The sequence below is a fragment of the Humibacter ginsengisoli genome (assembly GCF_054780095.1).
Genome location: NZ_BAAGWZ010000011.1, coordinates 397420 through 508391, shown reverse-complemented (window position 1 = coordinate 508391; position 110972 = coordinate 397420). Strand labels below are relative to the sequence as shown.

The window sequence follows — 110972 nt, the reverse complement described above, 5'->3', positions numbered from 1 at the left end:
GCCGGCGAAGAAGCCGCCGCCGTGCAGCCACACGAGTCCCGGTCCGGCGGGCTCGTTCGGCAGGTAGACGCGTACGCGCAGCGGCCCGTGCGGCCCCTCGATCACGCGATTCTCGACCTGCACTCCGGATGCCCGCGCCGCTTCCGAAGCCGATCCCGTGGTCGACACGGTGCTCATGCTCCCCATCCCGCCTGGGTGCCGCCGACGCGCTCCTCTTCGATCTTCTCCTGGTATCCGGATGCCGCATATGCAGCGCTCGGGTCGCGCGGCAGACCGCGAGACTCGCGCCAATCGGCGAGGTCGGGTCGGACATCCGTGTAGAAGGCGTCCATCACGATGCCGTTGGCCGTCAGCACATCGCCGGCGTTCTGTGCGGCGGTCAGGGCGTCCCGGTCGACGAGCAGAGCGCGGGCGGTCATCTCCTGCACGTTCAGCACGGAGCGGATCTGCCCGGGGATCTTCTTCTCGATGTTGTGGCACTGGTCGAGCATGAACGCCACGTCGGGGTTGGCGTAGCCGCCACCGCGGATCACCTCGAGGATGATGCGGAACAGCTGGAACGGATCCGCGGCCCCGACGATCAGGTCGTCGTCGGCGTAGAACCGCGAGTTGAAGTCGAACGAGCCGAGCTTTCCGAGGCGCAGCAGCTGCATCACGATGAACTCGATGTTGGTGCCCGGCGCGTGGTGCCCGGTGTCCAGGCACACCACCGCACGGTCGCCGAGGGCACTGACCTGGGCGTACGAGGTGCCCCAGTCGGGCACATCGGTGTGGTAGAACGCGGGCTCGAAGAACTTGTACTCGAGCACGAGCCGCTGCCCGTCGCCGATGCGCTCGTAGATCTTCGACAGCGAGTCGTGCAGGCGATCCTGACGGCCACGCATGTCGTCCTGGCCCGGATAGTTCGTGCCATCGGCCAGCCAGATTTTGAGGTCGCGGCTGCCGGTCTCGTTCATGATGTCGATGCACTCGAAGTGGTGATCGATCGCCTTCTGACGGATGCGCGGGTCGGAGTGCGTGACCGACCCGAGCTTGTAGTCGTCGTCTTGGAAGGTGTTCGAGTTGATCGTGCCGAGCGCGACGCCGTTGTCTTCGGCGTGCTTCTTCAGGTCGGAGTACGAGGGCACCTTGTCCCACGGAATGTGCAGCGCAACGCTGGGGGCGAGGCCGGTGTGCTTGTGCACCTGGGCGGCGTCCGAGATCTTCTCGAACGGGTCGCGCGGCGTGCCCGGCGAGCCGAACACCTTGAACCTGGTGCCCGAGTTGCCGAACGCCCAGCTCGGCAGCTCGATCGCCTGACGGCCGAGCAGATCGAGAGTGTCTGACGAGATGGTCATGTGGTTGCCTTTCCTGCCTCGCCCACGACGCCGTGGGCCTGATGTGACGTTTCGGATTCGGATGCCTGCGTGCCGGATGCCCGCGTGCCGGATGCCTGCCGACCGGATGCCTGCGCGTCGGGTGCCTGTGCTGCTGACGACTGCGGAAGCTCCCGCAGCAGCCGCTCGAGGTTGAATACCTCGGGGAGCTGTTCGGATGCCTGGTCGGCTCGACCGTCGAGCGCCACGAAGAAGCGCCCCATGTCCGCCTCCCAGCGTGCCGCAACCTCCGATTGCGCCAGGTAGCGCTCGCTGGCCGCGATGTCGTCTGTCTCGAAGTATCCGACGAGTTCGCCGTCGTCGGCCAGGAACAGCGAGTAGTTGCGGCGTCCGGATGCCTCGATCTCGCGCAGCATCTCTGGCCACACGCTCGCGTGCCTGGCACGGTACTGATCCAGAAGCTCCGGTCGCACCCTGAGCCGGAAGCACACCCGTTGAGTCGACGTCATCGGCATTCCTTTCGCGAGCCATTGAATCGTTTCATAAACGGTGCTCGCTCGCAACCCGCGACGTCCCTTCGCCGCTCGGCCGTTATGCGAGCGTTGCGGAGAGGTGCGGGCGTCGCCCACCGCACTTCCCCACGAATTGTGGTCCGAAGTTGTCGCGTGGCTGCCGTGGAAGCGACACTTCGGGACCGCAATTTCGTTGGCGCGGTCAACCTCGTACAGTGAAGCGGCGTTCCATCTCCCGGCCTACACGTATACGGCGTGAGATGATTCGTTTCACACGCCCGGCGTAGTCAACCTCGAAGGCAGAGCGGCCGCGAGCACCGGACCGGGCGTCAGGAGGTCTCTCATGGTGAGTGTGCGCGATGTCGCCATCGCGGCCGGCGTCTCAGTGGGCACCGTCTCGAACGTGCTCAACCGGCCGGAGCGCGTCGCTGCGTCCACCGTCGAGCGGGTCAACGCGGCGATCGCCGATCTCGGCTTCGTGCGCAACGATGCGGCGCGCCAGCTGCGCGCGGGGCGCAGCAGAAGCATCGGGCTCATCGTTCTCGACGTCGGCAACCCGTTCTTCACCGACGTGGCGCGGGGCGCGGAGGGGCGGGCATCCGAAGACGGATTCTCCATACTGCTCGGCAACAGCGACGAGGCCACCGCTCGCGAGGGCGCCTACCTCGACCTGTTCGAGGAGCAGCGCGTGCACGGTGTGCTGATCAGCCCGGTCGCCGACGACCTGCCGAGGCTTCGCAAGACGCGGGATCGGGGCATCCCCGTCGTGCTGGTCGACCGCGAGGCGCCGGACCGCAGCTTCTCCTCGGTCGCCGTGGACGACGTCGCGGGTGGCCGCACCGCCGTCGAGCACCTCATCGAGATCGGCCGCAGGCGAATCGCCTTCGTGGGCGGGCCGGACTCGATCAGGCAGGTGGCCGATCGTCTCTCCGGAGCGCGTATCGCTGCATCGGAGCGTGCGGGCGCGGCGCTCGAGTACGTTCCCACGTCCTCCCTGACCGTGCGGGCCGGCGCCGAGGCCGGCGCCGAACTGCTGGCGCGCGAGGCATCCCGTCGTCCGGATGCCGTGCTCGCCGCGAACGATCTGGTGTCGATCGGCGTGCTGCAGGCGGCGATCGCGGCGGGCATCCGTCCCCCCGACGACCTCGCGATCATCGGCTACGACGACATCGACTTCGCCGCCGCTGCGACCGTTCCCCTGAGCTCGATGCGGCAGCCCGCCGCGCTGATCGGCCACACCGCCGTCGACCTACTCCTCGGGGAGGCAGAGCGGGGAGAGGGTTTCGAACCGAAGCAGATCGTCTACCAGCCTGAACTCGTCGTGCGCGAGTCGACCGCGGGCTGAACCGTCGGCCCGCGCCGGTCATCTCGATTCCGCTGTCGCATAGTGCGGGTTCGGATGAGCGACACCCGCAATCCGGGCAGCTGAACCGCGCCAAGCGGCCGACTTCACCGAGAGGATCCACATGAAGCAGCACGACCGAGCGCTGGCCGCGTACGTCGACGGCTTGCGGGGGGATCCCGACGTGCTCGCCGTCATCGTGGTCGGCTCGGTGGCGCGAGGCTCGGAGCGCGAGGACTCGGACGTCGACGTCTACCTCGTCGTCACCGACGAGCGCTTGGCGCGCGAGACGGATGCCGGCCGCTTTGCCTGGACCGCCCGCCACGGCCTCGACTACCCCGGCTCGTATATCGACATCAAGCTGGCCAGCCCGGCATATCTCCGAACGGCCCTCGAGAGCGGCGACGACCCGACCAGGGCATCCTTCGCGGGAGCCAGGGTCGCATACTCCGCCGTTGCCGGGCTCGACGACCTCGTGAAGAGGATCGCCGCCCTTCCGGATGCCGCATGGAACGAGCGCGTGCGATCGCACGTCGCGCAGGCGCGGCTCTACGGCGGCTACTTCCTCGTACAGGGTGCCGAGCGAGGCGACGAGTTCCTCGTGCGTCACGCATCCGTGCACCTCACGCTCGCCGCCGCGCGCGCTGCCCTCGCCGCTGCGCACGTGCTCATGCCCGGGCCCAAGTACATCTCGAAGCTCGTGCGAACGGTGCCGACGCCGGACGGGTTCGTTCAGTCCTGGGACCGGGCGGTGCAGGAGCCAGGTACGGAGAGTGCATCAGACCTGCTGAACCGGCTGATGGAGTGGCTGGGCGCCGGCGCCACCCCCGACGAGACGCTCTCGACGTTCATCAGGGACAACGAACTCACCTGGCTGCGCGGGGGAGCGCCCGCCGAGTACTTCTGACCGGCATCCGTCGGCCGCGCAAGCAGCCGGCCCGGGTCATCCCTTCACGGCGCCGCTGGTCATGCCGGCCACGATCTGACGGTTGAAGAAGATGTACATGATCAGCGGCGGGATCGTGATGAGCAGGATGTTCATGAACAGCAGGTTGTACTGGCTCACCGACTGGCTCTGAAAGTTGTAAAGCGTCAGCTGCACGGTGGGGTTGGCGCTGCTCGGCAGGAAGTACAGCGGTCCGGTGAAGTCGTTGAACACCGCGACCGCCTGCACGACCACGACCGTAACGACCACGGGCCGAAGCAGCGGCAGGATCACGCGGAAGAACAGCCGCATCGGCCCGGCGCCATCGATGATGGCCGCCTCGTCGAGCTCACGCGGAATGGTCGCGACGAACGCCCGGAACAGCAGGATCGAGAACGGGAGCCCGAGCGTCGCCTCGATCAGGATCATGCCGGGCAAGGTGTCGAACATCCCGACGCCCTGTAGCACCCAGATGGTGGGAACGACCGCGGGCGGCACGATGAGTCCGGCCAGCACCAGGAAGTTGACGAGCGGATTCAGCCGCGTCCGCCTGCGGTGCAGCAGGTAGCCGCACATCGCCGAGAACACGACCATGATGGCCACGCTCGCGATCGTCAGGATGAAGCTGTTGATGAACGCCGCGAGCACCTGGTAGCTGTTGTTCTGGATCACCGCCACCAGGTTCTGCCAGAACTGCCAAGTGGTGGGCAGGTCGAAGCCCATCAGCCCGGCGTCTTTCGGGTCCTTCGCCGCCTGCAGCAGGATGAAGATGAACGGCACCAGGAACACGACGATCGAGACCAGGATCGCGATGATGCCGATGAGGTACTTGCGGGCGAACCGGCGTGCGGTCATTGGACGCCGCGGCGGATGCAGGCGGCCGCTCGCGCCGCGCGGAGCTGTGGTGATGGCTCTGGTGACGGTCACAGTTCCGCCTCCCTTCGGTTGAGGAACCATTGAACGGGCAGCATGATCGCCGTGACGACGAGGAAGAGGATGACGTTGCCCGCCGTCGACAGGCCGAAGAAGCCGGCCTGGTACTGCTTGTAGATCACCGACGCGATCACGTCGCTGGAGAAGCCGGGTCCGCCGTTGGTCATCGCCCAGATGAGGTCGAACGACCGCAGGCCGCCGATGAGCGACAGGATGATCACGGTCGCCATCGCGGGTCGCACGAGCGGGAGCGTGATGTTGCGGAACACGTTCCACGACCCCGCGCCATCCACCCGAGCTGCTTCGAAGTACTCGGAGGGGATGGCGACGATCCCGGCCATGAAGATGAGCGTGGCGATGCCGACGCCCTTCCAGATGTCGACGCCCGCCACCGTGAGCAGGGCGAGATGCGGATCGGTGTACCAGCCCGGCTGGGGCAGGTGGAAGAACCCGAGCACCTGGTTCACGACGCCGTGGAACGGGTTCAGGAGCGCCTTGAACGTCAGGCCAACGCCCACCGTCGAGACCAGCACGGGGAAGAACACGACGGCGCGGAGGTAGCCGCGGCCGAACGTCGCCCCGGTCAGGAGCAGCGCGAGGGCCAGCCCGATCACGACCTTCGCCGCCGAGGTGACGAACCCGTAGATGAACGTGTTGACGAACCCTTGCGTGAGGGCAGGCGTCTGGAAGAACTGCACGAAGTTGCCGAAACCGATGAAGGTCTGGCTGAACAGGGTCCATCTGGTGAGAGCGAAGTAGAACGACGAGAACGTCGGTATCGCGAAGAAGATGAGGTAGAGCACGCCCGCCGGAATGTAGAACCACGACGGATAGGGGCTGCGGATGCCGCGGCGGTCGCTCTTCGACCTGCGCGGCGTTCTCGTGGGGGTGGCTGGATCGATGGTCACGGATGCGGTGGTCATAGGCACTCCTTGCTATGAGAGCGAGGGCCGACGGTGTGAGACGCCGGCCCCCACTCTCGTTGGATCCTTACGGCACTTCGGCGGATCACCAGCCCTTGATGCCGAGTTGCTGTGCCTGAGCCTTCACATCCTGGTCGTACTGCTGGGCACCGACCGTGGCGGTCGTGCTCTGCGATCCCACCGCGATCAGGATCGTCTCGAGGTTCGGTCCCTTGATGGGCGAGAGGAACTCGAGTGCCGGGCTCGCCTTGTCTTCCTTGATGTAGTTCTGCACATCCTTGATGAAGTCAGGAGCGTTCGACGGAAGCTTGCACGCGCTGGTCGCGTACGGGCCCGCCGCGGCGCCCGTCTGGTTCTGGATCGTGCAGCCCTGCGGCGAGTTCGCGAACGCCACGAAGTTCTTCGCGGCCTGCAGCTTGTCGCCGGTCGTCGTGCTCGCGATGTACAGCGCGTTCGGCTCCCACAGCGTCAGCGACGTGTACTTCGCATCCGGCGAGGGGATCGGGAAGACGCCGATGTCGTTGATCTTGTCCGGTTCGTCCTGCTGGACGGTCGCCATGGCCGACGTCAGCATCGGATACTGGGCCGCCTTGCCGGTGGCCAGCGCATCCATCGCCTGCGCGTTGGTCATCGACGCGTAGTCCTTGTTGACCAGGCCGTCGGCGACGATCTCGGCGGTGTGCTGGAATCCCTCGAACGCCGGCTGATTGACGTACTTGGCGCCGCCGGTGTTGTTGGTGTAGTTCTTCGCCCAGTTCGGGTCCTGCTTGTTGATGTTGGCGAAGTCGCCGAGCACCAAGAGCTGGCTCGTCCAGGTGTCGCCGAACGACTGCAGGATCGGTGTCACGCTCGGGTCGGAGGACTGGATCTTCTTGCTGTTGGCGATGAACTCATCCCAGGTGGTCGGGATCGAAAGGCCCAGCTGCTGATAGATCTTCTTGTTGTAGAGGATGCCTCCCGCCGACCCGGTGCCCAGCGGCGCTCCGTAGATCTTGCCGTCGACCGAGACGACCTGCTTGAAGTTCTTGTCGAGGTCGCTCACCCAGCTCTCACCACTGAGGTCGACCATGCTCGTCTTCGGGTTGAGCGCCTGGAACAGCGAGCCCGAGTTGTAGTGGAAGACGTTGTCCATCGTCTTGGTCGACAGCTTGGTCTTCATCAGGTTGTCGCCCTGGGTTCCGGTGGGCTGAGTGTCCATCTTCACGTGGACGTTCGGGTACTTCTTCTCGAACCCGGCGATCAGCGCTTTGCCCTGGGCGGTGTCGGCTGCATCGTTTCCGGTGAGGTAGGTGATGGTCACCTTGGCGCCGGAGTTGCCGCCGGTGCTGCCGAAGCCGCTGCAGCCCGCGAGCGTGAGGGCGACGGCTGCGACTGATGCGGTCGCCACGAGGGCGCGCCGCAGAGGGGAAAACTTCATCCCGTTACCTCCTTGTAATGCGAGTCGGTTCGTTCCGCTCGCCACGGGGAATTCTTCGAACCGCAATTGAAGCGATTCAATAGCTCGAACATTACGACCCCTTGCGCACGTGGTCAAGCCGCAATCGAGGAGCCCTATCACGATCACGTAACGCCGAGCACGCGCGGCATGCTCCCTTATGCCCCGAAGCGTCAGCAGGAGCGGCACGACATTGACTCTTACCCTGAATCGTTTCAGGATGAGACGGCACGTTCTCACTGCTGCAGACGCGAAAGGACCGCCATGCCGGTGCCTCCCGACCCCATTCGAGTCGACGTCGGGACGGGTGGTGAAGCCTCGCCGACGAGAGATGCCGACGCCCTGCTCGCGGGGTTCGCGGCTCCGGCGCCAGGGGCCAGACCCATGATGCGCTGGTGGTGGTTCGGCCCGGATGTCTCGCGGTCCGACATCGTGCGCCAACTGAATGCGGTGGCGGATGCCGGGCTCGGCGGGGTCGAGGTCGCGTATGTGTACCCGCTCAGCCGGGTCGAGCATCCGTTCCTGTCTGCAGGGTTCCTCGACGACCTGCGGTTCGCCGCCGACACGGCAGAATCGCTCGGGCTGCGGTTCGACGTCACGCTGGGCAGCGGATGGTCGTTCGGTGGTCCGCACGTCACGGCGGAGACTGCGTCGCGGAAGCTGCTGTGGGATGTGCGCGAGATCGGCGGAGACTCGGTGCGGATCGGCGCGCATCCGCGGTGGCCGGGCGAGGAACTCGTCACCGCGTACGTCGGGGAGGGATCCCTTCAGGAGCCGCCGGCGTCGTTCGAGCGCCTTGCGATCGAAGCAGCGCCATCCGACGGTGCTTTTGCGCTCGTGCCGGCCGGGCGGACTCCACGGCTCGTCGCGCTCGCTTGGTCGGTCCCGACCGGGCAGCAGGTCAAACGCGCCGCAGCCGGTGCCGAAGGACCGGTACTCGACCACTACTCGGCAACGGCGGTGCGCGACCACCTCAAGGCGGTCGCCGATCCGCTGGTGGATGCCGTCGGCGCCGACCGCATCGGATCCGTCTTCTGCGACAGCCTGGAGGCCTACGACGCGGACTGGACGCCCACTCTGCCTGCCGAGTTCCGCGAACGGCGCTCCCGCGACCCGCTGGACGAGCTCTGGAAGCTCCGCTTCGACGCGCCAGGCGCAGACCGGTTCCGTGCCGAGTTCTACGAGACGCTCTCCGACCTGTTCGAGGAGAACTTCCTGACGCAGATCAGGGAATGGGCCGCGGAGCGGGGAGTGCCGTTCCGGGTGCAGAACTACGGTGTTCCGCTCACCCGGCTCAGCTCGTATCGCGCCGTCGACATCATCGAGGGTGAGGGCTGGGGATGGCGCGGGGTGACGCAGACGCGCTGGGCGGCATCCGCTGCACACCGGTTGGGCCGCGACATCGTCTCGGCCGAAGCGTGGACCTGGGTGCACTCGCCCTCGCTGCGTGCCACCCCGCTCGATCTCAAGGGCGAGGCGCACGAGCACTTCCTGCTCGGTGTGAACCACCTGATCGGCCACGGCTGGCCCGCATCGCCTGCTTCCTCCGGCGCAGACCTCGGGAGGCTGTTCTACGCATCCGGAGCGCTCGACGACCGCAACGCGTGGTGGCCTGCCATGCCGGCCCTCGCCGAGTACCTGACCCGGCTGTGCTGGCTGCTCCGCCAGGGACGCCCGGTCGCCGACGTGACGCTCTACCTGCCGTCCGCTGACGCCTACGACATGCTCGGGGTCGCCCAGGGCGGGACGCTCGACCTGTGGCGCACGGCCCGCGACATCATCGGCGACGTGATCCCGGGGGCGATCCGCGATGCGGGGTTCGACTTCGACCTCGTCGACGATCGGATGCTCGAAACACTCGACCCGGCAGCGGTCGCCGCCACGGGGCCCGTGGTGCTTCCGCACGTCGAACGCCTGCCAGAGGGCACGCGTGGCTGGCTTCGTGCCGTGCACGAGGCCGGCGGCACGGTGATCGATGTGCGTCGCGAGCCGGCGGCCACTGATGACTCATCGACCTGGCGCGTGACCACCGATGACGCGCTGGGCGGCGAACTGCGCGCGACTGCGACGCCTGACCTGCGCATCGAGCCGTCGTGCACCGATATCGGGTTCGTGCACCGCCGCGTCGACGACGTCGATGTCTACTTCGTCGCCAACACAGGAGTGCAGGGCCGCCGGTTCTCGGTGAGTCCGCGTGCGACCGGGATGCGCTGGCAGCTTTGGGATCCGCAGACCGGGCTGGTCACCGGCGAGGGCGACGGGCCCGTCGTCCCCCTCGAGCTGGCGCCCTACGAAGCGCGTGTACTCGTGCTCACCGGAACCGAAGCGGGATCGAACTCGGCGACCGGGAATGCGTCGCGAGCCGGTGCGGTGAGCAGGGGCGAGCATCCACTCGGCGACGAGGCGCGCCCGTGGACGGTGACGTTCCCCGGCGAAGGCGCGTCGCCCGTCGCGCTCCCGCACGACTGGAGCGAGGAACGGCCGTACTTTGCGGGAACGGCGACCTACGAGCACGTATTCGACGCGACGGCGCTCTGGGGTGACGAACGGCCGGCACGCGTCGAGCTCGACTTCGGTGAGGCGGCGCCGGTGCGCACGGACGAAGCCGCCGAGCGGGGCATGCGCGGAGCATCCTTCCGGGCGATGGTGGAGCCGCCGGTCCGCGAGATCGCCGTCGTCGCCGTGAACGGCGTGGAGTGCGGCACGCTCTACGCTCCGCCGTATCGTCTGGATGTGACGGGCGCGCTCCGACCGGGCGACAACGTGCTGAGCGTCACGGTCGGCAACGCCACGGCCGCGGCGCTCGCCGCGCCAGACGTCGTGCAGGCACTCGAGGCGGATGTCGCGGCGTCGCACGAGCGGTACGGAGTGCGGTTCCGCATGCAAGACGTGGAGCATGCGGCGGACGGGCTACGGTCGGGGCTGCTGGCGGTTCCGACGCTGCGCTGGGAGGGGTCGCGATGACAGAGCTGGTGTGTGCGCCGATCACGCCGTTCCGTGAGGACGGCGAGCTGGATCTGCCCGGCCTGAGGACGCTGTTCGAGGCGATCCGGGCATCCGGGATCGAGAGCGTGTTCACCCCAGGCACGACCGGGGAGTTCACGGCACTGAGCGATGACGAGCGACTCGCGGTGATCCAGTGCGCTCTCGAGGTGTTCGGTGCCGACAGCGTCTACGCGCACGTCGGTGCCGCGACCGCGCGGCAGGCGGTGGCGCTCGCTCAGGCAGCGTGGGACAGCGGAGCGACACGGCTGGCCGCGATCACTCCGTACTACCAGACGGCCGGCCCGATCGCCGTCGCAGAGTACTACCGGCAGCTCGCCGCCGCCGTTCCGGACGCCGAGGTCTACGTCTACGTGTTCCCGGCCCGCGCAACGACGACGGTGTCCCCGCACGAACTGGCCGCCCTGGCCGCGACCTCCGGCATCGCTGGTGCGAAGATCTCCGGGCTCTCGACCGGGCAGATGTCCGAGTACATCCGTGCCGCGCCGCCGGGCTTCCGCGTACTCGCGGGCAACGACGCCGACCTCGTTCGCCTGGCCGGCCTGGGTGGTGCGGGAGTCGTGTCGGGAGTGTGCGGGGTGTTCCCCGAGCCGTTCGTCGCGGCCGCTTCAGCTCTGAACGCCGGGGAGGATGCCTCTGCCTGGCAACCCGCGATCGACCGGGCGGTGGAGGCGGTGGGTGGCGGCGACATCCGGCTGCTCAAGGCAGGGCTTGAAGCGCGCGGCCTGCCGGCCGGTCCGGCGCGCGTGTCGCTCGATCCACCCACGGAGGAGCGACTGGCTCTGCTGCATCGAGCGCTCGGCGGCTGACTGCTTGCCGGCGGCGTTGCGCGGTGCATGCGCCCGTCGGCCGACGCCCGTCGATCTGCGCCCCCATTGACCCGCGGGCCGAACAGTGCCACTCTGACTCACGAATTGAAGCGCTTTAAGCGCGGCGGCATCCATGGGGATCGCCGGATTCGTCACGAAGGAGTGAAGTGCGTATCGACATGACACGACGAGTTCGAAGGCTCGTCTCGCTTCTCGGTGCCGGAGCGCTGGTCGCCTCCGGTCTCGCCTTGGTTCCGGCGGCCGCCTTGGCATCGCCCGACCAGTCCCAGCAGTGCCCCTGGATGGACACCCACAAGTCGGCAAGCGTGCGAGCCCGCCTGCTGCTGAACGCGAGCTCGCTCGAGCAGAAAGAGCGTTGGCTGGTCGAACAACCCGCCAACGAACCGGGCGTCACCTCGTTCACCTCGTTCACCTCGTTCGCCACCGGTGTCACCGTCACGTATCCGAAGCAGGTCGCCTGCACGCCGAACGTGACGTACACGGACGGGCCCGACGGGGTGCGGGGAGTGGATGGCGTCACCGCATTCCCGTCGCAGATCGCGCTCGCCGCGACCTGGGACCAGAGCCTCGCCTATCAGAAGGGTAAGGCGCAGGGGCAGGAGGCCTTCGAGAAGGACAAGAACGGCGTGCTCGGGCCCATGGTGTTCAGCAGCCGCACTCCGCTCGACGGACGAACGCCGGAGGCGCTCGGCGAGGACTCGCTGCTGAGCGGTGACATGGCATCCGCGATGGTGAACGGCATGCAGAGCAACGCCGACGAGCCCGTCATGGCCGACCTCAAGCACTACCTAGCGAACGAGCAGGAATTCGACCGCAACAACCTGTCGTCGAACATGGATGAGCGCACGCTGCAGGAGGTGTACAACCTTCCGTTCGGCATCACGCTGAGCAAGTCGGCTCCTGCCAGCGTGATGTGCGCGTATCCGCGCATCAACGGCACCTACTCGTGCCAGAACTCGCTCCTGACGACCGCGCTGCGGGGGCAGTTCGGGTTCCAGGGCTACACGGTCTCCGACTTCTTCGCCATCCACTCGACGGCCCCGTCGTTGAAAGCGGGTCTCGACCAGGAGCTCAACGCACCGATCTACTACACGCCGGCCCTGCTCCAGCAGGCGCTCGACTCCAAGCAGATCACGCTGCGAGACATCGACCAGGCGGCGTTCCACGTCGTGCGGGCGTACATCGCGGCCGGGCTGTTCGATCATCCCGTCCCGTCCACGCCGCTCGCGGACGTGTCGACCGCGGCCCACAAGGCGCTCTCGGAGCGGGAGGCGCAAGAGGGCACCGTGCTGCTGAAGAACGCGGGCGGCGCGCTGCCCCTGAACCCTCAGAGTGGAGAGTCGATCGCAGTGATCGGCGCCACGGCATCCGCCATGCCAACGAACGGCATCAGCGCGAAGACGGTCTGCAGCCAGAACGGGTTCGGAGGGTCCATCACCTCGACGACCATGAACTGCGAGGAGGTCTCCGCACCGCTGGATGCCATCACGGCGAGGGCCGCTAAGGCGGGCGCGAGCGTCACCTTCAACGACGGAACCGATCCGGCCTCCGCGGCCGCGGCGGCGGCATCCGCGCAGACGGCTATCGTGTTCGCCTACCAGAAGACGGGTGAGGGCAAAGATCTGGCGAACCTCGACCTGCAGGGGAACGGGGATGCGCTGATCGACGCGGTCGCCTCGGCGAACCCGCACACGATCGTGGTGCTGGAAACCGGCAGCGCGGTCGTGATGCCGTGGCTGAACAAAGTGGCCGGCGTGGTCGAAGCCTGGTATCCGGGCGACCGGCAGGGGCCCGCCCTGGCGTCGCTGCTGTTCGGGGATGCGAACTTCTCCGGGCGGCTCCCGATGACCTTCCCGGCTTCGGTGACCGACATTCCGACCAGGACGGCGGCGCAGTATCCCGGGATCGTCGACTCCGCAGGTGTGGATCAGGTCTCGTTCAGCGAGGGTCTCGCTGTTGGATACAAGTGGTACCAGTCGCAGAAAATCGCCCCGCTGTTCCCGTTCGGCTTCGGTTTGAGCTACAGCGACTTCGCGTACTCCGGACTGCGGGTGGATCCGCAGGGCGGCTCCGTCACCGTCACCGTCAACGTGAAGAACACCAGCAGCGTGACCGGCACCGTCACACCGCAGGTCTATCTCACGCTGCCGCCGGCATCCGGTGAACCGGGCAGTCGGCTGGTCGCATTCGATCGTGTGACCGTTCCGGCCGGGCAGAGCCGTCAGGTGAGTCTTACGATCGATGCGGGTGCGAGCAATCATCCGTTCTCGATCTGGAACACCCGGTCACACCGCTGGTCGATCGTGCACGGGCAATACGGAGTCGGTGTGGGCGGTGACGCGCAGGCCCAGGCGCTGAGCGCATCCTTCCGATTCTGACCGGTCGCGCGTTGCCGCTTGAGCGAGCAGAGAAGAGCCCCGGCTTCCGTCGCACCGGACGGCCGGGGTTCTTCGGCGATACGGCTCAGCCCGTTGCGGGAACGACCCGTTGGCGGCCGACCGTGCTCTCGCGCACGATCAGGCTGGGCTCGAGCACAACCGTGCGGTGCTGGTGCGTCTCGGGCGGCTCACGCAACTCGGCAAGCATGAGATCGACTGCGACCGCACCCATCTCCTGCCCGCGCAGGGTCACCGAGGTCAAGGGAACCGCGCCGCCCCACGCCACGGAGTTGTGGTCGCATCCCATGACGGCGACGTCTTCGGGCACGCGGATGCCCGCTGCCCTGAACTCGCTGATGATCGCCATCGCAAGTAGGTCGGTGACGGCGAGCACGGCATCCGGACGGTCTTCCCTTGGCATAGCGACGAAGGCGGCACCTGCCGCGGATCCGCTGGGGGGATTGAGGTCGGCGGTTTCGATGTCGAGAAGCTGAACCTCGCCGTGGGCTTCCTCGATCGCGCGCAGCACACCTTTGCGTCTCTGGGCGACCGGCTGGAGGGGATTCAGGCCGCCCACGAACGCGATGCGGGTGCGACCGAGCTGGATGAGATGCCGCGCCGCGAGATAGCCCACCTGCTCGTTGTCGATGAGCACCGTGCAGCAGTCGTCGCCGTCGGCGGCGTAATTGACGAGCACGACCGGTATCGAGTGATCGCGCAGGAACCGGATGCCCTCATGCGGTTCGTGGATCGGCGCAAGGAGCACCCCTGCCGCGCGCGCGTGCTGAAGGAATTGCAGGTGCGCGAACTGCTGGTCCTCGTCGTTGACGCTGTCTGCGAGCTGGAGAACGAAGCCGTGCGCCCGGGCCGGGCCCTGAGCGCCTCGCGTGATGTCGACGAAGAGCGAGTTCATCAGGTCGATGACCACGAGTCCGAGGACGGTGCTCGTGCCAGAGGCGAGCGTGCTCGCCGCGCCGTTGCGCGTGAACCCGAGCTCCTCGATGGCGCTGACGACCCGATGCAGGGTCGCCGGTGCCACCTTCTCGGGATGGTTGAGCGCATTCGAGACGGTTCCGGCGGATACTCCTGCACGCGCGGCGACATCCTGCAGCTTGGGCTGCCGCCGCGCTCGCGTGGAGTCGGCGCGCGCTCGCATGGCGCCAGCCTAATGCCCGACGGGGCGCGGGGTTGCAGCGCTTCAATCGATCGGGTGCTCGTCCACGAGTCCGGCGCGGGAGTCAGGCCGGCAGCGACACCGTCGCGGTGGCGCGCCCACCGGTCAGCGGCCTGTCCTCCTGGCCGGGCAGGCGCAGGATGCCGTCCACGCCGTCGGGCAGCTCGGCGTCCACCGTCAGTTTTCCTTCGTCCAGTGTCCAGTGCACGGCGACGCGGCCGTGCCGGGTCTCCAGCGCGGTCTCCACATCGGTGAGGCCGCCGCCCGGTTGCGGCGCGACCAGCACTGACGAGTACCCGGGTTCGAGCGGGGCGATGCCGCCGACGACGCGATGCATCCAGTCCGCGACGGCTCCGAGCGCGTAGTGGTTGAAGCTCGTCATCTGGCCGGGGTTGATGGTGCCGTCGGGCAGCATCGAGTCCCAGCGCTCCCACACAGTTGTCGCGCCCATCGTCACCGGGTACAGCCACGACGGGCACTCGCGTTCGAGCAGCAGGCGATACGCGGCATCCACGTGCCCGGTCTTGGTGAGGGCATCCGTGATGAACGGCGTGCCGGCGAAGCCGGTCGAGATGCGGTACTGGGCCTGTTCGGCGAGTTCCGCCAGGCGGCGCCCGGCGAACTCCTCGTGTTCGGGGCTCAGCAGCCCGAACGCGATGGCAAGCGAGTACACGGTGGTGCAGTCGCTCTTCACCACGCCCTGCTCGTCGACGTACTCGTCGTTGAACGCCTGGTGCAAACGTGTCGCGATCCTGTCGAATTCGGCGAACTCCTCGGTCAGGCCCAGCACCTTTGCGACGTCGGCGACGATACGGGCCGACCGGTAGGCGGATGCCGTCGCGACGACCCCCTTGTCGGCCTTAGCGCGTGCCGGGTCCTCCGGCGGAGCATCGGGGTCGAGCCAGTCGCCGAACTGGAAGTTGGCGTCCCACACGCCGCTTGGGGAGAGCAGCGACTCGACCCGTCGCACGTGCGCGGCCATCGAGCCGAACTGGCGCTGCAGCACGTCGGTGTCGCCGTACGCCTGGTACAGCGTCCACGGCACCCAGACCGCGGCGTCGCTCCAGATCGCGGTCGAGTCGACCCGGCCGAGATCGCTCGGCTCCTCCCGGTCGGCGAACTTGAGCACGTCGGGAATGACGAACCCGACGATGCCATCGTGATGCTGCTGCTCCAGATCGAGGTCGACGAGCCAGTCAGAGAGGAAGGAGTCGACATCGAACAGGAAGGCCGCGGTCGGCGCGAACGCGGCGATGTCGCCCGTCCACCCGAGCCGCTCGTCGCGTTGCGGGCAGTCGGTCGGCACGTCCACGAAGTTGCCCCGCATGCCCCACACCACGTTCTCGTGGAACCGGTCGAGCAGCGGATCGGATGTCGTCATCGTCCCGATGCGCGTCAGCTCGGAGCCGATCACCACGGCGGTGACGGCCGCGGGATCGAACTCGCCCGGCCATCCGCTGATCTCCGCGTACCGGAAGCCGTGGAACGTGAACGTGGGCTCGAACTCATCGTCGCCGCCGCTCAGGATGAACCGGTCCGTGGCCTGCGCGGTGCGCAACGGACGCGTCCCGAGTTCGCCGTGCTCGAGCACCTCGGCGTGCTTCACCGTGATCTCGGTGCCGGCCGGTCCTTGCACGCGCAGGCGCAGCCATCCGACGAGATTCTGACCGAAGTCGAGGAGCGTCTTGCCCGACGGCGACGTGATCACCTCAGCGACGGGGATCTCGTTCCAGCGCTTCACGTGCGGGCCGATGTAAGGCGCAAGGGTCGAGGCGTCGAACTCGACGGTGTGCACTCCCACCCAGTCGTCGCCCGTGAATCCCGGATGCTTCCACGCATCGTCGAGGCGGCGCGCGTCGATCGTCTCGCCGTCGTACAGGTCGTTGGCGAGCACCGCGCTCGGCCCGCTCTTCCAACTCTCGTCGGTGGTGACGAGCTGGCGGCTCCCGTCGGCGAACTCGATCTCGAGCTGGGCGAACGCACCGAGCTCTGAACCGTAGAACCAGCCGCGGCCGGTCCAGCCCAGGCGGCCGCCGAACCAACCCTTGCCGAGCGCCAGCGCGATCACGGTGCGAGCCTCGATCAATTCGGTCACGTCATAGGTCGCGTACCGCAGCCGCCACTCGTAGCTGCTCCACCCCGGCGTCAGCACGTCGTCGGAGACGGCTCGGCCGCTCAGCCAGGCCTCGACGATGCCCCGGGCGGTGAGCGTGAGCGTCGCCTTCTGCACCGCCCCGTGCCCTTCATCGAGGTCGAACTCGCTGCGGAGCAGCGGCGCTGAATCGAATGCCGAATCGGGGGCGATCATCTGGGCGTGCCACGTCATTGTGCTGGGCTCTCTCTGCAAGACCGGGAAGGTATATTGAAACGCTTCAAAGAAGGCGCTCCATCCGACGCTAGAAGCCGGTCCTCGTCGTGTCAAGCGCAGCGTTGTGACGATTCAATCGTCGCATCCAGACGCATCGCCCTCTCGTGGCGAACCGGCGACGGCGGTTTCACGCTCGAGGCATCCGTGCCGGAAGGCGTGCCTGCCACGATCGTCCTGCCCGACAGCAGCAGCCGCGACGTGCGCGGAGGAGATCACAGCTTCAGCTGCTGAGGCAGAGGCGCGCGGTGCCGCGCTTCTGTCGGGCAACTGCTCAACGACCTGTGCTGCTGCCGGTGGCGTTTCTGCGTGGCAGAGACACGCGCCTACTGGCCAGGGGCGGTGCCGCCCCGCAATTGCGCCAGGGCGAGGTCGAGGAGGTCGTCTAGGTATTCGGCGCCGTCGACTGTACGCGGCTCGTGGAGGTGGCCGGTGATCTGCAATGCGGCAAGACCGTGCAGCAGCACCCACAGTACGGTGGCCAGCTCCCTCGTCGGAGCCGGTCCCAGGACCCCTGAATTCTGGGCCTGTCCGACCAGTTCCTCGACCGCGTTCATGGCGTCGTCGGCTGCGGCTTCGAGTTGCGGCGTCGGTTGCGAAATCGGTGCATCGCCGAAGATCAGCTGATAGTGGTGCGGGTGCGTCATCGCATAGGTGAGGTAGGCACGGCATCCTGCCCGCAAGCGAGCCACGGTCCCGCCGCTCTGTGCCGATCCGCCAGACCGTGCCGCCTCTTTCCGGACTTGCTCAGCCATCTGGGTGAGGGCACGCTCCGCCAACGCCATGAGCAGTGCCGCCTTGTCGCTGAAGTGCCGGTATGGCGCCGATCTCGACACGCCTGCCGCATCACCGACCGCGCGCAGTGTCACGGCGTCCGGGCCGCCGGACTCGAGCAATTCGCCTGCTGCCGAGAGGATGCCCGCACGCGTCGGCGCGGAGTCACGCGGACTCATGGTTCAACGATATCGAATGTTGACAATGTCCACTATAGGCGTATGCTGACAACGTCAACATTAGATCGCCTCGACAGGCACCTAACACTTAAGGACAACGACATGAGCACCAGCACCGATTTCGAGACGGAATACCTGCGGACGTGGACCGAGGCCGACCCGACTCGTCGTCGCGAAGTCATTGAAAGCGTATGGACGCCCGATGGGCGGATGTCGGTGTCCTCACTCGATATCACCGTCGAAGGAGTCGACGAGATCGCGGCGCACATCGGCCGCGTTCACGACGAGCTCATCGCACAAAAGGGTCTGCGGTTCGTCTACGACCAGCGCATCGACTCGGGCGACGCGACACTGCTGCGGTGGTCGATACAGGCTGCCACCGGCGATGTCGTCGGGCGCGGCGCCGACGTCGTGTTTCGCGATGAGAAGGGACGCGTGGCAACCGCTTATATGTTCATGGACGTCGACTGAGCAAAGCGAAGCCGCTCCTGGCCGGGCGGGCGGGTCAACGTTTCGGCACCGGCCCCGTTGAGCCTCGCGGCACCACCTGCGGAACGAATGTCGCGTCGATCCCTGCCTCCTCGCCCTGCAACAGCGACCACATGCGTTCCCAGGTCTGCTCACCGAGTTCCGCCACCGCGATGGTGGCGGTCGTGAGTGGCGGAGTGGTGTAGCGGGCGAACGGGATGTCATCGAAGCCCGTCACCGAGACATCCTCCGGTACGCGGATGCCTCGCTCACCGAGCGCGCTGAGGAGCCCCATCGCGACGAGGTCGTTGAACGCGAGCACTGCCGTCGCAGCGGACTCGACGACCACCTGCGCGGAGTGGTGGCCCTCTTCGAAGCCCACGCCGCACGGGCTCGAGGAGATCTGCACATCCGGATGCGCCGCCACGAACTCGCGGATCGCCGCGAGCCGGTTGCGGTTCGACGCGGCTTGATTGCTACCGGCGAGGTAGAGCATGCGGCGGTGGCCGAGTTCGTAGAGGTGCTCGAGCAGCGCGGCGAGGCCCGCCTTGTAATCGGCGGCCACCGACGGCACTCCTTCCGTGTCCGGCCGGCGATTCATGACCACGACCGGGGCGAGAAGCGGCAGAAGCGCTTCGAGGTCCTCGGCAGGCATCCGAGGCGCGAACAGGACGATGCCGTCGCAGCGGCGACGGGCATCCAGAGCCAGAACCCGCTCCTCGCTCGCCTGCTCATGCGAATCGGCGACGAGCACGTGGTAGCCCCGCTCGGATGCCCCGTCGCTGAGCCCGCGCAGCGCGCCCTGGAACGTGGGGTTGCCCAGGTCGGGCACCACGACCGCGATGGTCTGCGTGGTGCCGAGCACGAGACTGCGGGCCAGCGGACTGGCGGAATAGCCCAGGGACGATGCAGCCTCCCGCACCCGCTCGGCGAGCGCGGCATCGACCGTGGTGCTGCCGTTCATCACCCGTGAGACGGTCGACAGCGACACTTCGGCCCGCGCTGCGACGTCCGCGATCGTGGCGCCACCGCGTCGCACACCCGACTTCGTTCTGGCCACCGTGGCCCCCTTCTCGACGCTGCCTCACGATATCGTGTATCGTAAGAGAAAGCGTTTTCTCACGCTAGCAGGTCGCGTCGCCGAAAGCCCCGATTCGAGGTCGGCGGCGCGGCGCACGTCATGTCCGGCGCACGTTCGACCGGGCCAGTTCGAAAGAGGAACATCGTGCCGCACCGCACCCGGTATGCCATCGTCGGAACCGGTTCCCGCGCCCAGATGTACATCGACGCGATCATCGGTCAGCACGCCGATGTCGCCGAGCTCGTCGCTGCGCTCGACCCGAATCAGGGCCGCCTCGAGCACTACGTGAACCACATCGCACAGGTGGCTCCGGATGCCGGCACTCCCGTGACCGCGCATCCCGACGAGCTCGAGCGCGTCATCCGTGACGAGAGCATCGAGCGTGTCATCGTCACCTCGCCCGACTTCACGCACGCCGAGTACGTGTCCCGTGCGCTGCGCGCAGGCGCCCGGGTGGTCGTCGAGAAGCCGCTGACCATCGACGAGGCGGGAAGCCGTCGCATCGTCGAGGCGGTGCGCGAGACCGACGGTGACGTCGTCATGACGTTCAACTACCGGTACGCGCCGCGCAACAGCGCGTTCAAGCGCGTGATCTCCTCTGGCGCGATCGGGCGCCCGTTGTCCGTCCATTTCGAGTGGGTGCTCGACACGTCGCATGGCGCTGACTACTTCCGCCGCTGGCACCGGCAGAAGGCCAACTCGGGCGGCCTGCTCATCCACAAGGCGTCGCACCACTTCGACCTCGTCAACTGGTGGATCTCCGACGTGCCGGCACGCGTGTTCGCCTCGGGGGGCTTGCGCTTCTATGGCGCGGACAACTGGCGAGGCCGCGGCGGAGGCGAGCGTCCGGAACGCGGCACCGGGGCATCCGGCGATCCGTTCGCGCTCGATCTCGAGGCGGACGAGAAGCTGCGCGACCTGTACCTGCGCAACGAGCGGTATGACGGGTACCTGCGTGACAAGGATGTCTTCGACCCTGGCATCAGCATCGAGGACAACCTCTCGCTCGTGGTCGACTACGCGGGCGGCCCGAGCATGAGCTACTCCCTCAACGCGCACAGCCCGTGGGAGGGCTACCGGATCGCGGTCAACGGCACCGAGGGACGTGTCGAACTCGATGTCGTCGAGCGCAGCGACGTGAGCCTGGACGGCGGGGGTCGCATCGTCGACCCCTCCGCGGTGGTGGACTCCCGGTCGGCGACGTTGCGGCCGCGCGGAGAGCACATCCTGCTGCAGCGGCACTGGGAGGCGCCACAAGAAGTCGAGATCCCGGCGGGCGAGGGCGGGCACGGCGGAGGCGACGCCATCCTGCTGAGCGACGTGTTCGTCGGCCGCGGCGAGGACGACCTGGGCCGCGCGGCGGACTACCAGGACGGCATCCGTGCGATCGCGGTCGGCATCGCGGGCAACCGCTCGCTGGCGACCGGACTGCCCGTGCGGGTCGATGAACTGGACCTGGGCGTGCGGCTGGGCGACGCGAGCTCCGTGAGCGCGCCGCAGTCGCCCGCGGTCGGACAGCCGTCGTACTCCCCGGTCGCTCCGGCTCCGGAGAACGCGCGATGAGTCGCGTTCTCGTCACCGGAAGCTCCGGCCGCCTCGGCCGCAGCGTGGTCGCGGTGCTGGCCGAGCGTGGGCACGAAGTGATCGGCGTGGACCTCACCGTCCCGGCCGAGGGTGCGGCTGGGCAGGTGTCCGCGGACCTGACCGATGCGGCACAGGCATCCGCCGTCATCGCCGAGGCGCGAGTGGATGCCGTCATCCACCTCGCCGCCATCGCCGTGCCGTTCAGCGCGCCGGAGCAGCACATCCTGCGCACGAACGCGTCGCTCGCCTACAACGTGATGCAGGCCGCGGTGGATGCCGGTGTTCGCAAGATCGTGACGGCATCCAGCCCGACGGTGTTCGGCTACGGATCGCCGGCCGGCTGGGTTCCCGAGCGGCTGCCGCTGGACGAGGATGTCGAGCCGCGGCCGTGGAACGCGTACGCGCTGTCGAAGCTGCTCGCCGAACGGACCATGGCGATGTTCGCGGCGCAGAAGGGCGACGAGGTGCGGCTCGCCGCGTTCCGCCCGTGCTACGTCGTCGCTCCCGAGGAGTGGCACGGGGCTCCTACGCAGCAGGGTCACACGATCCTCGAGCGGCTCGACGATCCGGCGCTCTCAGCCCCCGCCCTGTTCAACTACGTGGACGCCCGCGACGTGGGCGGGTTCCTCGACACGCTCGTGGCCGGACTCGACGACATTCCGAACGCGCAGACGTTCATGGTCGGAGCCGCCGATGCGCTGGCGCGTCGGCCGCTCGCCGAGCTGATGCCGGTCTACTGGCCCTCGACGGCGGAGGCGGCCCACGAACTCACCGGCACAGCGCCCGCGTTCTCGATCGAGAAGGCGAGGCGGCTGCTGGGCTGGACGCCTACGCACGACTGGCGCAGCGAGCTCGCCCCTGCACTGACCGGAGGTACCCGATGAAGTTCGATGGCGTGCTGTTCTTTCCCGTGGCGGCGTTCGCCGCCGACGGATCCGTCGACACGGCGCTCACGGCCGAGCACGTGGCCTCGCGCCTTCCGTTCGGGCCCGGCGGCGTCTTCCCGGCGTGCGGCACCGGCGAGTTCCACGCGCTGAGCGCATCCGAGGTCGGCGACGTCGTCGCGGCGACCGTGAAGGCGGTCGACGGGAGCGTTCCCGTCGTGGCCGGGGCGGGCGGGCCGCTGGGGCACGCGATCGAGTGCGCAAGGCGCGCGGCGGATGCCGGTGCCGACGCCCTGCTCGTGCTCCCCCCATACCTTGTCGGGAGCACCACGTCGGGAACGGTCGCATACATCGAGGCCGTGCTGCAGGCATCCGATCTGCCGGTCATCGTGTATCACCGCGGCTCTGCGCGCCTCAACGAGGACGCCGCCGCACGGCTCGCGACCAACCCGCGCGTGCTCGGCTTCAAGGATGGCGTCGGCGATCTCGGCGTCGCGCAACAGCTCGTTCGTGCCGTCGCTGCGACCGGGCGCGAGGACTTCGCGTTCTTCAACGGCCTGCCCACAGCGGAACTCACGCAGCAGGCGTACCGCGCGATCGGCATCCCGCTGTACTCGTCGGCAGCCTTCGCAATGGCGCCCCGGGTGGCGAAGGCGTTCTACGAGGCGTACGCGTCGGGCGACGACGCGCGTCGCCTCGAGATCCTCGACGCGTTCTACCTGCCGCTGGTGCGGCTACGCGACGAGGTGCCCGGGTTCGCGGTGTCGCTGGTGAAGGCGGGCGTGCGTCTCGGGTCCAGCGGAGCTCGTGGACTGCCGGTCGGCGGGGTGCGTCCGCCACTCGTGGATCCGGACGAGCGGCAGGTCGAGGAGCTGCGACGCATCCTCGCGATCGGCGACGAGCTCGTCGCCTAGCGGGCTGCGATGTTCAATTGCGCAAGTGGCAGGCTGGCGAAAGCGAGACGACTGTGAGCATCGCACGACCCACCGACACTGCCGTGTTGGGCCGCATCACCGGCCTCCGCACGCGACTGATCGACGTGCCGCTCGTGCGGCCGTGGGGCACCGACGTGACGCAGTGGCACGTCATCGAGGTGCTCGTGGACACCGAGTCCGGCGTCACCGGCCACGGCTTCAGCTGGACGCCCACCATCGGCGCGCACTCGGTGCAGGCCATGCTCGACCACGACATCCGTGATTTCGTGCTCGGCCGCGACGCGGATGCCCGCACACTGTGGACGCCGCTCTGGCAGCGCTTGCACGAGGCGGGTTCCGGCGGCGTGACCACCATCGCGATGGCCGGTCTCGATCTCGCGCTGTGGGATGCCGCCGGGCGGGCGGTGCAGGCATCCGTCACCGAGCTGCTGGGTACGAGCCGGGCATCCGTCGGCGTCTACGGCAGCGGGGTGAACCGGCACTACTCGCTGGACGAACTCGTGGCTCAGGCCGGGCGATGGCGGGATGCGGGTTACCGGCTCGTCAAGATCAAGGTGGGCGGGCATCCGCTGGCCGAAGACGTCGACCGGGTCGCTGCGGTGCGCGAGACCATCGGGCCGGATTCCGAGCTCGCGATCGACGCGAACCAGCTGTGGGACCTCGACGAGGCGGAGCGTGCGATAGGCGAGCTGAGCCGATTCGGGCTGCGCTGGATCGAGGAGCCGCTGCGGGCCGACGACCTGCTCGGGCATGCCGAGCTGCGCTCGCGCATCGACGTTCCGGTCGCGCTTGGCGAGAATCTGCACACGGCGTACCGGTTCCGCGAGGCGATCGAGCTGGGCGCGGCGGACATCCTGCAGCCGAACGTGATCCGCGTCGGCGGCATCACGCCGTTCCTCGCGATCGCGGGGCTCGTGACCGGCGCTGGAGCGAGTGCGGCAGCCGACGCCGGCGCCGATGCGACGGTCGAGTTGCACCCGCACCTGCTGCCTGAACTGTCCGGTCAGCTCGCGCTCGCCCTGCCGCGAGAGACGCTCGTCGAAGACGTCGAGGATGCCGGTTTCGAGCGGCTGGGACTGCTCGCCGAGCCCGCGCCCGTGCGCATCGCGGATGCCGCACTCACCTCCGCTGCCCGCCCCGGCCTCGGCATCACGCTGGCCTAGCCGCTCGGGCGCGATGTGCCCTCGCAAGCACTATGAAACCGGACGATTGTGTTGGGGCCGGTGATCTACGCACCGGCCCCAACACAATCGCCCGGTCTCACGCAGCCCTCAGCGGGGAGTACCCGCGAACTTGGCCACGGCGTCCGGCGACTCCGGCGTGAAGAAATTCACGAGAGTGCCGTCGGGGTCGCGCACGAGCAGCGACCGGTTTCCCCAGGGCATCGTGGTCGGGCGCTGCACGACCTCGATCGTCTCGGCCGGCAGCGAGTCGAATAGTGCGTCCACGTCGTCGACGATGAACTCGACGATGGCCGACCTGTTGGCGGCCGGTTCGGCGGAGCCAGGGCCGAAGAGCGCGACCGTCCGGGTGCTGCCGATGGCCAGCGTGCCGTTCTTCGTACGCAGTTCGGCGAAGTCGGGCGTCGGCCGCACCGCGGTGACGCCGGTCATCCGCTCGTAGAACGTGACGAGTCGATCGACGTCGTCGGTGATGAGGCGGATCGAGACGAGATTCATGATTCCTCCAGGGTCGGAAAGGTTGGTGGAATCCATGCTCGCGAGAAGTGCCGACAGCGTCCTGTCGGTGTTTCCGGCGAAATCGTGAGCCCGAACATCCGTCGAGACCCACGTCTCAGAGCAGCGTAAGCGAGCGCAGGTCGCCCTCCGGAACCTGGATGTCGTCGACCGACAGAGCGCGCGGCGACACCCTCTCGCTCAGCGCCGTGACCCCATCGATGCGGTCGAAGCGGAACGCGCGCGGTGCATCGCGCATCCTGCACCATCCGAGCAGGTACCAGGCGGTGGTGGAGCGGATGTAGCCGAGCGGCTCGACGTCGCGCACGGTCTGCCGGCCGTCGCGATCGGTGTAGCGCAGCCGGAGCACGCGCCGCTGCGACACCGCCGCTGCAAGCTCACGCGGAACGGATGTCTCGCGCTCGGGCACACCGATCACGTGAACTCGCTCGACGAGGTCTTCGGCATCCGCTGCGTCGCGCTCCGCCATCGCACCGAGCAGTTTGCGCAGCGCGCTGCCTCCCGCGATGTGAAAGGGACTGTCGGATGCCGTGAGCTGCAACGCGACGGCCACGGCTACCGCCTCGTCGGGAGAGAAGTTCAGAGGTGGCAGCGTTCGATCGCGGTCGATGCAGTATCCGCCCGTGCGTCCCGGCTCTGCCCAGATCGGAACGCCGCCCTGCTGCAGCGCATCGATGTCGCGTTCGATGGTGCGAACGCTCACCTCGAATCGCCGCGCGAGCCAGGTCGCGCTCCGCGGCCGCGGCGCTACCGCACGCAGTTCCTCCGTGACGGCGTAGAGGCGATCGGTTCGGTTCACCTCTCGACGGTAGTCCTTGCGGGCTTCCGTCGTTTCGTCGCGCCGCGCGTCGAAGCATCGACAGGCGCGGGCGCCGTGGATCGCCGCACGACGAGTTGTGTCGCGAGTTCCTCGCGCGGTACCGGGGTCTCGTCATCCGGCCGATCCTTGAGACGCACCAGCATGCGCACGGCGGCCCCGCCTATCTCGGTAAACGGTTGTCTGACCGTGGTCATGGGAGGGTTGGCGGTAGACGCGTCCGGCAGGTCGTCGAAGCCCACCACGCTGAGCTCGTCCGGGATGCGGATGCCCTTCGCCGCCGCCGCGTCGTAGACACCGAACGCGAGGCCCTCCGTGCAAGCGAACACCCCGGTCGGACGATCGCGGGCCGCAAGAAAGCCGTTGGCGTGATCGCGCGCCACCGCGCGGTCGAATCCGGCATGGAAGATGAGATCATCGGTGAGTTCGATGCCCGCGTCGGAAAGGGCTGACCGGAACCCGTCCAGGCGAGCCCTGCTGTACAGGTACGAGACGTCGACGTCCAACACTGCGAAGCGGTGGTGACCCAGTCCGAGCAAGTGCTCGCCGGCCGAGCGCCCACCCTCCCAGTTCATGGCGCCCACGCTTGCGAGATCGGAATCCGGTCTCTGGTTGGGATCGAGCGCGACGACAGGAATGCCTGCACTTGCCAGGCGACTCCGCTCGGCACGAGAGAGCGCGAGCGAGGCGCTGATCACTCCATAGGACCGATGTGCGATGAGACGGCCGATCCAGTCGCGATCCGTGCTCGGTTGCCGAATCGCGACATCGATGTCCAGGCGTTCGGCGGCACGCGAGACTCCCTTGATGATCGCGGTCACCCAGGTTCCCTCGATGTTGTTGACGATCAGGTCGATGACGCGTCGCTCAGAGGTTCGCGGCTTCGCCGAGGATGCCGTCGGCCAGTAGCCGAGAGTCGTCGCGACCCGCACGATGCGCTCGCGTGTCTCGGGTGCGACATCCGTGCCTGCCCTGAGTGCCTTCGACACGGTGGGAACGCTCGTGCCGGCCGCCTTGGCGATGACGGCGAGCGTCGGCCGTCGACCTGGTTTCGGTTGCTGCGCCATCTAATGAGCATAGAAGCAGAAAGTTTGCGCAACGAAAAGTGTTCAAGTTCCCTTGATCGGCACGGATTGGGATGTCAGCGTGGGTTGCAGATCGAAAAGTATTGTCACTCACAGCCGAAAATCAGAGCTGTTCGGACCACGGACTCGATGTCCATCCCAAGGAGGAGAACCGCATGTCGACGACGACAACATCCGCGTTCACGCGCCGAACGTTCCTGGGCCTGGTGGGCGCCGGTGCAGCCGTCGCCGGACTCGCCGCCTGCTCGAGTGGCGGTGCAGGGGGCGCCGGCGCGAGCGGGAAACCGTTGAAGTTCTGGAACATGCCGGATGGCGGCCCCGCTTTCCTCAAGCTCGATAAGCAGATCGTCGCGGCGTACAAGCCTGCTGACGGGCTGCCGAAGGTCACCTATCAGCAGATCCCGTGGGCCGGCTTCGCCCAGGTGTTCTCATCGGCCATCGCCTCCCACACGGGCCCGGCCGTGAGTGGTGGCGGAGGCACCCAGGCGTTCCAATTCGCCCACCAGGGCGCTATCGCGTACGCCGACCATCTGCTCGAGTCATGGAAGACCAACGGCCTCTACGATGACTTCCTGCCCGGCGTGCTCGAGACGATGAAGACGGATCAGGGATACGTGGCCGTTCCCTACAACCTGGACTGCCGCGTGTCCTGGTACAACAGGACGTTGATGGCGAAGGCCGGCGCCGACAACCCGACGACATGGGATGAGTACAAGGATGTCTGCGCCAAGCTGAAGAAGATCGGCGTGTACGGCTTCGGTCTCGGCGCGGGTGCCGGCAACTACACCGGCGGTCAGGTGCTCACCGCGTTCATGATCAACAACGGCGGGGGCCTCTTCAACGCAAAGCAAGAGCCGGACTGCGTCACCGATGCCAACGTCGAGGCGATCGAGTACGTGCTCGAGCTCGTGAAGAACGGATACTCCGATCCGGCTGGTCCGTCGTACACGAGCGCGAACGTGCAGTCGCAGTGGAAGGCCGGCAAGTTCGGGTTCGGCTGGGACACCGCCGGCCTCGCGGTCAGTGTCGGCGGCGACGTCGCGAACGACATGGTCGTCGGTGACCCGCTGACCAGCTCTTCAGGAAAGAAGGGAGGCCTGTATTTTCCGAACAACCTGATGATGTACAAGAACACGCCCAGCCAGAAGGGCTCCGAGGCGTTCCTGACCTACTACTACAAGCGCATGTCGCCGTTGTGGACCCACAACACCGGCATCGGCCTGCCCGTGCTGAAGTCCATCGCCGCTACCCCTCAGTTCAAGCAGGATGCCAACAACGTGAAGGTGCTGAACACCTGGCAGCCGATCTACGGCACCTGGGCGGCTCCCGGTGGAAAGGGACTGTTCTACAACGTGGCCAACACCGTCGACGGCACGCAGCCCATGGTCACGTTCGCGCAGTCGATCCTCGGCGGCAAGACGGATGCCAAGTCCGCGTTGACGACGCTGCAGAACGCCATCGAGGGGCTGATGAAGTAAGGCGCGCCTCACTGCTCTAACGTGATCGGCCGCGCGCGTCCTGCAACCTGGATGGTCGGCCACCCCTCGTCGACCGTGATCGGCTCGATCTCCGGCGCCTCAGGCGTTCCGGCGAGCAAAACCGTGTCCTCCACCTTGGCGCCGGGCACCCACGGATTCCAGGTGAAGGCTTGCCCGAGTCGCGCGAGATCCGTCGTCGACGGCGTCGCACGCGGGTCACGGCCGTTGTATCCCGCCGCACCGCCCTGGTGATGGCGCTGCCACTGGTCGGCGTCGAACCCGTTGGCCCGGTACGCGGCCGCGATCGTGGCGAGCACGTCGCTCAGCGGGGCATCCGGAACCGTCGCATCGAACGCGGCGGCCTCGACCTGCAGGATGCGCCGTTCGGCATCGCGCTCGCCTTCGGTGAGCGGCCCGAACGACACCCACCGGCTGAGGTTCGCGATGAGCCCGTCGCGGCGCGCGCAGATCACGAGCATCGCGCGGCGGCCGAGCGGGGCATCCGTGGGCAGCGGGTGGGGGAGGGATGCCCGCGACTCACCCGCGACCAGCAGCACGAGCGGATCGGCGCCGACAGCCACGAGCCGCTGGGCTGTCTCTGCCGCAACCCGCCGCTCGGACCAGGTCGGCTCGGCGTCGAGTAGCACGTCAGTGGCGGCTTTAGCGGCATCCGCGCTCAATGAGCGGAAGCGCTGTCGCTCACCCGGAAGCAGCACGGCCCGTGCTGCACGGAGTTCGGCATCCACGTCCTGTTCGCGCAGCGCCCCTGCCGAAGCGAGCACAGCCAGCGGCTCGAACCACGCACGGTCGTGCACGACGACGCCACTGGGTAACTCCTCGGCGACGAGTCGCGCGGTCTCGTTCGAGGTGACGAACACCTCGTCGGCGTCGCGGGCGACGCGCACGGCGACGATCGGATCGGCCGCCAGGCTCACGCCGAGCCGGCCGCCGTCGAGGTACCACGACACGGCGGCGGCGCTCGTCAGCAGAACGGAGTCCGCCTCGCCAGCGCGGTCGAGGATGTCGAGCACTCGCGCACGCTTCACGGCCCGGTCGGAGGCGCGCTGGGCCGAGGTGTCGTGGTTCGATGCCCCCGGACCGGCCGTCGCGGTCATGATCGGCTCCCCCCGATGAGCGTTGCGAGCTCGCCCGCCTCCGTCGGCGAGACGCTGCCGTCGACCACGGCCGCGCGGTACCTTCGGGTCAGGCCGTCCTCTGGGACTGGAGTGCGGGCATCCCGGGCGACGGCCGATCCGATTCCCGGGTAGTCCCGCACGCGCACGAACCACGGGTCCGCCGCCGTGACCTCGTCACCGCCAGCGAGCACGACGGATGCCCGCCCGTTGTGTTCGGGACCGGCCGTGAACTGCGCGCTGAAGGCCAGCCATCCGGCCACCGAGCCGTTCACGTCGTCTTCGCCAGAGGCATCCGGAGTGAAGACGCTCACGTCGGAGCAGTCGGGGAAGCGCCAGAAGAACCCGCCGTATCCAGCGCCGGCGCGGCCCTTGCTGCCCGGGCTGCCGAGAGACACGTCGTTCGCGACCGGCGTGAGGTGCACATCGACCTCGAGCGCCCACGCGTGCCGGTCGCCCCCGAACGCGATCGGACGCCAGCGGACGCTCCTCCGCTCCTCGAGTACCGCCTCGCCGTCCGGACCCCGCCAGACGAGTTCGTGCTCGACGCCGTCCCCGAGCTGCCCGGTCTCGAGCCGGTCCGTGCGCACCACTTCGATGCGCCCGTGGTCGTCGAGCGTCTCGTACCCGCTGTCGCGCACATAGGTGCGGCCGCCCCAGAAGTTGACGCCTGCGGCATCCTGCACCGTGAACCCCACTCCGGTGTGCCAGTCGTGGTCGGCCGGATGCGTCGCCGTGACCGTGACACCGCTCAGCGTGCGCACCGGATGCAGGTACGGATGCGGGCTTGAGAACTCGATCGTGCCGCCGCCGTCGACCTCTTCTGCCACCAGCGTGCCGTCGACCTCGGCCGTGGCGATCACGCGGTCGACGCCGCGCATGGCCCACGGAACGCCCTGCTCGCTGAACGTGACGCCTGCCGCGGATGCCGCCCGCACCGACTCCACGATGCGGTCGACGATGGGGTACTCGTCGCCCTCCTCACCGTGCCATGTCACCTGGCGGGGATCGATCTTGGTCGGCTCCGGCGCCCGCCGCACCGCCTCCACGACGCGCATGAAAGCCCCGGTCGAGACAAGCGGCACGATGAGCTCCGCGCCGCTGCGCCGATGCTCGATGAGGTTCTCGAGCAGGTCGGCGCGATGGAACGTGCGCTGCTCGTCTCCGACGCTGACGACATCCGTCGTGTAGGAGAAGGTGGCGGATGCCCGCTGTCCGAGAACGGTCACAGTCGCGCCGCGATCTGGCTCGTCATGCAACTCGGGTGGGGCGCACAACGTGAGCACGCAGGTCACGGTCGGATGCCCTGGCCCGCTGATGCGGATGACGGACGTGTCGTCGGCCTCGATCGCGTTCGCCCGGTACAGCTCCGTCTCGACCCGGCTGACGGAGTCGGCGGTGTCGTAGCCTGCGATGCGGAGCGCGGTCGCGACAGCGTGCGCGAGCGGGTTCGTAGCAACGCCATCGACCACCGCATGGCCGTCGAGCGTGCGCCGGCCGGCCCACCTGGCGCGTGCCCAGTACGACTTCTTGCGGCTCCATAGGCCGGTCGCGCTGACTCGTTCGGTGAGGCCGAGGTCGAGAGCGTCATCCTTCAAGGCGGCGATGGCGGCGGACCCGAGGCTCTGGAAGCCCACCTGCACGACACGCCGGGTCTCGCGCTGTACCTCCAGCAGCCGCTCGAACGCCGCCATCGTGGGCACCGGCGGCTTCTCGAGCAGCACGTCCGCGCCGGCGCGCATCGCGATCTCCGCGAGGCGTTCGTGCGTGTCGAGGGGTGTCGCGACGATGACGATGTCGGCTCTGTGCCGGGCCAGCGCAGCGGTCAGGTCGGCGTAGATCGGGATGCCGCCATCGCTGTCGCGCTGCGAGGCAACGGCGGGGTCGACGAGGGCCACGATGACGAGGCGCCCGGCCGCCGCGAGTCGACGGGCGTTCTCCAGATGCAGGCGCCCGTAACCGCCGACTCCCGTGATGACCACGTGCGGCGCTGGAGCGGAATGTGTCTCTGGCATCGGCGACCTCTCTGTCATGGCGCTGTCGTCTCCATCATGCTGCCAACTCTCCATCCTGCCAGAAAGCGCTTTCCCACGCGAGCGAATGCCCAGGCACGCCGCGAAATCGCGGTCTGAATGTGTCGCTTCCGTCGCGGATAACGGCACCCCCGGACCGCAAGTTCGACACCGGAACTCAAACGTTCGATCGCGAGGACGCTACCAGCGCTTGGTCGTCTGGTTGGCCGCCGGTCGGCGTCGGGCGGGCCGGCTGCCGTGTCGGAATCCGCTGAGGTCATTCGACGTGTGCATGTACCCGATCGCCGATCGGCCGGAGGAGGAACCATGTACGACACGTTGCGCGGCCGCAAGGCGCCGAGTCCCGCGTTGCGGCGCGCCCGCGTCGCGGTCTTCGCGGTCTTCGCGTCCGCCGGATTCTTGGTGGGCATGTGGTCGGGCACGATCCCGCTCGTGGCGGCGGGCGCCGGAGTCTCGGCGGGCGGCCTCGGAGTGGTCATCCTGATCAGTTCGGTCGGAATCGTCGCCGGCGCCCAGGTCGGCGGCCGCGTCCAGGGTCGGGCGGGCAGCGTGGTGCTCTGCATCGCGGGGCTCGCCACGGCGTCGTTCGGTGTGCTGGCGATGGGGTTCGCGGGGGATGCCGGCGTGCTCGCCTGCGCCATGACCATCGTCAGCTTCGGCATGGGCCTGAACGACGTCGGCATGAATCTGCAGGCGGTCGTCGTGGAACGCGCATACGGGAAGCCGATCATGTCGGCGTTCCACGCGTTCTTCTCGCTGGGCGGCGCGGCCGGCGCGCTCGCTGTGCTCGGCACGGCCGCGCTCGGCTGGACTGTGCGCCCGCAGCTCGGTCTCGCCGCTCTGTTGTGCACGATCGCGGTCTCTGTCGCCGGCGGGTGGCTGGTGCGCCCCGCGGTCGAGGTGGCCAGCAGACCGCGCTCCATCGTGAGCGGAGCAGATGCCGTGACATCCGTCGGCGAGGACGCTCGGGCATCCGGGGGCGTGCTGGCTCCCTCTGCGGCCGGCGACATCCTCCTCGGCCCCGCAGGCTGGCCCGAGTTCGCGGCGGATGCCGCCCATTCCACGACGTCAAGCGCACGACCGCGGCGGCTTCCCGTGCGATGGACACGGGTCGCCGTCATGCTCGGAGCGTGCGCGCTGCTGCTCATGTTCACCGAGGGTGTGGCGACCGACTGGAGTGCACTGCAGCTGACGCAGGCGTTCGGTGCGGCGGCCGGCCTCTCCGCCTTCGGATACGGAGCATTCGCTGTGGCGATGACCGGCGGACGTCTCGTCGTCGACCGCGTCGTCGCCGTGCTGGGTCCGGTCGCGGTCGTGCGCGGCGGAGCGCTTCTCGGTGTGATCGGGCTCGCCGCCGTGCTGGTCGCCCCATCGCTGTGGGTCGCGCTCGCCGGCTGGGCTCTGCTCGGGGCCGGCCTCTGCGGATGCGTTCCGCAGGTCTTCAGCGCTGCCGGCAACCAGCCGCACTCCGGGGTGGTGCTCTCGCGCGTGCTCACCTTCGGTTACGTGGGCATCTTCGGCGGCCCGGCGCTGATCGGATTCGTGGCGAACGCGACGAGCGTCACCGTTGCCCTGATCGCGCCGTTCGCGGCCCTCATGCTCGCCGCGCTCCTGGCCGGAGCCGTTCGTCGCACCCCGCGCGAATCGCCGGTCGAGATCGGGCCGTCGGCGCCCGTTCCTGCGCGTCCCGACCCAACCTGACGCGGGATCCGTCGTCCGCCAATCGCCGAGGATGAAGGCGATGAGCTTGGGCGAGCGGATGCCTACGCCTTCTGCGCGGCCGCCTCGTCGCCCTCCATCTCGGCCAGCGCCATGCTGCGCGTGGGCTGCGCGAACGTGAACCGCAGCCGGCGTTCGGTGAACGCCAGGCGCATCCCGCGGTAGCGCACCATGTAGTACACGCCGACGGCCGCCGCCAGGATTCCGGATGCCCCGCCCACCACGAGCGCCCATCGCGGTCCGAACGCGTCGGCCACCCAGCCGACGATGGGGGCGCCGATCGGGGTGCCGCCCATGAAGATGGCCATGTAGATCGCCATCACACGGCCACGCACCACGGGATCGGTGGAGAGCTGCACGACGCCGTTCGCGGTGGTGTTGAACGTCTGAGATGCCACTCCCACGACGGCGAGCATCGCACCGAAGGCCCAGTAGCTGGGCGCGGCGGCCGCGGCGACGCATCCGATACCGAAGACTACGCCGGCCACTGAGAGCAGCGACCCGCGCGGTTTCTCGCGCCGTGCGGCCAGCAGGGCGCCGACGACCGATCCGATCGCCATGACGGACGACAGGATGCCGTACTCGCCGGCACCTTGATGGAACACCGTGCTCGCCATGCTCGCGACGAAGATGGGGAAGTTCAGGCCGAACGTTCCGACCAGGAACACCATCGTGAAGATGGTCAGCAGGTCGGGGCGCCGGCGCACATAGCGGAATCCCTCGACGAGGCTGCCGCGGGAGCGTGCGGCGCGCTTGGTGACATGCAGCCGGTCGCGCCGCATGAAGTTCAGCGAGGCGAGCACCGCGGCGAAGCTGACTGCGTTGAGCAGGAAGACCCACCCGGCACCGACGGCAGCCGTGAGGAGGCCGGCCACGGCGGGGCCGACCAGTCGGGCCGCGTTGAACGACGCCGAGTTGAGCGCCACCGCGTTGCCCAGCATCTTCGGCCCGACCAGGTCGCCGACGAACGTCTGACGAGCCGGCGAGTCGAACGCGGCGACGATGCCCAGAAGCAGCGCGAAGAGGTAGACGTGCCACAGCTGCACGATGCCGGTCACGGTGAGGATGCCCAGCCCGAGTCCCAGCAGACCCATCGCGCCCTGCGTCGCCATCATCAGCTTGCGGCGGTCCAGGTGGTCGGCCGCATACCCCGTGATCGGCAGCAGGATGAGCTGCGGTCCGAACTGCAGCGCCATCACGACGCCCACCGCGAGTGCGTCGTTGTGGGTGAGCTGAGTCAGTACGATCCAGTCCTGAGCGGTGCGCTGCATCCACGTTCCCACGTTGGAAACGAGGGCCCCCGCGAACCAGATGCGATAGTTCACCGCCGAGAGCGATCGGAACATCGCGCTCATGAGTCGGCCAGTTCCCGCATCACCTCGGCCGCGTCGGCCAGCAGCGAACGCGTCTCGGAGGGCAGCTTCGCCAGCCGACGGTCCAGCCATGCGTCCCGCCGCCGCCGTGTCTCCTTCACCAGGTCACGCCCGGCATCCGTCGGTACGAACAGCACTTTGCGTCGATCATCGGCGGATGCCCGCCTCACCACGTAACCCGCGGACTCCAGCTTGTTGACGGTGCGGTTCATCGAAGGAGGCGTCACGCGCTCGTGGTCGGCGAGCTCGCTGAGCGTCTTCTCGCCCTCGCGATGCAGCAGGGCGAGCACGCTGTACTGGCCGTCGCTCAGGGCCCCGTCGGCCTTCTCGGCCCGGATGCGCCGCGACAGCCGGGCGACAGCGACCCGCAGGTTTCCGGAGAGCTCGTGGGTCGTGATGCGCCGGGGGGCGGGTTCGGTGCGCACTTCGGCCGCGGGTCCGGAGATCGTCGGCGCTGCAGAGGTATCGGCCCGTGCTGCGGTCGAGATCGGCGGAGTCATGATGTTTAGCATAGCAAATTAGCCAGGCTAAGTATTCCGCTCCGTTCGGTTCCGCCGGACAATGAGGTTCAACGCTTCGTGACGACAAGGGTGGGTCAGACACCCGAAGGGAGACCTCATGAGTTCCGACGAGAAGCGGGGCCGCATCACCATCGATCTGTTCAGCACCCTCGACGGCGTACAGCAAGCGCCCGGTGGTCCGGAGGAGGACCCGTCGAACGGTTTCCGGTTCGGCGGCTGGCAGGCCCCATTGAACGACCCGGCCGTCGGCGAATGGGTCATGGCGGGAATGGAGGGCATGGACGCCCTGCTGCTCGGCCGCCGCACCTACGACATCTTCGCCGGGTACTGGCCGCATCACACCACCGGCGACGCCGAGGGCGTGATCGGACGCCTCTTCGACGGCATCCCGAAGTACGTGGCGTCGCGGGGAACACCGCAGCTCGACTGGCAGGACTCTACGCAGCTGGGCCCCGATGTGCTCGCCGATGTGGATGCTCTACGCGACAAGCACAGGAACGTGCATGTCATCGGCAGCATCGATTTCGCCCGCACGCTGTTCGACGCGCAGCTCTTCGACGAGCTGAAGCTCTGGGTCTATCCGTTGGTGCTCGGCACGGGCAAGAGCCTCTTCGAGGACGGCACGGTCCCGGCGAGCCTGAGACTGCTGGCGCCGGCCGAGACGTCCTCGAACGGTGTGGTGCAGCTGCGCTACGCGCCGAACGGTGAGCCGACCCTGGGCGACATGACCGTCTAGCTGCGAGAATCGCCCCGTGCCGAGCTTCGAAGACGAACAGGGTGTGACCGTCACGTACTACGCGTGGCGGGTCGAGCATCCGCGAGCCGTGGTGCACCTGGTGCACGGGCTCGGCGAGTACGCCACCCGGTACGAGCCGCTCGTGAACATGCTGAACGAGAACGGCTTCTCGGTGTACGCGGCCGACCAGCGCGGACACGGTCGGACCGGCCTCGGCCAATGGAACGGCGACCACTCCAAGCTGGGCCGGCTGGGCCCGGGCGGCCTGCGCGCGGCGGTGGACGACATCCGCTCTCTGAGCGGGATCATCCGCAAGGAGAATCCGGGCGTTCGGCTCGTGCTCCTCGGGCACAGCTGGGGCTCGCTCATGGCCCAGATGCTCGTCAACCGCCGCGCCGAGGAGGTCGACGCGCTCGTTCTGACCGGAACCGCGTACCGCACGCCGCTGCGCATGGAGGCGGGCGACCTCAACAAACACCACAAGGCACTCGGCACCACCGGATACGAGTGGCTGAGCCGGGACCCGCAGGTCGCTGCCGACTTCGCCGCGGATCCCCTCACCTTCGATGCGAAGGTGCTGAAGCTGTTCGGCGTCGTCGACGGCCTGCGACTCTACGGGCGGCCCGCGCGGGGCATCCGCGACGTTCCGCTGCTCGTCATGATCGGCGAGGAGGACTCGCTCGGCGGTCCGGCGAGCGCACGGATGCTTGTGGCCGCCTACAAGCGCCGCTCCGGCTTCTCGGACACCACGCTGGTGATCTATCCGGGCGCGCGGCACGAGGTGTTCAACGAGACGAACCGCGACGAGGTCGTCGGCGACCTCGTGCGCTGGCTGGATGCCCGGTTCCCCGCCCGGGTCTGATCGCGCGGAGCGCCGGCGCGCATCCGTAGGGTGGAACCATGCACGGTGAGTACAAGGTTCCCGGCGGCAAGCTGGTCGTCGTCGACTTCGACGTCGTCGACAGCGCGATCGCGGACTTCCACCTGTCCGGTGACTTCTTCCTCGAGCCGGACTCGGCGCTGGAGGCCATCGACGCCGCGGTGAACGGCCTCTCGGCGGAGGCCGACACGGCCGCCATCGCGGACGCCATCCGTCGTGCTCTCCCGGCGGACGCCGCCCTGCTCGGCTTCTCGCCCGAAGCGGTGGCCGTCGCCGTTCGTCGATCGCTCTCCAACGCGACGGCGTGGCGCGACTACGACTGGTCCATCGTGCACGCCAAGGCGGTGCCACCGCGCCTGCATCTCGCTCTCGACGAGGCGCTGAGCAATTCGCTCGCGGCCGGTCATCGCGGTCCGACGTTGCGCATCTGGGAGTGGGACGAGTCCGCCGTGGTGATCGGCAGCTTCCAGTCCGTGAAGAACGAGGTAGACCCTGAAGGCGCCGCCCGATACGGATTCGACGTGGTGCGCCGTATCACCGGCGGCGGCGCCATGATGATGGAGAAGGGCAACGTAGTCACGTATTCGCTGTATGTTCCGGGCGACCTCGTCTCGGGCATGAGCTTCGCCGACAGCTACGCCTACCTCGACGACTGGGCGCTCGTCGCCCTGCGCTCCCTGGGAGTGGATGCCACGTATAAGCCGCTGAACGACATCGCCAGCCCGCAGGGCAAGATCGGCGGCGCGGCGCAGAAGCGGTTCAAGAACGGTGCCGTTCTGCATCACGTGACGATGAGCTACGACATGGACGGCCAGAAGATGACCGAGGTGCTGCGCATCGGCCGGGAGAAGATCAGCGACAAGGGCATCGCATCCGCCGCCAAGCGCGTGGACCCGCTGAAGGCGCAGAGTGGTCTCAGTCGTGCGGAGATCATCGACCGCATGAAGCAGACGTTCGCCGAGCTGTACGGCGCACACCCCGGCGACATCACCGACGCCGAATACGCGGATGCCGAGCGCCTCGTCGCAGAGAAGTTCGGCACCGACGACTGGCTCTACCGGGTGCCCTGACACCAGCGCTCATCCAGCGCGGCGGCGCACCGTGCCAGCGGGTCCTAGACGTTCGCTTATACTACCGGCGTGGGTTGGTGGATACTGCTCGGCGTGGTCGCCGTCGGGGTGCTGCTGTGGGTGGCCCATCGGCTCGGCTGGATCGACCTCAGCGACAAGAGCCGCAACTCCTCCAAGGGCGGGTCGTCCAGGGGCGGCGGCGCTCTGCTGATCGGCGACGAGGTCTTCGCGCCGGCCAAGTACGAGGCACAGCTCGAGCTCGACGCACGCGCTCGTCTGCCCGTTCCTGCACCCGTCCCCGGCGACGGCGACAAGGGCATTTTCGGCGACGGCCCCGTGCGCATCCGCCTCGATGCCGACGGCAATCCGCTGCGCTGACCGCAGATCACCCTTCGCACGTCGTCGTCGCCCGCGGCATGATGGGCGGATGGAGCCCCAAGCCGCGCTGAACGAGATCGCGTTCCTGCTCGAGTACGACCTCGCGCCGCGGTTCAAGGTGCAGGCGTTCCGGCGTGCGGCATCCGCGATCGATGGCATGACGGATGCGCAGCTTCGCGAACGCATCGCGGACGGTCGGCTCGCCCGCACGAAGGGCATCGGCGACCGAACGTTCCAGGTGATCTCGCAGGCGGTCGAGGGCGCCGTGCCCGACTACCTCGTCGCGCTGCGCGACGCGCGCCCTGAGCGGCCCGACTCTCCGCTGGCGGCGCAGCTGCGCGGAGACCTGCACACGCACACCGAGTGGTCGGACGGCACCGTGCCGATCGCGGCGATGGCGGATGCAGCCACGGCCCTCGGCCGCGAGTACATCGCCATCACCGACCACTCGCCGCACCTCACAGTGGCGAACGGCCTGAGCGTCGAGCGGTTGCAGCAGCAGCTCTCCGACATCGAGGCCTGGAACCGTTCGGCAGACGGCGGCGTGACGCTGCTCAGGGGAATCGAGGTGGACATCCTCGAAGACGGCACCCTCGACCAGACCCGCGACATGCTCGGCCGCCTCGACGTGGTCACCGCGAGCGTGCACTCGAAGCTGCGAGCAGACGCCGCGACCATGACCGCGCGCATGCTCGGCGCGGTGCGCGATCCGGCGACGAACGTGCTGGGCCACTGCACCGGGCGACTGGTGAAGGGCTCGCGCGGAACCCGTCCGCAGTCCGAGTTCGACGCCGAGAAGGTGTTCGCGGCCTGCGCGGCGGAGGGCGTCGCGGTGGAGATCAACTCGCGTCCAGAACGGCAGGATCCCCCGGACGACCTCATCGCGATGGCACTGGACGCCGGATGCCTGTTCAGCATCGACAGCGACGCTCACGCTCCGGGGCATCTCGCCTTCGTCGCCCTCGGCGCGGTCCGTGCAGAGGCGGCAGGCGTGCCCGCCGACCGCGTGGTCACGACGTGGCCGCTGCCGCGCCTCCGGGACTGGCTGGAGTCCCGGCGAGCTGACTCTCAGCCGGCGCTTTGAGACGCCTTCTGCAGGTCCTGGTACTCCGGATGCCGCTGCATCCACGACCGCACGTACGGGCACAGCGCAACGACCCGCAGGCCCGCGCCGCGCGCGTCATCCAGCGCCGCCTGCACGAGATCGCCGGCGAGTCCCTCTCCCTGGTGCCCCTCGTCGACCTCGGTATGCGTGAACACGATGTGGTCGTCGAACCTCTTGTAATACGCAGCGCCGACCATCTGGCCGCCCAGCTCGATCACGTAGCGGGAGGCATCCCGGTCGTCGCGCACCTGTGCACTCATGTCGCCACCATAAGCACAGCTGGCGGGCAAGGGTGCGAGAACCGGCGACAATGGAGCAATGCCCGCGTGGTCTCCCGACAGCCCGAACACCGTGTTCGAGGCCGATAACCTGGCGGTGCTGCCCACGCTTCCGGATGCCGCGTTCACCCTGATCTACCTGGATCCGCCGTTCAACACCGGTCGCAGGCAGGAGCGCCGTACGGTGACCGCGGTGCGCAGCGACGCCACCGGCTCGATAGCCGGATTCCAGGGTCGCGGCTACGAGCGCATCCGCGGCGATCTGCTGTGCTATGACGACCGCTTCGACGACTACTGGGAGTTCCTGGAGCCCAGGCTGATCGAGGCGTGGCGGTTGCTCGCCGACGACGGCACCCTGTATCTGCATCTCGACTACCGCGAGTCCCACTACGCGAAGGTGCTGCTCGACGCGCTGTTCGGGCGGGCATCCTTTCTCAACGAGATCGTCTGGGCGTACGACTACGGAGCGAAGTCGAAGCGCAGGTGGCCGGCGAAGCACGACACGATCCTGGTGTACGTGAAGAACCCGCGCGGCTACCACTTCGACTCGGAGTCCGTCGACCGCGAACCCTACATGGCACCCGGTCTCGTCACGGCTGAGAAGGCGTCGCGCGGCAAACTCCCCACGGACGTCTGGTGGCACACCATCGTCACCACGACCGGCAGGGAGAAGACCGGCTACCCCACGCAGAAGCCGGAGGGGGTGGTGCGGCGCATGGTGCAGGCATCCTCTCGTCCCGGCGACTGGGTGCTCGACTTCTTCGCCGGCAGCGGCACGACGGGTGCAGTGGCAGCGGCCCTGGACCGCCGCTTCGTGCTCGTCGACAGCAACCCGGAGGCGATCGCCGTCATGCGCGCCCGCTTCGGGGGGATGCCCGACGTCGCCTTCGTCTAGGCGGGTGCGGTCGATCGCCGGATGACTCTACCGATGCAGCGATCCGGCTCAGCTCGAGCCGCGCACGATCAGCCGGGTCTTCAAGATGGTCGCGTGCTCCACAGGATCGCCCTCGATCAGACGCACGAGCTTCTCGGCCATGGCCGCGCCGAGCTCGGTCATCGACTGGTGCATGGTGGTGAGCGCAGGGGACGCGGCCGATCCGAGCGCGTCGTCGTCGTATCCGACCACGGCGATGTCGCCCGGAATGCTCAGCCCCGCCTCGGCGATCGCGGCGTACGCGCCCAGCGCCATCTGGTCGTTGGCGGCGAAAACGGCGTCGATGGGAACTTTGCGAGCCAGCAGCCGGCGCATCGCCATGGCTCCGGATGCTGGTGAGAAGTCGCCCCACTCGATCAGCGTGGTGTCCAGCCCGGCCTTCGTCATGGCCCGTCGCCATCCGAGTTCGCGATCGAAGCCCGCCGGCATGTCGGCGGGACCGGCGATCGTGGCGATGTTCCTGCGCCCGCGTTCGATGAGGTGCTCGGTCGCGCTGAAGGACCCCTCGATGTTGTCGACGTCGACGTAGAAGCTCTCGATGGTGTCGGCATCGCCGTCATAGCTGTGCAGTGGTCGTCCGCCGAACACCACGGGGACGGCACGGCCGAGTCGAGCGTAGGAGTGGTCGCCTGAGTGATGCGAGACGACGAGCGCGCCGTCGATGTTGCCGCCGGTGAGGTAACGGCGTGTCTTGTCCGGATTGGCTTCGGATGCCACGACGATGCCGAGCGTGTAGTCCGTCGTAGCGAGGTACACGGCGACGCCTTGGATGATCAGCGCGAAGAACGGGTCGGCGAACACACGGGTCGTCGACTCCGGGATGACGAGCGCGATGGACTCGGTGCGCCGGCTCGCGAGCGAGCGCGCGGCGCGATTGGGCACGTAGTTCAACTCGGCTATGGCGTCGTTGACCGCTTTGAGCAGGTCGGGCTTCACCTTGGGCGATCCGTTCACGACCCTCGACACGGTCGCGCGCGAGACTCCGGCCCGCGCGGCCACCATCTCGAGCGTCGGCGCTTGCGCCTGCGCTTTCACGCCCATGTCGCCCCTTCCCCGCCCGAACCTATCGCGATTCCGTGGCAGGGGCGACCCGTAGGGGTCACAAAATGATCGCGCTCTCACGCAGCTGCTCCCGCTCGCCCACCTCCGGCGCACGAAAACGGGACAGATCGCTCCGCGTGCTACGACGTCGCGACTTCGCCGGGGCCGGCGCTGTGCCGACCGCGGTGCTCGTGCTTCTGCTCTGCGTCGGCCGCAGCGGGCCGAGCGTGTCGGCCGTGCTCGGGCCTCGACTCGTTGCCCGCGCTCGTCTCGGCCACGGACACGGTGCCGACCGGAACGAGCCCCGGTTCGGCCTCCTCGTCGGGCAACGCCAGCGAGCCTGTCTCGGTGGCCGCTTCGTTGGCGAGCATCGCCTCGTCGTCGGCTGCCTCCTGCAGCGCCGACTTCGCCCGAAGCGGCGGCGTCTTGAAGAACAGCGCCAGCACGAACGCGAGCAGCACGACGCACATCGCCACCCAGTAGACGGTCACCGCCGAGGCGTTGAAGCCCACGAGGAACGGCTTGGCCAGCCGCTTGTCCGCGTTCTTCAGGAACGACGTGTCGTTGATGTCGTTGCTGTTCACCTTGGAGCCGCTGGATTTCTTCAACTGCTTCTGCACCGCAGGCACAACCGTCGTGTCGACGAAGTCGTTGCGCTGCGAGGCGTTCGAGAAGTCGAGCGAGACCGTTCCGTTCGAGTCCACCCGCGCGACGGGCACCTTCTTCTGGATCTGCGTGATCACGGCCTGCTGCGTCTGCTGAACGGCCTGTGCCTCGGCCGCCGCCTGAGCCTGCGCGGGAACCCTGCCCGCCGCCACGGCAGCGTCGACACCGCTCTTCGCGGCTGCGGTCGCCTTGTCCATCGTGGTCTGGAGACCCTTGGTCGTCTCCGTGGTCACGTTCTTCACGATCGGGTTGTAGATCGTGCCCATGATGCCCTTGTTCTCCGGAGCCTTCGCCACTGAGGGATCGAAGGCCGCCTCGAGTGCGGGGGTCAGCGTCGATTTTTCGTTCAGGGAGCTCTGGATGTTCGTGGGCATCACCGCGAACAGCAGCGAGATGAGCACGGCAGTGCCCAGCGTTCCACCGATCTGCCGGAAGAACGTCGACGCGCTCGTCGCCACGCCCATGTCGCGCAGACCCACGGCGTTCTGGCTGGCGATCGTGAGTGTCTGCATCATCTGGCCGAGCCCCAGGCCGATGAGCAGCATCGCCCCGGCGGCGAACCAGTACGAGTAGTCGTATTTCATGAAGGTCAGCCAGAAGAATCCGCCGGAGAGCAGCAGCGTCCCGAGGATCGGGAACTGCCGGTAGTGGCCGGTGCGGGCGATGATCTGCCCGCTGGTGATGGATGCGATCATCAGGCCGAGGATCATCGGCAGCAGTTGGAGGCCGCTCTCGGTCGGATTCGACCCGAGCACGAGCTGTAGGTAGAGCGGGATGGTCAGCATGGCGCCGAACATCCCGAAGCCGACGAGAACGCCGATGATCGTGGCCATCGAGAACGTGTTCGAGCGGAATAGCTTGAGCGGGATGAGCGCGTCATCCTTCATCAGCATCTCGACGATGATGAAGCCGACCACCCCGACGGCGCCGATGACATAGCACGCGATCGCGGAGGGGCTGCCCCAGCCCCAGGCACGGCCCTGCTCCGCAATAAGCAGCAGAGGCACCAAGGCGACGATCACGCCGGTCGCACCCCACCAGTCGATGCGCACCGAATGGTGGTTGTGCCGCGGAAGGTGCAGGAACGCGATCACGATGAACAGCGCGATGATGCCGATCGGCACGTTGATGAGGAACACCCAGCGCCATCCGGCGATCCACAGGATCTGGTTCGCGCCGGCGAAGAGACCGCCGATCAGCGGCCCGGCGACGCTCGAGATGCCGAAGACCGCGAGGAAGTAGCCCTGGTATTTGGCGCGCTCGCGCGGGGCGAGGATGTCGCCCATGATCGCCAGCGGCATCGACATCAGGCCGCCCGCGCCCAGGCCCTGGATGGCGCGGAACACGGCGAGCTCGATCATCGACTGCGAGAACGAGGACAGGATCGAGCCGATCACGAAGATGATGATCGCCAGGATGAACAGCGGCCGGCGCCCGAAGATGTCGGACAGCTTCCCATAGATCGGCGTGGCGATCGTGGAGACGATCAGGTAGGCCGTGGTCACCCAGGCTTGCAGGCTCAGGCCGTGCAGGTCGTCGCCGATGGTACGGATGGCCGTTCCGACGACGGTCTGGTCGAGTGCGGAGAGGAACATGCCCGCCATGAGGCCGAAGATCACGAAGAGGATCTGACGGTGCGTCATGATCGGTGCTTTGGGCGCTGACGGCGCTGACGTGGCGGCTTCTGACATTGATCCCGTACGTTTCTGCTGAAACAGCTGGTGGCGACACGAAAGCGAAGACGGGCCGAACGGCGGTCTCCGCCGTCGTTGGCGTGTGAAGAGTTGTCGGTGCTGAGAAATTTGCGGTGACTGCAAATTTACACCCGAGAAGTGTGCGCGTCGAACCATAGCAGTTCCTGAGTTCTCGCGGGCGAGTCCATACAGGACCCACCGAGCATTCCAAGGCGCACGCGGTACCGTCGATCACGCCATGTCGTACCCCCCGAATGAGTCGCACACACGCATCCGCTCCCGCATTCCTCGCGCTTCCGGGCGCCGCGTCCGCGGTGTGCGGGCGGCTGTGCTCGCTGTGGCGGCGGCGTCCGCGCTCGTTCTCGCCGGATGCACGGCGCACACCGCTCGCACCGCCGACGCCACGCGCGCCGCGGAGCACACCGCTGCTTCGTCGCCTTCGGTGATGGCCGTGTCGCCGGCGCAGGCATCCGTCGTGGGCCAGAAGGTGACGATCACGGGCACTGACCTGCAGAACGTCAAGGCCGTGGCGTTCGGTTCGGCGAGTGTGCGCGTGCTCTCAGCGAGCGCCGACAAGGTCGTCGCCCAGGCGCCGGCCGCGGCCAACTATCAGCCCGCGACAGTGGGCCTGAAGCTGATCGGCAAGACGGGCAAGACGATCGCGACCAAGCCGGGTGCTCTGGAGTACACGGCGGCGGGCGGCGTGGCCGCGCAGTTGGAGTACGCGCTCGCGCACTGGCAGAACTACAACACGGCCGAGTACGGCGACCTCAACCCCGACGGTGGCGACTGCGCCAACTTCGTCAGCCAGACGCTGATCGCTCGCGGCTGGACCATGAACGACGACTGGTACAACCACGAGGCGGGCGACGACTGGAGTCCGGCGTGGGGCTACGTTCCCGCGATGGATGACTACTTCGCCGAGAACGCCGCAAGCCTCGGTCTCGAACAGCTCAGCTTCTCGCAGGCCGACCGCGCCAAGGTCGCGCTCGGCGACATCGCCGTCTTCGATTGGGACGGCGACGGCTCGCCCGACCACGTCGAGGTCGTCGACCGCATCACGAAGGTGAACGGCCAGTACAAGATAGAGCTGGCCAGCCATAACGACGACTACGCGTACCGCGACCTCGACGAGACGATCACGACGCAGCACCCGGGCGCGACCGGCCACTTCTGGCACCTGACCCGCTGATCGGGGCAGCCTGCGCGGCTAGGGTCGCTGCTCGAGCCGCGGTGGAGGCGAAGCGGTCAATAGTGCACGTAGACGTCGGTGCCGTCCGGCGTCCAGTCGTAGAGCTGCTCGGCGAGACTGATCGGCATGCCGACGCATCCGTGGCTCATCGGATGCCCGAAGTTGTTGTGCCAGTACACGCCGTGGAAGGCGTCGCCGTTGTAGTCGAAGTACATGACCCACTGCACGTCCGGCACGACGTAGCCGTACTGCGTGCTCGACATCGTCTGAACCCTGATGTGGTCGCGAACGGTGAAGTGGCCGGTCGGTGTCGGGGTTCCCGGAAGCCCCGCCGAGATGGCCCATGAGCCGACGACAGCGCCGTTCTGCATCATGTAGAGGCGCTGCGAGCTGAGGTTCACCTCGATGCTGCGCTGAAGGTTCGTCGTCTGGAACGGCGTCTCCGTCACCGGCAGGCGGTACTCGGCGTTGCCGTCGCTGAGCTGAGTGGCGAATGACCGCGCCACCATGCTGGTGTTCCCGAGCGTGCGGCCGGTCTGGCCGGCCGTGTCGACCCGCAGCACCGCGCCGGTGGCGTCGACGACGTCCTGGGCGTTCGCCGGCTGCCGGTTCACCTGGCCGGGCAGCGCGTCGACCGCAGTCTGGATCTTCTTCTGATCGGCCGCGATCGAGAAGCTCCCCGTGCTGTCGTTCGATGTCACGGTCAGCCACGAGGCGGCGACGTCCGGCGCGACCGGCACGGTGCGCTCCGTGCCCACGTAGAAGCCGATCGTGGCGAGCATGCCGTTGAGCTTCTTGGCGGTCGCCTCGGCGGTGGCCGTGCTGATCGGTGGCAGGGCGTCTGTCTTCGTCGTGCGCACGGCGACATGGTCGATGTCGCGGCTGAACGACTTCTGGAGCGACTGCGCGAGCGCAGCCGTGTTCACCCGGATGCCGGGCGCGGCCGGCTTCACGACGTAGGCGCCGTTCGCGAATGAGACAGTGGCATCCGTCGGCTTCGTGTACAGGGCGGGGAGCGCCTGCTGCAGCACCTTGTCGGCCTTGCCTGTCTCGAGCGTCACGGGCGCCTGAATCGGAGCGCCGAACCAGGCGCCGATGTTCCACAGCGGCCGGTCGGCGAGTGCCTGGTTCGTGAGTCCGGCGGCGTCGACCTGCACGCCGAGCTCGCGCCCGGTCATCCTGGTGCCGTTCACGCTGATGGTCGTGTCAGCGAGGCGCTGTGAGACCATGTTCGCCGCAATATTCGGCGGCAGTCCGCCCACGGGAACCCCGGCGACGGTCGTTCCCGGAGCGATCAGCAGGGTGAGCGCCGCACCTAGCAGCACGACGAGCGCGCCGCCGGCGATCCAGAGCCAGAGGAACCGTCGCTTGCGCTTCGGCTTGCTCGTCGCCTGGAGCGTCTCGGCAAGACGCGTGCGCGTCGCGTCCGGCGACTCCGGCTCGTTCGCGCCGTCGCCGACGACAGGATCGTGTGTCAGTTGATCCGTCACGGCTGCCTCGTTCGCTCGGTGACCCCCCGCTGGGCGAAACGTCAACAGAGAATATAATGGCGCGCCGCAAACGGCAACTGGTCTGTCTATCCGATAAGCGAGCCGTTGTGCATCCGTTATGTCGATGGCCGACCTCAGCGTCCGCTCAGAGGGCGGCACGCCGAGCCAACGCACAGGGCCCGATCGATAACGTCGACGGCGTGGCGCAGACGAGACGGCGAAGCAGATGGTGGCGGGTCGCATCCGGTTTCTCGGTGGTCGCCGTGCTCGCGCTCGCCGGATGCGCCGCCCGACCCGCCCCGCTTCCCGCGCCGATTCAGAAGCAGCTCGACTACGCGCTCGCGCATTGGGACCACTACAACACGAAGGTCTACGGCGACCTGAATCCCGTCGGCGGCGACTGCGCCAACTTCGTCAGTCAGACGCTGATCGCGCGAGGCTGGAAGATGAACGACCAGTGGTACAACTACGACGCCGCGGAGGAATGGAGCCCGGCATGGGGCTACGTTCCGGCGATGGACAACTACTTCGCCGCGAATGCGAAGTCGCTCGGCCTCACGGAGTACCCGTTCGACGAACGCTCGAAGATCGCGGTCGGCGACATCGTGGTGTTCTCCTGGGCCGGAACCGATGAGTACGACCACGTCGAGATCGTGAGCAAGGTCATCGACACCACCGTTGACGGCAAGAAGCACGTCGACATCAAGATGGCCGGCCACAACAAGGACACCGAGTATCGCGACCTCGACTACGTGCTCGACAAGGAGTACCCCGGCGCATCGGGCCATTTCTGGCACGTTGCGCTGCCGCCGACGGCCTCGCCGACGTCATCCAAGTAGCGGCCGCGAGTGACACCAAGTGGTGTCATCTGGTTCACACGAACGCTTGACGTGACACCATCATGGTGTCACCATGGTGTCATGCAGTTGGAAACCTATGTCGAAGAACTCCAGCGTCAGCTCGTCGCGGCGGCCGCCGCAGGCACGGACGAGACGCGTGAGACCGCCGAGCGCCTGACGACGGCGCTCGACGCGGCCGCGCGGCTCATGCTGATCGAAGCGCTGAGCGCGGCTGCGAGTGAGATCACGACCGAGCTGACACCGGGCTCTGTCGATCTTCGCCTGCGTGGTCGCGAGCCCGAATTCGTCGTGATCCAGGCTCCGGAGTGGTCGGAGTCGGTCACCCCGGCGGCCGCACAAGCACCAACCGCACCAGCCGCAGTGGAGGGCGAGGACGCGTCGACGACGCGCACCACGTTGCGCCTTCCAGATGAGCTCAAGGCGCGCGTCGAAGCCGCCGCCGCGCACGCCGGGGTTTCCGTCAACACCTGGCTGGTGCGAACGGTAGCCGCCGCGCTGGACGGCGGAGCCTCGCGGCCCGTTGCGCGGGAGACCAGCGGCAAGCGCGTCACCGGATGGGTTCGGTGACGAAGGTGAGCAAGGAATCCGGCGGCAGCGCAGCATCCATCATTTCCACCTCGAGTCAGGCCATCTCGAATACGCAGGGGAGAGCCATCATGAACACGGAGTACGAAACACCGGAGCCCATCCAGGTGGTGCTCGACATGCTCGTCGTCGTCAGCCTGACGGTCACGGCCGCCGACACGAAGACGACGACCGTGTCGATCCAGGCCGGCGATCCGACCAAGAAGGACGACGTGCGAGCCCTCGGCGAGGTGAGCGTGGACTTCGTCGACGGCGTGCTCGGCCTGCGCATCGCCCGCACACTGCGCTACTACACCTGGTTCAGCGGCAGCCCGCGGCTGACCGTGGACATCACCGTGCCGACCGGCTCGAGTCTTGACGCCAAGCTCGGCGCAGGCAACGTCGAGACCCAAGGCGTGCTCGGCTTCTGCATCGCCCGTACCGGAGCAGGCGAACTCCGGATCGAGCAGGCCGGCAGGACCACGCTGCACAGCGGCGCCGGTTCGATTCAGGCGGGTCGGATCTTCGGTCCGCTGCAGGTCACGAACGGCGCCGGATCCATTCGGGTCGGCACGTTGGATGGCGAGGGGAACGTCAAGAACACGACGGGCAACACCACCTTCGGCGACGTCGAAGGACCACTCACGGTGAAGTCCACAACGGGCAACGTCGTGATCGAACAGCTGAACGGCTCGGCCGAGATCAAGTGCGCACACGGCGAGGTGCGCATCGACCGGGTCGGCACGGGTGAGGTCAAGATCGACGGAGGTTACGGCTCCATCGAGGTCGGGGTGCCCGAGGGCACCGCCGCATGGCTCGACATCGCCTCACGGCACGGGCAGGTGCGCAACGAGCTCGAGGCGGCGTCCGCTCCGGTCGATACCGACCGCACCGTGGCCATCACGGCGCACGCGGACTACGCCTCCATCACCATCCGTCGCCCGCTGGGTTAGCACCACACCACACCACACCACAGGTACCGCCCGAGGTGGGCGGTGATCGTCGCGCCCGAAAACGGGGGCGACGACGAGAGAGAAGGAAACCACCATGACAACCACCGCAATCCAGTCCCCTGCGATCCACGTGCAGGGCCTGGTGAAGTCTTACGGAAAGCTGGAGGTGCTGCGCGGCGTCGACTTCGACGTGGCACAGGGAAGCATCTTCGCGCTGCTCGGCTCCAACGGGGCGGGCAAGACCACGGCGATCCGCATCCTGTCGTCGCTGCTGCACGCCGACGGTGGTACCGCCAGCGTCATCGGATACGACGTGTTCAAGCAGGGCGCCGATGTGCGCAGGTCGATCAGCCTGACCGGCCAGTTCGCCGCCGTCGACGAGATCCTCAGCGGACGCGAGAACCTGGTGCTCATCGCGAGGCTGCGTCACGTGAAGCAGCCCGAGCGGGTTGCCGACACGCTCCTCGAGCGGTTCTCGCTGACCGACGCGGGCGGCCGACGCGTCTCGACCTATTCGGGAGGCATGCGGCGCCGGCTCGACATCGCGATGAGCCTCATCGGCAACCCGCCGGTCATCTTCCTCGACGAGCCGACAACGGGCCTCGACCCCGAGGCGCGTATCGAGGTGTGGGATGCCGTCAGGGAGCTCGCCGCGGGCGGCGCAACCGTGCTGCTCACCACGCAGTACCTCGACGAAGCCGAACAGCTCGCCGACCGCATCGCGATCCTGCACAAGGGCCGGATCATCGTCGACGGCACGCTCGCCGAGCTGAAGGCCATGCTGCCGCCGGCGAAGGTCGAGTACGTCGAGAAGCAGCCCAGCCTCGAAGACGTCTTCTTCGCGATCGTCGGCGACAAGGGCGACGAGCCGGCGGATGCCGGCACCAGCAACGACCAGAACAAGTCCGGCGTCCGCGCCGGCGCGAACCAGAAGTAGGCGAGGACCATGACAACGACGACAACGCAGTTCGCGACCGGATCGCGGGCATCCACCGGGTCGCACTTCTTCGGCGACACCGCGGTGCTCACCGGGCGCACGCTCAAGCACATCACGCGCAGCCTCGACACCATCATCACGACGGTGATCACCCCGATCGCACTCATGCTGCTGTTCGTGTATGTGCTGGGTGGAGCGATCCAGTCCGGTTCCAGCAACTACGTGAACTATCAGCTCCCGGGCATCCTGCTCATCACCGTCGCCTCGGGCATCGCCTACACAGCCTTTCGGCTGTTCCAGGACATGCAAGGCGGCATCTTCGAACGGTTCCAGTCCATGCCGATCGCGCGGTCCTCCGTGCTCTGGTCGCATGTGCTCACGTCGCTGGTCGCCAACGTCATCTCGCTGGCGGTAGTGATGGGGGTCGCATTTCTGATGGGCTTCCGAACCGGGGCGAACGTGGGCGCCTGGCTGGCCGTGGCGGGCATCCTGATCCTGTTCACGCTCGCGCTCACCTGGGTCGCCGTGATTCCCGGCCTGACCGCCAAGAGCGTGGACGGCGCGAGCGCCTTCTCGTACCCGCTCATCTTCCTGCCGTTCATCAGCTCGGCGTTCGTGCCCACCAGCACCATGCCTGGCCCGGTGCGCTGGTTCGCGGAATATCAGCCCGTGACGCCGATCGTGAACACGATCCGCGCCCTGTTCGCCGGGCAGCCTGTGGGCAGTGATATCTGGATCGCGCTGGCGTGGTTGGTGGGGATCCTGGTCGTCGCGTACGTGTTCGCCCAGGTGATCTACCGGAAGAAGATCTCGTAGCCCGGCCGGCCGAGAACCCGGTCGGCCGAGAACAGGCAGATCCCGCGAGAACAGGCGGGATCTGCCTGTTCTCGCGCGGAGAGCGCGATCATGCCTGTTTTGGGCTGGTTCAGGTGCAGGGGCGGCTAGGCGATCGCGGCGTCCACGATGCTCTTCGCCTCGGACTGCACCTGCCGCAGATGGTCTTCTCCGAGGAACGACTCGGCGTAGATCTTGTAGACGTCCTCGGTGCCGCTGGGGCGGGCGGCGAACCAGGCGTTCTCGGTCACGACCTTCACGCCGCCGATCGGGGCGTCGTTGCCGGGGGCGCGGGAGAGCTTCGCGGTGATGTTCTCGCCCGCGAGTTCGGTCGCGGTGATGGCGTCGCCGTCCAGCTTGCCGAGCTTCGCCTTCTGCTCCTTGGATGCCGCGGCATCCACCCGCTGATAGACCGGATCGCCGAACTGTTCCGTGAGCTCGCGGTACAGCTGCGAGGGGCTCTTGCCCGTGACGGCGATGATCTCGCTGGCCAGCAGGGCGAGCAGGATGCCGTCTTTGTCGGTCGTCCACGCGGTGCCGTCCATGCGCAGGAACGATGCGCCGGCGCTCTCCTCGCCGCCGAACGCGACGGAGCCGTCGACGAGGCCCGGCACGAACCACTTGAACCCGACCGGTACCTCCCACAGCTGCCGGCCGAGCGAGTCGGCGACGCGGTCGATGATCGAGGACGACACCAGGGTCTTGCCGATCGCGGCATCCGATCGCCAATCGGGCCGGTGCGTGTAGAGGTACTGGATGGCTACGGCGAGGTAATGGTTCGGGTTCATCAGCCCGCCGTCGGGCGTGACGATGCCGTGCCGGTCGGAGTCCGCGTCGTTGCCGGTGAGTACGTCGAAGTCGTCCTTGTGCTTCAGAACGGATGCCATGGCGGACGGGCTCGAGGGATCCATGCGGATCTTCCCGTCCCAGTCCAGCGTCATGAATCCCCACTGCGGATCGATCGCCGGGTTCACGACCGTGAGGTCGAGGCCGTACTTCTCGCCGATCAGCGACCAATAGTGGGCGCTCGCGCCGCCGAGCGGATCGGCGCCGATGCGCACGCCGGCGTTCTTGATGGCATCCACGTCGATGATGTTCCGCAGGTCGTCCACGTAGTGCTCGCGGAAGTCGTAGGTGGCGACACCGCTCGGCTCCGCCCGGTTGACGCCGCGTAAGCCGTCGGCGATGAGCTCGTTGGCACGGTTCGCGATCCAGCTCGTGGCATCCGTGTCGGCCGGCCCGCCGTGCGGCGGGTTGTACTTGAAGCCGCCGTCGCGGGGCGGGTTGTGGCTCGGCGTGACGACGATGCCGTCGGCCTGCGCGCCGTCGGGGTGGGCCCGGTTGTGGGCGATGATCGCGTGGCTGACAGCCGGTGTCGGCGTGTAGTCGTCGTACTCGTCCATGAGCACGTCGACCCCGTTCGCGACGAGCACCTCGAGGGCCGTGGTCTGGGCCGGCATGCTGAGGGCGTGGGTGTCGGCGCCGATGAAGAGCGGTCCTGTCGTGCCCTGCGACTGCCGGTACTCCACGATCGCCTGCGTGACGGCAGCGATGTGGTCCTCGTTGAAGGCCGTGTCGAACGCACTGCCGCGGTGACCGCTGGTGCCGAACACGACCCGCTGCTCCGGCACTGAGGCATCCGGTTTCAGCTCGTAGTAGGCGCGAACGAGCGCCTCCACATCGATCAGGTCTGCTTCTGTTGCTGGAGTGCCTGCGCGATCCGACATGCGACCAAGTCTGACACCGGACCGCGTCTCGTCGCGTGTCGGGGCGCTGCCGCGGCGACCATTAGGCTTCCACCATGCCCGATGCCAGCACCGAAAGCCGCTCGGAGATGCCCAGCGAGTCGACGCAGACCTACAGCTTTCTCGGGCCGTCCGGCACCTTCACCGAGGCCGCGCTCGCGCAGGTTCCCGAGGCGCAGGGCAAGCCGTGGCGTGCGGTCAACAATGTCGGCGAGGCGCTCGACGATGTGGTCACTGGCCGCAGCGTCGCGGCGATGATCGCGATCGAGAACTCGATCGAGGGCGGGGTCTCCGCCACCCAGGATGCCCTCGCGCGCATCCCGGAGCTGCGGATCATCGGCGAGTACCTGGTGCCGGTCGGATTCGTCATGGTCGGGCGGCCGGGAACGAAGCTGGCGGACGTGAAGACCGTGGCTGCGCATCCGGTCGCGTACGGACAGTGCAAAGAGTGGCTCGGCGCGCACCTGCCGGCGCACGACTACATGCCTGCCTCGAGCAACGTGGCGGCAGCCATCTCGCTGTTGGAGACGGATGCCTCGGGCACCCCGATCAGCCCGGCCGACGCGGCGATCGCCCCGCCGGCGATCGTCGATCACTATGACCTCGAGCTGCTGGCCGAGAACATCATCGACAACCCGAACGCGGTGACGCGGTTCGCGCTCGTCAGCCGCACGCGGAGCATCCCGGAGCCGACCGGCGCCGACAAGACGAGCCTCATCGTGGAGCTGCCTTCCGACCAGTCCGGAACGCTGGTCGAGATGCTCGAGCAGTTCTCCACGCGTGGCGTGAACCTCAGCCTGATCGAGTCGCGGCCCATCGGCGACGAGCTCGGGCGGTACCGGTTCGTCATCGATGCCGACGGCCACGTGAAGGACGAACGGGTGGCGGATGCCCTGCTCGGCCTGTTCCGGTTCAGCCCGAACATCAACTTCCTTGGCTCGTATCCGCGTGCCGACCGTGTTCCGGTCGACTACGACCCGCGCTACGCGGACGCCGTGTTCATCGAGGCGCGCGACTGGCTGCGTGGCCTGATCGGCGGCGAGCCGGAGGCCTGAACGCCTGATGTCCGAGAACGGGTTCGAGGAGGCGCGTCGCGAGACGGTTCGATACCACCGAGAGCTCTACGCCTCGGCCTCGCTGGGACAACCCGGAACGTGGCTCGCCGGACCCAGCGGGCTTCTCGACGATGTGCTCGTGCACGTCCGGAAAGATCGCCCATTGGTGGCGTACGACCTCGGTGCGGGAATCGGGAGACACACCATCCCGATGCTCCGCCTGCTTCCCAAGGGGTCCGAGGTCGTGGCGGTCGATCTGCTACCGGAGGCCCTGCGGCGGCTCGAGGCGTCGGTTCCCGAGGGTGTCCAAACGACTCTGCGCGCGGTCGCAGCAGACCTGCTCGACTTCGAGTTCGACCGCCCGGCAGACCTCGTTCTTGCGTTCTCTGCGATCGAACATCTCCCGGACGTGTCAGCAATCCGGCGTCTGTTAGATCGGATCGCGCGCGCGACTGCTGGCGGTGGCGCCATTGCCATCGGGGTCGTTGCTGACCGGGCGGAACGTATGGACGACGGAGCACGGCGGCCGGCCTTACTCGAGAGCCAAGTCACTTCGACGACAGCGCAGCGCGCGCTGAGTGAGGCATTCGCCGGCTTCGACGTACAGGAATCCAGCCTTACACCGACTCGAGTGCGCGAGGCGCGTGGCAATGAGTCATATTGGCTGGAGTCGACGCTCGTGCGCTTCATCGCGACGAAACCGGTGGCGATGACGCGGGGTTGAACACCTCTACCCTGGAGCGATGGATGCCCGCTACCGCTTCTCGTGTAGCACGGCGGAGGTGGACCGCGAGCTCGTGCACCGCTGGCTGAGCGAGCAGTCGTACTGGGCGCAAGGGCGGCAGCGGTCCGTTCAGGATGCCGCGATCGACGCATCGCGCAACTACGGCGTCTTCGACGACGAGTCAGGTGGCCAGGTCGCGTACGCGCGCGTGGTGACCGACGGCGTCACGTTCGCCTGGCTGTGCGACGTGTTCGTCGATCCGTCCGTGCGCGGGCGCGGCGTGGGCGTGGGCCTCATCGAGGGCGTGGTCGCCGACTTGGAGCCGCTCGGTCTGAAGCGCATCGCGCTGGCCACAGGCGACGCGCACGGCTTGTACGCGAAGTTCGGCTTCGAGCCGCTCGCCGAGCCGTGGAAGTGGATGGCCCGGTAGGGCTGAGCAGGATTACTCGTTCAGGTCGCAGTTTCTGTCGCTGTGTCTCGCCAGAGCCGACAAAAAGTGCGACCTGAACGAGCGATGGTGCGCCGCCTCAGCCGGCGGGGACGCGCACCACGAGAGCTCCAGCATCCGCCCAGAAGTGCGCGCCGACGACGTCGCCGAAACCGTCGCCGTCGAGCTCGACCGGCTCGGCCCCCTCCACCTCGACGTGGATCGACGACCCGCGAAGGTAGCTGAGCATGCTCGCCTTGTCGGATCCGGTGAAGCGGATGATCTGCCGCCCGAACGCGGAGCGCCGCAGCACCCGGTTCTCCCACGTCACCTTGCGCCAGATGGCCAGCCACCCGAAGATCGTGCGCGGCTGAACGAGCGCGATGTCGAGCTCGCCGTCATCGAGGCTGGCGTCGGGCATCAGTTCCATGTTGCCCGGCAGCACGCCGCAGTTGCCGGCGAGGATCGTGCTCACGTGCGCTGAGTGCGCCTGCTGCCCCGGCAGCCGGTAGTGGATGTGCAGCTTCTTCTTGCCCAGTGAACGCAGGCCGCCGTCCACGTAGGCCAGCCATCCCACCTTCTTCTTCAGCACCGAGCTCGTCTTCGCGAACATCGCCGCGTCGATTCCGATGCCCGCCATCACGAGAAAGACGTGATCGCTGGATGCGCCGTTGTCGCGCGTGAGCTCGGCGACGCCGACGTCCATGGGCTTGTCGGTGCCGGTGAAGGCGATGCGAACGGATGCCTGCAGGTCCGAGTACGGCAGCCCGAGATTGCGTGCGAGAAGGTTGCCTGTCCCAAGGGCGATGATGCCCATAGGCACCCCGCTGCCGCGCAGGCCGCCCGCGACGGCGCGAATCGTGCCGTCGCCACCGGCCGCAAGGACCAGGTCGGCGCCGTCGCTCAGTGCGCGCCTGGTAAGGCCGTGCCCGGAGTCGTCGACCGTCGTCTCCAGCCACGCCGGCTCCGCCCACCCGGGCTCGCCCGCAGCGGATGCCGCCTCCCGGGCCTGCGCCAGCGCCGACATCACCGCCTTGCGCAGCGCCTTAGCGTCTGCCTTGGTCGGGTTGTAGACGACCGCGGTGCGGCGCAGGGGTGCGGCGTCGCGGACAGGAGTGTTCTCTGCGGTGTCGGATGCTGGTGCGACCGGATCGCTCACCCTCCCCACGCTACTCAGTGCAGCGGGCGGCGGTACGCGTGGCACGGACAGGTTGGCTGCCTTACATAGAATTGAGCGATGATCGATCCCGTCCTTCTGCGCGAGAACCCCGACCTCATCAGGCGTTCGCAGGAGGCACGGGGGGAGTCTCCGGAGACCGTGGACGCCGCGCTCGCCGCCGACGCGGAACGGCGTGCGGCGATCACCGAATACGAGTCTCTGCGAGCCGAGCAGAACGCATTCGGCAAGCGTGTGGCATCCGCTCCGAGGGATGAGAAGAAGGAGCTCGTCGCGCAGGCGCAGCAGCTCGCGGCGCGGGTGAAGGAGGCGCAGGCGCAGGCATCCGCTGCCGAGGAGCGCTTCGATGACGCCGTTCGGCGCATCGGCAACGTGATCGTCGATGGTGTTCCGGCCGGCGGCGAGGATGACTTCGTCACGCTGCGCGAGGTGGGGACGATTCCGACCTTCGACTTCGAGCCGCGCGACCATCTCGAGCTCGGCGAGAAGCTCGACGCGATCGACATGGCCCGGGGCGCCAAGGTGAGCGGTGCCCGCTTCTACTTTCTGAAGGGCGTCGGCGCGCGGCTGGAGATCGCGCTGATGAACTACGCGCTCGACGTCGCGCTGCAGAACGGGTTCACCCCGATGATCACGCCGACCCTGGTCAAGCCGGAGGTGATGCAGGGCACCGGATTCCTCGGCGCTCACGCCGACGAGGTCTACCACCTCGGAACCGACGACCTGTACCTCACCGGCACCAGCGAGGTCGCCCTCGCCGGCTACCACGCCGACGAGATCATCGACCTTGCCGACGGACCGCTGCGCTACGCGGGCTGGTCGACGTGCTACCGGCGCGAGGCCGGAAGCGGCGGCAAGGACACGCGTGGCATCATCCGGGTGCACCAGTTCAACAAGCTCGAGATGTTCGTCTACACGACCGAAGAGGATGCCCAGGAGGAGCACCTGCACCTGCTCGCGTTGCAGGAGCAGCTGCTCCAGTCCCTCGGCCTGGCGTACCGTGTGATCGACACTGCTGCAGGCGACCTCGGATCCAGCGCGGCCCGCAAGTACGACGTGGAGGCGTGGGTGCCGACGCAGGGGCGGTACCGCGAGCTGACGTCCACATCGAACTGCACCACATTCCAGGCGCGGCGCCTGCAGATCAGGTACCGCACCGACAGCGGTAAGACCACTCCGGCGGCGACCCTGAACGGCACACTGGCCACGACGCGCTGGATCGTCGCCCTGCTCGAGACGCACCAGCAGTCCGACGGTTCCGTGACGGTTCCCGAGGTGCTGCGGCCGTACCTCGGCGGGCTCGACGTGCTGCGGCCGGTCGCCGCATGACCCGCGGGCGATCTGCGGTCGGCAAGGATCTCGAAGCGGAACATTCGTCGTCCGAGGCGCAGGCATCCGACCGCCTGCTCGTCGCGCTCGACGTCGACGGAACGCTGCTGCACGAAGACGGGTCCGCGTCAGATGCGGTGAAGGACGCCGTGCTCGCGGCCATCGAAGCCGGTCACGAGGTGACGCTGGCGACAGGTCGCAGCTGGGAGACCGCCCGCGACGTGCTGGCCGAGTTCGCGATGAGGCCGGAGTACGTCGTGTGCTCGAACGGCGCCGTCATCATGCAGCGCGACGAGGACGGATACCGGCGCGCGCTCGTGGAGACGTTCGACGCCCGGCCGGTGCTGGAGCTGGTGCACGGGTTCCTCCCTGAGGGCAGCTACATGGTCGAGGAGGCCGACGGCACGCGGCAGTACACGGAGGGCATGGACTCCTCCGGCTGGACGCTCGGGTCGGCGGACCCGGTGCCGTTCGAGCAGCTCGCGCGCGAGCCCGTCAGTCGTGTCGTCGTCGTCTCGCCGTCGCACGACGCCGAGGAGTTCCTCGGGATCGTCGAGCAGATGGGGCTTCGCAAGGTCACCTACGCGGTCGGCTGGGCCGCGTGGCTCGACATCGCACCAGAGGGTGTGAGCAAGGGCAGCGCGCTTGCCCGGGTGCTCGACCGGCTGGGACTGCCGACGGATGCCCTGCTCGTCGTCGGCGACGGACGCAACGACATCGAGATGTTCCGCCTCGCACGATCCGGCGGAGGGCGCGCGGTCTCGATGGGCCAGGCGCCCGACGAGGTGAAGGCCGCGGCCGACGAGGTGACCGGCACCGTAGATGACGACGGGCTTGCGGACGTGCTGCTGTCGGTGGCGGCGAGCCGCGCGCTCTGAGCGCGACGTCAACGCGCCCGGGAGATCACGGCAGCACTGGCTCGGCCGAAGGCACCGCCACAGCCGGCAGCCGCACCACCACCTCGAGCCCGCCGGCGCCACGGGCCGCTGCGGTGACGGTGCCGCCGTGCCGCTCTGCGATGGATCGCACGAGCGCCAGGCCCAACCCGAAGCCGTCGTGGCGCGTGCGATCGTCCAGCCGCGTGAACGGCTGGAACAGCCGCTCGACGTCGTCGGGCGGCACCTGAGGTCCGGGGTTCGTCACACGGAGAACCGCGGAACGGCCGCCGTCGCTCGAAGGCTCGTCCACGAAAGTGGCCAGCGCGATCCACCCGCCCGGCACGTTGTACCGCATCGCGTTGTCGACGAGATTGCCCACGAGCCGCTCGAGCAGCACCCGGTCGCCAACGACGGGAGCATCCGCGAGGTCGGACGTGACGGCGACGTCGGTCATCGGCCGATCATCCAGGATGTCCTCCACGACGGTGGCGAGATCGACGTGCTCTGCGACGGTCGACGGATGCTCGTTCCGCGCGAGCGTGAGCAGCGCGTCGATGAGGCGGTCGGCCTCGTCCACCGCGCTCTGCACCTGACGGCACATCGCCTCGAGCTCCCGCCGCGTCGGGCGGGGTTTCGCGAGCACGACATCCATCGCCGTGCGCATCACGGTGAGGGGTGTGCGCAGTTCGTGGCTGGCGTTCGCGATGAACTGCCGTTGGGCGTTGAATGCCCGGTCGAGGCGATCCAGCATGTCGTCGAAGGTGTCGGCCAGTTCGCGCAACTCGTCGTGGCGCCCGCGCAGGCTCAGCCTCACCGACAGGTCGTGCTCGCTCGCCTCGCGCGCGGCATCCGTCAGCTGGCGCACCGGGCGCAGGATGCGGCCGGCGACGATCCACCCCAGAAGTGCGGCGAGCACTGTGACGCAGCCGAGGGTGATCAGCGAGTAGAGCACCAGGTTGCCCAGGGTGGCGTCGCGCTGCGCTTGGATGCCCGCCTGCACGCCGTTGGCGTAGAGTGCCTCGCACTTCTTCTTGGTGTCGGGCGGGACAGGCTGCAGCGTTCTGTTCCCCTGGTGCTCGCAGGTCTCGATCTGCTTCTGCACCACTTGCGAGGATGTCGTCGCCGACACGGTGGGCAGGTTCTGGGAGAGCAGCGCGGTCGTCACTACGATCAGCACGGCCCCGCACGCGAGGAACAGTGCCGTATAGAGCGCGGTGAGACGCGCGCGTGCGGTCAGTCGGATGCGCATCGCGTCACATCCGGTATCCCACGCCGACCACCGTCTCGATCAGCGGCGGGTCGCCGAGCTTGCGTCGCAGCCGGGCGACGGTCACGGCGACTATGTTGCTGAACGGGTCGGTGCGGGCATCCCACACGTGTTCCAGCAGCTCTTCGGCGCTGACGACCGCGCCGTCGGCCCCGGCAAGGCACTCGAGCACGCCGAACTCCTTGCGCGTGAGCGATAGCGGCATCGCGGCGCGGCTGGCGCGATGCCTGGCGCGGTCGACGACGACGTCGCCGCGTGTGACGACGGGGGAGCTGCCCGGCCCGCGTCGTGCCAGGGCACGCACGCGGGCGACCAGCTCGTGGAACGCGAAGGGCTTGCCGAGGTAGTCGTCGGCGCCGAGCTCGAGGCCGTCGACGCGGTCGTCCACGGCGGCGGCGGCGGTCAGCATCAGGATGCGACAAGGCCGGCGCTGCGCCACGAGGTCACGGCACACCCGGTCACCGTGCACGACAGGCAGGTCGCGGTCGAGCACGACGACGTCGTAGTCCGTGACGCCTGCCTCCTCCAGGGCTGCCGCACCGTCGTACACGACGTCGACGGCCATGCCGGCGTCGCGCAGCCCTTCGCCGATGCGATCGGCAAGGGCCACATGGTCTTCGACGACGAGCACTCGCACCCCACCATGATGCGACGGCGGGCGTGACATCCGCCTTACACGTGCTGTTCTGCCGGTGTCACCGCGGGGGAGCTAGACCGGTTGCCGAGCCACTACCCGGACCATCGACAAGGAGAGGGCCATGAATCGGAACACCCTTCTGCGCCGGCGAACGATCGCCTCTGTCGCGGCTGCCGCACTGCTCGGCGTGGCGTTGCTTCTGGGCGGTTGCTCGTCTCCACCCTCCGGATCATCCGTGCCCAGTCTGACGGGCGGCTCCGCTCCGAGAAGTGACGGGCCCGGGTCGAGCGCGGCCCCCTCGGCGGTGCCGCGCCCGAGCATCGGGTACAGCGCCTCCCGGGTGTCGCAGCTTCATGCGGCGGCGCAGTGCCTGCGCGAGCACGGCGTGCCGGCGTACCAGGACCCGGTTCTGACGCCGGACGGCCAGGTCTACACGGATGCCCGCAGCATCCAGGACGCCGAGGCGAAGATGTCGTCGGCGCAGCGCGATGCCGCCACCGCGGCATTCGAACAGGCGTGCGGGCACCTCTTCGCGGTGGCCGGGCTGCAACCGGACAGCGAGTCGATCGCGCCGCCGAAACTGGTGCAGGCCGGTGTCGTGGCGGCACGCTGCCTGCGGGCCCACGGGCTGCCGAACTACCGGGATCCGACGGGCGAGACGCCGTTCACACCGGGGCACGGCTTCGGCATCTCGGGCGACGAGCTGCCGAACAACGGGGCGGGAGGCAAGCAGGACCCCACCGTGCAGCGGGCGCTGACGGCCTGCCGATCGCAATTGAACGCCGAGATCGCCGCCTCGACGCTGAGCAGTCTCGCCCATGACTAGGGCAGCAGATCCCGTCGCGGGGGCACGGCAGCCCGAGACGGATCAGGCAAGCGCGCGGGTGCGCCCCGGCCGCATCCGGCGAATGGTCGTCGTCGCTGCCGTCATCGTGGTCGCCGTGATCGTGGCAGCCGGCCTTGCGGTCTGGTTCAGCACGGGGGCACGGCCAGCCCCGCACCCGACCGTGCCCGTCGCGACGGCGGCCGTCGTGCGCACCTCGCTCGCCACGACCACGCAGCTGTCGGCCACGATCGGTTACTCCGGCTCGGTGACGATCGTCCCGCAGACGAGCGGCACGATCACGGCACTGCCCTCAGCGGGCGCCACCGTCACGAGAGGAGAGCCTCTCTATGAGATCGACGGTGCCGGTGTCTTCCTGTTCTACGGCTCTCGCCCGGCGTGGCGCACGTTCGAACTCGGCATGACGCCCGGGCCGGACGTGCAGCAGCTCGAGGCGAACCTGCAGGCGCTCGGCTTCGGCGCCGACCTCACCGTTGACGACGATTTCACCTGGTACACCGAGAACGCGATCCTGCACTGGCAGCAGGCGACCGGGCAGGAGCAGACGGGAACCGTCACCCTCGGCACCATCGCGTTCGCGACGGGACCGTTGCGCATCGCCGCCGTCGACGCACCTCTGGGGTCGCCCGCGGAGCCCGGGCAGCCGATCCTGTCGGCGACCTCGCCCGATCCGGTGGTCACGGTCGACGTTCCGCCCTCACAGGCCTACCTCGTGCACACCGGGGACCGCGTGACCGTCACGCTTCCGACCGGGACCACAACGCCGGGCACCGTGACGGATGTCTCCACCGTCGCGCAGTCATCGACCGGCGACTCCTCCCGAGGGGCATCGTCGCAGTCGAGCGCGCCGCCGGAGGTCACCGTGCCCGCAGACATCCGGCTCGATGATCCCTCGAAGGCGGCCGGATTCGACCAGGCGCCGGTCACCGTGAACGTGACGGACCGGCAGGTGCACGATGTGCTGGCGGTGCCGATCACCGCGCTCGTCGCACTGGCGAACGGCGGCTACGCCGTCTGGGTCGACCCGTCGCACGGCGAGAGGCGCCTCACGGCGGTCACGCCGGGCCTGTTCGCTGACACCCTCGTGCAGGTCACCGCCTCCGGCCTGAGGCCGGGGGACCGCGTGGAAGTGCCGGCGTCATGACCGCCGCGCTCGAGCTGCACGACGTCTCGATGACCTACCCGCCGCCCAACGAGGTGGCCGCGGTGCAGGATGTCTCACTCACCGTCGCCGTGGGCGAGACGGTCGCGATCACGGGCCCGTCGGGCTCGGGCAAGTCGAGCATTCTGCACCTGATCGGCACCCTCGAGCGACCGACCGCCGGGTCCATTCGGATCGGAGGCGACGACACGGCGCGCATGTCCGACCGCGAACTCTCCGGATTGCGGGCGTGGCGGATCGGATTCGTCTTCCAGCAGTTCCACCTGCTCGACCACCTGTCGGTGCTGGAGAACGTGATGACCGGCGTGCTCTACCGCGGCTGGAGTCTTGGCAACCGTCGCGCCGCTGCGCGTGCAGCGATCGAACGGGTCGGGTTGTCCTCGCGCTCGGTGCATCGCACCGACGCGCTGTCGGGCGGCGAGCGTCAGCGGGTGGCCATCGCGCGGGCACTGGCCGGGCGCCCGGACATCCTGCTCGCGGATGAGCCGACCGGCAACCTCGACTCGGCGACCGGTGCGTCGGTCATGAGCCTCATCGCTGGGCTCGCGGATGCCACGACGACCGTGCTCGTGGTCACGCACGACTCGGTCGTCGCGGCGGCTATGCAGCGCGAGATCGGCATTCGAGACGGCCGCGTGGTCGCCGACAGCGGGCGACGCTGATGCGGTCCCGGCTGCGGTGGGTAGATGCTCTCCGGCTCGGGGCGGACGGCATCAGGGCACGACGGATGCGTGCCGCGCTTTCGGCGCTCGGCGTCGCGGTCGCCGTCGCGGCCATCGTCGCTGTGCTGGGAATCGCGGCATCCGCTCAGGTGGACCTGCTCGACCAGCTGGGCGACGAGGCCGATCTGCTGACCGTCGCGGGCGGGCAGGACTTCTCGGGCGCAGCGGCACCGCTGCCGTCGACGGCGGAGAGCATGATCGCCGCGATCCCGCCGGTGCGGGAAGTGACGGCGGTGGCCTCCATTCCGTCGGCCTCCGCGCGTCGCAGCGCCGCGATCCCCGCCATCGACACGGGCGGCATCACCGTGATGGCGGCGCAGGAATCCCTGCCCCACACGGTCTCCGCATCGATGGCCGATGGACGATTCCTCGGCGCCGTCGCCCAGCGCTACCCGGAGGTGGTTCTCGGATACCAGGCGGCGCGGAATCTGGGGATCGGCACGATCACGCCGCAGACGCAGATCTATCTGGGAGACCGGTACTTCACGGTGGTCGGCGTGCTCGCCCCGGTCGCCGTCGCGCCGGAACTCGATCAGGCGGCGCTCGTGAGCTTCCCCGTCGCTCGCGCGGAGCTCGGCCTGCAGCCTGGCACCAGCCGCATCTACCTGCGCGCCGATCCTGATCAGGTGCAGGCCGTCGCATCCGTGCTCCCCTTCACGGCATCGCCCGCGCATCCCGAGGCGGTTGCCGTGCGCAGGCCGTCTGACATCCTGACGGCACGACTGGCGGCCAAGACGACGTTCGTCGGCCTGTATCTCGCGTTGGGTGCGGTCTCGTTGCTGGTCGGAGGCGTCGGAGTCGCGAACACGATGGTCATAGCCGTGATCGAGCGGCGCGGTGAGATCGGCTTGCGTCGGGCGCTCGGTGCCCGAGCGAGGCACATCGCGGTGCAGTTCCTTCTCGAGGCCGCCGCACTCGCCGTGATAGGCGGCGTGGTCGGCGTGGGACTCGGAACGCTCGCGACCGCGATCGTCGACCATGCGGGAGGCACACCCTTCGCGATGCCTCCGCTGGTGCCGGCGGCGGGCATCGCAGCGGCCATCGCGGTCGGCGTGCTCGCCGGCATCTACCCCGCGGCTCGGGCCGCGCGGATGCCGCCCGCTGAGGCGCTGCGTGCGGCGGAGTGACCGGGTGCTCCGGTCAGACCGGTGGACTCGGTCTTGACCGACGTCGTCGGCGGGGCCACAATCGTGCATGGCGTCTCAATACGTATTGGCTCGACAGTATCCAGACTCCTTCGAAATGAGAGTGCTTCATGAGATTTGCCCAATACGTATCGGTATCGCGCTAAAAGAGAACGGAATCCGCCGTCGACGACGGCATCCCTTCAGAGAGGAAGGCACTTGCGATCATGACCGACTCCCTTCAACACGCATCGCCCCGGCGGCGGTCGGCGTGGCTTCGAACCTGGCGGAGCAGTCGCAGGCGGATGCTCGCACTCGCCGCGACCGCAGTTGTCGGCGCCATGGCGATCACCGAGCTCACGGCGACGGCCGGCTCGGCGGCCACGCCATCGTCATACCAGGAGCCGTACCGCCCCCAGTATCACTTCAGCCTGCCGACCGGATGGATGGGCGACCCGAACGGCCTCGTCTACAAGGACGGCCTGTACTACCTGTTCAGCTACGGCACGTGGAAGGGTGCCGTGAGCAAGGACCTCGTGCACTGGAAGAACATCCCGGTCACCGGTCCCGCTCCCGATCCGGGTAGCAGCGCGTTCTTCTCCGGAAGCGCGGTCGTCGACACGAACAACACGAGCGGGTTCGGAACACGCAAGAACCCGCCGATGGTCGCCGTCTACACGAGCGTGCAGCAGGGCACGAACATCCAGTCGCAAGACATCGCGTACAGCACGGATGACGGCCACACGTGGACGCGGTATGCCGGTGATCCCGTTATCGACATCCAGTCCGTGAACTTCCGCGATCCGAAGGTGTTCTGGTATGAGCCGGGTCACGAGTGGATGATGGTGGTCGCCCTCAGCGATCAGTACAAGACCGCGTTCTACACGTCGCCCGACCTCAAGACGTGGAAGCAGGTGGGCACGTTCGGCCCTGCCGGCGCCACCACGGGCGTGTGGGAGATGCCCGATCTCTACCAACTGCCCGTGGACGGGAACGGGCACAACCAGAAGTGGGTGCTCAGCGTCAGCGTCGGCAGCACGGGCGTGCAGTACTTCGTCGGCGACTTCAACGGCACGAGCTTCACGCCCGATGGCCCGGCGACGTACACGCCGCCCGCCGGTACCGCCCTCGATGATTTCGAGTCCGGCAGCTACGGCGACTGGACGACCACCGGGAGCGCGTTCGGCACCGCACCCTCGTCCGGTTCACTACCCAACCAGCAGCCGATCACCGGGAACCCGGGAACGTACGTCGCGAACAGCTTCAACGGCGGCGACGCTTCAACCGGCTCCCTCACCTCGCCCGTCTTCACCATCGACAAGCCGTATCTGAACTTTCTGGTCGGCGGCGGGAACAACCCTTACGTGCCGAACGCGGCGCCATTCGGCACTCTGCCGGCCGGAACCGTCTTCACCGACTTCTCGGGAACGACCTACGACCCGGGATGGACGACGAGCGGATCGTTCGTCGGCACCGGCCCCAGTCACGAGCAGCTAGGCAACCAGGTGAGCTCGGGCGTGCTCGACACGTGGGGACCGGACGGCGATCCCGGGGAAGGCACGATCACCTCGCCGACGTTCACCGTCGACAGCCGGTACATCGATCTGCAGATCGCCGGCGGTGAGCATCCGATGAGCCAGGCGAACCCGACGGCGGTGAACCTCCTGGTCGGCGGAAAGGTCGTCGCCAGCGCGACGGGAAACAACTCGGGCACGCTCGCCTGGACGAACTGGGACACCAGCTCGTATCAGGGGCAGCAGGCGCAGATCCAGGTCGTCGATCAGAACGACGGCTCGCAAGGCTGGGGCCACCTGATGGTCGGCGACATCGTCTTCGCCACGCAGCAGGCCCCCGCATGGGACACGCAGACATCCGTGAACCTGGTCGTGAACGGCCAGGTAGTGCGCTCGTCCACCGGCGCGAACAGCGAGAACCTCGACTGGGCCTCGTGGAACCTCAAGGATCTGCAGGGGCAGCAGGCTCGGGTCGAGGTCGTCGACCACGCCACCGGGGGCTGGGGCCATGTGCTCGCCGACGACTTGACCCTCGCCGACCAGCCCGCGCTGAATCAGCTGCAGCGCGCCCACTGGATCGACTACGGCGCGGACTTCTACGCGGAGAACACCTGGAATGACGCACCGCACGGTCAGCGCATCGACATCGCCTGGATGAGCAACTGGGCATACGCGTCGAACGTGCCGACGTCGCCGTGGCAGGGGGCCGAGTCGTTCCCGCGCACCGTCTCGCTGCAGACGATCGGCGGCCAGGTGCAACTCGTGCAGCAGCCGGTCGACCGTCTCGACTCGCTGCGCACCGGACCGGTCTGCACGGTGCGCAACCTGCGCGTCTCCGACACGACGGCCCCGCTGAAGGCGAGCGGGGACGAACTGGAGATCCAGGCGCAGTTGAGCGCCGGAACGGCATCGTCGTTCGGCCTGAACGTGCGCACCGGAGCCGGTCAGTACACGCAGATCGGATACGACACGACGACCGGCGAGCTCTACGTCGACCGGGGCAAGTCGGGCGACACGAGCTTCAGCTCGGCGTTCAACGACCGCAACTCGGCGCCGCTGCCGCTGGATGCGAACGGGTCGCTGAGCCTGCGCATCCTCGTCGACGCGTCATCGGTCGAGGTCTTCTCCGGCGATGGCACGCGGGTGCTGACGGAGCAGATCTTCCCGGATGCCTCCAGCACGGGAGTCAGCGCGTTCGCCACGGGCGGCACGGCGACGGTCGACTCGCTGAAGGCCTGGAATCTCAAGTCGATCTGGACCGACGAGGCAGGACGATCGCAGCCGTAGACCGTGCCATCGGCGCGTGATGCACGTGATGTAGTCTTACATCATGCTTCGCACGCAAATATCGCTCACGGTCGAGGAGCGGCGACTCCTCGACCGTGAAGCGGCACGCACGGGGCGTTCGATCTCCGCACTCATCCGCGATGCCGTGACGTGGAGATACGGGCCGTCAGCAGATGCGGAGGCCGATCTTCGCGCCATCGACGGCGCAGCCGGTGCATGGAAGGAACGTGCACTCGACGGAGGAGAGTACGTAGAGCGCCTTCGTTCCGGTCGACGATTGCGGGACGCGACCCAGCCATGACGGTTGTGGTCGATACCTCGGTACTCATCGACGTTCTCCGAGGGGATCGGGAAGCGGTGCGAGTGCTCCGCGAATCGCGTGAGGCTGGTGCGCTGCACTCCAGCGAGATCGTCAAGCTGGAAGTTCTGGCGGGCATGAGCCCGTCCGAGGCAGCGGCGACGCGCGGGCTGTTCGGCGCCTTCACGTGGCATCCGCTGGACGAGGAGGTTGCCGAGATCGCAGGCGAACTCGGGAGGAAGTGGCTCCCTCACAACCGGGGCATTGATTCTGCAGACCTCGCGATCGCTGCAACAGCGATCGCACTAGACGCGCAACTGCTCACACGGAACGTCAAGCACTTCCCGATGTTCGCTGACTTGTCGACGCCGTACTGATGACGTAGCCAGCGCACCGCGACGTCGAGGGGGCAGATCGAAGCCACCTGCCGGGCGGAAGTGCGTGCTCGGATCCGTCGTCACGAACGAGCCCTCGGCGCCGCCAGCGAACCGCGCGGCACATACGTGCACGGGATGAGGCGGGTGCCCGTAGGCTCCTCGTCGGCGAGCAGCAGTTCCCCCGCCGCCAACCCCATCTGGAGGTGCGGAAGAGCCACGGTGGCCAGCGGTGGATGCAGCTGGTCGGCGATGTCGGGCTGGTCGTCGAATCCCACGATGCTGACGTCGCGAGGGCAGTCGAGCCCTGCGGCGTGCGCGGCCATGAGCGCGCCGACCGCCATGCGATCGTTGCCGCAGATCAGCGCGGTCGGCTGGTCCTCCCCGATCACCTTCAGAGCCAGGTCGAAGCCGGAGTGCACCTGGAAATCTCCGTGCTCACGACGGATGCTCCTGGGATCGATGCCGGCGTCGCGCGCGGCATCCGCAAGTCCGCGTTCGCGCTCCTTGCACGCATAGTCGTCGGCCGGACCGCCGAGGTATGCCACACGCCGGTGCCCGGCCGCGAAGGTCGCGGCGGCCGCATCGCGCCCGCCCTGATATTCGTCGGCGAGGATCTGAGGCGCACCCTTCACGTTGTCGGCCCAGCAGTTCACGAAGATCGTGCGCACGTCGCTTTCGGTCGTCGCCGCATGGATCGGCTCGGGGCCCGGAGCGGCGTAGATCAGACCGGCGACACCCTGGGCGACGAGGTTCTGCACCGCGGCGTCGACGGCGTCGGCCGACTCGGAGGTCTCGACCACGAAGCATACGTAGCCGGCAGGCTGCACCGCCTGCTGTACGCCGAGCACGATCTGACCGGCATAGGGCTGGGAGACGATGCGATTGGCGATGACTCCCACCGTGTAGGACTTGTTCGACCGCAGCGCCCTCGCGGCACGATTCGGCTGGAAGTTCAGGTCTTTGGCCGCCTGCAAGACGCGTGCGCGAGTCTCGTCGGCGACAGACACGTCACGCCGGTCGTTGAGCACGAACGACACCGTGGGTTGCGAGACACCCGCGCGCTTGGCGACGTCTTTCATCGTGACGCGACGTTGCTCGGTGCCGGCAGCCTGCCCGGCGGCCGCTCGCGACCGGGGGAGCTTCTCGTGGTGGGGCATCCTCGCTCCTTCTCGTCGCGTGGCGGAGTGGACTGTCATCGCGTTGCTCTGCCATGCCTCGCGACGTAACCATCTTGTCACGAAACCAATACGTATTGCTATAGCGACTCCTCTGGGGTTATGCTGCTCGGGCAAATACGTATTGGTAGGAAGTCGCTACCGCGGCGGACACCCATACGGCGACTCGAAACGTACCGCCCACCATTCGAACCCAGAACACGAACCCTCGAACAAACGCTCAGAGAGGAGCGAACTATGACCGGCAGCTTCGGCCCGACCATGGATCGTCGCACGCTACTGAAGCTCGGCGGAGCCGGGCTGGCCATGACCGGGCTGGCATCATTGGCCGCCTGCTCATCGACCGGAGGCGGCGGAGGCGGCAAGAGCGCCTCGGCCACCCTCAAGATGCTCTACTTCGGGCAGCAGAGCGCGGCGAACACGCTGCAGAAGGCGTTGCAGCCGCAGATCAAGAAGATCGACAAGAACGCCACCCTCGAGATCACCGGAATCAACGGCACCGACTGGAACGACTTCATCGCTAAGGTGCTCACGCAGATCGCCGCAGGCTCCGCTCCCGATCTGGTGAGCGTGGCGACCGAGGGCCTGCAGCAGATGGCCGCCAAGCAGATGATCGTGCCGCTCGACGACTACGTCACCAAAGACATGAGCGCGCTGAAGAGCTACTTCGACGACGTGCATCCCACACTCGTCGAATCGATGATGTACCAGGGGCACCTGTACGAGCTCACCGACAGCTTCAACGCAGGCAGCATGTTCTACAGCACCGGCCTGTACTCCAAGGCAGGGCTTGCTGCGCCGTCGGCGCAGTGGACGATGGATGACTTCCACAACAACGCGCAGAAGCTCGCCGCGCTCGGGTCGAACACCAACGCCTTCGACTGGGTCGTGCGGCTCTGGGGAAGCTGGACGTCGTTCCTCTACGCCAACGACGGCAACCTGCTCACCGAAGGCAAGTACTCCGGCGGCGACTGGCTGTGGAAGAAGGCCTACGCGAACAACCCGCTGGCCAAGGGTCGCGGCGGCGGATGGAAGTGGGGAGCGCCGACCGCGAACTCCGCCGCAGCCGTCGAGGCGCTCGAGTACGTGATCGAGTTGCAGAAAGCCAACCTGTCGCCGTCGCCCGACGTGGGAGGCGGTGGAACTCTGCAGGGCCTGTTCGCGTCTGGCCGCATCGGAATGACGATCGGCGGCGGCTTCTGGGCGGGCGGACTGCACAACGCCGGCATGAAGACCGGGACGTTCGACGTGGCGCCCTTCCCGACGTGGAAGAGCAACAAGTCCCTGTTCGGCGCAGCCGGCTACGGCATCTTCAACACCTCGAAGAACAAGGACCTCGCCTGGGAGGTCGTGAAGATGCTGGTCGAACCGGAGACGTTCGATCTGGTGTACCCGGGCAACGTGACCACCCCTGCCCGCAAGTCGCTCATGACCGCCGACCGCTACAAGAGCACGGGCCCGGAACACTGGTCGGTGTTCTGGGATCAGCTGAACGGGTCGGTGCCGATCTCGGCCCCGCCGTACTACCAGGCGCTCGCCACGTCGCTCAACCAGCGCACGACGCAGGCCGTGTCGAGCGGCAACGCCAAGGCCGCCCTCGACGGCATGCAGTCCGACCTCGAGAAGGCCCAGGCGAACTCCTGATGACCGCCACAGCGGAAAGCACGCGGGAGATCGCGCGCATGTCCGCCTCCCACCGTTCCTCCCGCCGCCCAGGTGCGCGGCGGGAGGCCCGGCGGCAGGCGATGTTCGGCTACCTGATGATCGGTCTGGCGGTGGTGTTCGTCGCCGTCTTCACGTTGATCCCGATCCTCGTGTCGCTCGGGCTCTCGTTCTTCTCGTGGGATGTCATCACCCCGCCCCAGTTCGTCGGCCTCAAGAACTTCACGAGGCTGTTCTCCGACGACCAGGTGCTCTCGTCGTTCGGCGTCACGATCCTGCTGGCGATCGGCATCGTCATCCTGCAGATCGGCCTCGGCCTGCTTTTGGCGGTGCTGGTCAACAACCGAAAGCACAAGTGGACGAAGGCGTTGTTCCGCACGACGTTCTACCTGCCGCTGCTGGCATCCACCGCCGCGGTCTCGATCTTCATGGGATACCTGTTCGACGCCAAGTTCGGGCTCATCAACTACTACCTCGGTCAGCTCGGACTTCCCGCCGTGCCGTGGCTGGTGAACCCGACGACGGCGCAGATCACGATGATCCTCATCGTCGTCTGGCAGCAGGTGGGGTTCACGTTCGTGTTGTTCGTGGCATCCCTCACCTCGGTGCCGACCGACGTGCTCGAGGCGGCGGCGATCGACGGTGCAGGACCATGGCGCACGCTGTTCCGCATCAAGGTCCCGCTCATCAGTCCGACCATCCTGTTCGCGACGGTCGTGGCGATGATCAACGCGATGCAACTGTTCGATCAGCCGTTCATCATGACGAAGGGCGGGCCAGGCACGGCGACCACGACGGCGACCATCTCGATGTACCAGACCGGATTCCAGAACCTGCAGTTCGGTTACGCATCGGCCATCGCCATTCTGCTGCTGGTGATCATCCTGCTGATCACGGGCATCCAATTCCTCGCTGCCCGAAAGCTGGTGTTCTACCAATGACGACGCTCGAAGCCTCCAGCACAGCCCGCATCGCGGGGCGTCGCCGGCGCCCCATCGTGAAAGTCGGCGGCGTCGCCGGGATGATCGTGCTCATCGTCGGCGCGATCTTCGCCTTCGGTCCGCTGTTGTGGACGCTCAGCACCTCGCTGCGCACCCCCGCCGCGGCGTTCTCGAACCCGCCACAGTGGATTCCGACCGACTGGGACTTCGGCAACTACGTCGCCGTGTTCAACCAGATCCCGATCGGTCAGTTCTTCGTGAACAGTGTGATCGTGACCGTGCTCATCGTGGTCGGGCAAACCATCACGTGCACGCTGTCGGGCTACGCGTTCGCCATGGTCTCGTTCCCGGGCAAGAACACCATCTTCGCCGTGTTCCTCGCCACCATGATGGTGCCGCTGCAGACGATCATCATCCCGGTGTTCATCATCGTCAGGATGCTCGGCCTCAGCGACTCGCTCAGCGCACTGATCATCCCGGCGTTGGGCAGCGCGTTCGGCACGTTCCTCATGCGGCAGTACTTCATGCAGATGCCGCGGGAGCTCGGCGAGGCCGCCCGCATCGACGGCGCCACCCAGTTCGGCGTGTTCTGGCACGTCTACGCCCGCATGGCGACCCCCGCGATCGCGACATTGGCCATCCTGAACTTCTCCGGCTTCTGGGCGGAGTTCTACCGGCCGCTGATCTTCCTCAACTCGCAGGATCACTTCACGCTGCCGCTCGGCCTCGTGGGGCTGCAGGGCAACCTCGGAACCGGATCGATCTCGATCGTGCTGGCCGGCGTCATCCTCGCCATGATCCCGAGCGTTCTGCTGTTCGTCTTCGCCCAGCGCTACTTCATCGAGGGCGTGACAGCGGGCTCGTTCCGCTAGTCGCCCTCGGTACCGCTCACACCCACCATACCCACTAGGAGTCTGCGCCGATGGCCGACCGGCATCCGCATCACCGCCCGCTGTTCCACATCAGTCCGCCGCGCGGATACCTCAACGATCCGAACGGGCCTGTCGAGCTGGGCGGCGTGCTCCACCTGTACTACCAGTCACGGGCACTCGCCGACCTGGCGGTGCCGGTGGAGTGGGGACACGCGACGACGGATGACCTCGTGCACTGGAGGTTGCACCGCCCGGCCATGAGCCCGCTTCCCGGCGGCCTCGACTCGGAAGGCTGCTGGTCGGGCAACACCGTGGTCGACGGCGATCGGGTGCGCGCGTACTACTCCGGGCACGTGCACGGGCGAGCTCTTGAGCACATCGTCACCGCCCTGAGCGACGAGAACGGCACGAACTTCGGGCCCCCGACGCGGCTGCTCGACGACCCGGACGCCGGGGAGGGCATCCGCATGTTCCGCGACCCGTTCGTGTGGACGGATGCCGACGGCTGGCACATGGCAGTCGGTGCGGTCGCCGAGGGCGGGCTGGCGGCGATCCGCCACTACGTGTCGCGCGACGGGCTGGACTGGAGCTACGACGGGCATCTGGCCGAGTTGCAGCGCACCCGCATCGAGGACGGGGCTCGACCCATCGATACCGGCGAGGGCTGGGAGTGTCCGCAGGTGGTGCGGGTCGACGGACGCGAGGTGGCTGTGGTCTGCTCGTGGTCGTTCGCTGACGGCCCCGACGGCGTGCTCGCGTTCGCGATCGATGGGACGCCCGAACCTCGACGCGTCGACGACGGACACGACTTCTACGCGCCTTCTGTGCTGCGCGAGAGCTCGTACGGGCCGCTTCTCTTCGGCTGGATCATGGAGGGCCGCGACCCCGCATGGTGGCAACAGGAGGCCTGGTCGGGTGCGATCGCTCTGCCGCGCCACGTGTGGCTCGCGCGGGATGCCGCCGGGGTCGACCGGCTGTGCACCGAGCCTCATGCCGCACTCGTCGAACTGCGATGCGGGGATGCCCGTGCTGCTCAGGGCGCAGCGCTCGCCGCTCAGTCGGAACTGGTGGTCCCCGCCGGGGTCGGCGGTCGCATCCGCTTGCGTTTCGCCGCCGACGAGTGGGTCGATATCGACTTGGACCCGCAACGCGGAACGGTGACGATCGACACGGACCATGCCAGCACGGATGCCCGTGCGCGCGGCGGTCGTGTCGTCGCCTCCGACGCCTTCGACGCGGCATCGGGCCGTCCTGCACTGCGAGTCTTCCTCGACGGTTCGGTGATCGAGGCGTTCACGAGCGCCGGACGTTCGCTCACGACCCGCGTGTATCCGCTCAGCGGATCGGGCTGGAGTGTCGAGGCGCCGGACGGCGTGCTGATCTGGAGCCTGACGGCGGGAGTGACCATCGGGGAGGCGGCGCCGGCGGTAGCTGCGCTGGAGTGACTGCCGCGAACCGACCGCCGAGACGGCGGTCGGCGCTGGCGTCGCGGCAAAGGCCAGAAATGGCCTTTGCTTTTAGCTCCAGCGCGCAAGGGACTTTGTTACCCTCAATCCTTGAGTGCTTTGGTCGACTCGGAGCACTCCCCGCCCCTACCAGCTGCGGTGAACGCCATGCGTGCCCCGTGACATCCGGATCCCATGACTGCTTACCCCACTCGACGAGCCGCCCGCGAGGCTGCTTCGGCGGTGCGCTCTGGGCGCGGGCACCGGCGCAGGGCGGCTGTTCGGGGGATTCCTCAGGTGGAGGATGCCCGGGCCAAGCGGGTGCAGCACCGCGCTCCGGTGAAGGAGTGGCGTTCGCGCGGCCGCGTGACCGCTGCGGCGGCGGCCGCCGTCTTTCTGGCCGGCAGTGCGATGGTGGCGCTGCCGGCGAACGCTGCCACGGGCCCTGCCGGCACGCTGTATGCGGACCAGTTGATCGCGAACACGCAGTCGCTTCATGTCTCAGCCCACGTCGCGCAAGCGGCAGTGGATCAGCCGAAGTTCAACTCGGCAGGGTTCACGCGCCCGGATGGATCGTCGGCCATCACCGTCGGCGGCACGACGAATGCCGATTGGGCCGCACTCGTTCTGCAAGACGGCAAGTTCCCGGTCACGCCGAACAACCTCACCGTGATGCTGCAGTGGATGGACTCCGAGAACGACCCGAACAGCTGGTGGCTGCGCAACAACCCATTGAACAACGGGCTCGGGTCGGGCGGGGGAGCGGGCTTCGGCAGCTACGACAACCTCACGATCGCGGCCTCGTATGTCGCGCAGCAGCTCCGGCGCGATCTGTTCTCGGGCATCGCGCAGGCGTTCGACTCCAACGCTCCTGTCTCGGTCAGTGTGCAGGCCATCATCGACTCGCCCTGGGCCGGTGGCCACTACAACTACGGAGCCATCTGGCACGGGGTCGACGTGCCGATCGTGGCCGCACCAGCCTCCGACTGGTAGGACACGTCGGTAGTCGTTCGTAGCCTGACCCCGTGACCGAACCGCACCGTCTCACCAGGCAGGATGCCCGCCGCATCGCGGTGCGCGCCCAGTTGCTGGATGCCGCGCGTCCGGTCGATCTGCTCGATACGGTGCGCAGGCTCACCCTCGTGCAGTACGAGCCGACCGCCACGGTCGCGCCGAGCGCCGACCTCGTGCTGTGGAGCCGGCTGGGGCGCTTCTACCGGACGGACGATCTGCAGCGGGCACTGGCATCCCACGTGATGGTGGAACTGCGAAGCATGATGCGTCCTGCCCATGACGTTGCGCTGTATCGGGCCGAGATGGAGGCGTGGCCGGGCGAGGCCGCGCCGGGCTGGGCACGCGCCCAGGCAGGGTGGGTGGAGGCGAACGACGCGCTGCGGCGGGACATCCTCGCCCGAATCCGCCACGGCGGCCCGATGATCTCGCGTGACCTGCCCGACGACAAGTGCGTGAAGCCGTGGCAGTCGAGCGGATGGAACACGGGCCGCAACTCGGCGATGATGCTCGAGTTCATGGAGCAGCGCGGTGAGGTCGCGGTCGCCGGCCGGCTCGGCCGGGAACGGCAATGGGACCTGGCGGAGCGCGTCTATCCGGACGACCCGGTGGTGCCGCTGGAGGATGCTGGGCGCGAGCGACGTGCTCGCCGCCTGCGGTCGCTTGGCATCGCCCGTGCGCGCACCACCCAGACGCAGTTCGAGCCGATGGATGTCGGCGACGCCGGCGAGCCGGCCGTGATCGAGGGCGTGCGCGGCACCTGGCGGGTCGACCCCGCGCAGCTCGATCGCGAGTTCGAGGGCCGCACGGCGATCCTGTCCCCGTTCGACCGGCTGGTCTTCGACCGCAAGCGTCTCGCCGAGCTCTTCGACTTCGATTACCAGCTCGGCATGTACAAGCCGGCGGCGCAGCGACGGTTCGGCTTCTACGCACTCCCCGTGCTGCACGGCGACCGCCTGGTCGGCAAGGTGGATGCCACGAGCGATCTGCCGGCATCCGTGTTGCGGGTGCACCGCGTGTACGAGGACGAGTCCTTCACGTCCGAGGTGAAGGATGCCGTGCGCACTGAGCTTGAGAGTCTCGCCGAGTTGCTGCGTCTGCGGCTGGAGTTCGAGTAGTGGGGCTTCGCCCCACAACAGACTCGCTCGGTTCGGAAGACCGAGCAAGCTCGGTCTTCGCTCACCTCAGTCGCCTGTAGCGGCCTGTGCTCGGTAGACTCGGCGGCTGGAGGGCTGTCCGAGCGGCCGATGGAGCTGGTCTTGAAAACCAGTGGGCAGAAATGTCTCGTGGGTTCGAATCCCACGCCCTCCGCTGAGGTATACGCGTGATCAGAACCCGCTTCCGATGGCGGTTCAGTGACGGCGGCTTGATGTGCCCGCGTCGCTGGCCGGGACGTCGCGGCCGCAGTGCTTGCACGCGGTGGCCGCCAGGGGTAGGTCGTCGGAAAGGCACGACGGGCAGGTGGCCGTAGGTGTCGGCTCACCGAACACGGTCTTTCCCTGACGCTTCATCACGGCCCGGTAGGGAACGACGATCACGAAGTACACGACGAGCATGAAGATGATGAAGTAGATGATCGCGGAGATGAACGCTCCCAGGTTCAGGAACGTGCCATTGCCGCCGCCGGAGACCAGTTGCCAGCCCAGCCCTGGTGACGTCTTGCCGCCCTGTGCGGCTGCTACGAGCGGGTTGATGATGTTTGTCGTGAATGCGGCGATCAGCGTGCTGAATGCGAGTGCAACCACCAGGCCGACTGCGACGACGATCACGTCACCACGCATCAAGAAGTTTTTGAATCCTCGAAACATCTTTCCCCCCTTTGGGACGTGTTCTTCAAGCGCCAGAATTCCGCGGGACCTGGCCTTTTGAGCGTAGTAGCGTAATGAGGCCGATGCCCGTATTTCGCGCCCGGGTCGTCATTTTCCGGTGCCGCTCGGCTCACCGGCCGGTACGGGGATCGAGCACGATCCTTCCGAAGACGGTTCCATCGTCCATCCGGTGGTGAGCCGATGCGGCCGCCATGGGGAACACGTCAGCGGGCCCGGAGCGCGTCGCGCGCCTCCGCCAGAAGCGCGACCAGCGCGTCGTACCGCTGAGCGCCGAGCGTGGCGCGGATCCGTTGTTCTGACGCGAGCTCTCGTCCGACACCGTCGGCGGATGCCGCCTTTCCGGCATCCGTCGGGTGCAGAGCAACGGCGCGACCCGCCCCGACTCGGCGCTCGATCAGACCCAGCCGCTCGAGTCGGTCGGCGGCCTGGCTCATGGCCTGCTGGCTCTTGCCGAGGCCGGCGGCGATCGTGGTCACGGTGATCCCCGGCTCCCTCACGACCGCGTCGAGCAGATGGTTCAACGGCAACGACAGCGGCGACTCCGCCAGTGCGTCTTCGCCGCGCTGCTCCACGAGAACGCTCAATTCACGAAGCCGCCCGCGAAGCAGTTCTGGCATCGAGGGGCGCCAGTCGCGATCGTCTGCGACGGATCTTCGACTCATATCGCGATTATACGGATTTGGATTCCAGGCCTTGTGAACACAAGGACTGGTGCTAGAACAGGGTTGGACACAGATCAAAGGAGCAATCATGCGAGTGTTCGTCACAGGCGCGACAGGATTCATCGGCAGTCACCTGGTCACCGACCTCAGAGACGCAGGGCACGACGTCGTGGGACTCAGTCGATCGGAAGCCGGGGCGGAGCGACTCAGGGCAGCGGGCGCGACGCCGTTCCTCGGCGACGTGAACGACCTGCCCCGACTCCGTGCCGCCGCCGATGATGCGGAGGCGGTCGTGCACACGGCGTTCGACCACGAGCATCCGGATTCAGCCGAACCGAGCGAGAACGATCGGATGGTCATAGCTGCACTCGGAGAGACCCTCGCCGGCACCGACCGTCCGCTCATCGTCACCTCCGGAACAGGCTTGGTGCGGGCGCGACCGGGCGCTGCGGTCGTCGAGAGCGATCCGCACGAGCCGTCGTCCGTCGTCGCGCGGGCCGCCTCCGAAGAGGCGGCCGAGGCGCTCATCGAGAACGGTCTCGACGTCAGGATCGTGCGTCTGCCGCAGGTCCACGACACCCGACGGCAAGGACGGCTGCGCTGGCACATCCGCCTCGCACGCGAGCGCGGCAGCGTCGCCTACATCGGCGATGGCAGCAACCGTGTTCCCGCAGTGCATGTCACGGATGCCGCGCGGCTGTTCCGGCTCGCGCTGGAGCGCGGCCGGCAGGGAATGCGGTATCACGCTGTCGCCGAAGAGGGCGTGCGATTGCGCGAGATCGCCGAAGCGATCGGCGAAACCCTGCACCTCCCCGTGGCCTCCTTGGCGCCCGAAGACGCTGCCGGGTACTTCGGATGGCTCGCTCAGCTTGCGGGGCTCGACCTGCCCGCATCCGGTACCTGGACCGCCGGGGAGTTGGACTGGCGCCCCACCGGGCCCAGCCTCCTCGACGACCTGCGCAACGCCGTGCCCGACGAGTCGGGGCGAGCGTGACGAGAGACCCAGCGTCACTCCACGTACTGGCCGCCGCACGCCTCTGCGAGCCCCGGTCCGAACAGCGCGGCCGGCGTGAAGGCGCCCGGCTCGCCTCCCCCCTCGGCAAGCCGGGCGGTCACCTCTGCGGCGAAGCGCGCCGTCGCATCGCTCGCATCGCCCAGCCGCAGCCAGCCTTCCTTGATCTGGCCGTTCGCCCACTCGACCCGTGCGTGCGCCCAGGAGTATTCCCTCGGCCGTGGTCGGAAGCTCGTGTGCACGGCCGCGAGCCGGTGAATCAGCGCGCGGCGCAACGGACCGATCCGAAGGGCGACCTCGGCGAGAGGGAAGAGTGCGCGAACGGGGCCGGAGGGAGCCTCGGACGATGCTGCCTCGACTTCGGGTGACCCGGATGCGCGCCGTGCGGCCTCGAGCTCGCCGAGCGGCATGAGACCCGTGCGTACCGTGTCTCCATCAGGTGTCGTCAGTGCCCGTGGCCGACTGCCGATGCCGGCGGACACGACGCGGCCGCGCGCGACACGGCGAGCCTGGTATCTGCCGCCGGGGACACCGGGCATGCCGTGGAGCAGTGTCGCCGCGAAGGCCTCGCCGAGTGTGCCCTCCTCGATCGCGAGCGAGGGGACCATGTCTGTGCGCACTCTCGCGGCCGGCGGTATCCCGGCGCAGACTCGCACGGCGACGCACTCGGTGGCCGCGGCACCGAACCCGGCGCCCGTGACGAGGGTCACGCCCGCAGCCGCGGCGTCCGTGTTGCGATCGAGCACAGCCGGCACCGAGTCCATGTCGTTGCCCAGGTCGACGTAGTGGCTTCCGGCGGCGATGCAGGCGTCGATGATCGTCGGCGCCGTCGCTGAGAATGGCCCGACCGTGTTGAGGACGACGCCCGGTCGATCACGTCGGATGGCCGCGGCCATGTCGTCGAGGCCGGCGGCGACGACCGTCCTGGCGCCCATTTCCTCCGCGAGCGCCTCGAGTCGTGAGGCATTGCGTCCGACGAGCACGGTGGCGATGTTGCGAGCCGCCAGCAGGCGGGCGACGGCGCTGCCCGTTCGCCCGCTCGCGCCGAGGACCCATACCGACTCAGGCATCCCACGCTCCCGTCAGCGATCGGTTCGGGCCAGACTGTTCTTCGATCAAGTGATGACACTGCATGTCGTCACTGTACACGCAATGACATGCAGTGTCATCACGTAGGCTGATGACATGAGTCGATGGCGCCCGGATGCTCGCGAACGACTCGAGGCTGCAGCGCTCGAGCTCTTCGAGCGGCAGGGTTTCGCGGCCACTACCGTGCCGCAGATCGCGGAGCGGGCGGGCCTCACGACGCGCACGTTCTTCCGCTACTTCGCGGACAAGCGCGAGGTCATCTATGCGGACGACCAGTTCCCGGCGCTCGTCCGGAGCATGTTCGCCGACGCGTCCGCCGATCTTTCGCCGATCGAGCTCATCGTCGAGAGCATCCGCCGGTTCTCGGACGAGGAACTGGAGCACCAGCGCGACAAGATCCGGCGCCGCAGCGCGATCGTCCTCTCAGACCCCGGTTTGCGAGAACGCAGCCTCCGCAAGCGGGCCGAGATCGCCGAAGCGATCCGGGATGGCCTTCTTGAGCGGGGAGTTCCGGCGCGTACGGCAACACTCCTGGCTGACACGACGGCCAACGTCTTCGAGGTGTCTCTGGCGGAGTGGATCGATGCCGACGACGGAAGAGCGCTCAGCGACCTGGTCCTCGAGAACCTCGCCGTGCTACGTGACGCTCTTGACGGCGCCCGCCACGTGGCCCACGGCCGCTGACCAACGAACGCACCGCACGGTAGTCACGCGGCCGCTCGCGCGGACGCGGCGGGCACCAGCACCTCCCGGCACCACGTGCGGAAGTCGGTCGCGGTCGGCACTGCGCGAGCCCAGTCCGCGTCGTAGATGCCCTCGTCGGCTGCCGTGAAGGTCTGGATGCTCTCGATCACCTGCTGTTCGGGTGCGCCGGCGGAGCGCAGCATGCCCGCGTACTCGTCGATGGTCAGGCGCTGGTACGCGACCGGTCGGCCGAGCTCCTCGCTCATGACGGCGGCCAGTTGGTCTGGGCTGAGGTGATCCGGACCGAAGACGGGCAGGTCGTCCTGACCGGACCAGCTCAGATCGGTGAGCAGGTCGGCCGCGGTGTGGGCGATATCGCGCGTGGCGACGGTGGGCATGGGCGCGTCGGCCGCTCCGGTCAGTGCGAAGGAGCCGCGGGAGAGGATGCCGTCGAGCTGGCGCAGCAGGTTCTCCAGGTAGAACGGCATGCTCAGGGCCCGATATGCGGCTCCGGATGTGCGCAGCTCGGCATCCATGGCGAACGCCGAAGAGAGAACGCCGGCGGGCTTCGGCCAGCCGTGCCCGGCGCTCGAGACGCCGACGACGTGTCCCACCTTGTGGCGGTCGATGGCCTGCGAGGCGACACGGGCGAAGGCGAGATAGTGCTCCCGAGTGCTCGGCGCCGCCGGGTTCGGCGGAACCAGCCAGAACAGCGCATCTGCTCCGGCGAGCGCCTCGTCGAGTACGGCGGAATCGCCGTGCGACCCCGCGACCGCCTCGACGCGGTCGCGTACGTCTTGATCGAGTCGCGAGGCATCCCTCACGACCACTCGAACGTCGCTCCCTCGCTCGAGTAGCTCGCGCACGAGCTTGCTGCCGATCTGCCCGGTGGGAGCGGTGACCACGATCATTCGGATGAACCTCCTCGATAAACGGAATCTGAGTTCCGGTTCCGATTATGTGCGCACGACCGCATTCCGTCAAGTAATCTGCTGAGTCATGACCGAAGCCGAAGTGCGTATGCGCGCCGACGCCCGGCGCAATCGCCGGGCCATCCTCGACGCAGCGCGCGACCTCTTCACCGAGCGCGGCGACGTGGTGCAGATCGACGAGATCGCAGAGCGCGCAGGCGTCGGCGTCGGGACGCTCTACCGGCACTTCTCCGACAAGAAAGCCCTGCTCGCGGCCATCGTGGGCAGTCGCTTCGAGGCGATGACTGCGGTAGCGCGGGCCGCGGAGCAGGTCGAGGACCCGGGAGAGTCCTTCCGCGCTCTACTTCTCGGCTATCTGGAGACGGCCGAGACGGATGCCGCCTACCGCCTGGCCGTGCTCGGCGCAGAGGAGCCGGACTGGCAGGAGATCAACGCCGAGAAGGAGCAGTTCGGCGTGATCGTCGAGCGCATCCTCGGTCGCGCCATCGACGCGGGGTACCTCCGCGACGACATCACGAGTACGGACTTCGTTCTCTTGACACGCGGGGCCATGGCCAACATGACCCGCGGCCGCAACTGGCGCAGGCACGTGGAGCTGCTGCTGGAGGGCATCCGCGCCGCGGCGTCCCGCTGACACCGTGATTCAGCTGTCGCGAATTGCGGGTGTCCGTCAAACGAATCCGCAATTAGAGACAGCGGAATGCGCGGCGAGGGAGTCAGGCGGCGCGCAGCACGTCGACGGATGCCCGCACTTCGGTTTCGAAGTCCGGGCCCCAGTTGCACTCGAGTGAGACGCTGCCGTCATACCCGGCCCGCTGAAGGGTCGCAAGGAACTCGCGCCACGGCCAATCGCCGGTGCCCAGATAGCGTCGACCGCTGTCGGCGATGTGCGCATGCCCGATCTTCGCGGCGTGCCGGATGATCGAGTCCAGCGGTTCTTGCTCGAGAACGATGTGGTACAGGTCGGCGACGACGGGGACGTTCGCGATCTCGAAAGCATCGAGGAACTCCGATGCCTCGCCGATCGAGTTGATGAGGTTCGTCTCACCGGTGTTCAACGGCTCCAGCATGACGCGCAGGTCGGCCGCGGCCGCCGCGTCGCGTGCCGCGCGCACGACCTCGGCGAGTTGCTCCAGCGCCGCTTCGTGGGCCAGTCCGACCGGTGCCGTACGGGAGCGACCCGATCCGAAGACGACCTTGGCGCCGGGCTCGGCCACCTCGCCGAGGAGCGGGAAGACGGCATCGAAATAGCGCCGAGCCCCATCGAGCATGCTCTCGGTCCCGATGAGCGGCACACTGCCGGGGACCAGGACAGCGAATGACGGATGCCTCACGTCACGGTAGGCATCCGACAGGCGCCACTCGTCGCCGCCCCGCACGATCACGTTGTCCACGATTGTGGGCTCGACGTAGTCGACGCCTGCCGCGAACGCGGCGTCGGTGCGGGCGGCATCGGTGATGACTCCGAACGCGGAGAACGGCACAGTAAACCTTCCTTCGGTGGTGGGATGCGGTCAGTTCAGCAGGAGGCGACCCGCGCGACAACCGTTTGCCACTTTTGCCGTGATCAGCGCTGCGCGCCGTGGGCCTTGATCTTCGCGAACATGTCCTCGAGCAGGAATCTCACGTCGACGCTTTCGGCCACGCGAACCGACCTGCCCTCGACGAGCACGTTGGTCATCCGGGCGTCGGCTCCGAAGACGTGCACCGGCCGATGCCGCCAGACCGCTCCGGCGGGGTTGAGAACCACGCTCACGGCGGGCGAGTCGCCGAGGGAGCGGTACTCGATCTCCGGATCCACGTTGGCGTCGTTGAACTCCTTGAGCTGTCGTACGAGATACGAACCGAGCTCGCCGTAAGGCGCGACCTTCTCGTCGAGTTCGGCGTAGCCGACCCCGACCATCCGGTACACCGTCATGGGTATCTGCCAGACACGGAGCCCGGACTGGAAGACGACGTTGGCCGCAGCCACGTCGTTGCTCAGGTTGAACTCACCCCGCAGCTCCCCGCCCGTGATGTCGTCGTACGGCGTTCCGCCGATCCACACCACCGTCAGCTCCGGGTTGTCGGCGACCGTCGGATCGAGCAGGAGTGCGCTGGCCATATCGGTGAGCGGCCCGAGGAAGATGACGAACAACGGGCCGGGCTCGTGCGATTCGCGCATGATGAGCCGGGCGCCCGCGGAGTCGACAGGAGTCCGTTCATCCGGAAGACGATGCTCGGCGCCGTCGGCCACCACGATGTCGTCGCGCTCGAGCAGCCGGAGGAGGAGGTCGACCTCGTGACGGCTGTCCCGCATGCTGTGCGGGCCTCGGGCGTCGCCGAAGTGGGCCGGGATGATCCCCGCGATGTCGAGGCTCGGCGAGAGCAGCGCGTGCACGATCGCGAACTGGTCGTCCGCCTCGTTCTTGGCGTCCGAATCGATGATCAGTCGGCGTCTCATCCCCACACCCTAGAGCGTCGTCACTCCGCGTCGTCGGCGAAGAGTGGCCCACCTTGCGGCGGAATTCGCAGCTGCGCCTCAGCTCCTCGCCGGACCCGTCGACCGGCGCAGCACCACCGTCGCCGGTGTCGGTCGCCTCTCGGTCTGCTCGCCGGTCATGAGCACCAGCAGCTGACGGAACGTGTCGCGCCCCTCCTCCTCGAGCCCGAGCTGGATCGTTGTGAGCGGGGGACGCACGTAGGCGGCTTCCGGGATGTCGTCCATTCCGGTCACCGAGACATCCTCCGGAACGCGAAGCCCGAGCTCGCTCAGGGCGAGAATGGCGCCGATCGCCATCTGGTCGTTCGCCGCAAGGATGGCTGTGTACGGGATGCCCGCCCCCAGCTGATGCACCGCGTCGTAACCCGACTTCGCCGACCAGTCGCCGTGCACCACGGCTTCGAGGGCCAGGCCGTGTGCGGCAAGGGCATCGTCGAAGTCCTCGCGCCTGTTGCGCGCGGCGACCCATGTGCCGGGGCCGGCCAGGTGCAGAAAGCGCCGATGCCCGAGCGTCACCAGGTGATCGACGAGCTCTCGCATCGCCTGCCCCCTCATGTCGGGGCCGTCGGAGTTGCCGGCGACCATCCCGAAGGGGATGACCACAGGCACCTGGAATCTCGCGCTCTCGAACGCGTCGCGGAGCTCATCCGTCGAGGCGAGGGCGAGGATGCCTGCCACGTCGTGCTGATTGACGAGCTTGATGGCCTCTTCGACGTTGGCGCGGTCGCCGACATCCAGGGTGATGATGTCGAGCACGTAGCCGTGCGCCCTTGCTTCCTCGCTTGCCCCTTGCGCGACCCGCCCCGGACCCACCTGGGTGATCTCCTGCGTCAGAGCCGCCACCCGGTGAGAGCGATTCGTCGCGAGGGACCGCGCGGTCAGGTTCGGCCGGTAGCCGAGCTCGTCGAGGGCTTTGAGAACGCGTTCCCGATTCATCGGCTTGATGCCCGGGTCGCCCTTGAGCAGTCGGCTCACGGTCTGGTGCGAGACTCCCGCCTGCCGCGCGACATCGTAGATCGTGGGCTGCTTGCCGGCGGATCGGTCCGCCGAAGTGCCCATGCCGTCTGCTGACATCTACCCTCCGAATCGGGCGGCGCTGCTCGCGACAACTGTATGGCCGTACCAGTCGATCGCCACGCGAACTCTTGCCGTCCGGGCACGGGCGGGCGCGCGAACTGGGGGTTCGCGCTGATTGGCGTACGGCCACTTCGTTACCGGTAACGAAACTGTAACAGAGGATTGTTACCGGTAACGAAATGAGTTAGCTTTCATGCGAAACCTGCCGCAGGGGATGCCCGCCACCGGCTCGCACGCACGACAGGCGCCCCCAGAAGACAACGGAGTCCCCATGTCGTCACCCCACACCTACGAGCCGGACCGCGTGCTCTTCGGAGCCGCCTACTACGCCGAGTACCACGGGAGCGAGCGCACCGAGGAAGACCTCGACCTGATGGTGAAGGCCGGATTCTCGGTCATCCGCGTGGGCGAGTCGGTGTGGTCGACGTGGGAGCCCCGCGAAGGCGAGTTCGATCTCGAGTGGCTGCAGCCCGTGCTCGACGGGGCGCACCGCCGTGGCATCCGCGTGATCCTCGGTACTCCGACCTACGCCGTTCCGCCGTGGCTCCAGACCGCCTACCCCGAGATCGCCGCGGAACCGGAAACGGGCCGGCGGATGCCGTGGGGGAGCAGGCAGGAGGCCGACTTCACGCATCCTGCGTTCCGGTACTTCGCCGAGCGCATCATCCGCAAGGTGGTCGGACGCTACGCGCAGCATCCGGCGGTGATCGGGTTCCAGGTCGACAACGAGCCGGGGCTCGAGCTGTTCCACAACCGCGGCGTGTTCCTCCGCTTCGTGCGCTGGCTCGAGCGCCGGTACGGCGACGTCGACACGCTGAACCGCGAGTGGGGACTCACGTACTGGTCGCACCGCATCGCCGACTGGTCGGAGCTGTGGGTGCCGGACGGCAACTCGCTGCCTCAGTACGACCTGGAGTGGCGCCGTTTCCAGGCCGAGCAGACCACTGAGTTCATCTCGTGGCAGGCGAAGATCGTGCGCGAGTACTCCACGCCGAGGCAGTTCGTGACGACGTGCCTTGCGTATCCGCGGCCCGCCGTCGACGACCGCGAGTTGACGGAGTCGCTCGACATCGCGGCCGGCAACCCGTACTACGCGATGCAGGACCACCTCGATCTCACGAAGCACGAGTCGGCGCAGACGCACTGGACGACCTCGGGCGTCGGTAGCTTCTTCCGGCAGGCGGATCGTCTGTTCTCGTCGAAGCAGGCGCGGTTCCTGGTGACGGAGACGAACGCCCAGTCCATCGGGCAGAGCTTCATGAACCTTCCGCCCTGGCCCGGCCAGCTGCAGGCCGCGGCACTGGGGCTGGTCAGCCGCGGTGCGGCCATGATCGAGTACTGGCACTGGCACACGCTGCCCTACGGCACCGAGACGTACTGGGGCGGCGTGCTGCCGCACAGCCTGCGGCCGGGGCGCGTGTACGACGAGGTCGCCGAGATCGGCCAGCTGCTCCAGCGAGCCGGCACTGCTCTCGACGGTTACGCGCCGGATGCGGACGCTGCGCTGCTCTGGTCGAACGACTCGCGCTGGGCGCTCGAGTTCTTCCCGGCGCTGGCCCGCGACGGGCAACCGGACCGGCAGACGTACGAGCACATCTTCGACGCATTCCATACCGGCGTGATCGAGTCGGGAGCGCAGGCGCGCATCCTGCACGTCGAGCAAGCGGCGGAGCTCGGCGCTGCGGAGCTGGCGGAGCGCTATCCGGCTCTGGTGGTGCCCGCCCTCTACGTCGCAGACGACGCGACCCTCGACCTGCTCCGGGAGTACGCGAGCGCCGGCGGGCACCTCGTGATCGGCCCGCGCACGGCGTACGGGGACGAGCTGGCGAGGGCCCGTGTCGCCGTCGCTCCCGATCGTCTGACCGAGGCGGCCGCCGTGCGCTACGACGAGTACTCCAATCTCGAATCGTCGGTCGCGGTCTCATCGTCCGTCATCGAGCTCGACGAGGATGCCTCGGCCACCGGGTGGGTCGACGGGCTCATCGCCAAGGGCGCCGAGGAACTGGTCAGTTACCGGCATCCGCGATTCGGCGACTTCCCGGCCGTCACCTCTAAGGCCCATGGCACAGGGAGAGTCACCGTGGTCGGCACCGTTCCGTCGCGCTCGCTCGCTGCCGCGCTGATGCGCTGGGCCGTGCCGGACCGGGTCGCCGACGAGCTCGCGCCGGAGCGCGACACTCCGCTGACCGTGACATCCGGACGCATGCCGGACGGCACACGCGCCTGGTTCCTCATCAACTGGAGCGGCGACGAGCAGCTGGTGCGACTCCTGCCGGCGACGCGTGACGTGGCCGACGGCTCCGAGTCCGCCGCGGATACAGTCCACACTCTTCCGGCCTGGTCGAGCCGGATCCTCCTGACAGAGCCCAGCGACCGAGACGAGGACGACCTCGTACCGAGCACCACCGAAGAAAGAGAAGGTCGACGATGAAGTTCCGAAAGACAGCACTGGCGCTGGCCTCCGGCGTCACGGCGCTCGCGCTGCTCCTCAGCGGATGCAGCAGCCAGGAAGCCAGCACCGGGTCGACGAAGCCGGTGAGCCAGGCAGACATCACCAAGGCGATGAACACGCCCACCACCCTCACGTTCTGGACCTGGGTGCCCAACATCCAGGACGAGGTGAACCTGTTCGAGAAGAAGTACCCGAAGATCAAGGTGAACGTGGTCAACACCACTGGTGGCGCCCAGCACTACCCGAAGCTGCGGGCGGCGCTCAAGGCCGGCAAGGGCGTTCCCGACGTCGCTCAGGTGGAGTACGACTACATTCCGTCGTTCACGCAGACCAAGAGCCTGCTGAACCTGACGCCGTACGGAGCGGCGGACCTCAAGAGCGACTACGTCGGATGGGTCTGGAACCAGGTGGCGAACAACTCGGGCATCTGGGGCATCCCGCAGGACTCCGGCCCGCTGGGCACCCTGTACCGCGACGACATCTTCAAGGCTGCCGGGCTGAACGGTGCACCCGCGACGTGGGACGACTTCGCCAAGGCTGCGGCCGACGTGAAGTCGAAGACGGGCTCGTACATCACGGACCTGCCCGGCAACGACATGTTCCAGATGATCGGCTTCTTCTGGCAGGCCGGCGCCCATCCGTTCAGCTATGACGGCAAGAAGACCGTCGGGATCGACCTGAACTCCGCCACCGACCAGAAAGTCGTGTCGTACTGGCAGGACCTGATCGACAAGGGCCTGGTCGCGACGGATCCCGATTTCACGGACGCCTACTACCAGGGGCTGGCAGCGAACAAGTACGCCAGCTGGCTGGTCGCGGCCTGGGGACCGGTCTTCCTTCAGGGCACGGTGAAGAGCACGAGTGGCAAGTGGCGAGCCGGAGACATTCCGCAGTGGCAGGCCGGCCAGAACGTCTCGGGCAACTGGGGAGGCTCCTCGGATGCCGTGATGGCCACGACGAAGAACCCGATCGCCGCGTATGAGCTCGCGAAGTTCATCAACAACGATCTGGCATCCACGCTGATGATGGCGAACAAGCAGTTCCTGTTCCCCACGACGACGGCGACACTCAAGGATCCGCAGTTCGTCGACGCGAAGAGCGCCTTCTACGGCGGGCAGCAGGTGAACAAGTTCTTCGCCCAGGTCTCCGACACCGTCAATCCGAAGTTCCAGTGGCTGCCGTTCATGGACTACGTGAACTCCAGTTACGGGACGACGCTCGGCAAGGCGATCGCCGATCATGGCGACCTGAAGGCCGCGCTGGCGACCTGGCAGAACCAGGTCGTCAGCTACGCGAAGCAGCAGGGCTTCACCGTCAAGTGAGCACAGCGGGTCCGGGCCGGAAGCGCTCGGACCCGCTGTCGTACAAGGAGTCGACCATGTCCGTTCTCACCGCCCGGCGCAGCTCGCCGGGCCCATCCACACAACGAACGTCGGGCAGGATCGGCGCAGCGCAGACCCGCGCGGCGTGGGTTCTCGTCATCCCGTTTCTCGTCATCTTCGCCGCGATGTTCCTCGCGCCGTTGATCTACTCGCTCTACCTGAGCATGTTCAGCTCGCAGCTGGTGGGCGGGCAGGTGTTCGCCGGACTCGGCAACTACATCCGTGCCGTTCAGGACCCGAGCTTCTGGGCCGGGCTCGGCAGGGTGGGACTGTTCCTGCTCGTGCAGGTGCCCATCATGCTGGTCGCCGCCATCTGCTTCGCGCTGGCGATGGACAGCAAACGGGTCAGAGGCGGGCGCGTCGCACGTCTTCTGGTGTTCGTGCCGTACGCCGTGCCGAGTGTCGTCGCCACGCTGATGTGGGGCTATCTGTATGGCACCGACTTCGGGCTCATCACGCAGATCTTCCATGCGCTGGGCATGTCTGCGCCCAACCTGCTGTCGCCGCAGAACATCCTCGGCTCGACCATGAACATCGTCTGCTGGGAGTTCATCGGCTACAACATGATCATCCTGTACGCCGCGTTGCGGTCGATTCCGGAGGATCTGTACGAAGCCGCGGAGATCGACGGGGCCGGCCAGTTCCGTGTCGCGTGGAGTATCAAGCTGCCGGCCATCCGGCAGGCGCTGCTGCTCACGCTGATCTTCTCGATCATCGGATCGTTCCAGCTGTTCAACGAGCCCAACCTGCTGGCGAACATCGCGCCGAACTCGATCGGCACCGACTTCACGCCGAACCTCTACGCCTACAACGTGGCGTTCAAGAACCAGGACATCAACTACGCCGCGGCCATCGCGTTCCTGCTCGGCATCATCATCATGATCGTCTCGTTCGTCGTGCAGACCGCCGCCAACCGGAGGGAGCGCGAGTCATGAGCACCGCTGTGCGCCCCGCGTCGCAGGCCGTCGGTTCGGCCCGGGGAAAGCATCCTGATCCGAGACGCAGGCGCAAGGTCGTCGAACGCGAGAAGCGCCGCAGCACACTGCTCACGATCTTCGTGTGGATCTCGCTGATCTACTTCATCGTCCCGCTCCTGTGGTTGTTCATCTCCACGACGAAGGACAACTCGGACCTGTTCAGCACGTTCGGATTGTGGTTCGGCAACTCGTTCCAGTTCTTCGACAACTTCGCGAACCTGTTCACGTTCCAGGGCGGAGTGTTCTGGCAGTGGGGGCTGAACACGATCATCTACGCCGTGACCAGCGCGGTGGGCGCTGCCGCACTGGCGACGGCGGCCGGATACTCGCTGGCCAAGTATCGGTTCCGCGGACGGACGGCCATCTTCTCCGTGATTCTCGGGTCGATCATGGTCCCGCTCACGGCGCTCGCGATCCCGACCTACCTGCTGTTCGCGGCAGCGAACCTGACCGACTCGATGTGGGCGATCATCCTGCCCTCCCTGGTCAGCCCGTTCGGGGTCTACCTCATGCGTGTCTACGCACTGGAATCGGTGGATGACAGCCTGCTCGAGGCGGCGAGGATCGACGGCGCGGGCGAGCTCAGGATCTTCGCGACCATAGGGGTGCGTCTGATGTCGCCGGGCATCGTGACGGTCGTGTTGTTCCAGCTGGTCGCCACCTGGAACAACTACTTCCTGCCGCTCATCATGCTGAACACTCCGTCGCTGTTCCCCGTGACCGTCGGGCTCGCGCAGTGGCAGGCGACCGCATCCGCCGGTGGTGGCGCGCAGGTGCTGTTCTCGACCGTGCTGACGGGCGCGTTCGTGTCGATCATCCCGCTGATCGTCGCGTTCCTCTTCTTGCAGCGCTACTGGCAGTCCGGGCTCGCCACCGGGAGCGTGAAGGGGTAGCGCCGGCCGGATGCTGCGGTGCCCGTCGCGTGCCGACTCCTTCGCGGCGGGCACCGCTCGTGAAAAGACGAGGCAAGGATGCCCGTGCCCGCGATGGTCCTACTGCAGCAGGTCGCGGTACTTCCGGAGCTCCGCGGGAGGGAGCATCGAGCGCAGCGCGAGCGAGAGCTGTGCGGTGATGTAAGAGTCGAGCGTCTTCGTCTGTCCGAAGTACCAGTGCTTGAGGGCCCACGAGTGCGCGAGGAGTAGCAGGTCGTACGCGATCAGATCCGGGTCGTCGGCAACCAGCAGGCCCTGCTTCACACCGGCACGGATGGTGTCGCGCAACGGCTGGCTGGTCTCCACCTCGAGCTGCTTGATCCGGGTACGGCCAGCAGGGGCGAGCGCCTTGGACTCGCGGTAGGTGAGTACGGCGGCGTGGCGGTATTCGTCGATCACCCGGCAGTACGCGGCGAATGCGGCGGCCAGCCGGCGTACCGGATCCTCTCCAGCGGCATCGATCGCCGCCGGAACCTCGACGGCGAAGGCATCGAGTACCTGGGTGATCACCTTGAGCAGGATCTCGTCCTTGCTGCCGAAGTACCGATAGATCAGGCCGACGCTGACCCCCGCTTCCGCGGCCAGCGCCTGCATCGAGACGGCCTCGGAGCCATCGCGTTGCATGAGTCGCGCAGCGGCATCGAGAAGCTGCCGTGAGCGATGAGCAGCCAGAACCTGACGAGCGGCGTGCCGCGGGTGGTCAGGGGATGGATCGACAGCGGCCTCGGTCATCGGTCCTCTTTCGCAGTGAGACGGAATTCATCGCTGTGCCGGAGCCGTCGGTGAAGCATTGACACCTCGCGGTAATGAATCTACATTCATTAATACTGAATCCATGTTCATTGTGCAATCGAGGCAAGCCGTGGACTTCGGGAGTTACCACCAGTTGACGTTCGCGCGGCACGACAACGGCGTGCTGCTGATCACGATGGATCGGCCGGAGAAGTACAACGCCGCCGACGAGCAGATGCACGGCGAACTCGCCCGCCTCTTCGGCGAGGTCTCCGACGATCCCGAGACGAGGGTCGCCGTCATCACGGGCGCGGGAAAGGCCTTCAGCGCCGGCGGCGACCTCGGCATGGTTTCCCGCTTGGCCGGCGACCACGAGCGTGTCGACCACATGCTCCGCGAGATGAGCCGGCTGGTCTACAACATCATCGACTGCGAGAAGCCGATCGTCGCGGCCATCAACGGAGTCGCCGTCGGGGCGGGCACCGTCGTGGCCCTGCTCTCCGATATCTCGATCATGGCCGAGGACGCCAGGTTGGGCGACGGGCATGTGAAACTCGGCGTCGCAGCGGGGGACCACGCCGCGATCATCTGGCCACTGCTGTGCGGGATGGCCAAGGCGCACTACTACCTGATGACGGGCGAGATGATCACCGGGGCCGAGGCCGAGCGCATCGGCCTGGTCAGCAAGGCGGTGCCGCGCGATCAGGTTCTCGACGAAGCGTTGCGCGTCGCCCAGCTGCTGGCCACCGGTGCCCAGCAGGCGATCAGGCTCACCAAGCGCTCGCTCAGCAATTGGCTCCGCCAGGCGGCGCCGATCTTCGACCAGTCCGCGGCCTACGAGATGCTGTGCTTCATGGCCCCCGACGTCGTCGAAGGGTATACGGCGCTTCAGGAGCACCGGGATCCGGTCTTCCCCTCGACGCGCTGAGGCGGCCGGTCATGCACTACGGATTCCAGGAAGACGAGGAGGCGTTCCGCGCCGAGCTGCGCCGCTGGGCCGGCAAGGTGCTGGCCCCGCATTATCAGTCCGACGACGTGGCGGCGCGATTCCGGCCGCAGCTGGCGCTCGACATGGCGCAGATGGGCCTGACCGGCCTGCGCATCCCCGAGGAATACGGCGGTCAGGACGCGACGGCGGTCGTTGCCGGGATCGCCGCGGAGGAGGTCGGTCGTGCCGACTTCAATGCCGGTTACCTCATCGTCAACACCGCGCTGATCAGCGACATCCTCGTGCGCAACTGCACCGGCGAGCAGAAGCGGGCGTGGTTGCCCGGCATCGCCTCGGGCGAGACCGTGCCCTGCATCATGATCACCGAGCCCGGCGCGGGCACGGATGCGGCCGGCCTGAACCTCGCCGCCACTCCCGATGCCGACGGCTGGAGACTGCACGGCGAGAAGACGTCGATCACGCTGGGCATGGCCGGCAACAAGGCGATCGTCCTCGCACGTACCGGAGGCGAGGGGGCCCACGGAGTCAGCGCATTCTGGGTCGATCTGGGAGATCCCGGCGTGACGCGCTCACCGATCGACGACCTCGGCAGCCGGGCGATCGGCCGCGCCTCGATCCACTTCGATGGCGTCGCTGTCGGTCGTTCCCAGCTGATCGGCGACGAGGGCCTCGGCTTCGTCGCGGTGATGCAGAGCTTCGACTACTCCCGCCCGATCATCGGGCTGCTCTGTCTCGGCGCCGCCGAGCAGAGCCTCGACGAGGCGGTGCAGTGGTCGCGCGACAGGGTCGCGTTCGGCAAGCCGATCGGCACCTTCGAGGGCGTGTCGTTTCCGCTCGCCGAGTGCGCTACCTACCTCGCCGGCGCCCGGCACGTCTGCTACGAGGCACTGTGGCGCAAGGACGTCGGGCGCGAGCACAGCGTCGAAGCGGCGATGGCGAAGTTCTGGGCGCCGCGGCTGGCGACCGCGGTCATCCACCAGTGCCTGCTCACCCTCGGTCACGTTGGCTATTCGACCGAGCACAGAGTCGGCCAACGGTTGCGCGACGTGATCGGCCTGGAGATCGGCGACGGCACCGCACAGGTCTCGAAACTCGTCATCGCCCGCGGTCTGCTCGGACGTCCCTACGCACGTGACCGGGTACCGACCCGCCGATCACAGAAGGAGAAACATCATGGGAAGGCTGGACGACAAGATCGCGGTCGTGACCGGGGCCGGGCGGGGCATCGGCAAAGCGATCGCCACCAAGCTGGCCGCCGAGGGCGCCACCGTCGTGGCGACCGACCTCGACGGGGAGACGGCGAAGGAGACGGCGGACGGTCTCGGAAACGCATCGGTCGGTCTGCAGCTCGACGTCACCGATCGTGAGGCGGTGGATGCGACGATCGCGCGAGTCATGGAACGCTTCGGTCGCATCGACGTGCTGGTGAACGACGCAGGCTGGGACAAGGCAGAACCGTTCGTCGAATCCGATGCCGAGACCTGGGACCGGGTCATGAGGATCAACCTCTACGGCCAGTTGCACACCTGCCATGCGGTGCTGCCGATCATGGCCGGACAGGGCGGGGGGAGGGTCGTCAACATAGGCTCCGACTCGGGCCGGGTCGGCTCGTCCGGTGAGGCGGTCTACTCGGCGGCCAAGGGCGGGGTGATCGCATTCACCAAGACGATCGCCCGCGAGATGGCCCACGCCGGCGTGACCGCCAACTGCGTGTCGCCGGGACCCACCGACACGGCGTTGTTCGCCTCCATCGGCGGCGAGAAACTGCGCGAAGCGCTGACCAAGGCGATCCCGCTGCGGCGACTCGGGCGGCCGGAGGACGTCGCCAACGCCGTGGCCTTCCTGGCATCGGACGAAGCCGCATTCATCACCGGCCAGACCCTCAGCGTCAGCGGCGGCCTCACAATGAGCTGAGGTACGCCACACCGAAGGACGACATCATGAGGCAGAGCCCGCTCGAGCTGTTCTCCACCGATCGCTTGCTTTCAGAGGAGGACAGAGTCATCCGCGACACGGTGCGCGCGTACGTCGACACTCAGATCAGGCCGCACATCGCGGACTGGTACGAGTCCGCGCAGTTTCCGGCACGCGAACTGGCGCGCGATCTCGGCGACCTCGGTCTGCTGGGCATGCACTTGAAGGGATACGGCTGCGCTGGCTCGAGCGCGACGGCGTACGGCCTGGCCTGCATGGAACTCGAGGCCGGAGACTCCGGGCTTCGCTCGCTGGTCTCGGTGCAGGGCTCGCTGGCGATGTTCGCCGTGCATCACTGGGGGAGCGAGGAGCAGAAACAGGAGTGGCTGCCACGGATGGCCGCTGGTGAGGTGATCGGCTGCTTCGGTCTCACCGAGCCCGACTTCGGTTCCAACCCGGCAGGCATGCGAACCCGGGCACGCAGGCAGGCCGACGGCGACTGGATCTTGACGGGAAACAAGCTGTGGATCACGAACGGAAGCGTCGCCGACGTCGCCGTGCTGTGGGCGCAAACCGACGAGGAGACGGATGGTCGCGGCATCCGCGGGTTCGTCGTGCCGACTGACACCCCCGGATTCTCGGCGGTCGAGGTCAGGCACAAGCTCTCGTTGCGTGCGTCGGTGACCAGCGAGCTCGTCCTCGACGAGGTGCGCCTGCCGGATGCCGCCGCCCTGCCCGAGGTGCGGGGGCTGAAGGGCCCATTGTCGTGCCTCGACGAAGCACGCTTCGGCATCGTCTTCGGTGCGCTGGGCGCCGCTCGCGACTGCCTGGAGACCGCGATCGCGTACGCGTCGGATCGCCACATCTTCGATCGATCGCTGGCGGCGTACCAGCTCACCCAGGCCAAGCTCGCCGACATGAGCCTCGAGCTCGGCAAGGGGATGCTTCTCGCGTTGCACCTCGGCAGGCTCAAGGACGAGCACGCGTTGCGGCCGGAGCAGATCAGTCTCGGCAAGCTCAACAACGTGCGGGAGGCGATCGCGATCGCGCGGGAGTGCCGCACCATCCTCGGCGCCGCCGGGATCACGCTGGAGCACCCCGTGATGCGGCACGCCGTCAACCTGGAGTCGGTGCTCACCTACGAGGGCACCAGCGAAGTGCACCAACTGATCATCGGCCAGGCGCTCACGGGAGTCTCCGCCTTCCACTGATGACTGAACTCGCTGTGGCTCATCGTGGCCCTGATGGTCGCGGCGTTCGCGGTGGCCGGCTCACTGCGCCCGGTACGGCGTGCCCGCTCCGAGGGCTGACCGCCGAGCAACCCTCCTATTGCCGAGCCACCCGTTCATTCGCGGGTGGTTCGGCAGACTGCGGGTGGCTCGTCGAGTGCCGGGACCGCGTTCGGCTCACCGCGACCACCCCCGCTGCGACGAGCGCGATGCCCACGGCGATGCCGAGGATGTAGGCGACGACGCCGAGGTACCCGCCGGTGGTGGCCGAGTTCGGGTCGAGGAATGGATAGGGGTACCAGTACGGCGCGCCGGTCAGCGGGTTCGTCACGAGGGGGCCGCGCACCATCGTGTACACGACCCAGGCCAGCGGAAAGACGAGCACGGCCGCGATCGCACCCCAGCCCAGGCAGCGTCGGCGAGGCGCGAGGAAGAGGTCGAGGAGAAGGAACAGCGGCACGACGACGTGGAGGACCTCGTTGGCCCACGGCACCGTGTGCCCCTGCGGCAGTGGGATCCCGCGCAGCAGGAGGTTGTAGACGACTCCCGTGATGACCATGTAGGTCGTGGCGCAGGCCAGAGCGATTCCCAGCGAGCGGGGCTCGGGCGAGGCATCCGTTCGTCCGCGGGTGCAGAACCGGATGACAGCCCACGTGAGCACGATGATCGCGAGCACGTTGGAGAGGATCGTGAAGAAGCTGAAGAAGTTGACCAAGGTCGTGCCGACGTCGCGCTTCGCCGCGATGGCGCCGCCGAAGGTCACAACGGCCTGCGTGATGACGGCGGATGCTCCGAGCACTGCAGCGGCAGCGCGCAGGGCGGTCCAGGTCCAAGCCCAAGCAGGGGAGCGCAGCATGAGTAGACCCTATGGCACGCCTGCGGTGCACAGCGTGGATCACGAAATGACAACGAACCCCTCAAAGCGCCTTCAGCTGACTTCGATCCCGGTTTCGGATGTGTGTTCCAGCATGGGATTCAGGCGATCAATGGAGCTCACCTGAAGTCAGTAGGTGGTCGTGCCGCGCTGTGCGGCACGACCGTGGAGTCATTCGGGGGTTCCATGAGCGTCTGGTCGTTCAACAGGGTTGCCGGCGATACGGACCGCGAGGGGCGCGGACGCGTCGCCATCTTTCTGCGCATGCTGCTCACGATGCTCGTCGGTGCTGTCGTCGCCGGCGTGGCCGTCGCGATGGTCGTCGGGCTTGCGGCGCTGATCTGGGGCGGCACGTTCGTCGGCCTCGCGCAGCAGGCCGGCCACATGTAGCGGGCCGAGCGTCAGGCCTCGACGCGCTCGCCCACGCCGGGCGTCCCGCGCGACACGACCCGGGGGAACAGGCTCCGAACGACGAGGTTCCACAACCACGCGATGAGCAGTGCGCCCGCGACGCCCGCGAGAATCGCGCCCACGACATCCGTCGTGTAGTGCGCCCCGACGTAGAGCCGTGACCACGCCGTGACGATGATGAGCAGGATGCCCAGCACGGCGACGATCGTGCGCGCCAGCGCCCCGCGGCATGCGACGAGCACCGCCACGGTCAGGGTCACGGCGAACACCGTGTGCCCGCTCGGGAAGCTCTGCGTCGCGTGCGACACGTTGAGCACGTGCGCCACGGCATCCAGCGGCGGACGCGGCTCCGAGACGATGGCCTTCGGCACGAGGCAGAGCAGCCATCCCGCGCCGGCGATGACCACCGTGGCCAGTGCGCGCGGCCACGACACGAGGAGCCCGACGAGCACGCCGACCACGACCAGGATGACCGCTACCACGCTCACGGAATCGAGCTTGTCGAGCGCGCGCGCCACCGTGTCGAGAAGAGACGAGTGCGTGGCGTTCAGCGCGCGGTCGAGAGCGAGCTGACTCGAAAGCCATCCGGTCGATGCCCTGGCGGCGAACCCCAGTGCGAACGTCGCGGCCCACAGCACGATCGCGATCCACACCGCGCCGGGCGGCAACGACACGAGCGGAGACCTGCGAGACCGGTGTGCGGACATTCCGTCAGTCTCGCGCCCCGCGGATGCTGGAACGTTGCGATCGCCGCGTGTCGGCTGCGAGTACGTACAGGCTCGCCTGGGTCACTCTGCGGCTGGAGCGGTCTGCTCCTCCGCCGGGGCGGGCTCGTCCGTCTCGGCGTCCTGCGGTGCGAACCACCGGCCGGCCGCGACGGCGAGGGCGGAGCCGATCACGCCCGCGACGAGCGCGAAGACCGTCCAGCCGGTGCCCCACTTCGAACGCCCGAAGGCGCCGTCGACGGAGGCCTTGCCTGGCCGCCCGGCCAGCACCAGAGCGGCCGAGGCCATCACGAGGTTGAACTCGAAGCCGCCGTTCGTGTTCCACACGCCGTTCTTCAGATGCACCTTGCGCACCGCCGTCACCATCGTCGCGATGAGCCCGGCGGATGCCAGTGGCGTGGCAGCACCGAGCGCCAGCGCAGCTCCTCCGCCTGCCTCCACCAGTCCCGCGGCGTACGCCTGCAGCTTCGCCGGCTGCATGTCGAGGGCTTCCATCGTCTTCTCGGTCCTCTCGATGCCGCCACCGCCGAACAGGTGGGTCAGCTTCTGCAGCCCATGCCCGACGAACAGCAGTCCGACCACGACTCTCAGAACGAACGTGCCCATGCGATCCTCCCCGATTCGGATGCTCCTGCATCCGTTCTATACGGGATGCCGCGTCTGCGGCATCCCGGTTGCGTACAGCGATCTCACAGCGAAAGGGCGCGGACGCGGGAACTTGCCGGTGCCCGACTGCGTTCCTTCTGACGTGAGCCGCGGTGGCTGCGAGCAGCGGGCATCCGTGATCACAATGAGAGACACGACACGAAGGAGATCTCGACATGAGTACCGAGCGAGCGATTCTCGCGGGCGGATGCTTCTGGGGCGCCCAGGAGCTACTGCGCAAGAAGCCGGGAGTGATCTCCACGCGAACCGGCTATTCGGGCGACCCGAACACCCCCAACGCCACGTACCGGCACCACGGCGACCACGCGGAGTCGGTGGAGATCGTCTTCGATCCTGCTCGCGTCAGCTACCGGGAGCTGCTGGAGTTCTTCTTCCAGATCCACGATCCGTCGACGAAGAACCGGCAGGGCAACGACATCGGCCGCAGCTACCGTTCGGCGATCTTCTACACGACGCCCGAGCAGGAGCAGGTGGCGCGGGAGACGATCGCGGACGTCGACGCATCCGGACTGTGGCCGGGCAAGGTCGTGACCGAGGTCGAGCCGGCCGGCGAGTTCTGGGAGGCCGAGGAGGAGCACCAGGACTACCTGCAGAAGTATCCGGCGGGGTACACCTGCCACTGGGTGCGGCCGAACTGGCGGCTTCCGCACCGTGAGGCGGCCTCCGCGCAAGCCTGAGCATGCCGGACCGCATGATGCGCCGGAAATAACACGATCCGCCGCACGGAACACCTCGTTCCGTGCGGCGGATCGTTCGTTTTGCGGCGGAGCGTTCGTCGGCTGGTTGCAACCTGGTCTGAGGCGTCACACGAACGGCAGCCGACGCCCGAACGCGTCGTGGTCGTTCAGCCACTCGACCGCCTCGCGGGTTGCCTCGAGTGAGGTGTATGCGGGGGAGTATCCGAGCATCCGCTGCCCCTTCTCGATGCTCATGGCGTGGCTGCGCGAGACGTGTTCGACCGTTGCCCTGGGGTGCTCTTCGCCGACCGCCGAGGCATATTCCGAAAGTGGAATGTACTCGAGTCGGGCTTGCTGTCCGAACCAGGCAGCGGCCGCCTCGGCGAAGCCGCGCAGCGTCAGGGCGCGAGGAGAGACGGCGAAGAACGCGTTGCCCGTGGCTTCGGGATGCTCGACCGCGAGCTGGAAGAGCTGGGCGACGTCGTCGGCGTGCACATGGTGCAGCATCCCGAGCCCCTCGTCGGGGAGGGTCACCGGTTCGCTGAAGGCCAGCCGCTCCCACACCGACGGATCAAGGTTGCCCGCCGGGTTGATGACGTGCCAGCCGGGGCCGGAGATGTGGCCGGGATCGATGACCACGGCGGGCACTCCGTCCTGCTCGAGCAGGTACGCCTCGAGCTCGGCCTTGCCCGTGCCGTAGGCGCCCCACCCGTTGAGCGGCGCGTCCTCCGTGCCGGGGACCTCGGTGAGGGTGCCGCGCGACCAGATGGAACCGCAGGTCACGAGCATCCGTACCCGGCCGCGCAGCGCGTCCACGAGCTGCTCGGCGGATGCCCGCGTGAAGCAGACCATATCGATCACGACGTCGGCCCTGAGGGAGGCGATGCGCTCGCCGAAGCTGCCGTCGGCGTCGAGTCCCTCGCGATCCAGGGCGACGCGTTCCACGGATGCCCACGCGTCGTCGGCGCGATACGGCTCACGCTCGCCGCGACTCACAGCGACGACCTCGTGGCCGGCACGCACCAGGCGGGGGACGAGGTAACCGCCGACGTGGCCGGTGGCGCCGATGACGACAATTCTCATGAGTGCTGCGCCATCCGCTCGTCGAGCCAGTCGAACATGCGCTGGTCGGTGAGACCGCGCGCGAGCGGCTGGCAATGGAAGTCGGCGCCCTCCGCCGCCGTGAAAGGCACGAGGGTGGACACGGAACTCGTGAGCTCCGCGAGCCGCTCGGACTGTCCGGGCCAGAACTGCTCGCGCTCCGGCGAGGTGATGAGGAGGGGCGTCGTGATGCGTCCCGCCACGTCTGCGACGGTGTACTCCTGCACGGCCTTCAATGTCGCGGCGTAGCCGAGATCGCCGTAAGGACGGGCGCGGAACGCCCAGATGCTCGCCGGGCCCTTCTCGAACTTGAAGGCGAACTCCATGTCGCGGTCGAACTTGGCGTCTTCGCCCTTCTCGAGCAGTTCGAGCATGCTCTTCGGCAGGTGAGACGTCCACGACGTGGAAACGTCCACCACTCCGGGGTCCACGATGGCCGCCGCGAAGCGGTGCTCGAACGCCAGAGCCCGGGTGACCCAGTATCCGGCCTGGCTGATCCCGTAGGCGGCGACCCGGTCAGCGTCGATGCCGTCGAGGCCGAGCGCGAAGTCGAGCACCGGCGTCAGCACCGCCTCCCAGTCCGGGCGGAACGTGGTCGCTTGGTCGAACAGCATCGACTGCTGCCCAGGACCGTCGTAGAGAAGCACAGCGTAGCCGCGGCGCAGCGCCCCGAACGCGCACGACGACCACATGGCCGACAGGGATCCGTCGCTGCCGTTCGTACCGATCAGGAGCGGCAGCGGTCCGGACGCGCCGCGCGGCCGGAAGAGGTAACCGGGCAGGCTGGTCTGCTCGTACGGAATCGTCACCCTCGACGCGTCCGCCTCGGGGGTGGTCTCAACGAAACGATCCCAGGCGTCGCGATGCTTGTGGAAGACGGAGAGCAGCTCGTCGGCCGAGTCCAGTGCCGATGCGGTGTTCACGGCGACGCCGTAGTAGAGGGATGCCCGGAGGTACGCGGATGCCGCGCTGGCCGCGTGCGAGCGATGGGCCGAGGCATCCGCTTGTGCTGCGACGCGGTCGCCGAGGCCCACCCACGCCTCGTACCAGCCTCGCTGGTCTTTGTCACCGACGTCATCGACCGCGGCGAGTACCTCGCCCACGTCGGCTGCGCCGGAATATGCGGCCCCGAGCACGCAGCGCAACTCGAAGTCGAAGTCGTCGTTCGCGGAGAATCCGCGACTGAAGGTGTGCCGTGCCGACGCCATCGTCCCCCCTCGTCGAGCATGCGAGACCGTCGTACGCAGGCCCGCCCCGCGCCCAGTATCCCGAACCCGCTCGCCCGCGTACAAGGTCAGAACAGGTCGCCGTACCCCAGTTCGACCAGGTGCGCGCGGGAGTCGGCCAGGCAGTCGTAGATGTCGCGGCCGTACTGCTCGTCCTGCTCGATCAGCAGGTACTCGGCACCGGCCGCCATTCCCGCCTCGACGACGCCGGCGAAGTCGAGCGTTCCGCGACCGACCTCGGCGAACTGGACGAGTTTGTTCCAGTACTCCGCCCAGGTGCTCTGGTCGCCGGCGGCCAGAGCGGCGAACGCCTCCGCCGGCGGCAGGGCGATGCGGTAGTCCTTCAGATGCACCAGGTCGACAGCACCGCTGTACTTCTTCAGTACGGTGACCGGGTCCATTCCGCCGCGCTGGATCCAGTGCACATCCAGCTCGAGCTTGAGGTCGGGTGCCTCGTTCCTGATCAGGTCGAGGATGAGCTGCCCGTCGACGCGCGCGAACTCGACGTGGTGGTTGTGGTAACTCAGCACGATGCCCTGATCGGCGAGCCGGCGAGCCATCTCGTCGGCGTCCGCGATGAACGAGAGCAGGGCATCCTTCGAGGCGAGCGCCGTCATCGGCAGCATGCCGATCCGCACCCGGCTCGTGCCCAGGGCGCGGCAGTCGTCGACGATCTTGTCGAACGACTCGCGCAGCGAATCGTTGCCGCCGCCACCGGTCGGGCCCATCCCGCCGGAGATCGCGGCGACCAGCATGCCGAAGTCGTCGTTCGCCCGGACGATCTCGTCCCTGGTCTGCGCCGTGAGCTCGATCTGCGAGACCTCGACCACGTGGAAGCCGATCTCGGACAGCCGCTTCCAGGTCGCGTATGCACCGTTCTGCGCGACATCGCGCTTCAACATCATCGCCTGGACGCCGAGTCTTGCCACCCGAGAGCTCCTGTTCCTCGTCTCGCCCCGGCATCCGTCGTGGCCGGGGCTGCGAGTGACAGTGTGTGCCGGTTCGCGCTGGATGGCAAAGGCTTGCCACTTGTTGCCATCGCCGCTTTGCGAAGAGCGCGGTGCGGCCGGGGCACTGGTATCCGGTCGGTGCTGCGTCTTCAATGTGGGTATGGCGAATCGGATGCTCGACACTCCCGGCTTGGAGACGACGAGCCTCGCAGGCAAGCGAGTTCTCATCACCGGCGCGGCGGGCCGCATCGGCAGCGCCGCCACGCAGCGGCTCGCCGGGACCGGCGCACTCGTGACCGCCCTATGCCAGCCGGGGCAGGGCGTGGCGGGGGCGGATCGGGTGGTGCACGGAGACACGCGCTCACCGGATGATGTCGGGGCGGCCCTCGACAACGTCGAGCTCGTCGTGCACCTCGCCGCCCTGATCCACAGGGATGCCGGCAGCCCGTACGACGTGTACACGACCAACGTGGTGTCGACGTTCAACGTGCTGGTGCAGGCGGCCGAGCGCGGCGTACGGCGGGCTGTGGTCGCCGGCAGCATCAACCGGTACGGCCTGCCTCAGGGCGTCGACCCGCATGCGCGCCCCGCCTACTTTCCGCTCGACACCGACATCCCCGCCGATGTCTCCGATTGGTATTCGCTGTCGAAGCTGAACGACGAGAACACGTCGCGGATGGTGTGGCGACGGTGGGGTATGGATGTCGTCACGCTGCGTTTTCCGCACGTGAACTCGATGGCCGCCATCGAGGAGCTGTCGATGCGGCTCACCGACGACCCGCGACCTGCCCTCACCGAGGGATGGTCGTATCTGGACGTGCGCGACGCGGCGCTGGCGATCGAGCTGGCGCTGGAGTCGAACGTGCCGGGGGCCAACGCGTTCTATCTCGCGGCGCCGTTGACGAGCATCCCGTACCGCACTGAGGACGTGCTCGATGCGCTTGCGCCCGAGGTGCCGCGCCGGAAGCGGTTCGTGGAGCGTGAGGTTCCGATCGACCTCACGGATGCAGAGCGCCTGATCGGGTTCCGTGCCGAGCACATCCTCCAGCTCGAGACACGCGAGCTGCCGGTGCAAGGGGTTCGGTGACCGGCGCACAGCCGGTACCGTGCTGACATGGACGCCGAGCAGGTCACCGAACGCATCACGTATCACGGAGAGGGACCGATCTGGGATCCGGTGCGCGGCAGGCTGCTCATCGTGGACATGCTGCGAGGCGAGGTGCTCGACCTCGGCGACCCGCGCCGCGGCCGGCTGGACTCGGATGACGTGCCTCGCTATCACGTGGGATCGGTGGCCGCCGCGCTTCGCCCGCGTTCCGCGGGCGGGTTCGTGGTCGCGACGGAGCATGGCTTCAGCCTGTTCGACGCCGACTTCGTGCTGGAGCGGGCGTTGCCGGATGTGGTGACGGATGCCGGCATCCGCATGAACGACGGTGGTTGCGATCCCCAGGGCCGCTTCTACTGCGGCACGATGGCGTACGACGAACGAAAGGGCGCAGGCACGCTGTTCCGGCTGGAACCGGACGGCACGACGAGCGTCGCCTTCGGAGACGTGACCATCTCGAACGGGCTGCAGTGGAGCGCCGACGGCGCCACTGCGTACTACAACGACACCCCCACGCAGTGCATCGACGCGTTCGACTACGACGGCGAGACGGGCGCTTTCTCAGGCCGCCGGCACCTCGCGGAGATCGACCCGACGCAGGGGCATCCTGACGGGCTGACCATCGACGCCGAAGGCGGCCTGTGGGCGGCCTTGTGGGGTGGCGGAAAGGTGCACCATTACGACCCCGACGGCTACCTGGTCGACGTGATCACCGTTCCCGGCGTCAGCAACACGTCGGCGGTCGCGTTCGGCGGTAAGGACCTCGACGTGCTCTACATCACGACCTCGCGCGAGGGCATCGCCGACGGCGAGGAACCGTGCGCAGGCTCGGTCTTCGCCGCTTCCCCCGGGGTGCGCGGGCGCATCCTGCCGACGTTCGCCGGATGACTGCGGGCGATCAGTCGCCGCGGCGCGCGCGGAAGCGCACCGTCGTGCGCAGCAACAGCGCGGCCAGTGCGAGCACCACGATCGTCGCCGCGAAGATGAGCGTCGCGGTCGCGTAGACCGCGGGCGTCGCGCCGTACTGCAGTGTTCCGTAGAGGTACACCGTGAGCACGTTCACCGTCGGCGTCGACAGGAAATTCGCGATCACCACGTTGTCGAACGCGAACGTGTAGGCGATGATCGCAGCTGCCGCGATGGCGGGCCCGAGTTGCGGCAGCACGACGAGCCGCAGGGTCGCCAGGCGCGATGCACCCAGGTCGGAGGCGGCATCCTCGATCTGGGGGTCGAGCGTCAGCACCCGCGCCCTGATCACGAACGCCACCACCGAGATGGCCGGCGGCGTCAGCGCCGCGATCAGGGTGAACTCGCTGAGCGGAATGCGGGTCTCGGTGTAGAAGAGCAGCAGCGAAACGCCGAGCACGGTGTCTGGCACGATCAGCAGGATGTACGTGAGCGCCGCGAGCAGGCGCCTCACGGCGCGATTCGGGTTGCGTGCGAGTTCGAACCCGAGGATCGTGCCGATGAGAACGGCGATCACCGCGGCCCAGAACGCGACCACGAGGCTGGTCTCGGTCGCCTGACGGATGGTCGGGTCGCTCACCGCCTGGGTGTACCAGTCCCAGGAGAACCCGGTGAACGCGGAGGTCTGCTTGCCGGCCACCCCTGCGTTGAACGAGTACGCGATCGCGGTGACGATCGGCGAGAACAGGAACACCACGGCGACGCCGAACCAGACCCACAGCGCCACTCCGGTCACCAGTCGCGGGCCACGGGAGCCGACCGGCGGATGCCCGGACTCGCGCAACAGGGCAGGTGCGGTCATCCTTCGACCCGCTTCGCACGTTCAGGACGCCCGGGCTCGCCGCCGGTGGCGTCGAAGCCGCGCGTGAGTCGCACGAGCAGTGCGACGATGACGGCGATGGCGATCACCAGCAGCACGACCATGGCGGAGCCGAGCGCGTAGTTCTGCGACTGCACGTACTGCGCCGAGATGGCCTGCGCCAGGAACAGCCCCTTGTTGCCGCCCAGCAGCACCGGGATCACCAGTTCGCCGAGCATCGGCACTGCCGTGAGCAGCGCTGCCGTGGCGATACCCGGTCGGCTGAGCGGGAGGATGACCGTGAAGAACGTCGCAGACGGCGAGGCGCCCAGATCGTGGCCGGCCTCGATCACCTCCGGTGGGATGCGGTCCAGCACGACGGCCAGCGCGATGACCGCGATGGGGAGGTAGACCGCGATCGTTCCGATCACGACCGCGGGAATCGAGTCGAGGATCGTGAGAGGCGAGTGGAGCAGGCCGATGCTGCGGAGCATCCGTTCCAGCGGGCCGCCCTGCGCAAGCAGGATCTGCCACGACATCACCCGGATGAGCAGGCTCGCCAGGTAGGGCACGAGGATCAGCGCGAACACCACGATCTTGAACCGGCCGCTGCGCCGGGCGATGGCGTACGCGATCGGGTAGGCGAACACCAGGCACGCGGCGCTCGACCCCACGGCGAACGCGAGCGTGCGCAGGAACGTCTCCAGATAGAGCGGTCCGAGCGCCTGTGCGTAGTTGTCGAGCGAGAAGCCGAGCGTGACGGATCCGAATCCGCTCGTGCCGAACGAGTAGACCAGCGTGAAGCCGAGCGGCACGAGGAACAGCACCGCGAGCCAGGCGAGCGGGATGGCAGCCAGCACGTGGTCGCCCGTGTTCCGCCTCACGCGCCCTCCCTTCGCGGCGCCCCAGCAGAAGACAGGCATGAGAGCGATCTCACCGCCGGGACAGGCATATTCTGCCTGTCCCGGCGAGTTTTGCCTGTCTTCGGTGTGAACCGCTCACGCCCCGGCGGCGGCCTGCACCTTGTTCTGGACGTCTTGGAACGTCGGGTACGTGTCGGGGTTCACGACGAAGCTGGTCAGCTTGCCGAGGTCGACGTTCGGGCCCCCGAAGATCAGGTCGGCCTGCTTCACGTTCGACGGCATCTTGCTCTTGAGACCCTTGAGCGACGCCGGGTAACCGAGGTAGACGGTTTCGTTGAGCTGCACCGTCGGCGTCAGCTGGTACTCCAGGAACTGGTACGCGCGATCGATGTCGGGCGCACCCTTCGCGATGGAGAAGCTGTCGACCCACAGCTCGCTGGTCGGCCCGGGGACCACCCACTTGAGCTTCGGGTTGAGCAGGATGGCGTTGCGCGCGTACGCCTGGTTGGCCTGCGCCATCACGATGGCACCGCTGGCCATGGCGTTGGCATCGAACGCCGAGAAGGTCTTCACGTGCTTCGCGAAGCCGGTGAGGAAGTCGGCCGTGCCCTCGATGTCGCTGATCTTCTTCGTGTTCCAGTCCTTGCCCTGGATCCACAGCGCCGGCCCGACCGTCTCCTCGGCGGCACTCGTCATGCGGATGCGCCCGCTCACGTTCGGCTTCGCGCCAGCGTCGAAGAAGTCCTGCCACGTCTTGATCTCGCCGCCCGTGGCATCCGGATCGTAGACGACACCGAGGAGGCCCCAGTCCTTCGGGATCGAGTACTTGTTCCCGGGGTCGTAGTTGCGGTTCAGCAGCGACTGGTCGAGGTTCTTCAGGTTCAACCGGTCGTGGTCGAGCTCCTCGAGCAGTCCCCTGTCGGAGATCTGCTTGATCCAGCTCGACGAGGGCACCACGATGTCATAGCCGGCGCCTGCCGCCGAGTTCAGCTTCGTGTACAGCGTGTTGTTGTCGGTGTACGTCGAGATCTTCGGCGTCACCCCGTACTTCTTCGCATAGGCGGCGAGGTCGTCCTTCGAGAAGTAGTCGGGCCAGGTGTAGATGTTCAGCTGGCTGGTGAGCTTCGCTGACGCCGTGCCCGACGACCCGGAACCCGGCGACGAGCACGCCGCGAGGAAGGCCGCGACGGGCGCGAGCGCGGCGGCGCCCAGGACGGCGCGACGACTGACGGGATGCGCAGAACTGCTCATGACGGTTCCTTTGCTGCAGGAATCCGTGCACGAGCGGTTCGCACTGCCGCACGGACTCGAAGGGAAACGGGAATGCCTCAACCCCCAAAGGTAACCGCCGCAGACCCGCCACGAGCCCGACCGTTCACCCGGCGTAACGTCACGCGCGTCCCGGGTGAGCTCAGCGGTCGTCGTCCGAAACGGCGGGTTCGAGATCGTGGAGGATCGACTCGAGATCCAGCTCGTCGAACGACGTCATCGGCGACGAGTCGAGCCGGATCGCGTGGTAGACGTGGTCGACGCGCTCCACATACCCGATGAGGCAACGCGCGTCGTTGGCGGGATAACGCGAGTCGACGACACACCATCTGTTTGCGCCGATGCGCTGCAGCGAGACGTGCGGGGGGAAGCCGGCAGACCGCGCTGAGACCTCGTCGCGCGCGTCGGAGTGGTCGTCGTAGTTCATGGTGCTCTTTTCGGCGCGCGTGCAGATGCGGCGGCGCGAGGGTTTCGCACCGCCGCACCCATTCCGGGTTAGACGCTTCTTCTCAGGAGCCTGAAGAGGCCGACGATGATGCCGATGATGAGCAGGATGATGCCGATCCACAGCAAGAAGCTCGCGACGTGCACGAAGATGCCGAGGAACAGCAGGATGATTCCGATGATCAGCAGGATTACAGCTAGAGCAACCATGTCCGTCACCCTGACAGCGCCGCATGGCCGGCACCACCCCTTGCCAGAAACGCCCGACTTGTGCTTTGTTGCGCGAACGAGCGAGACGACCAGAGCGTTGGGAGCACGATCATGAGCGACACGAACGGCCAGCCGGACCCGGACATCCGCACGGAGCCACTTGAGGGCTCCGGGCGTTCCGGCGACGGGACGCGCGACGACGCAACAACCAGCACCGCCGACGAGAACAGGGCGGCCGACCGGGTCGACGAGGAGGATCGTCCACGGCCATCGACCGACGCCGAGACGTCTGAAGACACGTCGTCGGGAGGCCCCGCCGACTGACGCCGGCCCTCTCGATACAACGCGAGCCGACATCGCGCAACCACTCGACGCTCGGCCGTGAGGCTGCGCACAATGCAGAAGTGTTGAGCCCGAAGAGTTCCTTGCGCCATAACGACCGTCACCGCACGGGGGACCGCCGCGGCAGGACCGAGGGCCTGAGCCCTTTGGTGCGGATGCCGCGCTCTCTGCACGGGCATCCGGCAGCGGAGGCCGTCTACGGCATAGACCGGCTCGTGAAAGACGTGGAACACGGGCGGTTCGAGCGCAGCATGTCGGCGCTCACGGCGGTCGGAGCGGCCGTCACGACCGCCGAGATCTTCTTCGAGCACGACAAGGCCAGCTTCGGCAACCCGTGGATGTGGGCGCCTATCGCGACCGGGCCGATCGGCGTGGTCGCGGGCGCGGCTGGTTTCGTGAGCAAGCGCATGGCCAAGACGGCGTTGCCCCTCGCGGCGGTGATCATCCTGGCGAACGGGTTGCAGGGTGTGTGGCTGCACGCAAGGGGCATCCGTCAGAAGCCGGGTGGCTGGAAGAACTTCCGCTACAACATGGAGATGGGGCCGCCGCTGCTCGCGCCGTTGCTGGTCACGCTGGTCGGCGGCATGGGACTGCTCGCCGCGCTGTTGCGGAGGGAGCGGTGAGCAAGCAGCGCTATCGTCCCCGCGACACGCTGCCGCTTGCGCCGGAGGACGGCGGCGGCCGCTTCCCGGGCTTCAACGTGATGGGGCAGGAGAAGCACTGGGACACGGCAACGAAGGCCGCCCTGCAGGCCCGCCTGCACGGGCTTCCGGCGGTGCGCTTCTTCACGCAACTCGAAGAGGCGACGGCCAAGTGCCTGCTCGACCGGCTGATGGGGCAGCCGGCCGATCCCGGGGGTGAGACCGTGGATCTTGCCCGCATGGTGGATGCCCGCCTCGCCGAGAATCAGACCGACGGCTGGCACTACGACACGATGCCGCGTGACTCGGAGGCGTGGCAGGCATCCCTTGCCGCGATCAACGAGGATGCGCACGACCGTCACGGCCGGGACTTCGCCGAGTGCGACGAGGATGAGCAGTGCGACCTGCTCGAGACCGTGCGCACCTGGGGCGATGACCGCTGGCATGACCTGCCGCCCGCCCAGGTGTGGAGCCTGTGGACGCGGTACGCCGCGACAGCTTTCTACTCGCACCCCGCAGTGTGGAACGAGATCGGCTTCGGCGGTCCCGCGTATCCGCGCGGCTACAAGGAGCTCGGCATCGACAAGCGGGAGCCGTACGAGGTTCCGGATGCCCGCCCGCACGATGATCCGCTGCGTCGCCCGGGTCCAGCCCGCGAGGCGCACAACAACGCACGCCACACGACCGGACAAGGCGGTCGCGCTCCGTCGTCGTCCCGCGGTCACGGTGACGACTCGAAGGGCGATGGTTCGTGAGTACGGTGCGCGAGCGCAACGAGTCCGCCTGGCTGCTCACGCCTCGCGGCGCGGTCGACGACCGGCTGCGCACGCAGATGCGGCACTTCGACGACACCGACGAGCTGGATGCCGTCATCGTGGGCTGCGGCGCCGGCGGCGCGACCATGCTGCAACGACTGGCCCGCAAGGGCTGGCGCGTCGCGGCGCTGGATGCCGGTCCGTTCTGGAACCCGGAGGACGACTGGGTCAGCGACGAGGCGGCATCCCACCAGCTGTACTGGACGGAACCGCGCGAGATCGGCGGCAGCGACCCGGTGCCGCTCGGCTCGAACAACTCGGGTCGCGGCGTCGGCGGCTCGATGGTGCACTACGCCGGCTACACGCCGCGCTTTCACCCGAGCGACTTCCACACGAAGACGGTCGACGGAGTCGGGGCCGACTGGCCACTCGACTACGCAGATCTGCGGGGGTACTACGAGCAGATCGAGGCCGAGCTGCCGGTTGCCGGCGAGGATTGGCCGTGGGGCGACCCGCATCGCTACCCGTACAGCCCGCATCCTGTGGGCGGCAACGGCGAGGTGTTCCTGCGCGGGGCGCTGAAGGCCGGCATCGAGGCGAGAGTCGGCCCGGTCGCCATCGCGAACGGTCGCTTCGGCCACCGTCCGCACTGCATCTACCGCGGCTTCTGCCTGCAGGGCTGCAAGGTCAACGCGAAGGCCTCTCCGCTCATCACCCACGTTCCGGATGCCCTCGAGCACGGCGCCGAGGTGCGTCCCGACTCGATGGTGACCGGCATCGAGGTGGATGCCTTCAGCGGGCACGCGACCGGGGTGCGCTACGTGCGCGACGGGCGCGAGCGGTTCCAGAAGGCATCCGTCGTCATCGTCGCGGGGTACTCGATCGAGACACCGCGACTGCTGCTGAACTCGGCATCGGCACGCTTTCCGGACGGACTGTGCAACGACTTCGACCAGGTGGGCAGGTACCTCATGGTGCAGGGTGCCCCGCAGACGGCCGGGCGGTTCGACTCGGAGATCCGCATGTACAAGGCGCCGCCCCCGGAGGTGAGCACCGAGCAGTTCTATGAGACGGACCCGACCAAGCCGTACAAGCGGGGCTTCTCGATCCAGACCGTGTCTCCGCTGCCGATCACGTGGGCGGAGCACGTCATGGCGCAGGGGCACTGGGGTGCGGAGTTCCGCAACTACATGAGCGACTACGTGCACTGGGCGTGCTTCGGGGCGCTGTGCGAGTTCCTTCCGCTGCCCGACAACCGGGTGACACTGTCGACCGAGAAGGACCGGCATGGCCTCCCGATCGCGCACTTCTCCTACAGCCAGTGCGACAACGACCGGCAACTGATCGAAGCGGCGACCAAGGTGATGGAGAGCATCCTGTTGGCGGCGGGCGCCGACGAGGCGATCACGATCAAACGATATGCGCACCTCGTCGGCGGAGCGCGCATGGCCGCCGACGAGGAGCACGGCGTGGTGGATGCCGACTGCCGCACCTTCGCTGTGCCCAACCTGTACATCACCGACGGCAGCGTGCTGCCCACGCAGGGCAGCGCGAACCCGGCACTCACGATCATGGCCATCGCGGCGCGCGCGGCCGATCGAATGGCGCGACGGTGACACGAACCGTAGAGACGAAGGAGGAGACAGATGGCTAAGACGGTGAGCGACGTCGTCATCGAGCGGCTGAAGGACTGGGGCGTCACTCGCGTGTTCGGGTTCCCCGGCGACGGGATCGGCGCGTTCGACGGTGCGCTCGGCAAAGCGCAGGACGAGGGCGACGGCGTCGACTACATCAGGCCGACGCACGAGGAGATCTGCTCCCTGATGGCCACGGCGCACGCGAAGTTCACCGGGGAGGTCGGCGTGTGCGTCGCCACGTCGAGCCCGGGCGGATTCCATATGCTGAACGGTCTGTACGACGCGAAGATGGACAACCAGCCCGTCGTCGCGATCGTCGGCCAGCAGGGCCTCGCCTCGCTCGGCACGTTCACGCAGCAGGAGAACAACCTGGAGCGGGTGTTCCAGGACGTCGCCTGCTACGTGCAGACCATCGTCTCGCCCGTACAGGCGGAGGCTGTGGTCGACACCGCGTTCCGCAGCGCGCTCGCGCGGCTGCAGCCGGCGGTGATCGTGTTCCCGCACGACGTGCAGGCCATGAAGGCGGTGACGCCGACCGCGGCGCACTGGGTGTCGCGGGCCAGCAGGGAGCCGGCATCCACCGACATCACGCCCAGCGAGGCGGAGCTGCGCAAGGCGGCGGACATCCTGAACGCCGGCGAGCGCGTCACGTTCCTCGTCGGGGCGGGCGCCCAGGGCGCGACCGACGAGGTGCTGAAGGCCGCCGAGCTGACCGGTGCGGGTGTCGTCACGGCGCTGCGCGGAAAGGATGTCATCCCCGGCGACATCCCGTACCACACCCAGCAGGTCGGGCTG

107 protein-coding genes, 1 tRNA gene and 1 pseudogene (2 of these 109 only partly in view) are annotated in these 110972 nt (G+C 67.7%); 64 read left to right on the top strand and 45 right to left on the bottom strand.

Annotation, left to right across the window (positions count from 1 at the left end; genetic code table 11):
- The 3 genes in view from ACYVI5_RS16630 to ACYVI5_RS16620 are tightly spaced (each overlapping or abutting the next) and all read right to left on the bottom strand, a layout consistent with a single transcriptional unit that may run on beyond the window.
- Positions 1 to 177, bottom strand: partial view of an alpha/beta hydrolase gene (locus ACYVI5_RS16630; RefSeq protein ID WP_460581210.1) — the start only. It extends 741 nt beyond the left edge of the window; only the first 177 of its 918 coding nucleotides appear in the window; the start codon lies at positions 175 to 177; its stop codon lies beyond the left edge, outside the window.
- A complete protein-coding gene (rhaI, locus tag ACYVI5_RS16625) occupies positions 174 to 1337 on the bottom strand; it encodes an L-rhamnose isomerase (protein WP_460581209.1) in 1164 nt (387 codons plus the stop codon). The genes ACYVI5_RS16630 and rhaI overlap by 4 nt, the downstream gene beginning before the upstream one ends.
- A complete protein-coding gene (locus tag ACYVI5_RS16620) occupies positions 1334 to 1825 on the bottom strand; it encodes an L-rhamnose mutarotase (RefSeq protein ID WP_460581208.1) in 492 nt (163 codons plus the stop codon). The genes rhaI and ACYVI5_RS16620 overlap by 4 nt, the downstream gene beginning before the upstream one ends.
- Positions 1826 to 2171: 346 nt before the next feature.
- On the opposite strand from ACYVI5_RS16620, the gene ACYVI5_RS16615 reads away from it, so the two are divergent.
- Together ACYVI5_RS16615 and ACYVI5_RS16610 are read left to right on the top strand one after the other, a co-directional pair.
- The gene (locus ACYVI5_RS16615; protein ID WP_460581207.1) at positions 2172 to 3173 is read left to right on the top strand and encodes a LacI family DNA-binding transcriptional regulator; all 1002 of its coding nucleotides are present in this window, start codon (positions 2172 to 2174) and stop codon (positions 3171 to 3173) included.
- A 121-nt stretch (positions 3174 to 3294) separates the two neighbouring features.
- Positions 3295 to 4077, top strand: coding sequence for a nucleotidyltransferase domain-containing protein (locus ACYVI5_RS16610; RefSeq protein ID WP_460581206.1), 783 nt, complete (start codon positions 3295 to 3297; stop codon positions 4075 to 4077).
- Between the two features lie 36 nt (positions 4078 to 4113).
- On the opposite strand, the gene ACYVI5_RS16605 is transcribed toward ACYVI5_RS16610, so the two are convergent.
- The 3 genes from ACYVI5_RS16605 to ACYVI5_RS16595 form a co-directional block, all read right to left on the bottom strand.
- Positions 4114 to 5022, bottom strand: a complete 909-nt coding sequence (locus ACYVI5_RS16605; RefSeq protein ID WP_460581205.1) for a carbohydrate ABC transporter permease — start codon at positions 5020 to 5022, stop codon at positions 4114 to 4116.
- On the bottom strand, positions 5019 to 5951 hold the full coding sequence (locus ACYVI5_RS16600; RefSeq protein WP_460581204.1) for a carbohydrate ABC transporter permease: 933 nt from the start codon (positions 5949 to 5951) through the stop codon (positions 5019 to 5021). Before ACYVI5_RS16600 ends, ACYVI5_RS16605 begins: the two co-directional genes overlap by 4 nt.
- Before the next feature lie 85 nt (positions 5952 to 6036).
- Entirely contained in the window at positions 6037 to 7368 is a 1332-nt protein-coding gene (locus ACYVI5_RS16595; RefSeq protein WP_460581203.1) for an ABC transporter substrate-binding protein, read from the bottom strand.
- A gap of 282 nt (positions 7369 to 7650) precedes the next feature.
- Between ACYVI5_RS16595 and ACYVI5_RS16590 the strand changes: the two genes are divergently transcribed.
- The 3 genes from ACYVI5_RS16590 (at position 7651) to ACYVI5_RS16580 (ending at position 13597) form a co-directional block, all read left to right on the top strand.
- Positions 7651 to 10350 carry a glycosyl hydrolase family 2 protein gene (locus tag ACYVI5_RS16590; RefSeq protein ID WP_460581202.1) on the top strand — a complete coding sequence of 900 codons (2700 nt, stop codon included), beginning with the start codon at positions 7651 to 7653 and terminating at the stop codon, positions 10348 to 10350.
- Positions 10347 to 11198, top strand: a complete 852-nt coding sequence (locus tag ACYVI5_RS16585; RefSeq protein WP_460581201.1) for a dihydrodipicolinate synthase family protein — start codon at positions 10347 to 10349, stop codon at positions 11196 to 11198. Before ACYVI5_RS16590 ends, ACYVI5_RS16585 begins: the two co-directional genes overlap by 4 nt.
- A 167-nt stretch (positions 11199 to 11365) precedes the next feature.
- Entirely contained in the window at positions 11366 to 13597 is a 2232-nt protein-coding gene (locus tag ACYVI5_RS16580) for a beta-glucosidase (protein WP_460581200.1), read from the top strand.
- Between the two features lie 85 nt (positions 13598 to 13682).
- On the opposite strand, the gene ACYVI5_RS16575 is transcribed toward ACYVI5_RS16580, so the two are convergent.
- Together ACYVI5_RS16575 and ACYVI5_RS16570 are read right to left on the bottom strand one after the other, a co-directional pair.
- A complete protein-coding gene (locus ACYVI5_RS16575) occupies positions 13683 to 14753 on the bottom strand; it encodes a LacI family DNA-binding transcriptional regulator (RefSeq protein ID WP_460581199.1) in 1071 nt (356 codons plus the stop codon).
- An 82-nt stretch (positions 14754 to 14835) separates the two neighbouring features.
- The gene (locus ACYVI5_RS16570; RefSeq protein WP_460581198.1) at positions 14836 to 17097 is read right to left on the bottom strand and encodes an alpha-L-rhamnosidase; all 2262 of its coding nucleotides are present in this window, start codon (positions 17095 to 17097) and stop codon (positions 14836 to 14838) included.
- On the opposite strand from ACYVI5_RS16570, the gene ACYVI5_RS16565 reads away from it, so the two are divergent.
- On the top strand, positions 17086 to 17370 hold the full coding sequence (locus ACYVI5_RS16565) for an alpha-L-rhamnosidase C-terminal domain-containing protein (protein WP_460581197.1): 285 nt from the start codon (positions 17086 to 17088) through the stop codon (positions 17368 to 17370). The two genes, ACYVI5_RS16570 and ACYVI5_RS16565, sit on opposite strands and share 12 nt — an antisense overlap.
- Positions 17371 to 17462: 92 nt before the next feature.
- Here the strand turns inward: ACYVI5_RS16565 and ACYVI5_RS16560 are convergent, their stop codons facing one another.
- Positions 17463 to 18089, bottom strand: a complete 627-nt coding sequence (locus ACYVI5_RS16560) for a TetR/AcrR family transcriptional regulator (protein ID WP_460581196.1) — start codon at positions 18087 to 18089, stop codon at positions 17463 to 17465.
- 42 nt (positions 18090 to 18131) lie between these two features.
- Between ACYVI5_RS16560 and ACYVI5_RS16555 the strand changes: the two genes are divergently transcribed.
- A complete protein-coding gene (locus ACYVI5_RS16555; protein WP_460581195.1) occupies positions 18132 to 18560 on the top strand; it encodes a nuclear transport factor 2 family protein in 429 nt (142 codons plus the stop codon).
- Between the two features lie 34 nt (positions 18561 to 18594).
- Here the strand turns inward: ACYVI5_RS16555 and ACYVI5_RS16550 are convergent, their stop codons facing one another.
- Positions 18595 to 19617 carry a LacI family DNA-binding transcriptional regulator gene (locus ACYVI5_RS16550; RefSeq protein WP_460581194.1) on the bottom strand — a complete coding sequence of 341 codons (1023 nt, stop codon included), beginning with the start codon at positions 19615 to 19617 and terminating at the stop codon, positions 18595 to 18597.
- 120 nt (positions 19618 to 19737) lie between these two features.
- Between ACYVI5_RS16550 and ACYVI5_RS16545 the strand changes: the two genes are divergently transcribed.
- From ACYVI5_RS16545 to ACYVI5_RS16530, 4 genes are read left to right on the top strand one after another with little or no spacing between them, the layout of a single operon-like run.
- Positions 19738 to 21201 (top strand): Gfo/Idh/MocA family protein, encoded by a 1464-nt coding sequence (locus tag ACYVI5_RS16545; RefSeq protein ID WP_460581193.1) that lies wholly within the window; start codon positions 19738 to 19740, stop codon positions 21199 to 21201.
- Positions 21198 to 22106, top strand: a complete 909-nt coding sequence (locus tag ACYVI5_RS16540) for an NAD-dependent epimerase/dehydratase family protein (RefSeq protein WP_460581192.1) — start codon at positions 21198 to 21200, stop codon at positions 22104 to 22106. The genes ACYVI5_RS16545 and ACYVI5_RS16540 overlap by 4 nt, the downstream gene beginning before the upstream one ends.
- Positions 22103 to 23020 carry a beta/alpha barrel domain-containing protein gene (locus ACYVI5_RS16535; RefSeq protein WP_460581191.1) on the top strand — a complete coding sequence of 306 codons (918 nt, stop codon included), beginning with the start codon at positions 22103 to 22105 and terminating at the stop codon, positions 23018 to 23020. Before ACYVI5_RS16540 ends, ACYVI5_RS16535 begins: the two co-directional genes overlap by 4 nt.
- A gap of 53 nt (positions 23021 to 23073) precedes the next feature.
- Positions 23074 to 24204: a mandelate racemase/muconate lactonizing enzyme family protein gene (locus ACYVI5_RS16530; RefSeq protein ID WP_460581190.1), complete on the top strand. Its 1131-nt coding sequence runs from the start codon at positions 23074 to 23076 to the stop codon at positions 24202 to 24204.
- 108 nt (positions 24205 to 24312) lie between these two features.
- Here the strand turns inward: ACYVI5_RS16530 and ACYVI5_RS16525 are convergent, their stop codons facing one another.
- The 3 genes from ACYVI5_RS16525 to ACYVI5_RS16515 all read right to left on the bottom strand — a co-directional run bounded on the left by ACYVI5_RS16525 (position 24313) and on the right by ACYVI5_RS16515 (position 26622).
- On the bottom strand, positions 24313 to 24756 hold the full coding sequence (locus tag ACYVI5_RS16525; protein ID WP_460581189.1) for a VOC family protein: 444 nt from the start codon (positions 24754 to 24756) through the stop codon (positions 24313 to 24315).
- A 79-nt stretch (positions 24757 to 24835) separates the two neighbouring features.
- Positions 24836 to 25537 carry a helix-turn-helix transcriptional regulator gene (locus ACYVI5_RS16520; RefSeq protein ID WP_460581188.1) on the bottom strand — a complete coding sequence of 234 codons (702 nt, stop codon included), beginning with the start codon at positions 25535 to 25537 and terminating at the stop codon, positions 24836 to 24838.
- The gene (locus tag ACYVI5_RS16515) at positions 25534 to 26622 is read right to left on the bottom strand and encodes a LacI family DNA-binding transcriptional regulator (protein WP_460581187.1); all 1089 of its coding nucleotides are present in this window, start codon (positions 26620 to 26622) and stop codon (positions 25534 to 25536) included. The genes ACYVI5_RS16520 and ACYVI5_RS16515 overlap by 4 nt, the downstream gene beginning before the upstream one ends.
- A 173-nt stretch (positions 26623 to 26795) precedes the next feature.
- Here ACYVI5_RS16515 and ACYVI5_RS16510 point away from each other — a divergent pair, with 173 nt between their 5' ends.
- Positions 26796 to 28118 carry an ABC transporter substrate-binding protein gene (locus ACYVI5_RS16510; RefSeq protein WP_460581186.1) on the top strand — a complete coding sequence of 441 codons (1323 nt, stop codon included), beginning with the start codon at positions 26796 to 26798 and terminating at the stop codon, positions 28116 to 28118.
- 8 nt (positions 28119 to 28126) lie between these two features.
- Here the strand turns inward: ACYVI5_RS16510 and ACYVI5_RS16505 are convergent, their stop codons facing one another.
- Positions 28127 to 29233: a M24 family metallopeptidase gene (locus ACYVI5_RS16505; RefSeq protein WP_460581185.1), complete on the bottom strand. Its 1107-nt coding sequence runs from the start codon at positions 29231 to 29233 to the stop codon at positions 28127 to 28129.
- Positions 29230 to 31284, bottom strand: a complete 2055-nt coding sequence (locus ACYVI5_RS16500) for a DUF6807 family protein (protein WP_460581184.1) — start codon at positions 31282 to 31284, stop codon at positions 29230 to 29232. The genes ACYVI5_RS16505 and ACYVI5_RS16500 overlap by 4 nt, the downstream gene beginning before the upstream one ends.
- Positions 31285 to 31590: 306 nt before the next feature.
- On the opposite strand from ACYVI5_RS16500, the gene ACYVI5_RS16495 reads away from it, so the two are divergent.
- Positions 31591 to 32985 (top strand): MFS transporter, encoded by a 1395-nt coding sequence (locus ACYVI5_RS16495; protein ID WP_460581183.1) that lies wholly within the window; start codon positions 31591 to 31593, stop codon positions 32983 to 32985.
- 62 nt (positions 32986 to 33047) lie between these two features.
- On the opposite strand, the gene ACYVI5_RS16490 is transcribed toward ACYVI5_RS16495, so the two are convergent.
- The gene (locus ACYVI5_RS16490) at positions 33048 to 34358 is read right to left on the bottom strand and encodes an MFS transporter (RefSeq protein ID WP_460581182.1); all 1311 of its coding nucleotides are present in this window, start codon (positions 34356 to 34358) and stop codon (positions 33048 to 33050) included.
- A complete protein-coding gene (locus ACYVI5_RS16485; protein ID WP_460535049.1) occupies positions 34355 to 34876 on the bottom strand; it encodes a MarR family winged helix-turn-helix transcriptional regulator in 522 nt (173 codons plus the stop codon). Before ACYVI5_RS16485 ends, ACYVI5_RS16490 begins: the two co-directional genes overlap by 4 nt.
- A gap of 118 nt (positions 34877 to 34994) precedes the next feature.
- On the opposite strand from ACYVI5_RS16485, the gene ACYVI5_RS16480 reads away from it, so the two are divergent.
- The 5 genes from ACYVI5_RS16480 to ACYVI5_RS16460 all read left to right on the top strand — a co-directional run bounded on the left by ACYVI5_RS16480 (position 34995) and on the right by ACYVI5_RS16460 (position 39045).
- The gene (locus ACYVI5_RS16480) at positions 34995 to 35633 is read left to right on the top strand and encodes a dihydrofolate reductase family protein (RefSeq protein WP_460581181.1); all 639 of its coding nucleotides are present in this window, start codon (positions 34995 to 34997) and stop codon (positions 35631 to 35633) included.
- Between the two features lie 16 nt (positions 35634 to 35649).
- Entirely contained in the window at positions 35650 to 36495 is an 846-nt protein-coding gene (locus tag ACYVI5_RS16475) for an alpha/beta fold hydrolase domain-containing protein (protein WP_460581180.1), read from the top strand.
- Between the two features lie 38 nt (positions 36496 to 36533).
- Complete coding sequence (locus ACYVI5_RS16470) at positions 36534 to 37583, top strand: lipoate--protein ligase family protein (RefSeq protein ID WP_460581179.1); 1050 nt, start codon at positions 36534 to 36536, stop codon at positions 37581 to 37583.
- Positions 37584 to 37652: 69 nt separating this feature from the next.
- Positions 37653 to 37961, top strand: a complete 309-nt coding sequence (locus tag ACYVI5_RS16465) for a hypothetical protein (protein ID WP_460581178.1) — start codon at positions 37653 to 37655, stop codon at positions 37959 to 37961.
- 49 nt (positions 37962 to 38010) lie between these two features.
- Positions 38011 to 39045, top strand: coding sequence for a PHP domain-containing protein (locus ACYVI5_RS16460; protein WP_460581177.1), 1035 nt, complete (start codon positions 38011 to 38013; stop codon positions 39043 to 39045).
- Here the strand turns inward: ACYVI5_RS16460 and ACYVI5_RS16455 are convergent.
- Positions 39030 to 39326 (bottom strand): GNAT family N-acetyltransferase, encoded by a 297-nt coding sequence (locus tag ACYVI5_RS16455; RefSeq protein WP_460535036.1) that lies wholly within the window; start codon positions 39324 to 39326, stop codon positions 39030 to 39032. The two genes, ACYVI5_RS16460 and ACYVI5_RS16455, sit on opposite strands and share 16 nt — an antisense overlap.
- Before the next feature lie 58 nt (positions 39327 to 39384).
- On the opposite strand from ACYVI5_RS16455, the gene ACYVI5_RS16450 reads away from it, so the two are divergent.
- Positions 39385 to 40239, top strand: coding sequence for a DNA-methyltransferase (locus ACYVI5_RS16450; protein WP_460535034.1), 855 nt, complete (start codon positions 39385 to 39387; stop codon positions 40237 to 40239).
- Positions 40240 to 40287: 48 nt separating this feature from the next.
- On the opposite strand, the gene ACYVI5_RS16445 is transcribed toward ACYVI5_RS16450, so the two are convergent.
- Both ACYVI5_RS16445 and ACYVI5_RS16440 read right to left on the bottom strand, forming a co-directional pair.
- Entirely contained in the window at positions 40288 to 41319 is a 1032-nt protein-coding gene (locus tag ACYVI5_RS16445; protein WP_460581176.1) for a LacI family DNA-binding transcriptional regulator, read from the bottom strand.
- 140 nt (positions 41320 to 41459) lie between these two features.
- Positions 41460 to 43628 carry an MDR family MFS transporter gene (locus ACYVI5_RS16440; protein ID WP_460581175.1) on the bottom strand — a complete coding sequence of 723 codons (2169 nt, stop codon included), beginning with the start codon at positions 43626 to 43628 and terminating at the stop codon, positions 41460 to 41462.
- Positions 43629 to 43917: 289 nt separating this feature from the next.
- On the opposite strand from ACYVI5_RS16440, the gene ACYVI5_RS16435 reads away from it, so the two are divergent.
- Complete coding sequence (locus tag ACYVI5_RS16435) at positions 43918 to 44871, top strand: amidase domain-containing protein (RefSeq protein WP_460581174.1); 954 nt, start codon at positions 43918 to 43920, stop codon at positions 44869 to 44871.
- 56 nt (positions 44872 to 44927) lie between these two features.
- On the opposite strand, the gene ACYVI5_RS16430 is transcribed toward ACYVI5_RS16435, so the two are convergent.
- On the bottom strand, positions 44928 to 46361 hold the full coding sequence (locus ACYVI5_RS16430; RefSeq protein WP_460581173.1) for a L,D-transpeptidase family protein: 1434 nt from the start codon (positions 46359 to 46361) through the stop codon (positions 44928 to 44930).
- 200 nt (positions 46362 to 46561) lie between these two features.
- Between ACYVI5_RS16430 and ACYVI5_RS16425 the strand changes: the two genes are divergently transcribed.
- The 5 genes from ACYVI5_RS16425 (at position 46562) to ACYVI5_RS16405 (ending at position 50491) form a co-directional block, all read left to right on the top strand.
- A complete protein-coding gene (locus ACYVI5_RS16425; RefSeq protein ID WP_460581172.1) occupies positions 46562 to 47200 on the top strand; it encodes an amidase domain-containing protein in 639 nt (212 codons plus the stop codon).
- An 81-nt stretch (positions 47201 to 47281) separates the two neighbouring features.
- Positions 47282 to 47788, top strand: a complete 507-nt coding sequence (locus ACYVI5_RS16420) for a toxin-antitoxin system HicB family antitoxin (RefSeq protein ID WP_460535021.1) — start codon at positions 47282 to 47284, stop codon at positions 47786 to 47788.
- A 5-nt stretch (positions 47789 to 47793) separates the two neighbouring features.
- Complete coding sequence (locus tag ACYVI5_RS16415; RefSeq protein WP_460581171.1) at positions 47794 to 48738, top strand: DUF4097 family beta strand repeat-containing protein; 945 nt, start codon at positions 47794 to 47796, stop codon at positions 48736 to 48738.
- Positions 48739 to 48832: 94 nt separating this feature from the next.
- Complete coding sequence (locus tag ACYVI5_RS16410; protein WP_460581170.1) at positions 48833 to 49675, top strand: ABC transporter ATP-binding protein; 843 nt, start codon at positions 48833 to 48835, stop codon at positions 49673 to 49675.
- 9 nt (positions 49676 to 49684) lie between these two features.
- Entirely contained in the window at positions 49685 to 50491 is an 807-nt protein-coding gene (locus ACYVI5_RS16405; RefSeq protein WP_460535016.1) for an ABC transporter permease, read from the top strand.
- Between the two features lie 125 nt (positions 50492 to 50616).
- Here the strand turns inward: ACYVI5_RS16405 and pgm are convergent, their stop codons facing one another.
- Positions 50617 to 52236 carry a phosphoglucomutase (alpha-D-glucose-1,6-bisphosphate-dependent) gene (gene pgm, locus ACYVI5_RS16400; RefSeq protein ID WP_460581169.1) on the bottom strand — a complete coding sequence of 540 codons (1620 nt, stop codon included), beginning with the start codon at positions 52234 to 52236 and terminating at the stop codon, positions 50617 to 50619.
- A gap of 74 nt (positions 52237 to 52310) precedes the next feature.
- Here pgm and pheA point away from each other — a divergent pair, with 74 nt between their 5' ends.
- From pheA to ACYVI5_RS16385, 3 genes are read left to right on the top strand one after another with little or no spacing between them, the layout of a single operon-like run.
- Entirely contained in the window at positions 52311 to 53309 is a 999-nt protein-coding gene (pheA, locus tag ACYVI5_RS16395; protein ID WP_460581168.1) for a prephenate dehydratase, read from the top strand.
- Positions 53310 to 53316: 7 nt separating this feature from the next.
- Positions 53317 to 54033 carry a class I SAM-dependent methyltransferase gene (locus ACYVI5_RS16390; protein ID WP_460581167.1) on the top strand — a complete coding sequence of 239 codons (717 nt, stop codon included), beginning with the start codon at positions 53317 to 53319 and terminating at the stop codon, positions 54031 to 54033.
- 19 nt (positions 54034 to 54052) lie between these two features.
- Positions 54053 to 54463 (top strand): GNAT family N-acetyltransferase, encoded by a 411-nt coding sequence (locus tag ACYVI5_RS16385; RefSeq protein ID WP_460581166.1) that lies wholly within the window; start codon positions 54053 to 54055, stop codon positions 54461 to 54463.
- Positions 54464 to 54560: 97 nt separating this feature from the next.
- On the opposite strand, the gene ACYVI5_RS16380 is transcribed toward ACYVI5_RS16385, so the two are convergent.
- Positions 54561 to 55619: a diacylglycerol/lipid kinase family protein gene (locus ACYVI5_RS16380; protein WP_460581165.1), complete on the bottom strand. Its 1059-nt coding sequence runs from the start codon at positions 55617 to 55619 to the stop codon at positions 54561 to 54563.
- Positions 55620 to 55697: 78 nt separating this feature from the next.
- On the opposite strand from ACYVI5_RS16380, the gene serS reads away from it, so the two are divergent.
- Positions 55698 to 56966, top strand: coding sequence for a serine--tRNA ligase (gene serS, locus ACYVI5_RS16375; RefSeq protein ID WP_460581164.1), 1269 nt, complete (start codon positions 55698 to 55700; stop codon positions 56964 to 56966).
- Entirely contained in the window at positions 56963 to 57844 is an 882-nt protein-coding gene (locus ACYVI5_RS16370; RefSeq protein ID WP_460581163.1) for an HAD family hydrolase, read from the top strand. The genes serS and ACYVI5_RS16370 overlap by 4 nt, the downstream gene beginning before the upstream one ends.
- A gap of 25 nt (positions 57845 to 57869) precedes the next feature.
- Here the strand turns inward: ACYVI5_RS16370 and ACYVI5_RS16365 are convergent, their stop codons facing one another.
- Both ACYVI5_RS16365 and ACYVI5_RS16360 read right to left on the bottom strand, forming a co-directional pair.
- Entirely contained in the window at positions 57870 to 59093 is a 1224-nt protein-coding gene (locus ACYVI5_RS16365; protein ID WP_460581162.1) for a sensor histidine kinase, read from the bottom strand.
- 4 nt (positions 59094 to 59097) lie between these two features.
- Entirely contained in the window at positions 59098 to 59748 is a 651-nt protein-coding gene (locus ACYVI5_RS16360; RefSeq protein ID WP_460581161.1) for a response regulator transcription factor, read from the bottom strand.
- A gap of 121 nt (positions 59749 to 59869) precedes the next feature.
- Between ACYVI5_RS16360 and ACYVI5_RS16355 the strand changes: the two genes are divergently transcribed.
- The 7 genes from ACYVI5_RS16355 to ACYVI5_RS16325 all read left to right on the top strand — a co-directional run bounded on the left by ACYVI5_RS16355 (position 59870) and on the right by ACYVI5_RS16325 (position 67076).
- Positions 59870 to 60574 carry a hypothetical protein gene (locus tag ACYVI5_RS16355; RefSeq protein ID WP_460581160.1) on the top strand — a complete coding sequence of 235 codons (705 nt, stop codon included), beginning with the start codon at positions 59870 to 59872 and terminating at the stop codon, positions 60572 to 60574.
- Positions 60567 to 61736: an efflux RND transporter periplasmic adaptor subunit gene (locus tag ACYVI5_RS16350; RefSeq protein ID WP_460581159.1), complete on the top strand. Its 1170-nt coding sequence runs from the start codon at positions 60567 to 60569 to the stop codon at positions 61734 to 61736. Before ACYVI5_RS16355 ends, ACYVI5_RS16350 begins: the two co-directional genes overlap by 8 nt.
- Complete coding sequence (locus tag ACYVI5_RS16345) at positions 61733 to 62416, top strand: ABC transporter ATP-binding protein (RefSeq protein WP_460581158.1); 684 nt, start codon at positions 61733 to 61735, stop codon at positions 62414 to 62416. The genes ACYVI5_RS16350 and ACYVI5_RS16345 overlap by 4 nt, the downstream gene beginning before the upstream one ends.
- 65 nt (positions 62417 to 62481) lie before the next feature.
- Positions 62482 to 63603, top strand: coding sequence for an ABC transporter permease (locus tag ACYVI5_RS16340; RefSeq protein WP_460581157.1), 1122 nt, complete (start codon positions 62482 to 62484; stop codon positions 63601 to 63603).
- Positions 63604 to 63905: 302 nt separating this feature from the next.
- The gene (locus ACYVI5_RS16335; protein WP_460581156.1) at positions 63906 to 66401 is read left to right on the top strand and encodes a GH32 C-terminal domain-containing protein; all 2496 of its coding nucleotides are present in this window, start codon (positions 63906 to 63908) and stop codon (positions 66399 to 66401) included.
- Between the two features lie 43 nt (positions 66402 to 66444).
- Positions 66445 to 66702 carry a ribbon-helix-helix protein, CopG family gene (locus tag ACYVI5_RS16330; RefSeq protein ID WP_460581155.1) on the top strand — a complete coding sequence of 86 codons (258 nt, stop codon included), beginning with the start codon at positions 66445 to 66447 and terminating at the stop codon, positions 66700 to 66702.
- Positions 66699 to 67076: a PIN domain-containing protein gene (locus ACYVI5_RS16325; RefSeq protein ID WP_460581154.1), complete on the top strand. Its 378-nt coding sequence runs from the start codon at positions 66699 to 66701 to the stop codon at positions 67074 to 67076. The genes ACYVI5_RS16330 and ACYVI5_RS16325 overlap by 4 nt, the downstream gene beginning before the upstream one ends.
- Before the next feature lie 80 nt (positions 67077 to 67156).
- Here ACYVI5_RS16325 and ACYVI5_RS16320 read toward each other — a convergent pair whose 3' ends face one another.
- A complete protein-coding gene (locus ACYVI5_RS16320; protein ID WP_460581153.1) occupies positions 67157 to 68233 on the bottom strand; it encodes a LacI family DNA-binding transcriptional regulator in 1077 nt (358 codons plus the stop codon).
- A gap of 255 nt (positions 68234 to 68488) precedes the next feature.
- On the opposite strand from ACYVI5_RS16320, the gene ACYVI5_RS16315 reads away from it, so the two are divergent.
- The 7 genes from ACYVI5_RS16315 (at position 68489) to ACYVI5_RS16285 (ending at position 75493) form a co-directional block, all read left to right on the top strand.
- A complete protein-coding gene (locus tag ACYVI5_RS16315) occupies positions 68489 to 69895 on the top strand; it encodes an ABC transporter substrate-binding protein (RefSeq protein ID WP_460581152.1) in 1407 nt (468 codons plus the stop codon).
- The gene (locus ACYVI5_RS16310; protein ID WP_460581151.1) at positions 69895 to 70854 is read left to right on the top strand and encodes a carbohydrate ABC transporter permease; all 960 of its coding nucleotides are present in this window, start codon (positions 69895 to 69897) and stop codon (positions 70852 to 70854) included. The genes ACYVI5_RS16315 and ACYVI5_RS16310 overlap by 1 nt, the downstream gene beginning before the upstream one ends.
- A complete protein-coding gene (locus tag ACYVI5_RS16305; RefSeq protein WP_460581150.1) occupies positions 70851 to 71726 on the top strand; it encodes a carbohydrate ABC transporter permease in 876 nt (291 codons plus the stop codon). The genes ACYVI5_RS16310 and ACYVI5_RS16305 overlap by 4 nt, the downstream gene beginning before the upstream one ends.
- A 50-nt stretch (positions 71727 to 71776) precedes the next feature.
- Positions 71777 to 73171: a glycoside hydrolase family 32 protein gene (locus ACYVI5_RS16300; RefSeq protein ID WP_460581149.1), complete on the top strand. Its 1395-nt coding sequence runs from the start codon at positions 71777 to 71779 to the stop codon at positions 73169 to 73171.
- A 297-nt stretch (positions 73172 to 73468) separates the two neighbouring features.
- On the top strand, positions 73469 to 74164 hold the full coding sequence (locus tag ACYVI5_RS16295) for a hypothetical protein (RefSeq protein WP_460581148.1): 696 nt from the start codon (positions 73469 to 73471) through the stop codon (positions 74162 to 74164).
- A 32-nt stretch (positions 74165 to 74196) separates the two neighbouring features.
- Entirely contained in the window at positions 74197 to 75300 is a 1104-nt protein-coding gene (locus ACYVI5_RS16290; RefSeq protein WP_460581147.1) for a winged helix DNA-binding domain-containing protein, read from the top strand.
- A gap of 108 nt (positions 75301 to 75408) precedes the next feature.
- A tRNA-Ser gene (locus ACYVI5_RS16285) sits at positions 75409 to 75493 on the top strand.
- 41 nt (positions 75494 to 75534) lie between these two features.
- Here the strand turns inward: ACYVI5_RS16285 and ACYVI5_RS16280 are convergent.
- Together ACYVI5_RS16280 and ACYVI5_RS16275 are read right to left on the bottom strand one after the other, a co-directional pair.
- A complete protein-coding gene (locus ACYVI5_RS16280) occupies positions 75535 to 75990 on the bottom strand; it encodes a large conductance mechanosensitive channel protein MscL (protein WP_460581146.1) in 456 nt (151 codons plus the stop codon).
- 224 nt (positions 75991 to 76214) lie between these two features.
- Positions 76215 to 76673: a MarR family winged helix-turn-helix transcriptional regulator gene (locus ACYVI5_RS16275; protein WP_460581145.1), complete on the bottom strand. Its 459-nt coding sequence runs from the start codon at positions 76671 to 76673 to the stop codon at positions 76215 to 76217.
- Between the two features lie 88 nt (positions 76674 to 76761).
- On the opposite strand from ACYVI5_RS16275, the gene ACYVI5_RS16270 reads away from it, so the two are divergent.
- A complete protein-coding gene (locus ACYVI5_RS16270; protein WP_460581144.1) occupies positions 76762 to 77667 on the top strand; it encodes an SDR family oxidoreductase in 906 nt (301 codons plus the stop codon).
- Positions 77668 to 77681: 14 nt separating this feature from the next.
- On the opposite strand, the gene ACYVI5_RS16265 is transcribed toward ACYVI5_RS16270, so the two are convergent.
- Positions 77682 to 78755, bottom strand: a complete 1074-nt coding sequence (locus tag ACYVI5_RS16265) for a saccharopine dehydrogenase family protein (protein WP_460581143.1) — start codon at positions 78753 to 78755, stop codon at positions 77682 to 77684.
- A gap of 115 nt (positions 78756 to 78870) precedes the next feature.
- Between ACYVI5_RS16265 and ACYVI5_RS16260 the strand changes: the two genes are divergently transcribed.
- Complete coding sequence (locus ACYVI5_RS16260; RefSeq protein WP_460581142.1) at positions 78871 to 79458, top strand: TetR/AcrR family transcriptional regulator; 588 nt, start codon at positions 78871 to 78873, stop codon at positions 79456 to 79458.
- A gap of 23 nt (positions 79459 to 79481) precedes the next feature.
- Here ACYVI5_RS16260 and ACYVI5_RS16255 read toward each other — a convergent pair whose 3' ends face one another.
- Complete coding sequence (locus tag ACYVI5_RS16255) at positions 79482 to 80369, bottom strand: Rossmann-fold NAD(P)-binding domain-containing protein (RefSeq protein ID WP_460581141.1); 888 nt, start codon at positions 80367 to 80369, stop codon at positions 79482 to 79484.
- An 88-nt stretch (positions 80370 to 80457) separates the two neighbouring features.
- Here ACYVI5_RS16255 and ACYVI5_RS16250 point away from each other — a divergent pair, with 88 nt between their 5' ends.
- A complete protein-coding gene (locus ACYVI5_RS16250) occupies positions 80458 to 81024 on the top strand; it encodes a TetR/AcrR family transcriptional regulator (RefSeq protein ID WP_460581140.1) in 567 nt (188 codons plus the stop codon).
- Positions 81025 to 81106: 82 nt separating this feature from the next.
- On the opposite strand, the gene ACYVI5_RS16245 is transcribed toward ACYVI5_RS16250, so the two are convergent.
- The 3 genes from ACYVI5_RS16245 to ACYVI5_RS16235 form a co-directional block, all read right to left on the bottom strand.
- The gene (locus tag ACYVI5_RS16245) at positions 81107 to 81874 is read right to left on the bottom strand and encodes a sugar phosphate isomerase/epimerase family protein (RefSeq protein ID WP_460581139.1); all 768 of its coding nucleotides are present in this window, start codon (positions 81872 to 81874) and stop codon (positions 81107 to 81109) included.
- Between the two features lie 83 nt (positions 81875 to 81957).
- Complete coding sequence (locus ACYVI5_RS16240) at positions 81958 to 82833, bottom strand: nucleoside hydrolase (protein ID WP_460581138.1); 876 nt, start codon at positions 82831 to 82833, stop codon at positions 81958 to 81960.
- Between the two features lie 78 nt (positions 82834 to 82911).
- Complete coding sequence (locus ACYVI5_RS16235) at positions 82912 to 83946, bottom strand: LacI family DNA-binding transcriptional regulator (protein WP_460581137.1); 1035 nt, start codon at positions 83944 to 83946, stop codon at positions 82912 to 82914.
- 274 nt (positions 83947 to 84220) lie between these two features.
- Here ACYVI5_RS16235 and ACYVI5_RS16230 point away from each other — a divergent pair, with 274 nt between their 5' ends.
- From ACYVI5_RS16230 to ACYVI5_RS16215, 4 genes are read left to right on the top strand one after another with little or no spacing between them, the layout of a single operon-like run.
- Positions 84221 to 86380, top strand: coding sequence for a beta-galactosidase (locus ACYVI5_RS16230; protein ID WP_460581136.1), 2160 nt, complete (start codon positions 84221 to 84223; stop codon positions 86378 to 86380).
- The gene (locus ACYVI5_RS16225; RefSeq protein WP_460581135.1) at positions 86377 to 87723 is read left to right on the top strand and encodes an ABC transporter substrate-binding protein; all 1347 of its coding nucleotides are present in this window, start codon (positions 86377 to 86379) and stop codon (positions 87721 to 87723) included. The genes ACYVI5_RS16230 and ACYVI5_RS16225 overlap by 4 nt, the downstream gene beginning before the upstream one ends.
- 56 nt (positions 87724 to 87779) lie before the next feature.
- Positions 87780 to 88718: a carbohydrate ABC transporter permease gene (locus tag ACYVI5_RS16220; RefSeq protein ID WP_460581134.1), complete on the top strand. Its 939-nt coding sequence runs from the start codon at positions 87780 to 87782 to the stop codon at positions 88716 to 88718.
- Positions 88715 to 89653, top strand: coding sequence for a carbohydrate ABC transporter permease (locus tag ACYVI5_RS16215; protein ID WP_460534914.1), 939 nt, complete (start codon positions 88715 to 88717; stop codon positions 89651 to 89653). Before ACYVI5_RS16220 ends, ACYVI5_RS16215 begins: the two co-directional genes overlap by 4 nt.
- A gap of 99 nt (positions 89654 to 89752) precedes the next feature.
- Here the strand turns inward: ACYVI5_RS16215 and ACYVI5_RS16210 are convergent, their stop codons facing one another.
- Positions 89753 to 90424, bottom strand: a complete 672-nt coding sequence (locus tag ACYVI5_RS16210; RefSeq protein ID WP_460581133.1) for a TetR/AcrR family transcriptional regulator — start codon at positions 90422 to 90424, stop codon at positions 89753 to 89755.
- A gap of 103 nt (positions 90425 to 90527) precedes the next feature.
- On the opposite strand from ACYVI5_RS16210, the gene ACYVI5_RS16205 reads away from it, so the two are divergent.
- From ACYVI5_RS16205 to ACYVI5_RS16190, 4 genes and pseudogenes are all read left to right on the top strand, one after another.
- Positions 90528 to 91352 (top strand): enoyl-CoA hydratase/isomerase family protein, encoded by an 825-nt coding sequence (locus ACYVI5_RS16205; RefSeq protein ID WP_460581132.1) that lies wholly within the window; start codon positions 90528 to 90530, stop codon positions 91350 to 91352.
- An 11-nt stretch (positions 91353 to 91363) separates the two neighbouring features.
- Positions 91364 to 92476: pseudogene (locus ACYVI5_RS16200) on the top strand (acyl-CoA dehydrogenase family protein); the annotation flags it as partial.
- A 70-nt stretch (positions 92477 to 92546) separates the two neighbouring features.
- Positions 92547 to 93287 (top strand): SDR family NAD(P)-dependent oxidoreductase, encoded by a 741-nt coding sequence (locus tag ACYVI5_RS16195; protein ID WP_460581131.1) that lies wholly within the window; start codon positions 92547 to 92549, stop codon positions 93285 to 93287.
- A 26-nt stretch (positions 93288 to 93313) separates the two neighbouring features.
- Entirely contained in the window at positions 93314 to 94498 is a 1185-nt protein-coding gene (locus tag ACYVI5_RS16190) for an acyl-CoA dehydrogenase family protein (protein WP_460581130.1), read from the top strand.
- Between the two features lie 115 nt (positions 94499 to 94613).
- On the opposite strand, the gene ACYVI5_RS16185 is transcribed toward ACYVI5_RS16190, so the two are convergent.
- Positions 94614 to 95372, bottom strand: coding sequence for a Pr6Pr family membrane protein (locus ACYVI5_RS16185; RefSeq protein ID WP_460581129.1), 759 nt, complete (start codon positions 95370 to 95372; stop codon positions 94614 to 94616).
- Positions 95373 to 95576: 204 nt separating this feature from the next.
- Between ACYVI5_RS16185 and ACYVI5_RS16180 the strand changes: the two genes are divergently transcribed.
- The gene (locus ACYVI5_RS16180) at positions 95577 to 95780 is read left to right on the top strand and encodes a hypothetical protein (RefSeq protein WP_460534901.1); all 204 of its coding nucleotides are present in this window, start codon (positions 95577 to 95579) and stop codon (positions 95778 to 95780) included.
- Between the two features lie 11 nt (positions 95781 to 95791).
- Here ACYVI5_RS16180 and ACYVI5_RS16175 read toward each other — a convergent pair whose 3' ends face one another.
- Positions 95792 to 96508, bottom strand: a complete 717-nt coding sequence (locus ACYVI5_RS16175; protein ID WP_460581128.1) for a phosphatase PAP2 family protein — start codon at positions 96506 to 96508, stop codon at positions 95792 to 95794.
- Positions 96509 to 96589: 81 nt separating this feature from the next.
- Entirely contained in the window at positions 96590 to 97132 is a 543-nt protein-coding gene (locus ACYVI5_RS16170) for a DoxX family protein (RefSeq protein WP_460581127.1), read from the bottom strand.
- A gap of 215 nt (positions 97133 to 97347) precedes the next feature.
- Here ACYVI5_RS16170 and msrA point away from each other — a divergent pair, with 215 nt between their 5' ends.
- Positions 97348 to 97869 carry a peptide-methionine (S)-S-oxide reductase gene (msrA, locus tag ACYVI5_RS16165; protein ID WP_460581126.1) on the top strand — a complete coding sequence of 174 codons (522 nt, stop codon included), beginning with the start codon at positions 97348 to 97350 and terminating at the stop codon, positions 97867 to 97869.
- A 126-nt stretch (positions 97870 to 97995) separates the two neighbouring features.
- Here msrA and ACYVI5_RS16160 read toward each other — a convergent pair whose 3' ends face one another.
- From ACYVI5_RS16160 to ACYVI5_RS16150, 3 genes are all read right to left on the bottom strand, one after another.
- On the bottom strand, positions 97996 to 98952 hold the full coding sequence (locus ACYVI5_RS16160) for a Rossmann-fold NAD(P)-binding domain-containing protein (RefSeq protein WP_460581125.1): 957 nt from the start codon (positions 98950 to 98952) through the stop codon (positions 97996 to 97998).
- Entirely contained in the window at positions 98949 to 100178 is a 1230-nt protein-coding gene (locus tag ACYVI5_RS16155; RefSeq protein ID WP_460581124.1) for an alpha/beta hydrolase family protein, read from the bottom strand. The genes ACYVI5_RS16160 and ACYVI5_RS16155 overlap by 4 nt, the downstream gene beginning before the upstream one ends.
- Before the next feature lie 86 nt (positions 100179 to 100264).
- Entirely contained in the window at positions 100265 to 101125 is an 861-nt protein-coding gene (locus ACYVI5_RS16150) for a sugar phosphate isomerase/epimerase family protein (protein ID WP_460581123.1), read from the bottom strand.
- 193 nt (positions 101126 to 101318) lie between these two features.
- Here ACYVI5_RS16150 and ACYVI5_RS16145 point away from each other — a divergent pair, with 193 nt between their 5' ends.
- On the top strand, positions 101319 to 102233 hold the full coding sequence (locus ACYVI5_RS16145) for an NAD-dependent epimerase/dehydratase family protein (RefSeq protein ID WP_460581122.1): 915 nt from the start codon (positions 101319 to 101321) through the stop codon (positions 102231 to 102233).
- A 27-nt stretch (positions 102234 to 102260) separates the two neighbouring features.
- Positions 102261 to 103139 (top strand): SMP-30/gluconolactonase/LRE family protein, encoded by an 879-nt coding sequence (locus ACYVI5_RS16140; RefSeq protein ID WP_460581121.1) that lies wholly within the window; start codon positions 102261 to 102263, stop codon positions 103137 to 103139.
- 10 nt (positions 103140 to 103149) lie between these two features.
- Here the strand turns inward: ACYVI5_RS16140 and ACYVI5_RS16135 are convergent, their stop codons facing one another.
- From ACYVI5_RS16135 to ACYVI5_RS16115, 5 genes are all read right to left on the bottom strand, one after another.
- Positions 103150 to 104019, bottom strand: coding sequence for an ABC transporter permease (locus tag ACYVI5_RS16135; RefSeq protein WP_460581120.1), 870 nt, complete (start codon positions 104017 to 104019; stop codon positions 103150 to 103152).
- Positions 104016 to 104900: an ABC transporter permease gene (locus tag ACYVI5_RS16130; RefSeq protein ID WP_460581119.1), complete on the bottom strand. Its 885-nt coding sequence runs from the start codon at positions 104898 to 104900 to the stop codon at positions 104016 to 104018. The genes ACYVI5_RS16135 and ACYVI5_RS16130 overlap by 4 nt, the downstream gene beginning before the upstream one ends.
- 114 nt (positions 104901 to 105014) lie before the next feature.
- Positions 105015 to 106130: a polyamine ABC transporter substrate-binding protein gene (locus ACYVI5_RS16125; RefSeq protein ID WP_460581118.1), complete on the bottom strand. Its 1116-nt coding sequence runs from the start codon at positions 106128 to 106130 to the stop codon at positions 105015 to 105017.
- Between the two features lie 160 nt (positions 106131 to 106290).
- Complete coding sequence (locus ACYVI5_RS16120; RefSeq protein ID WP_460581117.1) at positions 106291 to 106575, bottom strand: hypothetical protein; 285 nt, start codon at positions 106573 to 106575, stop codon at positions 106291 to 106293.
- A gap of 68 nt (positions 106576 to 106643) precedes the next feature.
- Positions 106644 to 106802 carry a hypothetical protein gene (locus ACYVI5_RS16115; protein WP_460534872.1) on the bottom strand — a complete coding sequence of 53 codons (159 nt, stop codon included), beginning with the start codon at positions 106800 to 106802 and terminating at the stop codon, positions 106644 to 106646.
- Positions 106803 to 106913: 111 nt separating this feature from the next.
- Between ACYVI5_RS16115 and ACYVI5_RS16110 the strand changes: the two genes are divergently transcribed.
- From ACYVI5_RS16110 to ACYVI5_RS16090, 5 genes are all read left to right on the top strand, one after another.
- Positions 106914 to 107126, top strand: a complete 213-nt coding sequence (locus ACYVI5_RS16110; RefSeq protein ID WP_460581116.1) for a hypothetical protein — start codon at positions 106914 to 106916, stop codon at positions 107124 to 107126.
- Positions 107127 to 107299: 173 nt separating this feature from the next.
- Positions 107300 to 107767 carry a hypothetical protein gene (locus ACYVI5_RS16105; RefSeq protein WP_460581115.1) on the top strand — a complete coding sequence of 156 codons (468 nt, stop codon included), beginning with the start codon at positions 107300 to 107302 and terminating at the stop codon, positions 107765 to 107767.
- On the top strand, positions 107764 to 108540 hold the full coding sequence (locus ACYVI5_RS16100; RefSeq protein WP_460581114.1) for a gluconate 2-dehydrogenase subunit 3 family protein: 777 nt from the start codon (positions 107764 to 107766) through the stop codon (positions 108538 to 108540). Before ACYVI5_RS16105 ends, ACYVI5_RS16100 begins: the two co-directional genes overlap by 4 nt.
- Positions 108537 to 110156 (top strand): GMC family oxidoreductase, encoded by a 1620-nt coding sequence (locus ACYVI5_RS16095; protein WP_460581113.1) that lies wholly within the window; start codon positions 108537 to 108539, stop codon positions 110154 to 110156. The genes ACYVI5_RS16100 and ACYVI5_RS16095 overlap by 4 nt, the downstream gene beginning before the upstream one ends.
- A gap of 30 nt (positions 110157 to 110186) precedes the next feature.
- Positions 110187 to 110972, top strand: the start of a protein-coding gene (locus ACYVI5_RS16090; RefSeq protein ID WP_460581112.1) for a thiamine pyrophosphate-requiring protein. The gene runs 1047 nt beyond the window's last position; 786 of the gene's 1833 nt are visible here — the first part of the coding sequence; its start codon is at positions 110187 to 110189; its stop codon lies off the right edge, out of view.

Excerpts from the sequence above, each read along its gene's own strand:
- rhaI (WP_460581209.1), bottom strand. The coding sequence starts at position 1,337 with ATGACCATCTCGTCAGACACTCTCGATCTGCTCGGCCGTCAGGCGATC.
- ACYVI5_RS16620 (WP_460581208.1), bottom strand. The coding sequence starts at position 1,825 with ATGACGTCGACTCAACGGGTGTGCTTCCGGCTCAGGGTGCGACCGGAG.
- ACYVI5_RS16615 (WP_460581207.1), top strand. The coding sequence starts at position 2,172 with ATGGTGAGTGTGCGCGATGTCGCCATCGCGGCCGGCGTCTCAGTGGGC.
- ACYVI5_RS16610 (WP_460581206.1), top strand. The coding sequence starts at position 3,295 with ATGAAGCAGCACGACCGAGCGCTGGCCGCGTACGTCGACGGCTTGCGG.
- ACYVI5_RS16600 (WP_460581204.1), bottom strand. The coding sequence starts at position 5,951 with ATGACCACCGCATCCGTGACCATCGATCCAGCCACCCCCACGAGAACG.
- ACYVI5_RS16595 (WP_460581203.1), bottom strand. The coding sequence starts at position 7,368 with ATGAAGTTTTCCCCTCTGCGGCGCGCCCTCGTGGCGACCGCATCAGTC.
- ACYVI5_RS16590 (WP_460581202.1), top strand. The coding sequence starts at position 7,651 with ATGCCGGTGCCTCCCGACCCCATTCGAGTCGACGTCGGGACGGGTGGT.
- ACYVI5_RS16585 (WP_460581201.1), top strand. The coding sequence starts at position 10,347 with ATGACAGAGCTGGTGTGTGCGCCGATCACGCCGTTCCGTGAGGACGGC.
- ACYVI5_RS16575 (WP_460581199.1), bottom strand. The coding sequence starts at position 14,753 with ATGCGAGCGCGCGCCGACTCCACGCGAGCGCGGCGGCAGCCCAAGCTG.
- ACYVI5_RS16570 (WP_460581198.1), bottom strand. The coding sequence starts at position 17,097 with ATGACGTGGCACGCCCAGATGATCGCCCCCGATTCGGCATTCGATTCA.
- ACYVI5_RS16560 (WP_460581196.1), bottom strand. The coding sequence starts at position 18,089 with ATGAGTCCGCGTGACTCCGCGCCGACGCGTGCGGGCATCCTCTCGGCA.
- ACYVI5_RS16555 (WP_460581195.1), top strand. The coding sequence starts at position 18,132 with ATGCTGACAACGTCAACATTAGATCGCCTCGACAGGCACCTAACACTT.
- ACYVI5_RS16545 (WP_460581193.1), top strand. The coding sequence starts at position 19,738 with ATGTCCGGCGCACGTTCGACCGGGCCAGTTCGAAAGAGGAACATCGTG.
- ACYVI5_RS16540 (WP_460581192.1), top strand. The coding sequence starts at position 21,198 with ATGAGTCGCGTTCTCGTCACCGGAAGCTCCGGCCGCCTCGGCCGCAGC.
- ACYVI5_RS16535 (WP_460581191.1), top strand. The coding sequence starts at position 22,103 with ATGAAGTTCGATGGCGTGCTGTTCTTTCCCGTGGCGGCGTTCGCCGCC.
- ACYVI5_RS16525 (WP_460581189.1), bottom strand. The coding sequence starts at position 24,756 with ATGGATTCCACCAACCTTTCCGACCCTGGAGGAATCATGAATCTCGTC.
- ACYVI5_RS16515 (WP_460581187.1), bottom strand. The coding sequence starts at position 26,622 with ATGGCGCAGCAACCGAAACCAGGTCGACGGCCGACGCTCGCCGTCATC.
- ACYVI5_RS16510 (WP_460581186.1), top strand. The coding sequence starts at position 26,796 with ATGTCGACGACGACAACATCCGCGTTCACGCGCCGAACGTTCCTGGGC.
- ACYVI5_RS16505 (WP_460581185.1), bottom strand. The coding sequence starts at position 29,233 with ATGACCGCGACGGCCGGTCCGGGGGCATCGAACCACGACACCTCGGCC.
- ACYVI5_RS16500 (WP_460581184.1), bottom strand. The coding sequence starts at position 31,284 with ATGACAGAGAGGTCGCCGATGCCAGAGACACATTCCGCTCCAGCGCCG.
- ACYVI5_RS16495 (WP_460581183.1), top strand. The coding sequence starts at position 31,591 with ATGTACGACACGTTGCGCGGCCGCAAGGCGCCGAGTCCCGCGTTGCGG.
- ACYVI5_RS16490 (WP_460581182.1), bottom strand. The coding sequence starts at position 34,358 with ATGAGCGCGATGTTCCGATCGCTCTCGGCGGTGAACTATCGCATCTGG.
- ACYVI5_RS16485 (WP_460535049.1), bottom strand. The coding sequence starts at position 34,876 with ATGACTCCGCCGATCTCGACCGCAGCACGGGCCGATACCTCTGCAGCG.
- ACYVI5_RS16480 (WP_460581181.1), top strand. The coding sequence starts at position 34,995 with ATGAGTTCCGACGAGAAGCGGGGCCGCATCACCATCGATCTGTTCAGC.
- ACYVI5_RS16470 (WP_460581179.1), top strand. The coding sequence starts at position 36,534 with ATGCACGGTGAGTACAAGGTTCCCGGCGGCAAGCTGGTCGTCGTCGAC.
- ACYVI5_RS16460 (WP_460581177.1), top strand. The coding sequence starts at position 38,011 with ATGGAGCCCCAAGCCGCGCTGAACGAGATCGCGTTCCTGCTCGAGTAC.
- ACYVI5_RS16455 (WP_460535036.1), bottom strand. The coding sequence starts at position 39,326 with ATGAGTGCACAGGTGCGCGACGACCGGGATGCCTCCCGCTACGTGATC.
- ACYVI5_RS16450 (WP_460535034.1), top strand. The coding sequence starts at position 39,385 with ATGCCCGCGTGGTCTCCCGACAGCCCGAACACCGTGTTCGAGGCCGAT.
- ACYVI5_RS16445 (WP_460581176.1), bottom strand. The coding sequence starts at position 41,319 with ATGGGCGTGAAAGCGCAGGCGCAAGCGCCGACGCTCGAGATGGTGGCC.
- ACYVI5_RS16440 (WP_460581175.1), bottom strand. The coding sequence starts at position 43,628 with ATGACGCACCGTCAGATCCTCTTCGTGATCTTCGGCCTCATGGCGGGC.
- ACYVI5_RS16435 (WP_460581174.1), top strand. The coding sequence starts at position 43,918 with ATGTCGTACCCCCCGAATGAGTCGCACACACGCATCCGCTCCCGCATT.
- ACYVI5_RS16420 (WP_460535021.1), top strand. The coding sequence starts at position 47,282 with ATGCAGTTGGAAACCTATGTCGAAGAACTCCAGCGTCAGCTCGTCGCG.
- ACYVI5_RS16410 (WP_460581170.1), top strand. The coding sequence starts at position 48,833 with ATGACAACCACCGCAATCCAGTCCCCTGCGATCCACGTGCAGGGCCTG.
- ACYVI5_RS16405 (WP_460535016.1), top strand. The coding sequence starts at position 49,685 with ATGACAACGACGACAACGCAGTTCGCGACCGGATCGCGGGCATCCACC.
- pgm (WP_460581169.1), bottom strand. The coding sequence starts at position 52,236 with ATGTCGGATCGCGCAGGCACTCCAGCAACAGAAGCAGACCTGATCGAT.
- pheA (WP_460581168.1), top strand. The coding sequence starts at position 52,311 with ATGCCCGATGCCAGCACCGAAAGCCGCTCGGAGATGCCCAGCGAGTCG.
- ACYVI5_RS16390 (WP_460581167.1), top strand. The coding sequence starts at position 53,317 with ATGTCCGAGAACGGGTTCGAGGAGGCGCGTCGCGAGACGGTTCGATAC.
- ACYVI5_RS16385 (WP_460581166.1), top strand. The coding sequence starts at position 54,053 with ATGGATGCCCGCTACCGCTTCTCGTGTAGCACGGCGGAGGTGGACCGC.
- serS (WP_460581164.1), top strand. The coding sequence starts at position 55,698 with ATGATCGATCCCGTCCTTCTGCGCGAGAACCCCGACCTCATCAGGCGT.
- ACYVI5_RS16370 (WP_460581163.1), top strand. The coding sequence starts at position 56,963 with ATGACCCGCGGGCGATCTGCGGTCGGCAAGGATCTCGAAGCGGAACAT.
- ACYVI5_RS16365 (WP_460581162.1), bottom strand. The coding sequence starts at position 59,093 with ATGCGCATCCGACTGACCGCACGCGCGCGTCTCACCGCGCTCTATACG.
- ACYVI5_RS16355 (WP_460581160.1), top strand. The coding sequence starts at position 59,870 with ATGAATCGGAACACCCTTCTGCGCCGGCGAACGATCGCCTCTGTCGCG.
- ACYVI5_RS16350 (WP_460581159.1), top strand. The coding sequence starts at position 60,567 with ATGACTAGGGCAGCAGATCCCGTCGCGGGGGCACGGCAGCCCGAGACG.
- ACYVI5_RS16345 (WP_460581158.1), top strand. The coding sequence starts at position 61,733 with ATGACCGCCGCGCTCGAGCTGCACGACGTCTCGATGACCTACCCGCCG.
- ACYVI5_RS16340 (WP_460581157.1), top strand. The coding sequence starts at position 62,482 with ATGCGTGCCGCGCTTTCGGCGCTCGGCGTCGCGGTCGCCGTCGCGGCC.
- ACYVI5_RS16335 (WP_460581156.1), top strand. The coding sequence starts at position 63,906 with ATGCTCGCACTCGCCGCGACCGCAGTTGTCGGCGCCATGGCGATCACC.
- ACYVI5_RS16330 (WP_460581155.1), top strand. The coding sequence starts at position 66,445 with ATGCTTCGCACGCAAATATCGCTCACGGTCGAGGAGCGGCGACTCCTC.
- ACYVI5_RS16325 (WP_460581154.1), top strand. The coding sequence starts at position 66,699 with ATGACGGTTGTGGTCGATACCTCGGTACTCATCGACGTTCTCCGAGGG.
- ACYVI5_RS16320 (WP_460581153.1), bottom strand. The coding sequence starts at position 68,233 with ATGCCCCACCACGAGAAGCTCCCCCGGTCGCGAGCGGCCGCCGGGCAG.
- ACYVI5_RS16315 (WP_460581152.1), top strand. The coding sequence starts at position 68,489 with ATGACCGGCAGCTTCGGCCCGACCATGGATCGTCGCACGCTACTGAAG.
- ACYVI5_RS16310 (WP_460581151.1), top strand. The coding sequence starts at position 69,895 with ATGACCGCCACAGCGGAAAGCACGCGGGAGATCGCGCGCATGTCCGCC.
- ACYVI5_RS16305 (WP_460581150.1), top strand. The coding sequence starts at position 70,851 with ATGACGACGCTCGAAGCCTCCAGCACAGCCCGCATCGCGGGGCGTCGC.
- ACYVI5_RS16300 (WP_460581149.1), top strand. The coding sequence starts at position 71,777 with ATGGCCGACCGGCATCCGCATCACCGCCCGCTGTTCCACATCAGTCCG.
- ACYVI5_RS16280 (WP_460581146.1), bottom strand. The coding sequence starts at position 75,990 with ATGTTTCGAGGATTCAAAAACTTCTTGATGCGTGGTGACGTGATCGTC.
- ACYVI5_RS16275 (WP_460581145.1), bottom strand. The coding sequence starts at position 76,673 with ATGAGTCGAAGATCCGTCGCAGACGATCGCGACTGGCGCCCCTCGATG.
- ACYVI5_RS16270 (WP_460581144.1), top strand. The coding sequence starts at position 76,762 with ATGCGAGTGTTCGTCACAGGCGCGACAGGATTCATCGGCAGTCACCTG.
- ACYVI5_RS16265 (WP_460581143.1), bottom strand. The coding sequence starts at position 78,755 with ATGCCTGAGTCGGTATGGGTCCTCGGCGCGAGCGGGCGAACGGGCAGC.
- ACYVI5_RS16260 (WP_460581142.1), top strand. The coding sequence starts at position 78,871 with ATGAGTCGATGGCGCCCGGATGCTCGCGAACGACTCGAGGCTGCAGCG.
- ACYVI5_RS16255 (WP_460581141.1), bottom strand. The coding sequence starts at position 80,369 with ATGATCGTGGTCACCGCTCCCACCGGGCAGATCGGCAGCAAGCTCGTG.
- ACYVI5_RS16250 (WP_460581140.1), top strand. The coding sequence starts at position 80,458 with ATGACCGAAGCCGAAGTGCGTATGCGCGCCGACGCCCGGCGCAATCGC.
- ACYVI5_RS16240 (WP_460581138.1), bottom strand. The coding sequence starts at position 82,833 with ATGAGACGCCGACTGATCATCGATTCGGACGCCAAGAACGAGGCGGAC.
- ACYVI5_RS16235 (WP_460581137.1), bottom strand. The coding sequence starts at position 83,946 with ATGTCAGCAGACGGCATGGGCACTTCGGCGGACCGATCCGCCGGCAAG.
- ACYVI5_RS16230 (WP_460581136.1), top strand. The coding sequence starts at position 84,221 with ATGTCGTCACCCCACACCTACGAGCCGGACCGCGTGCTCTTCGGAGCC.
- ACYVI5_RS16225 (WP_460581135.1), top strand. The coding sequence starts at position 86,377 with ATGAAGTTCCGAAAGACAGCACTGGCGCTGGCCTCCGGCGTCACGGCG.
- ACYVI5_RS16220 (WP_460581134.1), top strand. The coding sequence starts at position 87,780 with ATGTCCGTTCTCACCGCCCGGCGCAGCTCGCCGGGCCCATCCACACAA.
- ACYVI5_RS16215 (WP_460534914.1), top strand. The coding sequence starts at position 88,715 with ATGAGCACCGCTGTGCGCCCCGCGTCGCAGGCCGTCGGTTCGGCCCGG.
- ACYVI5_RS16210 (WP_460581133.1), bottom strand. The coding sequence starts at position 90,424 with ATGACCGAGGCCGCTGTCGATCCATCCCCTGACCACCCGCGGCACGCC.
- ACYVI5_RS16205 (WP_460581132.1), top strand. The coding sequence starts at position 90,528 with ATGTTCATTGTGCAATCGAGGCAAGCCGTGGACTTCGGGAGTTACCAC.
- ACYVI5_RS16195 (WP_460581131.1), top strand. The coding sequence starts at position 92,547 with ATGGGAAGGCTGGACGACAAGATCGCGGTCGTGACCGGGGCCGGGCGG.
- ACYVI5_RS16190 (WP_460581130.1), top strand. The coding sequence starts at position 93,314 with ATGAGGCAGAGCCCGCTCGAGCTGTTCTCCACCGATCGCTTGCTTTCA.
- ACYVI5_RS16185 (WP_460581129.1), bottom strand. The coding sequence starts at position 95,372 with ATGCTGCGCTCCCCTGCTTGGGCTTGGACCTGGACCGCCCTGCGCGCT.
- ACYVI5_RS16180 (WP_460534901.1), top strand. The coding sequence starts at position 95,577 with ATGAGCGTCTGGTCGTTCAACAGGGTTGCCGGCGATACGGACCGCGAG.
- ACYVI5_RS16175 (WP_460581128.1), bottom strand. The coding sequence starts at position 96,508 with ATGTCCGCACACCGGTCTCGCAGGTCTCCGCTCGTGTCGTTGCCGCCC.
- ACYVI5_RS16170 (WP_460581127.1), bottom strand. The coding sequence starts at position 97,132 with ATGGGCACGTTCGTTCTGAGAGTCGTGGTCGGACTGCTGTTCGTCGGG.
- msrA (WP_460581126.1), top strand. The coding sequence starts at position 97,348 with ATGAGTACCGAGCGAGCGATTCTCGCGGGCGGATGCTTCTGGGGCGCC.
- ACYVI5_RS16160 (WP_460581125.1), bottom strand. The coding sequence starts at position 98,952 with ATGAGAATTGTCGTCATCGGCGCCACCGGCCACGTCGGCGGTTACCTC.
- ACYVI5_RS16155 (WP_460581124.1), bottom strand. The coding sequence starts at position 100,178 with ATGGCGTCGGCACGGCACACCTTCAGTCGCGGATTCTCCGCGAACGAC.
- ACYVI5_RS16145 (WP_460581122.1), top strand. The coding sequence starts at position 101,319 with ATGCTCGACACTCCCGGCTTGGAGACGACGAGCCTCGCAGGCAAGCGA.
- ACYVI5_RS16140 (WP_460581121.1), top strand. The coding sequence starts at position 102,261 with ATGGACGCCGAGCAGGTCACCGAACGCATCACGTATCACGGAGAGGGA.
- ACYVI5_RS16135 (WP_460581120.1), bottom strand. The coding sequence starts at position 104,019 with ATGACCGCACCTGCCCTGTTGCGCGAGTCCGGGCATCCGCCGGTCGGC.
- ACYVI5_RS16125 (WP_460581118.1), bottom strand. The coding sequence starts at position 106,130 with ATGAGCAGTTCTGCGCATCCCGTCAGTCGTCGCGCCGTCCTGGGCGCC.
- ACYVI5_RS16120 (WP_460581117.1), bottom strand. The coding sequence starts at position 106,575 with ATGAACTACGACGACCACTCCGACGCGCGCGACGAGGTCTCAGCGCGG.
- ACYVI5_RS16115 (WP_460534872.1), bottom strand. The coding sequence starts at position 106,802 with ATGGTTGCTCTAGCTGTAATCCTGCTGATCATCGGAATCATCCTGCTG.
- ACYVI5_RS16110 (WP_460581116.1), top strand. The coding sequence starts at position 106,914 with ATGAGCGACACGAACGGCCAGCCGGACCCGGACATCCGCACGGAGCCA.
- ACYVI5_RS16105 (WP_460581115.1), top strand. The coding sequence starts at position 107,300 with ATGCCGCGCTCTCTGCACGGGCATCCGGCAGCGGAGGCCGTCTACGGC.